This is a genomic window from Mesorhizobium sp. B2-5-13 (assembly GCF_006440535.1).
Lineage (GTDB): Bacteria > Pseudomonadota > Alphaproteobacteria > Rhizobiales > Rhizobiaceae > Mesorhizobium > Mesorhizobium salmacidum.
Map to the genome: position 1 here is coordinate 1 of NZ_VFUI01000016.1, position 108056 is coordinate 108056.

Annotated in this window: 99 protein-coding genes, 1 tRNA gene and 2 pseudogenes; 52 read left to right on the top strand and 50 right to left on the bottom strand. The window is 62.4% G+C overall.

Annotated elements, in window-relative coordinates; all coding sequences use genetic code 11:
• Nucleotides 1-200 precede the first annotated feature (200 nt).
• Nucleotides 201-1778, bottom strand: a complete 1578-nt coding sequence (locus tag FJ434_RS22315; RefSeq protein ID WP_140711356.1) for a trimethylamine methyltransferase family protein — start codon at nucleotides 1776-1778, stop codon at nucleotides 201-203.
• A 491-nt stretch (nucleotides 1779-2269) separates the two neighbouring features.
• Between FJ434_RS22315 and FJ434_RS22320 the strand changes: the two genes are divergently transcribed.
• The 4 genes from FJ434_RS22320 to FJ434_RS22340 all read left to right on the top strand — a co-directional run bounded on the left by FJ434_RS22320 (nucleotide 2270) and on the right by FJ434_RS22340 (nucleotide 8106).
• Nucleotides 2270-3430 (top strand): MFS transporter, encoded by a 1161-nt coding sequence (locus FJ434_RS22320; protein ID WP_140751745.1) that lies wholly within the window; start codon nucleotides 2270-2272, stop codon nucleotides 3428-3430.
• A gap of 100 nt (nucleotides 3431-3530) precedes the next feature.
• Nucleotides 3531-5600, top strand: a complete 2070-nt coding sequence (locus tag FJ434_RS22325) for a prolyl oligopeptidase family protein (protein ID WP_140751659.1) — start codon at nucleotides 3531-3533, stop codon at nucleotides 5598-5600.
• Nucleotides 5601-5845: 245 nt separating this feature from the next.
• The gene (locus FJ434_RS22335; RefSeq protein ID WP_140751660.1) at nucleotides 5846-7225 is read left to right on the top strand and encodes an aspartate aminotransferase family protein; all 1380 of its coding nucleotides are present in this window, start codon (nucleotides 5846-5848) and stop codon (nucleotides 7223-7225) included.
• Nucleotides 7226-7461: 236 nt separating this feature from the next.
• The gene (locus FJ434_RS22340; RefSeq protein WP_140502660.1) at nucleotides 7462-8106 is read left to right on the top strand and encodes a cytochrome c oxidase assembly factor Coa1 family protein; all 645 of its coding nucleotides are present in this window, start codon (nucleotides 7462-7464) and stop codon (nucleotides 8104-8106) included.
• Nucleotides 8107-8388: 282 nt separating this feature from the next.
• Here FJ434_RS22340 and mmsB read toward each other — a convergent pair whose 3' ends face one another.
• Together mmsB and FJ434_RS22350 are read right to left on the bottom strand one after the other, a co-directional pair.
• The gene (gene mmsB / locus FJ434_RS22345) at nucleotides 8389-9273 is read right to left on the bottom strand and encodes a 3-hydroxyisobutyrate dehydrogenase (RefSeq protein ID WP_140711361.1); all 885 of its coding nucleotides are present in this window, start codon (nucleotides 9271-9273) and stop codon (nucleotides 8389-8391) included.
• A 26-nt stretch (nucleotides 9274-9299) separates the two neighbouring features.
• Entirely contained in the window at nucleotides 9300-10466 is a 1167-nt protein-coding gene (locus FJ434_RS22350) for an isobutyryl-CoA dehydrogenase (RefSeq protein ID WP_140751662.1), read from the bottom strand.
• Between the two features lie 144 nt (nucleotides 10467-10610).
• Here FJ434_RS22350 and FJ434_RS22355 point away from each other — a divergent pair, with 144 nt between their 5' ends.
• Nucleotides 10611-11225 carry a dimethylsulfonioproprionate lyase family protein gene (locus FJ434_RS22355; RefSeq protein ID WP_140751663.1) on the top strand — a complete coding sequence of 205 codons (615 nt, stop codon included), beginning with the start codon at nucleotides 10611-10613 and terminating at the stop codon, nucleotides 11223-11225.
• Complete coding sequence (locus FJ434_RS22360) at nucleotides 11225-12697, top strand: cobyric acid synthase (protein ID WP_140751665.1); 1473 nt, start codon at nucleotides 11225-11227, stop codon at nucleotides 12695-12697. The genes FJ434_RS22355 and FJ434_RS22360 overlap by 1 nt, the downstream gene beginning before the upstream one ends.
• Nucleotides 12698-12706: 9 nt before the next feature.
• On the opposite strand, the pseudogene FJ434_RS22365 reads toward FJ434_RS22360, so the two are convergent.
• The 4 genes and pseudogenes from FJ434_RS22365 to FJ434_RS22380 all read right to left on the bottom strand — a co-directional run bounded on the left by FJ434_RS22365 (nucleotide 12707) and on the right by FJ434_RS22380 (nucleotide 15185).
• A pseudogene (locus tag FJ434_RS22365) lies at nucleotides 12707-13131 on the bottom strand (VOC family protein).
• Nucleotides 13132-13239: 108 nt separating this feature from the next.
• Complete coding sequence (locus FJ434_RS22370; RefSeq protein WP_140751667.1) at nucleotides 13240-14073, bottom strand: AraC family transcriptional regulator; 834 nt, start codon at nucleotides 14071-14073, stop codon at nucleotides 13240-13242.
• A gap of 104 nt (nucleotides 14074-14177) precedes the next feature.
• Nucleotides 14178-14348 (bottom strand): hypothetical protein, encoded by a 171-nt coding sequence (locus FJ434_RS22375; RefSeq protein WP_140502668.1) that lies wholly within the window; start codon nucleotides 14346-14348, stop codon nucleotides 14178-14180.
• A gap of 51 nt (nucleotides 14349-14399) precedes the next feature.
• Entirely contained in the window at nucleotides 14400-15185 is a 786-nt protein-coding gene (locus tag FJ434_RS22380) for a TSUP family transporter (RefSeq protein WP_140711365.1), read from the bottom strand.
• Between the two features lie 118 nt (nucleotides 15186-15303).
• On the opposite strand from FJ434_RS22380, the gene FJ434_RS22385 reads away from it, so the two are divergent.
• Together FJ434_RS22385 and FJ434_RS22390 are read left to right on the top strand one after the other, a co-directional pair.
• Entirely contained in the window at nucleotides 15304-15735 is a 432-nt protein-coding gene (locus tag FJ434_RS22385) for a TerB family tellurite resistance protein (RefSeq protein ID WP_140711366.1), read from the top strand.
• Nucleotides 15736-15779: 44 nt separating this feature from the next.
• Entirely contained in the window at nucleotides 15780-16265 is a 486-nt protein-coding gene (locus FJ434_RS22390) for an NUDIX domain-containing protein (protein ID WP_140751669.1), read from the top strand.
• A gap of 6 nt (nucleotides 16266-16271) precedes the next feature.
• Here FJ434_RS22390 and FJ434_RS22395 read toward each other — a convergent pair whose 3' ends face one another.
• The 5 genes from FJ434_RS22395 to FJ434_RS22415 form a co-directional block, all read right to left on the bottom strand.
• The gene (locus FJ434_RS22395; protein ID WP_140751671.1) at nucleotides 16272-17894 is read right to left on the bottom strand and encodes a dipeptide ABC transporter ATP-binding protein; all 1623 of its coding nucleotides are present in this window, start codon (nucleotides 17892-17894) and stop codon (nucleotides 16272-16274) included.
• The gene (locus tag FJ434_RS22400) at nucleotides 17891-18760 is read right to left on the bottom strand and encodes an ABC transporter permease (protein ID WP_140751673.1); all 870 of its coding nucleotides are present in this window, start codon (nucleotides 18758-18760) and stop codon (nucleotides 17891-17893) included. Before FJ434_RS22400 ends, FJ434_RS22395 begins: the two co-directional genes overlap by 4 nt.
• Nucleotides 18757-19704 (bottom strand): ABC transporter permease, encoded by a 948-nt coding sequence (locus tag FJ434_RS22405; RefSeq protein ID WP_140711370.1) that lies wholly within the window; start codon nucleotides 19702-19704, stop codon nucleotides 18757-18759. Before FJ434_RS22405 ends, FJ434_RS22400 begins: the two co-directional genes overlap by 4 nt.
• 205 nt (nucleotides 19705-19909) lie before the next feature.
• Complete coding sequence (locus FJ434_RS22410; protein WP_140502677.1) at nucleotides 19910-21388, bottom strand: ABC transporter substrate-binding protein; 1479 nt, start codon at nucleotides 21386-21388, stop codon at nucleotides 19910-19912.
• Between the two features lie 161 nt (nucleotides 21389-21549).
• Nucleotides 21550-22830 carry an acetylornithine deacetylase/succinyl-diaminopimelate desuccinylase family protein gene (locus tag FJ434_RS22415; protein WP_140751675.1) on the bottom strand — a complete coding sequence of 427 codons (1281 nt, stop codon included), beginning with the start codon at nucleotides 22828-22830 and terminating at the stop codon, nucleotides 21550-21552.
• A 216-nt stretch (nucleotides 22831-23046) separates the two neighbouring features.
• On the opposite strand from FJ434_RS22415, the gene FJ434_RS22420 reads away from it, so the two are divergent.
• On the top strand, nucleotides 23047-23475 hold the full coding sequence (locus tag FJ434_RS22420; RefSeq protein WP_140751677.1) for a L,D-transpeptidase: 429 nt from the start codon (nucleotides 23047-23049) through the stop codon (nucleotides 23473-23475).
• Between the two features lie 70 nt (nucleotides 23476-23545).
• Here FJ434_RS22420 and FJ434_RS22425 read toward each other — a convergent pair whose 3' ends face one another.
• From FJ434_RS22425 to FJ434_RS22465, 9 genes are all read right to left on the bottom strand, one after another.
• Nucleotides 23546-24529: a lipid A biosynthesis lauroyl acyltransferase gene (locus tag FJ434_RS22425; RefSeq protein ID WP_181166080.1), complete on the bottom strand. Its 984-nt coding sequence runs from the start codon at nucleotides 24527-24529 to the stop codon at nucleotides 23546-23548.
• Nucleotides 24530-24542: 13 nt separating this feature from the next.
• Nucleotides 24543-25571, bottom strand: a complete 1029-nt coding sequence (locus tag FJ434_RS22430) for a zinc-binding dehydrogenase (RefSeq protein WP_140751679.1) — start codon at nucleotides 25569-25571, stop codon at nucleotides 24543-24545.
• Nucleotides 25572-25607: 36 nt separating this feature from the next.
• A complete protein-coding gene (locus FJ434_RS22435) occupies nucleotides 25608-26879 on the bottom strand; it encodes a beta-ketoacyl-ACP synthase (protein ID WP_140751681.1) in 1272 nt (423 codons plus the stop codon).
• Nucleotides 26880-26923: 44 nt separating this feature from the next.
• Nucleotides 26924-28114, bottom strand: a complete 1191-nt coding sequence (locus FJ434_RS22440; protein ID WP_140751683.1) for a beta-ketoacyl-ACP synthase — start codon at nucleotides 28112-28114, stop codon at nucleotides 26924-26926.
• Between the two features lie 55 nt (nucleotides 28115-28169).
• Nucleotides 28170-28463 (bottom strand): acyl carrier protein, encoded by a 294-nt coding sequence (locus tag FJ434_RS22445; protein ID WP_027029416.1) that lies wholly within the window; start codon nucleotides 28461-28463, stop codon nucleotides 28170-28172.
• A 173-nt stretch (nucleotides 28464-28636) separates the two neighbouring features.
• Nucleotides 28637-29782: a slipin family protein gene (locus tag FJ434_RS22450; protein ID WP_181166081.1), complete on the bottom strand. Its 1146-nt coding sequence runs from the start codon at nucleotides 29780-29782 to the stop codon at nucleotides 28637-28639.
• A gap of 356 nt (nucleotides 29783-30138) precedes the next feature.
• A tRNA-Met gene (locus FJ434_RS22455) sits at nucleotides 30139-30208 on the bottom strand.
• A 306-nt stretch (nucleotides 30209-30514) separates the two neighbouring features.
• Complete coding sequence (locus tag FJ434_RS22460) at nucleotides 30515-31063, bottom strand: histidine phosphatase family protein (RefSeq protein ID WP_140711375.1); 549 nt, start codon at nucleotides 31061-31063, stop codon at nucleotides 30515-30517.
• A gap of 100 nt (nucleotides 31064-31163) precedes the next feature.
• Complete coding sequence (locus tag FJ434_RS22465) at nucleotides 31164-31961, bottom strand: tetratricopeptide repeat protein (protein WP_348640980.1); 798 nt, start codon at nucleotides 31959-31961, stop codon at nucleotides 31164-31166.
• Nucleotides 31962-32218: 257 nt separating this feature from the next.
• Here FJ434_RS22465 and FJ434_RS22470 point away from each other — a divergent pair, with 257 nt between their 5' ends.
• The 3 genes from FJ434_RS22470 (at nucleotide 32219) to FJ434_RS22480 (ending at nucleotide 35918) form a co-directional block, all read left to right on the top strand.
• Nucleotides 32219-33169 carry an AEC family transporter gene (locus FJ434_RS22470; protein ID WP_140711377.1) on the top strand — a complete coding sequence of 317 codons (951 nt, stop codon included), beginning with the start codon at nucleotides 32219-32221 and terminating at the stop codon, nucleotides 33167-33169.
• 183 nt (nucleotides 33170-33352) lie between these two features.
• On the top strand, nucleotides 33353-34810 hold the full coding sequence (locus FJ434_RS22475; protein ID WP_140751685.1) for an NAD-dependent succinate-semialdehyde dehydrogenase: 1458 nt from the start codon (nucleotides 33353-33355) through the stop codon (nucleotides 34808-34810).
• A gap of 85 nt (nucleotides 34811-34895) precedes the next feature.
• On the top strand, nucleotides 34896-35918 hold the full coding sequence (locus FJ434_RS22480; RefSeq protein WP_140502690.1) for an aldose epimerase family protein: 1023 nt from the start codon (nucleotides 34896-34898) through the stop codon (nucleotides 35916-35918).
• Nucleotides 35919-35923: 5 nt separating this feature from the next.
• Here FJ434_RS22480 and FJ434_RS22485 read toward each other — a convergent pair whose 3' ends face one another.
• Complete coding sequence (locus FJ434_RS22485; protein ID WP_140751686.1) at nucleotides 35924-36847, bottom strand: sugar kinase; 924 nt, start codon at nucleotides 36845-36847, stop codon at nucleotides 35924-35926.
• A 151-nt stretch (nucleotides 36848-36998) separates the two neighbouring features.
• On the opposite strand from FJ434_RS22485, the gene FJ434_RS22490 reads away from it, so the two are divergent.
• A complete protein-coding gene (locus tag FJ434_RS22490) occupies nucleotides 36999-37448 on the top strand; it encodes a FixH family protein (protein WP_140502693.1) in 450 nt (149 codons plus the stop codon).
• Nucleotides 37449-37455: 7 nt separating this feature from the next.
• A complete protein-coding gene (locus FJ434_RS22495; protein ID WP_140751688.1) occupies nucleotides 37456-38655 on the top strand; it encodes a cytochrome c peroxidase in 1200 nt (399 codons plus the stop codon).
• 1 nt (nucleotide 38656) lies between these two features.
• Here the strand turns inward: FJ434_RS22495 and FJ434_RS22500 are convergent, their stop codons facing one another.
• Nucleotides 38657-39109, bottom strand: coding sequence for an Lrp/AsnC ligand binding domain-containing protein (locus FJ434_RS22500; RefSeq protein WP_140502695.1), 453 nt, complete (start codon nucleotides 39107-39109; stop codon nucleotides 38657-38659).
• A gap of 161 nt (nucleotides 39110-39270) precedes the next feature.
• Between FJ434_RS22500 and putA the strand changes: the two genes are divergently transcribed.
• Entirely contained in the window at nucleotides 39271-42879 is a 3609-nt protein-coding gene (gene putA, locus FJ434_RS22505; RefSeq protein ID WP_140751747.1) for a bifunctional proline dehydrogenase/L-glutamate gamma-semialdehyde dehydrogenase PutA, read from the top strand.
• Between the two features lie 12 nt (nucleotides 42880-42891).
• Here the strand turns inward: putA and FJ434_RS22510 are convergent, their stop codons facing one another.
• The 5 genes from FJ434_RS22510 to FJ434_RS30335 form a co-directional block, all read right to left on the bottom strand.
• Nucleotides 42892-43206 carry an antibiotic biosynthesis monooxygenase gene (locus FJ434_RS22510; RefSeq protein WP_140751690.1) on the bottom strand — a complete coding sequence of 105 codons (315 nt, stop codon included), beginning with the start codon at nucleotides 43204-43206 and terminating at the stop codon, nucleotides 42892-42894.
• 61 nt (nucleotides 43207-43267) lie between these two features.
• A complete protein-coding gene (locus tag FJ434_RS22515; protein ID WP_246678382.1) occupies nucleotides 43268-44110 on the bottom strand; it encodes an energy transducer TonB in 843 nt (280 codons plus the stop codon).
• Between the two features lie 223 nt (nucleotides 44111-44333).
• Nucleotides 44334-44771, bottom strand: coding sequence for a hypothetical protein (locus tag FJ434_RS22520; RefSeq protein WP_140502698.1), 438 nt, complete (start codon nucleotides 44769-44771; stop codon nucleotides 44334-44336).
• Nucleotides 44772-44773: 2 nt separating this feature from the next.
• A complete protein-coding gene (locus FJ434_RS22525) occupies nucleotides 44774-46912 on the bottom strand; it encodes a TonB-dependent hemoglobin/transferrin/lactoferrin family receptor (protein ID WP_246673658.1) in 2139 nt (712 codons plus the stop codon).
• Nucleotides 46803-47171, bottom strand: coding sequence for a hypothetical protein (locus tag FJ434_RS30335; protein ID WP_246679071.1), 369 nt, complete (start codon nucleotides 47169-47171; stop codon nucleotides 46803-46805). The genes FJ434_RS22525 and FJ434_RS30335 overlap by 110 nt, the downstream gene beginning before the upstream one ends.
• On the opposite strand from FJ434_RS30335, the gene hemP reads away from it, so the two are divergent.
• The 5 genes from hemP to FJ434_RS22550 are packed head-to-tail and all read left to right on the top strand — an operon-like array spanning nucleotide 47164 to nucleotide 51289.
• Complete coding sequence (gene hemP / locus FJ434_RS22530; RefSeq protein WP_027051401.1) at nucleotides 47164-47370, top strand: hemin uptake protein HemP; 207 nt, start codon at nucleotides 47164-47166, stop codon at nucleotides 47368-47370. The genes FJ434_RS30335 and hemP overlap by 8 nt on opposite strands.
• A gap of 23 nt (nucleotides 47371-47393) precedes the next feature.
• Nucleotides 47394-48449 (top strand): hemin-degrading factor, encoded by a 1056-nt coding sequence (locus tag FJ434_RS22535; RefSeq protein ID WP_140751692.1) that lies wholly within the window; start codon nucleotides 47394-47396, stop codon nucleotides 48447-48449.
• Nucleotides 48450-48458: 9 nt separating this feature from the next.
• Nucleotides 48459-49367 (top strand): hemin ABC transporter substrate-binding protein, encoded by a 909-nt coding sequence (locus FJ434_RS22540; RefSeq protein ID WP_140751694.1) that lies wholly within the window; start codon nucleotides 48459-48461, stop codon nucleotides 49365-49367.
• 5 nt (nucleotides 49368-49372) lie between these two features.
• The gene (locus FJ434_RS22545; RefSeq protein WP_140751697.1) at nucleotides 49373-50473 is read left to right on the top strand and encodes an iron ABC transporter permease; all 1101 of its coding nucleotides are present in this window, start codon (nucleotides 49373-49375) and stop codon (nucleotides 50471-50473) included.
• Between the two features lie 24 nt (nucleotides 50474-50497).
• Nucleotides 50498-51289, top strand: coding sequence for a heme ABC transporter ATP-binding protein (locus FJ434_RS22550; RefSeq protein ID WP_140751699.1), 792 nt, complete (start codon nucleotides 50498-50500; stop codon nucleotides 51287-51289).
• A 32-nt stretch (nucleotides 51290-51321) separates the two neighbouring features.
• Here FJ434_RS22550 and rirA read toward each other — a convergent pair whose 3' ends face one another.
• A complete protein-coding gene (gene rirA / locus FJ434_RS22555) occupies nucleotides 51322-51786 on the bottom strand; it encodes an iron-responsive transcriptional regulator RirA (RefSeq protein ID WP_027144053.1) in 465 nt (154 codons plus the stop codon).
• Between the two features lie 271 nt (nucleotides 51787-52057).
• Between rirA and FJ434_RS22560 the strand changes: the two genes are divergently transcribed.
• The 3 genes from FJ434_RS22560 to FJ434_RS22570 all read left to right on the top strand — a co-directional run bounded on the left by FJ434_RS22560 (nucleotide 52058) and on the right by FJ434_RS22570 (nucleotide 54643).
• Nucleotides 52058-53353: a DUF445 domain-containing protein gene (locus FJ434_RS22560; protein ID WP_140751701.1), complete on the top strand. Its 1296-nt coding sequence runs from the start codon at nucleotides 52058-52060 to the stop codon at nucleotides 53351-53353.
• Between the two features lie 105 nt (nucleotides 53354-53458).
• Nucleotides 53459-53887 carry a phasin family protein gene (locus FJ434_RS22565; RefSeq protein WP_140751703.1) on the top strand — a complete coding sequence of 143 codons (429 nt, stop codon included), beginning with the start codon at nucleotides 53459-53461 and terminating at the stop codon, nucleotides 53885-53887.
• Between the two features lie 258 nt (nucleotides 53888-54145).
• Entirely contained in the window at nucleotides 54146-54643 is a 498-nt protein-coding gene (locus tag FJ434_RS22570; RefSeq protein ID WP_140502708.1) for a MaoC family dehydratase, read from the top strand.
• A 39-nt stretch (nucleotides 54644-54682) separates the two neighbouring features.
• Here FJ434_RS22570 and FJ434_RS22575 read toward each other — a convergent pair whose 3' ends face one another.
• Nucleotides 54683-56140, bottom strand: a complete 1458-nt coding sequence (locus FJ434_RS22575; protein ID WP_140751705.1) for an MFS transporter — start codon at nucleotides 56138-56140, stop codon at nucleotides 54683-54685.
• A 128-nt stretch (nucleotides 56141-56268) separates the two neighbouring features.
• On the opposite strand from FJ434_RS22575, the gene FJ434_RS22580 reads away from it, so the two are divergent.
• The gene (locus tag FJ434_RS22580; RefSeq protein WP_140711391.1) at nucleotides 56269-57159 is read left to right on the top strand and encodes a LysR family transcriptional regulator; all 891 of its coding nucleotides are present in this window, start codon (nucleotides 56269-56271) and stop codon (nucleotides 57157-57159) included.
• A gap of 15 nt (nucleotides 57160-57174) precedes the next feature.
• Here the strand turns inward: FJ434_RS22580 and FJ434_RS22585 are convergent, their stop codons facing one another.
• Entirely contained in the window at nucleotides 57175-58578 is a 1404-nt protein-coding gene (locus FJ434_RS22585; RefSeq protein ID WP_140751707.1) for a PLP-dependent aminotransferase family protein, read from the bottom strand.
• A gap of 106 nt (nucleotides 58579-58684) precedes the next feature.
• Here FJ434_RS22585 and FJ434_RS22590 point away from each other — a divergent pair, with 106 nt between their 5' ends.
• On the top strand, nucleotides 58685-59575 hold the full coding sequence (locus FJ434_RS22590) for a DMT family transporter (protein WP_140751709.1): 891 nt from the start codon (nucleotides 58685-58687) through the stop codon (nucleotides 59573-59575).
• 18 nt (nucleotides 59576-59593) lie between these two features.
• Here FJ434_RS22590 and FJ434_RS22595 read toward each other — a convergent pair whose 3' ends face one another.
• The 6 genes from FJ434_RS22595 to FJ434_RS22620 all read right to left on the bottom strand — a co-directional run bounded on the left by FJ434_RS22595 (nucleotide 59594) and on the right by FJ434_RS22620 (nucleotide 63386).
• Nucleotides 59594-60139, bottom strand: coding sequence for a GFA family protein (locus FJ434_RS22595; protein WP_348640981.1), 546 nt, complete (start codon nucleotides 60137-60139; stop codon nucleotides 59594-59596).
• A 51-nt stretch (nucleotides 60140-60190) separates the two neighbouring features.
• On the bottom strand, nucleotides 60191-60739 hold the full coding sequence (locus FJ434_RS22600; protein ID WP_140751713.1) for a GNAT family N-acetyltransferase: 549 nt from the start codon (nucleotides 60737-60739) through the stop codon (nucleotides 60191-60193).
• A 72-nt stretch (nucleotides 60740-60811) separates the two neighbouring features.
• Nucleotides 60812-61852, bottom strand: coding sequence for a zinc-dependent alcohol dehydrogenase family protein (locus FJ434_RS22605; RefSeq protein WP_140502716.1), 1041 nt, complete (start codon nucleotides 61850-61852; stop codon nucleotides 60812-60814).
• Nucleotides 61853-61907: 55 nt separating this feature from the next.
• Nucleotides 61908-62051, bottom strand: a complete 144-nt coding sequence (locus tag FJ434_RS22610) for a hypothetical protein (RefSeq protein ID WP_181166082.1) — start codon at nucleotides 62049-62051, stop codon at nucleotides 61908-61910.
• On the bottom strand, nucleotides 62041-62691 hold the full coding sequence (maiA, locus tag FJ434_RS22615; RefSeq protein WP_140751715.1) for a maleylacetoacetate isomerase: 651 nt from the start codon (nucleotides 62689-62691) through the stop codon (nucleotides 62041-62043). Before maiA ends, FJ434_RS22610 begins: the two co-directional genes overlap by 11 nt.
• The gene (locus FJ434_RS22620) at nucleotides 62688-63386 is read right to left on the bottom strand and encodes a fumarylacetoacetate hydrolase family protein (RefSeq protein ID WP_140751717.1); all 699 of its coding nucleotides are present in this window, start codon (nucleotides 63384-63386) and stop codon (nucleotides 62688-62690) included. Before FJ434_RS22620 ends, maiA begins: the two co-directional genes overlap by 4 nt.
• Nucleotides 63387-63606: 220 nt before the next feature.
• On the opposite strand from FJ434_RS22620, the gene FJ434_RS22625 reads away from it, so the two are divergent.
• Complete coding sequence (locus FJ434_RS22625) at nucleotides 63607-64290, top strand: response regulator transcription factor (RefSeq protein ID WP_140751719.1); 684 nt, start codon at nucleotides 63607-63609, stop codon at nucleotides 64288-64290.
• Nucleotides 64291-64314: 24 nt separating this feature from the next.
• On the opposite strand, the gene FJ434_RS22630 is transcribed toward FJ434_RS22625, so the two are convergent.
• Both FJ434_RS22630 and FJ434_RS22635 read right to left on the bottom strand, forming a co-directional pair.
• On the bottom strand, nucleotides 64315-65655 hold the full coding sequence (locus FJ434_RS22630) for a hybrid sensor histidine kinase/response regulator (RefSeq protein ID WP_140751721.1): 1341 nt from the start codon (nucleotides 65653-65655) through the stop codon (nucleotides 64315-64317).
• A 10-nt stretch (nucleotides 65656-65665) separates the two neighbouring features.
• Complete coding sequence (locus FJ434_RS22635) at nucleotides 65666-66802, bottom strand: FIST signal transduction protein (RefSeq protein WP_140751723.1); 1137 nt, start codon at nucleotides 66800-66802, stop codon at nucleotides 65666-65668.
• A gap of 311 nt (nucleotides 66803-67113) precedes the next feature.
• On the opposite strand from FJ434_RS22635, the gene FJ434_RS22640 reads away from it, so the two are divergent.
• From FJ434_RS22640 to FJ434_RS22655, 4 genes are all read left to right on the top strand, one after another.
• The gene (locus FJ434_RS22640; protein ID WP_140751725.1) at nucleotides 67114-67614 is read left to right on the top strand and encodes a (2Fe-2S)-binding protein; all 501 of its coding nucleotides are present in this window, start codon (nucleotides 67114-67116) and stop codon (nucleotides 67612-67614) included.
• Nucleotides 67615-67711: 97 nt separating this feature from the next.
• On the top strand, nucleotides 67712-70060 hold the full coding sequence (locus tag FJ434_RS22645) for a xanthine dehydrogenase family protein molybdopterin-binding subunit (RefSeq protein WP_140751727.1): 2349 nt from the start codon (nucleotides 67712-67714) through the stop codon (nucleotides 70058-70060).
• Between the two features lie 110 nt (nucleotides 70061-70170).
• Nucleotides 70171-70968: a xanthine dehydrogenase family protein subunit M gene (locus FJ434_RS22650; protein ID WP_140751729.1), complete on the top strand. Its 798-nt coding sequence runs from the start codon at nucleotides 70171-70173 to the stop codon at nucleotides 70966-70968.
• Nucleotides 70969-71231: 263 nt separating this feature from the next.
• Complete coding sequence (locus tag FJ434_RS22655; protein ID WP_140751731.1) at nucleotides 71232-72254, top strand: acyltransferase; 1023 nt, start codon at nucleotides 71232-71234, stop codon at nucleotides 72252-72254.
• Nucleotides 72255-72276: 22 nt separating this feature from the next.
• Here FJ434_RS22655 and FJ434_RS22660 read toward each other — a convergent pair whose 3' ends face one another.
• Nucleotides 72277-72765: a GNAT family N-acetyltransferase gene (locus tag FJ434_RS22660; protein ID WP_140751733.1), complete on the bottom strand. Its 489-nt coding sequence runs from the start codon at nucleotides 72763-72765 to the stop codon at nucleotides 72277-72279.
• The gene (locus FJ434_RS22665; RefSeq protein ID WP_181166084.1) at nucleotides 72762-73514 is read right to left on the bottom strand and encodes a copper homeostasis protein CutC; all 753 of its coding nucleotides are present in this window, start codon (nucleotides 73512-73514) and stop codon (nucleotides 72762-72764) included. Before FJ434_RS22665 ends, FJ434_RS22660 begins: the two co-directional genes overlap by 4 nt.
• Nucleotides 73515-73723: 209 nt before the next feature.
• Here FJ434_RS22665 and FJ434_RS22670 point away from each other — a divergent pair, with 209 nt between their 5' ends.
• Nucleotides 73724-74152, top strand: coding sequence for an SRPBCC domain-containing protein (locus FJ434_RS22670; protein WP_140502726.1), 429 nt, complete (start codon nucleotides 73724-73726; stop codon nucleotides 74150-74152).
• Between the two features lie 103 nt (nucleotides 74153-74255).
• On the top strand, nucleotides 74256-74711 hold the full coding sequence (locus FJ434_RS22675; protein WP_140502727.1) for a carboxymuconolactone decarboxylase family protein: 456 nt from the start codon (nucleotides 74256-74258) through the stop codon (nucleotides 74709-74711).
• 82 nt (nucleotides 74712-74793) lie between these two features.
• Here FJ434_RS22675 and FJ434_RS22680 read toward each other — a convergent pair whose 3' ends face one another.
• Complete coding sequence (locus FJ434_RS22680) at nucleotides 74794-75225, bottom strand: cupin domain-containing protein (RefSeq protein WP_140751737.1); 432 nt, start codon at nucleotides 75223-75225, stop codon at nucleotides 74794-74796.
• A gap of 237 nt (nucleotides 75226-75462) precedes the next feature.
• Here FJ434_RS22680 and FJ434_RS22685 point away from each other — a divergent pair, with 237 nt between their 5' ends.
• Together FJ434_RS22685 and FJ434_RS22690 are read left to right on the top strand one after the other, a co-directional pair.
• Nucleotides 75463-76944 (top strand): hypothetical protein, encoded by a 1482-nt coding sequence (locus tag FJ434_RS22685; protein WP_140751739.1) that lies wholly within the window; start codon nucleotides 75463-75465, stop codon nucleotides 76942-76944.
• 124 nt (nucleotides 76945-77068) lie between these two features.
• Nucleotides 77069-78043 carry a glycosyltransferase family 4 protein gene (locus tag FJ434_RS22690; protein ID WP_140751741.1) on the top strand — a complete coding sequence of 325 codons (975 nt, stop codon included), beginning with the start codon at nucleotides 77069-77071 and terminating at the stop codon, nucleotides 78041-78043.
• Here FJ434_RS22690 and asnB read toward each other — a convergent pair.
• The 4 genes from asnB to FJ434_RS22710 all read right to left on the bottom strand — a co-directional run bounded on the left by asnB (nucleotide 78013) and on the right by FJ434_RS22710 (nucleotide 84550).
• Nucleotides 78013-79941, bottom strand: a complete 1929-nt coding sequence (gene asnB, locus FJ434_RS22695) for an asparagine synthase (glutamine-hydrolyzing) (protein WP_140502732.1) — start codon at nucleotides 79939-79941, stop codon at nucleotides 78013-78015. The two genes, FJ434_RS22690 and asnB, sit on opposite strands and share 31 nt — an antisense overlap.
• Before the next feature lie 5 nt (nucleotides 79942-79946).
• Nucleotides 79947-81209 (bottom strand): glycosyltransferase family 4 protein, encoded by a 1263-nt coding sequence (locus FJ434_RS22700; RefSeq protein ID WP_140751743.1) that lies wholly within the window; start codon nucleotides 81207-81209, stop codon nucleotides 79947-79949.
• Nucleotides 81190-82503 (bottom strand): UDP-glucose/GDP-mannose dehydrogenase family protein, encoded by a 1314-nt coding sequence (locus FJ434_RS22705; protein WP_140796817.1) that lies wholly within the window; start codon nucleotides 82501-82503, stop codon nucleotides 81190-81192. The genes FJ434_RS22700 and FJ434_RS22705 overlap by 20 nt, the downstream gene beginning before the upstream one ends.
• 88 nt (nucleotides 82504-82591) lie before the next feature.
• On the bottom strand, nucleotides 82592-84550 hold the full coding sequence (locus FJ434_RS22710) for a heparinase II/III-family protein (protein ID WP_181166163.1): 1959 nt from the start codon (nucleotides 84548-84550) through the stop codon (nucleotides 82592-82594).
• Between the two features lie 172 nt (nucleotides 84551-84722).
• Between FJ434_RS22710 and FJ434_RS22715 the strand changes: the two genes are divergently transcribed.
• Nucleotides 84723-85985, top strand: a complete 1263-nt coding sequence (locus tag FJ434_RS22715) for a cellulase family glycosylhydrolase (protein ID WP_140752847.1) — start codon at nucleotides 84723-84725, stop codon at nucleotides 85983-85985.
• Nucleotides 85986-86162: 177 nt separating this feature from the next.
• Here the strand turns inward: FJ434_RS22715 and FJ434_RS22720 are convergent, their stop codons facing one another.
• The 3 genes from FJ434_RS22720 to FJ434_RS29900 form a co-directional block, all read right to left on the bottom strand.
• Entirely contained in the window at nucleotides 86163-87479 is a 1317-nt protein-coding gene (locus tag FJ434_RS22720) for a glycosyltransferase (protein WP_181166164.1), read from the bottom strand.
• Nucleotides 87476-88684 carry a GNAT family N-acetyltransferase gene (locus tag FJ434_RS22725; protein WP_181166165.1) on the bottom strand — a complete coding sequence of 403 codons (1209 nt, stop codon included), beginning with the start codon at nucleotides 88682-88684 and terminating at the stop codon, nucleotides 87476-87478. The genes FJ434_RS22720 and FJ434_RS22725 overlap by 4 nt, the downstream gene beginning before the upstream one ends.
• 264 nt (nucleotides 88685-88948) lie before the next feature.
• A complete protein-coding gene (locus FJ434_RS29900; RefSeq protein ID WP_181166167.1) occupies nucleotides 88949-89110 on the bottom strand; it encodes a hypothetical protein in 162 nt (53 codons plus the stop codon).
• Here FJ434_RS29900 and FJ434_RS22730 point away from each other — a divergent pair.
• From FJ434_RS22730 to FJ434_RS22795, 14 genes and pseudogenes are all read left to right on the top strand, one after another.
• A complete protein-coding gene (locus FJ434_RS22730; RefSeq protein ID WP_246672567.1) occupies nucleotides 89097-90365 on the top strand; it encodes an oligosaccharide flippase family protein in 1269 nt (422 codons plus the stop codon). The genes FJ434_RS29900 and FJ434_RS22730 overlap by 14 nt on opposite strands.
• A 134-nt stretch (nucleotides 90366-90499) precedes the next feature.
• Nucleotides 90500-90745 carry an acyl carrier protein gene (locus FJ434_RS22735; RefSeq protein WP_027144021.1) on the top strand — a complete coding sequence of 82 codons (246 nt, stop codon included), beginning with the start codon at nucleotides 90500-90502 and terminating at the stop codon, nucleotides 90743-90745.
• 2 nt (nucleotides 90746-90747) lie between these two features.
• On the top strand, nucleotides 90748-91953 hold the full coding sequence (locus FJ434_RS22740; RefSeq protein ID WP_140752853.1) for an acyl-CoA dehydrogenase family protein: 1206 nt from the start codon (nucleotides 90748-90750) through the stop codon (nucleotides 91951-91953).
• A 1-nt stretch (nucleotide 91954) separates the two neighbouring features.
• A complete protein-coding gene (locus tag FJ434_RS22745) occupies nucleotides 91955-92878 on the top strand; it encodes an amino acid--[acyl-carrier-protein] ligase (protein WP_140752855.1) in 924 nt (307 codons plus the stop codon).
• Nucleotide 92879: 1 nt separating this feature from the next.
• Complete coding sequence (locus FJ434_RS22750) at nucleotides 92880-93875, top strand: DUF1839 family protein (protein ID WP_140752857.1); 996 nt, start codon at nucleotides 92880-92882, stop codon at nucleotides 93873-93875.
• Nucleotides 93876-93916: 41 nt separating this feature from the next.
• Nucleotides 93917-96427, top strand: coding sequence for a glycoside hydrolase family 2 protein (locus FJ434_RS22755; protein ID WP_140752859.1), 2511 nt, complete (start codon nucleotides 93917-93919; stop codon nucleotides 96425-96427).
• Nucleotides 96424-98175, top strand: a complete 1752-nt coding sequence (locus tag FJ434_RS22760; RefSeq protein ID WP_140502746.1) for an alpha/beta fold hydrolase — start codon at nucleotides 96424-96426, stop codon at nucleotides 98173-98175. Before FJ434_RS22755 ends, FJ434_RS22760 begins: the two co-directional genes overlap by 4 nt.
• 109 nt (nucleotides 98176-98284) lie before the next feature.
• A complete protein-coding gene (locus FJ434_RS22765; protein ID WP_140752861.1) occupies nucleotides 98285-98752 on the top strand; it encodes a hypothetical protein in 468 nt (155 codons plus the stop codon).
• A 172-nt stretch (nucleotides 98753-98924) separates the two neighbouring features.
• Entirely contained in the window at nucleotides 98925-100847 is a 1923-nt protein-coding gene (locus tag FJ434_RS22770) for a GumC family protein (protein WP_140502749.1), read from the top strand.
• A gap of 70 nt (nucleotides 100848-100917) precedes the next feature.
• Nucleotides 100918-102249, top strand: coding sequence for a VpsF family polysaccharide biosynthesis protein (locus FJ434_RS22775; RefSeq protein ID WP_140752863.1), 1332 nt, complete (start codon nucleotides 100918-100920; stop codon nucleotides 102247-102249).
• Nucleotides 102250-102447: 198 nt separating this feature from the next.
• Nucleotides 102448-102528: pseudogene (locus tag FJ434_RS30340) on the top strand (L,D-transpeptidase); the annotation flags it as partial.
• Nucleotides 102529-102714: 186 nt separating this feature from the next.
• Nucleotides 102715-103827: an alpha/beta hydrolase gene (locus FJ434_RS22785; protein ID WP_246672569.1), complete on the top strand. Its 1113-nt coding sequence runs from the start codon at nucleotides 102715-102717 to the stop codon at nucleotides 103825-103827.
• Nucleotides 103828-103910: 83 nt separating this feature from the next.
• On the top strand, nucleotides 103911-104435 hold the full coding sequence (locus FJ434_RS22790; protein ID WP_140752865.1) for a hypothetical protein: 525 nt from the start codon (nucleotides 103911-103913) through the stop codon (nucleotides 104433-104435).
• A gap of 110 nt (nucleotides 104436-104545) precedes the next feature.
• A complete protein-coding gene (locus FJ434_RS22795; RefSeq protein WP_140752867.1) occupies nucleotides 104546-105244 on the top strand; it encodes a hypothetical protein in 699 nt (232 codons plus the stop codon).
• A 282-nt stretch (nucleotides 105245-105526) separates the two neighbouring features.
• On the opposite strand, the gene FJ434_RS22800 is transcribed toward FJ434_RS22795, so the two are convergent.
• Nucleotides 105527-105817: a hypothetical protein gene (locus FJ434_RS22800; protein ID WP_140502754.1), complete on the bottom strand. Its 291-nt coding sequence runs from the start codon at nucleotides 105815-105817 to the stop codon at nucleotides 105527-105529.
• A gap of 612 nt (nucleotides 105818-106429) precedes the next feature.
• Here FJ434_RS22800 and FJ434_RS22805 point away from each other — a divergent pair.
• The 3 genes from FJ434_RS22805 to FJ434_RS22815 all read left to right on the top strand — a co-directional run bounded on the left by FJ434_RS22805 (nucleotide 106430) and on the right by FJ434_RS22815 (nucleotide 107779).
• Nucleotides 106430-106912 (top strand): Hsp20 family protein, encoded by a 483-nt coding sequence (locus FJ434_RS22805; protein WP_140752869.1) that lies wholly within the window; start codon nucleotides 106430-106432, stop codon nucleotides 106910-106912.
• Between the two features lie 68 nt (nucleotides 106913-106980).
• Nucleotides 106981-107433 (top strand): hypothetical protein, encoded by a 453-nt coding sequence (locus tag FJ434_RS22810; protein ID WP_140502756.1) that lies wholly within the window; start codon nucleotides 106981-106983, stop codon nucleotides 107431-107433.
• Between the two features lie 46 nt (nucleotides 107434-107479).
• Nucleotides 107480-107779 (top strand): DUF982 domain-containing protein, encoded by a 300-nt coding sequence (locus tag FJ434_RS22815; protein ID WP_027144010.1) that lies wholly within the window; start codon nucleotides 107480-107482, stop codon nucleotides 107777-107779.
• The last annotated feature ends 277 nt before the right edge of the window (nucleotides 107780-108056 follow it).

Genomic DNA, 108056 nt, shown 5'->3' on the forward strand with positions numbered 1-108056 from the left:
GAAAAGCCTCCAAAGCAACGAAAATGGCCGCCCTCAATCCTCACAACAAGCCTCCCGCAATATTGCGCAACGGGCCCCTCAGGAGGGAGAGGAAGGGCGCCAGACGGCCTAAGCTCGCGCCTTTCCTGTCCCCCGTCGATCGGGGGAGAGGTGGCGAGCGAAGCTCGACGGAGTGGGGGTCGACTGTTCATCAATACAGATCAAAAATCGGTCGGCGCGCCGCCTTCGGCCGTGCGTTTCTGGACGAAGGCGTTGAGTTCTTCGCGGATGGCGGGATCCATGTAAGGCTCGTCATAGGACGCCAGCCGCTCCTTCCAGACCTTGTTGGCCTTTTCCAGCGCCGTCGGCGAGCCGGCTTCCGCCCAGGTTTCGAAATTGCGCCAGTCCGAGAGGATCGGCGAATAGAAGGCGGTCTTGTAGCGGTCCTGCGTGTGCTGGGTGCCGAAGAAGTGCCCGCCGGGGCCGACCGACTGGATGGCATCGAAGCCGAGCGCCTCTTCGGAGAGGTCGAGCGGGGTCAGGAATTCGGCCACCATCTGCAAGAGGTCGATATCCAGAATGGTCTTCTCGTAGGAGCAGCGCAGGCCGCCCTCGAGCCAGCCGGCGGCATGCATCATCAGATTGCCGCCACCCTGGATGGCGCCCCACAGCGAGAACACGCTTTCATAGGCGGCCTGCGCGTCGACCGTGTTGGCGGCGCAGGTGTTGGAGGTGCGGTAGGGAATGTTGTAGCGGCGGGCAAGCTGGCCACCGACCAGCTGCGCCTTCATGTATTCGGGCGTGCCGAAGGCCGGCGAACCGGACTTCATGTCGACATTGGAGGTGAAGCCGCCGTAGCCGACCGGCGCGCCCTTTCTGACCATCTGGGCGAAGGCAATGCCGGACAGTGCTTCGGCATTCTGCTGCACCAGCGCGCCGGCGATGGTGACAGGAGCCATCGCCCCCGACAGGGTGAAGGGCGTGACGATGACGACCTGGCCCTTGCTCGACATCTGGATGATGCCTTCCATCATAGGCACGTCGAGCTTGAGCGGCGAATTGGTGTTGATGATGGTGAAGACGGATGGCTCCGTGAGCAACTGCTCATGGCTGATGCCGCGCGCGATGCGGGTGATCTCGATGCCGTCGACATTGCGCTCCTTGCCGAGCGAATAGATGTGGAACACCTTGTCGGTCAGCGTGGCGAGGTCGCGGATGCATTCGAGGTGGCGCACCGACGGGTGGATGTCGGTCGGTTCGACCGGATAGCCGCCCGTGCAATTCAGGATGTTGTGCATCTGGGCCAGCCGCAGGAAATTGCGATAATCCTGCTGGTTGCCCGGCCGGCGGCCACGATCGATGTCGGAGCAATTGGGCGCCGACGCCATCATCGAGATGATCAGATTGTCGCCGCCAAAGCGCACATTGTGGGCAGGGTTGCGGGCGTGGATGGTGAATTCGGACGGGCAGTTCGACACCAGCTCCAGGATCATGTCGCTGTCGAAGCGCACGCGCTCCGAGCCCTCGCGCACATCGGCGCCATGCGCCTTCATAATGCTGCGGGCTTCGTCGTGCAGAACGTCGACACCGATTTCGCGCAACACTCGCAAGGAAGCGAGGTGGATCGATTCCAGCTCGTCCTCGGAAACCAGCTTGGTCGGCGTCAGCGGATTTTTCAGCTGGCGGAAAGCCGGTTGCTCGAACGCGGCCGAGCCACCGGCGCGCTTTCCGGCGCGACCGCCCCGGCGGGCGCGGTCGGGCGCCAAAGCCGGCTCTGAGGGTTGTAGGGCGGCGGTCATGATGGTCCTCGTAGGATGCGATAATGGGCGGCATAATGGACCGGCGCCCGCCCGGCCATTGCGGAGGCGGCGACCACTAGGGCGAGGGAAGCGACATGCCGGAACGGCAGTTGCGTGGACGCGACATCCGCCTTGATCATCCACCCGTTGGCGCAAGCGGATCTTGCTTGCCGGCCCTTTCTTTCCGCCGATCGAACCCGTAGCTAGTCGGGCCTGTCGGCAGGGAGGTTAGCCGGCACGTCACATGGAATGACAGCATGGTCGCAACCGGCTCGAGCGAAGGCGAAGCGGGAAAAGCGATCGGACCACTGGGATTGCCGACCGTGATCGTCGCCCTCGACGCTTTGCTGGTCGCCTTCGCTGTCTATAGATCGGCCAGCCGCAGAGGCTCCTGGCAGGGTTTGGCTGGAGCCGGGCGTCGGTTCAGGCCGCGGGGCTTACCCGGGCCTGACCGAACCGCTAAGTCTGCAACCACGACAGCATTATGGATCATGGACTTGGTGGACACGAGAAGCGACGAGACGACGCAGTGGGCGGCGATCACCGGTGTGATCGCGACCGTGTCCGTGTTCGCCATCGCGCAGGGCCTGTCCTACCCGCTGTTGAGCTTCATCCTGCAGCGCCAGGGTGTCTCGCCGGCGATGATCGGCCTGTCGGCGGCAATGACGCCTGTCGGCTTCATCCTGTCATCGCCACTGATACCTGGCCTGGCAAGGCGGTTCGGGGCAGGGCGCACGGCACTCACCTGTGCCGCACTCTCGGCTGTCGTGCTGGCGCTGATCGGCTGGACGCAGAACGTCTATCTCTGGTTTCCGCTGCGCTTCCTGATCGGCGTAGTGACCAACCCACTCTATGTGCTCAGTGAGATCTGGGTGATCGCGCTCGCACCGCCGGCCCGGCGCGGCCGCATCATGGGTCTCTATTCGACGATCATTTCCGCTGGCTTCGCGACCGGCCCGCTTTGCCTGCTTGCCGTCGGCACGGAAGGCTGGCCGCCGTTCCTTGTCGGCATTGGCGCCTTCGTGCTCTGCGGCTTCTGCCTGGCATCGGTTCTGCCGCGGCTGCCCAGGGTGGACGAGGCAGAGCATCAGGTTTCGGTGATGGGTTTCATGCCTCTCGCCTGGCTGCTTCTGTCGGCGGTGGTCGTGGCCGCCGGCTTCGAGCAGGCGGTGCTGGCTCTGCTGCCTGTCTATGGCACGTATCATGGCATCGCGGAGGCTCGCATGTCCGCGCTGCTGTCGGTCATGATTGCCGGCAACATTGCCATGCAGGTGCCGCTTGGCCTGCTGGCCGAGCGGCTGACGGCCCGCATGGTGCGCTTCATCTGCGTCTCGCTGACTCTGTTCGGTTGTGCGCTGCTGCCGGTTCTGATCGAAACCCCGCTGGTCTGGCCCTGTGTGTTCGTCTGGGGCGCGGTGTCCTACGGCATCTACACGATGTCGATCATCGAGCTTGGCGAGCGCTTTACCGGCTCGGCGCTGGTTGCCGGCAATGCGGCATTCTCCCTGATGTGGGGCGTCGGCGGCATTCTGGTTCCGCCGCTTACCGGCGGCGTGATGGATGTGTTTGGCGCGGTCGGCCTGCCGGTCACGCTTGGTGCGATCTGCGCTACGCTGGCCTTGGCGACGATCATCCGCCGGCGGGTGCTGTGAAGCAATGAGATGCAGACCGCAAAAGACCATATCGCATCTTGAATGTCAGCGCCGCCAACGCGATGTAGGCAAGGCCGCCCAGAATCCCCCGGAGACCTGCATGACCTTTTCGACGACCAAAGCCCAGCCCTCTCAGAAGGCCGGCGATCCCTTCCTCTGGCTGGAAGACAGGACCAGCAAACAGTCGCTCGACTGGGTGCATAGCCAGAACGAGGTCACGGTGGCGGAATTGCAGGGCGATCCATCCTACCAGGTTTCGTTCCAGACGGCACTCGACCTGATGACGGCCGAGGACAATATCGCGGTTGGCGCGGCAATCGCGGGCCATATCTACAATTTCTGGCAGGACAAGAACAATGCGCTCGGCCTGTGGCGGCGCACGACGATCGCTTCCTACAAAACCGACAAGCCCGACTGGGAGACGATCATCGACTTCGATCAACTGGCGGCGAAGGAGGGGATAAAGTGGGTGTTCGGCGGCGCTGTCAGGCTTTACCCCGATTTCAATCGCTGCCTGGTCTCGATGTCGCCCGATGGCGGTGACGCCAGCGCGATGCGCGAGTTCGACATCGCGGCCAAGTACTTCGTCGAAGGCGGTTTTCAGGCGCCGGCCTCGAAATCGGGCTTCGGCTGGCTGGACGAGGATACGGTGATCGTCTCGGCCGCATTCGAAGAGGCCGACAAGACCGAGTCCGGATATCCGCGTGTGGTCAAGCTCTGGAAGCGCGGCACGAGGTTGGAAGAGGCGACGCCGATCTTCGAGGGAAAGACCGAGGATCTTGCCGTTGGCGCCGGGGTCGAGTTCGATGGCGAGAAGCGTCACCTGTTTCTGGCGCGGACACTCAACTTCTTCGCGTCGCACAGTTTCCTGCGCCTCCCTTCGGGAGAGAACCGCCGCATCCCCCTGCCCGACGACGTCACCGACACCGCGCTCTTTAGGGATCAACTGGTGTTTGGAGTGCGGACGCCATGGACGGCGCCGGACGGCACCGCATGCCAGCCGGACGGGCTTTATTCGATCGATTTCGCGTATTGGATCGAAACCGGCAGTTTTGGTACGATCGAGACGTTGCTGGCGCCGGCATATCGCGTCTCGATCGCCGGTATCAGCCGCACGCAGGACCGCCTGTTCATCAACCTGATGGACAATGTGCGTGGCAAGGTTCTCGTTTGCGAGCGTAGGGACGACGCCTGGTCGCTGAAACCTGTCGCGCTGCCCGAAAACGGCACTGTCGGCATCAGCCATGCCGAGCATTTCGGCTCCACCGTCTCCTTCTCCTTCACCGATTTCCTGACGCCGAGTTCGATCATCTGGTCCGATGACGATGGCGAGACGCTCGCCACCGTGAAGTCGCAGCCGGCGCGCTTCGATGCCTCGCCGCTTGTCTCGGAACAGTTCGAGGCGCGCTCGAAAGATGGCACGATGATCCCTTACTTCGTCGTCAGGCGGCGCGACCAGAATGGGCCGGTGCCGACGCTGCTCTACGGCTATGGCGGTTTCGAAGTGCCGCTGTTGCCCGGCTATGCCGGCGTGCGCGGCAGGCTGTGGCTGGAGAAAGGCAATGCCTATGTGCAGGCCTGTATTCGCGGCGGTGGCGAGTTCGGCCCGGCCTGGCACCAGGCTGCGCTGAAAGGCAAGCGCCAGACCGGCTTCGACGACTTTGCCGCGGTGGCTGAGGATGTCGTCAGGCGTGGCATCGCAACGCCTGCGTCGCTTGGCATTCAGGGAGGCTCCAACGGCGGCCTGCTGACGGGCGCCTCCCTGACGCAGCATCCCGAGCTTTTCGGCGCAGTCATCATCGATGTGCCGCTACTCGACATGCTGCGCTACACCGAACTGCCGCCGGGCGCTTCGTGGATGGCCGAATATGGCGATCCGTCAAAGCCTGAAGACGCCAAATGGCTTTCCGCCTATTCACCCTACCAGCATGTCAAGGCGGATGCCGCTTATCCCCCGGTGCTGCTGACCACCTCGACCGCGGACGACCGGGTCCATCCGGGCCATGCGCGCAAGATGGCGGCCCGCCTGCAGGAAGCCGGACACGGCAAGACGCTGTTCTTCGAGGAGACCGAAGGCGGTCATGGCGGGCGCGGCGACCGACGGCCGCAGGCGGCGCAGACGGCGATGAAGTATGTGTTCCTGCAGCGGGCGCTGAGCGGCGAAGCCTGACATCATGCCATGGCGCCACTTGAGCAAAGGGTGGTTCACCTCGACCGTCCTTTGCTCTAAGGTGCCTTCATGGCTCTCGCTAGATTATCAGCTCGCGCATTCCGGGTCGCGGTGACGCCATCGTCACGCACGCTGCGCGCCGAGCTTTTGCGGCTGTGCGCCCGTATTGGTTATTCGCCACCTGCCGTCCTCTGACGAATTCGCCCCGGCACCGCCGGAAGGATTTCAGAGGAAAGATCAAATCAATGACCTATCAGAATTATTCGCTGAAGCAGCTTCAGCAGATCGACGCCGCGCATCACTTGCATCCGTTCACCGACCATAAGGAGCTGCGTGAGGCCGGCGCGCGCGTCATCACCCACGCCAAGGGCCCGTTCATCTACGATTCCGAAGGGACGGAACTGCTGGACGGCATGGCCGGCCTGTGGTGCGTCAATATCGGCTACGGCCGTGACGAACTGGCCGAGGCCGCCTATGCCCAGATGAAGGAATTGCCTTACTACAATTCCTTCTTCAAATGTTCGACGCCGACGCCGGTGCTGTTGTCGAAAAAGCTCGCCGAGATCGCGCCACGCAACGTAAACCAGGTGTTTTACGGCTCGTCCGGTTCGGAGGCCAACGACACCGCGTTGCGCCTTGTGCGCCACTATTGGGTGCTGGAAGGCAAGCCGGAGAAGAACCGCGTCATCTCGCGCAAGATGGCCTATCACGGTTCGACCATCGCCGGCACTTCGCTCGGCGGCATGGATGCCATGCACAAGCAGCTCAACGGCGCGGTGCCCAATATCGTCCATGTGATGATGCCCTATGCTTATGAGCTGGCTCTGCCTGGCGAAAGCGATCACGATTTCGGCCTGCGCGCGGCAAAGTCCGTCGAGGATGCCATCATCGAGGCTGGCGCCGACAAGGTCGCGGCTTTCATCGGCGAGCCGGTGATGGGGGCGGGTGGCGTCAAGATCCCGCCGGCGAGCTACTGGCCCGAAGTGCAGCGCATCTGCCGCAAATACGACGTGCTTTTGATGCTGGACGAGGTCATCACCGGCTATGGCCGGACAGGTGAGTGGTTCGCGGCCCAGACCTTCGGCATCGAACCGGATACCATCACCACGGCCAAGGCGCTGACATCGGGCTATCAGCCGCTCTCGGCGCTGCTGGTTGGCGATCGCATTGCCTCGACGCTGGTCGAGAAGGGCGGCGAGTTCAACCACGGCTACACCTATTCGGGGCACCCAGTGGCCTGCGCCGTGGCGCTGAAGAACCTCGAGATCATCGAACAGGAAGGCCTGGTCGATCGCGTCAGGAACGACACCGGACCCTATTTCGCCAAGGCTTTGCAGGAGCGTATCGCCGGGCATGATCTGGTCGGCGAGGTGCGTTCGATCGGCCTGATGGGTGCGATCGAGATCGTCAAGGACAAGACGACGAAGGAACGCTTCCTGCCGCCGGGAAGTGCCGCGGTGACGGTGCGCGATCATGCAATCGCCAATGGCATGATGCTGCGCGCCACCGGCGACACGATGATCCTGTCGCCGCCGCTGATCTGGACCCGCGACACCATCGACATGGCCTGTGAGCGCATCGGCAAGGCGCTCGACCTGGCGCAGGCCGACCTGCGCAGGCGGTAAAACGGAACCGGGCGTCCGTTGATCGGGCGCTCTCTTCTGGCCGCACGCCGTCGCTGTTCAACGGCGTCGCGGCCGAACGGTCGATCAGCGCCGCGCTGAAGCCGGCCAGCCGCGCCGTGAAGGCAAATTTTCGCCGGCTTTCGACAAAGGGTTGAAGCGGGCGTCGCGGAACTTCTTTGCGCATCGTCGAAGTCATGCGCTAGAACCAATCGGCATACGCATCGATGGGGGACAACATGGCCGGACAACCGCTCAACCAGCCGGCTGAAATTCCAGCCGAACTCGATCGCTGGAACTGGGGCGCCTTCTTCCTCAACTGGATTTGGGGCATCGGCAACAGCACCTTCATCGCGCTGCTGGCGCTGATCCCCGTCGTCAACCTGATCATGATCTTCGTGCTCGGCGCGCGCGGCAGCCGCTGGGCCTGGCGGAACCGTGCCTGGCGCGACGCCGAGCAGTTCCGCAAGACGCAGCGCAATTGGGCGATTGCCGGCCTTGCCGTCTGGGTGGTCAGCATCGGCGGCTGTGCGACCATGGTCGGCAGCATCCCCTTCGTGCTCAAAGGGAGCGACGCCTTCCGTATGACCATGGACGCCGTCCGCGCCGACACCCGGGTGAAGGCCGCCATTGGCGACGATGTGACCGACAAATTCTGGATCGGAGGCCACCTCAACGTCAATGCGAATGGGGCGGGCGATGCCCAGTTCAGCATTCCCGTCCACGGCGCCAAGGGCAAGGGCACCGTCTTCTCTCATCTGATTCGCAATGCCGGCACTTGGAGCACGCGCCTGCTCGTGGTCCGCGTGGACGGCGTCGATGCGCCGATCGTGCTGACCAATGAAGATCACGTGCCGATCCCGGGCGCCGCGATCGGAATATAGACGGATCATCGATAATAAAGGGGTCGGAAACGCAAAAACCGCGCCCCACCGGGAACGCGGCTTTGCCAGATACGCATGGCGTTTCGCTACGAAGACACTTGCGAAACTTACGGGCTCCGGCACGCGAGACCTGATCCGGAGCGCCGGGCGGATGCGATATATCCGCCTCGCAATCCGTTTTATAGGGACATCGTTACCGCGGAGTTATCGAGAGCTTAAGCAAATCTAAATTTGCGGCCCTTCGACTGGAAGGACCGGAAAAAAGTCAATTCGATCCGCCGGTTACGCCGGGTTGCCGCGCAGAAAATTAATTATGCCGGAGAAATCCGCGCCGCCATGTCCCTGGGCATTGAACAGGGCATAGAGCTGCGCCGCTTCGGCGCCGAGCGGCGTCACCGCGCCGGCGCCAAGCGCTGCTTCCTGGGACAATTTCAGGTCCTTCAGCATAAGAGCCGCAGCAAATCCCGGCTTGTAATCCTTGTTGGCGGGCGAAGTGGGAACCGGGCCGGGCACCGGGCAATAGGTGGTCAGCGACCAGCACTGGCCTGACGACGTCGAGGCGACGTCGAACAGCGCCTGATGCGACAGGCCGAGTTTCTCCGCCAGCACGAAGGCCTCGGCGACGCCGATCATCGAAATGCCGAGGATCATGTTGTTGCAGATCTTGGCGGCCTGGCCGGCGCCGTCGCTGCCGCAATGGACGATGCGCCCGGCCATCGGGTTCAAGATCGGCTCGGCGGCGGCGAAGGCACCATCGGATCCCCCGGCCATGAAGGTCAATGTACCGGCCGTGGCACCACCGGTGCCCCCCGAAACCGGCGCATCGATCGACAGCAGGCCATGCTTCGCGGCAATCGCATGCGCCTTGCGTGCCGAGTCCACGTCGATGGTCGAGGAATCGATGAACAAGGCATTTTTCTTCGCCTTGGGAGCGATGTCCTCATAGACCGACAAAACATGCTTGCCGGCGGGCAGCATGGTGATCACCACGTCGGCATCCTTCACCGCCGCGAGCGCATTGGCCATGACAACGACGCCATGTTCACGCGCGATGGTGAGGTTTTCCGGCATCAGATCGAAGCCATGCACCGTATGGCCCGCCTTGACCAGGTTTGCGGCCATCGGATTGCCCATATTGCCGAGGCCGATGAAGGCGGTCGTCGTCATTGTCTCTCTCCCGGAGTTTGCTGGCTTCAGCGGCCGATCAGCGCGCGCGCGATGATCACGCGCATGATCTCGTTGGTACCTTCGAGGATCTGGTGCACCCTGAGATCGCGCACCAGCTTCTCGATGCCGTAGTCATGCAGATAGCCGTAGCCGCCGAGCAATTGGAGCGCGTCATTGGCGACGTTGAAGCCTGTGTCGGTGACGAAGCGCTTGGCCATCGCCGACCATTTGCCGGCATCCGGGGCCTTGCGGTCGAGTTTGGAGGCAGCCGCATAAAGAAAGATGCGCGCCGCCTGCAACTCTGTCTCCATGTCGGCCAGCCTGAACTGCAGCGCCTGGAACTGGTTGATCTTCGAGCCGAAGGCCTTGCGTTCGGCCGTGTAGGCTAGTGCCTTGTCGAGCGCCGACTGCGCGCCGCCCAGCGAACAGGCCGCGATGTTCAGCCGGCCGCCGTCGAGCCCGGCCATGGCGATGCCGAAACCGGCGCCTTCGCCCGACAGGAGATTCTCCGCCGGCACCTTGCAATCCTCGAAGATGACCTGGCGGGTCGACTGCATATGCCAGCCCATCTTGTGCTCGTTGGCGCCGAAGGAGAGGCCGGGCGCATCCTTGGGCACGACAATGGTGGAGATGCCTTTCGGGCCGTCGGCGCCGGTGCGCACCATGACGGCGTAGACATCGCTGTCGCCGGCGCCGGAGATGAACTGCTTGGCGCCGTTGAGAACATAGTCGCCGCCGCTCTTCACCGCGCGGGTCTTCAATGCAGCGGCATCGGAGCCGGAACCCGGCTCGGTCAGGCAATAGCTCGCCAGCCATTCCATGGAGGTGAGCTTCGGCAGGAAACGCCGGCGCTGTTCTTCATTGCCGAAACGGTCGATCATCGAGGCCACCATGTTGTGGATCGAGATGAAGGAAGAAAAGGCCGGGTCGGCATGTGACAGCGCCTCGAAGATCAGCACCGCGTCGAGTCGGCCGAGCGCGGAACCGCCGACGTCGTCCTTGATATAGATGCCGCCGAGGCCGAGCGGTCCGGTTTCCCGGATGACCTCGGCGGGGAAGTGTTTCCTGCGGTCCCAGTCGAGTGCATTCGGCGCAACGCGATCGGCGGCGAAGGCCTGCGCCATCTCCTGGATGGCGCGCTGTTCCTCGTTGAGTTCGAACTGGCTGGTGCTCGCATCGACCGCGGCGTCCATGGCGTGCTCCCTATATATTGGCCAGCTAGCCCGCTGGCCTGTCGTTTTTGGCTTTGCGCGCGCACCAATCTAGACCAATGATGCCGCCGCGCAACCCGACCTGCCGCGGAGCGGCTGTGCACCAATGCATGTCCGGAGCAAGATGTGACGACAAAATTCGACGAACTGCTGGAACAGTTCCACGCCTACCTTGCTTCCGTCGACGACGCCCTGGTGCGCGAGGCCGTGGCGCGCATAGGCTGGGACATGCCGGCCCGCGATCTGGAGCCGTATGCGCTTGGTTGCCTGCGCCATCTCGATCGCTCGGCTGAGCTGGCGCCGATGGCCGCGAAACCCCTGGTGCAATTGCTGGCACGGCAGCGCAACGACCTCCATTGGGGGCAGACTTACGGCGAAGCGGATGTCGGGAAAGATTTCATCGACAATTATGGCTGGCTGGAAATGTTCGGCACGCGCGGCCATTTCGCCAATGACGAGGTTGCGGCCGGGCTGCTGATCCTTGGGCCCGGGATCGTGTATCCCGACCATCATCACGTCGCCGAGGAGATCTACATTCCGCTGACCGGCCGTACGGAATGGCGCATGGGCGAGGGCGGTTTTCGCACGCGTGAAGCCGGCGAGGTCGTCCACCATGCCTCCAATGTCAATCACGCCATGCGGACTGGCAAGGAACCTCTGCTGGCGCTTTATATCTGGCGCGGCGGGCCGCTGGCGCAGAAGTCCACGATCACCGGAAATGCGACGCAGGGCCAGAACTGATGGCCAAAGCGATCATGCTGCAAGGCACGGGCTCGGATGTCGGCAAGACGGTGCTCGTCGCCGGGCTGTGCCGCGCCGCCAGGAATCGCGGCCTGAAGGTGCGGCCGTTCAAGCCGCAGAACATGTCGAACAACGCTGCCGTTGCCGATATTCCCGGTGACAACAACCGTGGCGGCGAGATCGGCCGTGCGCAATGGCTGCAGGCGATCGCTTGCGGGGTTGCGCCGTCGGTCCATATGAACCCGGTGCTGCTTAAGCCGCAGACCGATGTCGGCGCCCAGATCATCGTCCAGGGCAAGGTGTTCGGCGAAGCGCGGGCGCGCGACTACCAGGCGCTGAAGGGCCGGCTGATGGATGCGGTACTGGAGTCCTGGGGCAAGGTCGGCGAGGGTGCCGACCTGGTCATCGTCGAGGGCGCCGGCTCGCCTGCCGAAATCAACCTCAGAAGCCGCGACATCGCCAATATGGGCTTTGCCACGCGCGCCGATGTGCCGGTGGTGCTGGTCGGCGACATCGATCGCGGCGGCGTCATCGCCTCGGTCGCCGGCACGCATCTGATCCTGCCGGAAGAGGATCGGTGCATGATCGTCGGCTACCTTATCAACAAGTTCCGGGGCGACGTTTCGCTGTTCGATGACGGCCTGAAGGCGATCGAGAAATTCACCGGGTGGCGCTGTTTTGGCGTCGTGCCGTGGCTGAAGGCGGCGGCGCGGCTGCCATCGGAGGATTCGGTGGTGCTGGAGCGGCTGGCGTCCGGCGAGGCGCGCGCGTTGAAGGTGGCGGTGCCGATGCTTGGCCGCATCGCCAATTTCGACGATCTCGACCCGCTCAAGGCCGAACCGCAGGTCGAGGTGGTGTTCGTGCCGCCGGGAAAGAAGCTGCCGGCCGATGCCGGGCTGGTGGTCATTCCCGGCTCCAAGTCGACGATCGGCGATGTCCTGAAGTTTCGCGAGAATGGCTGGGACCGGGATTTGGCGGCGCACCGCAAGCGCGGCGGCCATGTCGTCGGCATTTGCGGCGGCTTCCAGATGCTAGGCCGAATGGTGCGCGACCCCAACGGCATCGAAGGCAGCGTCACCGATGCCGAAGGGCTGGGCTTGCTTGATATCGAAACGGTGATGGAGCCGGAAAAGACGGTGCGCAATGTCAGTGCCCGCTCTGTGCCGTTCGACTTGCCGCTCGAGGGCTACGAGATCCATCTCGGCCGCACCACCGGCCCGGACACCATGCGGCCGTCGGCGATCATCAACGGCATCGAGGATGGTGCGATCTCCGCCGACGGCAAGGTGATCGGCACTTACATGCATGGCCTGTTCGGCGCCGATGCCTTTCGGGGAAAATTCCTCGAAAGCCTCGGCATCAAGGGCGGCGGCATCGACTACCGCGCCGAGGTCGAGCGGGCGCTGGACGAGGTCGCGGCCGAGCTGGAGAACCATCTCGACTGCGATGCGATTTTCGCGCTGGCACGTTGAAGGTCCGAATCAGGCCTTTTCATCTGCTTTCGGCCGGTAGGTGCCGAACGACCAGACATTGCCTTCGGGATCGCGGCAGATGAATTCGCGGCTGCCGTAATCGCGGTTCGTCAGTTCCTGGATGATCGTCGCGCCGGCCTTCCTGGCCTTGGCGTAGGCGGCGTCGGCATCGTCGACGGCGATATAGATCGACTTGCCGCCGCCTGAACCGGGTTCGCCGACCTCTTGCCGTAATCGTCGTCGCGCGCCGTGCCCAGCATGATCATCGAAGAGCCGAAGACCAGTTCGGCATGATGCACGACATCGCCTTCGCCATGGCGGGCACGGACGCTGAAGCCGAAGGCTTCGCCCAGCCAGTCGATCATCTTCGCCGCGTTTCTGTAGCGCAGGGCAGGGTAGAGCCGGGGTGCTTCATTGGTTGTGGTTGTGGGCATGGCTGCCTCCTTCATCCGGATTGGTCGATAACCTAGTCTGTTCGAAGACCGTTCCGGCGTCTTGAAGAAATGTTACCTGCCAGCCAGTGCGCTGCGGCTTGTTCGGAACTACACGCCCATCGACAGTGCGGTCGGCGTTTCGCCGGCAAGGTCGCGGAACTCGCGGGCCAGATGCGCCTGGTCAGCATAGCCGCAATCGGCGGCGATGTCGGCCCAGCCGCTCGCCTGTTGCCTCGACAGGCCGAGGGCTCGGTTGAAGCGCGCGATGCGCGACAGGGTTTTCGGACCGATGCCGGTGGCGTCGGTGAATCTCCCGGCAAGATGCTTGCGGCTCCAGCCCAGCTTTTCGGCAAGAGAGGCAATGCGCGTGCGGCCGCCCGAAAAGACGATCCTGTCATAAGCCCAGGCGATCTCGGCCGGGGTCTCGCGGGTAGCGGCCAGCCGGCCGGCGACGAACATTTCCGCCAAGTCGAAACGCATGTTCCAATCCGGCGCGTTGCCAAGCTTTTCGCGCAGGGCGATGCCTTCGAGACCGAGCACGTCGTCGAGGGCTACCATGCGATCGGCCAATTCACTCATCGGCCGGCCGAAAAACCGGCGTGCGCCCAGCGGCGTGAAGTTGACCTGGACGCAGCAGGCGCCGCCGAAAGACTGGATCATCACCGGTCCGGCATAAAGGCCCGCGGCGAAGCTGGCGAAACGGTCGTTGTCGCCGGGGGTTCGGCCAAGCCCGATGGCGAAGGGTTCGGCAAAGCTGATCACCAGCGGCACGGTCAGCGAGGCATATTCGATGTTATGGAAATAGCCAGGCGCGGTCTCGCGATAACCGCAGATATCGGTGACAACGCCGTCAAGTGCTGGGTTGGGAAGCCGCCGGCGCATTTCGAAAAGCCCCGATATGGAGCGATCCTGTTCTTTCCGGCGCTGCATCTCGATTGGCATTGGCCATCCTTCCGCCAAGCGAATCTAGCAGAGCCCGCATTGGAATCAAAAAACGCCCGGCTTTGGCCGGGCGCTCTCGGTCCCCGCTTGTCGAGGGAAACTTGTCAGGCGCCGCGCATCAGGCAGCCGGCGGCGAGCACGATGTAGGCGACTAGCACGATCCACACCGATGCGAGCGGAATGAACGCAAAAACGCCAAGCGCGGCAAGAAGGCCGATGATGGCGATGACCAGGGAAATGATGAAAACAATCTGAGTAGGCGCGCTGAGATTCATGTCTGGCTCCTCCAACATGATTCGAACAGCGATATTGTAACAGGCGCGTGATCACACACCAATCATGACGCGAAGCGGGTTGGCCGGATCGGCCAGCAGCTTCACCGCCAGAGCCACGCAGACGATGACCAGCAGCGGCTTGATCAGCTTGGCGCCGATGCGCATGGCCAAGCTCGCGCCAACGCGGGCGCCGAGGAACTGGGCAACGCCCATCATCAGGCCGATCTTCCACGAGATGACGCCGACGGCGGCAAAGACGATGAAGCCGCCGATGTTGGAGGCGAAATTGAGCAGTTTGGTGTGCGCCGTCGCCTTGAGCACGCCGTAGCCGGCGAGCGTCACGAAGGCCAGCATGTAGAAGGAACCGGCGCCCGGACCGAACACGCCATCATAGAAGCCGATGGCCGGCACCACGGTCACGCCGAACAGGAAGGGCGAGAGGCGCTCGGCCCGGTCCACATCGTTCATGTTGGGCTTGAGCGCGAAATATAGCGCGATGGCAATCAGCACCAGCGGCAGGGCCGCGCGCAACAGGTCGCCGGGCACGATCGTGGCCAGCAACGCGCCGACGGCACCGCCGGCAAGTGCCAGCAGCGCCGATGGCAATTGCCGGCGCAGGTCGACATGGCCTTTCGAGGCATAGTGGATCGTCGCCGACCCGGAGCCGAACATGCCTTGCAGCTTGTTGGTTCCAAGCGCTTCGACCGGCGAGAAACCGGCAAGCAGCAACGCCGGAATGGTGATCAGTCCGCCGCCGCCGGCAATCGAATCGACAAAGCCCGCGGCAAAAGCCGCGAGGGCAAGCATGGCGATGGACTGGATGCTGAGGTCGATCATCTGATCTGTCGAGATGTCCGGTCGGCTGAGATAGCGCGCGTTCGACCACGACCACCCCGTTTGCGCAAGGCCGATTCCGCGCTAATTCTATTGAAGAGGAATCGGAAAGGGGCCGTTCATGGCATTCGCGTTGCTGGACCAGATACGCTCGATCTTCGACGGCGACCCGGGCGTGCGCAAGGTCGCGGACGATCCCGTCCTGTCGGCGGAACTGCTGATGCTGTTCCGGATGATCCTGGCAGATGGCACAGTGAGCGAGAGCGAGATGGTTGCCTTCCGGCGCATCTGCAAGGATGCCTTCGGAATTCCGGAGAGCAGCATCGATGCCGTCATCGAATATCTCAACGAATTCGGCTACGAGACCAACGGCTCGCAGGCGATCGCGCTGTTCCGCGATCTCGACGTCGAGCGGCGCAAGCAATTGGCCCAGCACATGGCGGAGATCGCCAAGGCGGATTCGCAGCTGGCCGAAACCGAGGTGCGGCTGCTCCGCCGCACGCTCGATTTGCTCGACATCAGCCCGGTCGATGTGGTGAAGCCGGAAGATTGACACTGCGTGAGACACCCAATCGCCAGCGCCGAGGGGCTGTTTGTGTGAGCTTTGCCGATAGCTACCTGGGACAATTGCGCGCGCTGATCGGCGACCGTCTGGTGCTGATGCCGGGTGCTCGTATCGTTATTGAACGCGCAGACGGCAGCATTCTCCTGCAGAAACGAACCGATTTTGGCTTGTGGGGTCTGCCTGGCGGCAACGCCGAAGAAGGCGAGGGCCTGGAAGCGGTGGTGGTCCGAGAAGTACTTGAGGAAACCGGCTTGGTCGTCAGGGATATCGAGCCGTTCGGGTTCGGCTGTAACCCACGCTATGAGACCGTCCAATTTCCGAATGGCGATCGCGCCCAGTTCTTCGCGTTGATATTTTATACGCGCGCCTTTGAAGGCGAGGCGGCCGTCGCCGACGACGAGAGTAGCGCCGTCGAATGGTTCGCGCTCGACAGCCTGCCTGAGATGCTGCCAAACATGGCGCGCAGCGTCGAGGCCTATCTCCGGTTCAAGACCACCGGAGAATTCCAGATGATTTGAGATATCCTAACCCTGTTCCTGCATTCGCCGGGCGATTGCCCTGTGCAGGTCGGGGGCCGCAGCGACAAGCGCCTTGGCCGCCTCTGATTGTGGGTGATCGAGTACTTCGCTCGTCTTGCCGCGCTCGACGATCTTGCCGTCATGCATAACCAGCACTTCGTCCGTGATGGCGCGGGCGACGGTCAGGTCATGGGTGATGAAGAGATAGGCGATGCCAAGCTTCTGGTTAAGATCGGCGAACAGGTCCAGGATCTGGGCGCGGATCGAGACATCGAGTGCCGAGACCGGCTCGTCGGCGACCACCAGTTTCGGGCGGGTGATGATGGCGCGGGCGATCGACAGGCGCTGACGCTGGCCGCCCGAAAACTCGTGCGGGTATTTGTCCATGTCGCGTTGGTCGAGGCCGACCTCGTGGAGCGCGTGCGCCACCATCTCGCGGCGTTCGGCCCGCGTCGGTTTTTTCTGCAGGACATGAAGCGGCTCGGCAACCAGTTTTTCGACCTTCTGGCGTGGATCGAAGGACCCGTAGGGATCCTGGAACACGACCTGCATATCGCGCCTGGCCGGCTTCAGCTCGGCTTCGCTCTTGCCGGTGATGGCTTCGCCGCGAAACCGGATCTCGCCCGAACCCGGCCGGTCCAGTGCCAGGATCATGCGGGCAAGGGTCGACTTGCCGCAACCGGAGCGGCCGACCAGTGCCACCGACTGGCCCGGCGCCATCGAAAGGGAGACGTCGTCGACGGCGCGAATCGCCGGCGCACGGCTGAACAGCGAGATGCGGCGGCCGGGGTAATCGCGGGTGACGCTTTCGACCTGGAGCAAGGATTGGTCTGTCCCGACACGGTGAGGCTTGGCGCGCGTCGGAACATGCATCGAAGCCTGCGCCAGTTGGCGCGTATAGGGATGAAGCTGACCGGAGAGCGTGCGCGCCGTGTCGCCTGCTTCCATCACCTCGCCATGGCGCAGGATGGTGATGCGGTCCGCCATCTCGGTCACGACAGCGAGATCATGCGAGATCAGCAGCAGGCCCATGCGGTTCTCCGCAACGAGGTCGCGCAAGAGGTCGAGGATCTGCGCCTGCAGCACCACGTCGAGCGCCGTCGTCGGCTCGTCGGCGATCAGCAGCTTTGGCTTCAGCGCGCAGGCGATGGCGATGACGACGCGCTGGCGCTGGCCGCCTGACAGTTCGTGGGGATAGCGCGACAGCGGGAACTTTGCCGAGGGCAGACCAACGCGGTCGAGTATTTTTCGCGCGCGCTCCTCGGCATCGGCACGGCTTGCCTTGGCGTGCCAGCGTATGCCTTCCGCGACCTGTTCGCCGATCGTCTTGACCGGATTGAGCGCTGTCATCGGTTCCTGGAACACCATGCCGATGTCGTCGCCGCGCAGGGCACACATCTGGTCCTCGGTCGCCGTCAGAATATCGATGCCGTCGAATGTGACGCGCCCGGTGGGGCGTGCGGCAGGGGGCAGGAGCCGCATCACCGTCAGCGCGGTCATCGATTTGCCGGAGCCGGATTCGCCGACCAGCCCCATCACTTCGCCGGGCGCAACGGAGAGCTCCATGTCCTTCAGGATCTGTGTGTCGCCGATGGTCAGCGACAGATTATCGACTTCGAGCAGGCTCATCGCCGCCGCCGTGATTTCGGGTCGAGAATGTCGGCGATGCCGTCGCCCAGAAGATTCAGGCCGAGCACGGTGACAACGATAGCCATGCCGGGGAAGATCGCCATCCACGGAGCCACCACCATGCGCGTCTGGGCGTCGAACAGCATGCGGCCCCAGCTCGGCATTGGCGGCTGAGCGCCGAGGCCGAGATAGGAAAGCCCGGCTTCGGCCAGGATACCCAGCGCGAACTGGATTGTGCCCTGCACCAGGAGTAGCGTGGCGATGTTGGGCAGCACATGTTCGATCGATATCTGCGTGCTGCTCTTACCGGCGGCGCGCGCGGCAAGGATGAATTCGCGCGGCCAGACGGCAAGCGCGCCGGCACGGGCGACGCGGGCAAAGACCGGAATGTTGAAGATGCCGATGGCGATGATGGCGTTGACGGCGCCCGGCCCGAAAATGGCGGTGATCATTATGGCCGACAGCAGCGCGGGGAAGGCGAAGACGAGATCGTTGACGCGCATCAGCGCCTCGTCGACGAGGCCGCCGCGCGCCGCGGCGAAGGCGCCAAGCGGCACGCCGACCCCCATGCCGATGCCGACGGCGACCAGCGCCACGGCAATCGAATTGCGCGCGCCAATCATGAGCATCGACAGGATATCGCGGCCGAAATGGTCGGTGCCGAACCAATGCGCCAGCGATGGGCCTTGCGTCTTGTCCGCTATGACCAGCTTCGTCACATCGTAAGGTGTCCAGGCATAGGAGACGATGGCCATTGCCAGGATCAGCACCGTGATGACGAAGCCGGCGACGAATGCGGCGTTCCCAAACGCCTTGGCCAGGATGCTGCGGAACGTCTCTTCGGGGATGTCGATGCGCAGCGTCATTGCCGGGTCCTCAGGCGAGGATCGACCGCCGCATAGGAAAGGTCGACGACGAGATTGACGACAATGACGGCGGCGACCAGCAGCATGACCACGCTTTCGACGACGATCAGGTCGCGCTGGGTGATCGCCTGGAACACCAGCCGGCCGAGACCGGGCAAATAGAAGACATTCTCGATGATGATGGTACCGGCGAGCAGGAAGGCGAATTGCAGGCCAAGAATGGTCAGCACCGGGATCATGGCGTTGCGCAGCGCGTGCCGCCACAGCACGGCGCGATAGGGCAGGCCCTTGGCGCGGGCGGTGCGGATATAGTCCTCGTTCAGCACCTCGATCAGCGCCGAGCGGGTGACGCGCGCCAGGATCGCCGCTTGTGGCAGGGCAAGCGCTACCGCCGGCAACAGCAGCGATTTCAGCGCGGGCCAGGCGCCGGCTCCCCAACCGGGAAAACCACCGGCTGGGACCAGGCGCAGCCAGACGGCAAAGACATAGATCAGCATCAGCGCGAACCAGAAATTGGGGACGGCTACGCCAAGCTGCGCCACGCCCATTGAAATCGTGTCGCCGGCCCGTCCGCGCCGGCTGGCGGAATAAAGCCCGACCGGAATGGCGATGACGGTAGAGAGCGCCAGCGCGATCAGCGCCAGCGGCAGCGAGACGGCGAGCCGTTCACGCACGAGGTCGATGACCGGCACCGAATAGGTATAGGAGCGGCCGAAATCGAGGCTGAGCAGGCCACCGACCCAATGCAGGTAGCGCAGGACAAGTGGCGCGTTGAGACCCATCTGGTTGCGCAAGAGTTCGACCTGATCGGCGCTGGCATTCATACCCAGCATCAGCCGCGCGGGATCGCCGGGGAGGATCTCCAGCACGGCGAACACCACCATCGAGGCAAGCACCAACGTGGCGAAAGCGATGGCGAGGCGCTTGAGGAGGTAGGCTGTCATGGAAGGCGAGGGAGCGTGGCGTTCTTCCTTCTTCCCTTGTGGGAGAAGGTGGCCTCGCGAAGCGAGGTCGGATGAGGGGTACTGGACGAATTGCAGGTTGAGTTTGTTCCAGCACCCCTCACCCGTCTTGGCGCTTTGCGCCAATCCACCTTCTCCCACAAGGGGAGAAGGGCAGTCCCGCGCAACCGCTGCCGCACCACAAGCCTCACTCGCTCCACTTCACCTTGGTGAGATCATTGGCCTGGATAGGCGCGTTTTCCCATAATCCCTGCAATTTGGCGTCCCAGACGCCGATCTTGGGCAGTTCGTAGAGGAAGCCGACCACGGCGTCGTCGGCCAGGATCTTTTGTGCCTCGCCAAGCAGTTCCTTGCGCTTGGTTTCGTCGGAGGTGAGGTTGAGGTCGGCGATTATTTTGTCGAAGGTCGGATTGTCGTAGTTGAAGTAGTAGTCCTTGCGCGAATAAATATCGATGTCGTTGGGTTCGGTGTGGGAGACGATGGTCAGGTCGTAGTCCTTCTTGGTGAACACCTGGTCCAGCCACTGCGCCCATTCGACCGGGATGATTTCGAGGTTGATTCCGACATCGCGAAGTTCCGAGGCGATGATCTCGCCACCCAGCCGTGCATAGCTGGGCGGCGGCAGTTTCAGCGTTGCCTTGAAGCCGTTCTCCAGCCCGGCTTCCTTCAGCAACTCCTTGGCCTTGTCGATGTTGTGCGGATAGAGGCCGGTGAGGTCGACATAGTCCTTGTTGGCTGGCGACATATGCGAGCCGATCGGCAGGCCAAGGCCGGCCGAGGCGCCGTCTATGATCGCCTTGCGGTCGAGCGCGTAGGAGATCGCCTGCCTTACCTGCAGCTTGTCGAAAGGCGGCTTCTTGTTGTTGATCGCCAGGATGGTCTCGCCCTCGGTCGAGCCGATCACCACCTTGAAACGCGGGTCGTCCTTGACCTGTGCCAGGCTGTCGGGATCGAAGAAGGGGAAGGCCTGGATGTCGCCGGACAGCAGCGCCGGCACATAGGCCGCGGCATCCGGCACGATACGGAACTCGACTTTGTCGAGGAACACCGGAGCGCCCCAGTAATGGTCGGCTTTTACCAAAGTGATCGATGATCCCTTGGCCCAGTTCTGGAATTTGAACGGGCCGGTGCCAACAGGTTTTTCCTTGTTGGTATCGGCGGATTTGGGGGACACCATCACCGCGTCGCCCCATCCCATATTGTAGAGGAAAGACCCTTGCGGGTTCTTCAGCGTGATCTTGACCGTTGCCGGATCGATGATCTCGACCTTGTCGATGGCTGCGAACAGGCCCTTCTGCGCATTGACCGAATTGTCGGCGCGGGCCCGGTCGAGCGAGAATTTCACATCGTCGGCGCTGAAATCGGCGCCGTCGTGGAATTTGACGCCGGTGTGCAGCTTGAACGTATAGATCTTGCCGTCATCGGAAATTGTCCAGCCCTCGGCCAGATCCGGCAGAACCTCGCCATTGGGGCCGATCCGGGTCAGACCCTCGAAGACATTGGCGTAGAGCACTTCCTTGATCGCCGCCGCAGCGCCCGCTGTTGGATCGAGATGGGGCGGTTCGAGCGGAATGCCGATGACCAGGTCGGTCCGGGCCGCAACGGCCTGACTTCCGGCGGCCAGCGCAAGGACCGCCGCGGCCAGAATGGTTTTCCACAGTCTCATCGTGCAACTCCCCATGCGTTCAGGACACGTGCTCAAACCGGGCGATAGAAGCGTGATTTCGCGCGGGAGTAAATTGCGTTTCGTGCTGCCGGGCAGGATGGCCGGGAATGTTTCTGCCGTGCCAGCCCTGTCGGCAGGTCGAAGCTTGTCGCGATGCTGGGTTATTCCGTGGCAGTGCCACGCAGCAGCACGTTGAGCCCGATCGCCATCACCTTGGCTGATTCCACCATGTCCGATACGCCGACCCACTCGTCCGGCCGGTGGGCAAGATCGAGAATGCCGGGTCCGTAGGCGATGCAGTCATAGATGTGGCCGATGCGGGCAATGTGCTTCTGGTCGTAGGTGCCGGGCGAAATGACGTAGTCGGGCTCGCGGTCGAAGATCGCATGAATGCCTTGCGCCACCGCCTTGACCACGGGCGCATCGCGCTCGGTCATCAGCGGCAGTACTTCCATCAGGTCGCGGATTTCATAATCGAACTTTTCGCGCTCGCGCTTCAGTCGGTCGAGAATGCCGGTCACTTCGGCTTTGACCGTGGCGAGATCCTCCTCGAGCAGGAAGCGGCGGTCGATGGTCAGCCGGCAGGAATCGGGCACGTTGGGCGAGGGCAGGCCGGGCCGGAAATCCTCGGTCTGGCCGCCATGGATGGAGTTGATGTTCATGGTCGAGCGCCTGGCGCCTTCCGGCACCACCGGCATGCGCGTGATCTTGCGGTCGAGCGCCGGAAACAACTCGTTCTCGAAGGCCCGCAGGACGGCGCCCATGTGGCGCACCGCATTGTCGCCGAGAAACGGCATCGAACCGTGCGCGATCTCTCCCTTGGTCTCGATCTCCGCCCACCAGACGCCGCGATGGCCAAGGCAGATGCGGTCCTTGTTCAACGGCTCGGGGATGATGACGTGGTCGACCTTGGGTTTCGAGAAATAGCCGAGCCTGGCCAGATGGGCGACGCCGCCGAAGCCGCCGGACTCCTCATCGACCGTGCCCGAAATCTCGATGGCGCCGGGAAAGTCGGGGAAGACTTCCATGAAGGCTTCGACAGCGATGATGGAGGCGGCGAGGCCGCCCTTCATGTCGCAGGCGCCGCGGCCATAGACCTTGCCGTCCCTGACGACGCCGGCAAAGGGATCCACGGTCCAGCCCTCGCCGGCCTCAACCACGTCTATATGCGAATTGAAATGGACGCAGGCGCCGGGTGACCGGCCGTCGAAACGGGCGACGACATTGACGCGCGGATAGCGATCGGTGTCGCCGGGCGTGCCTTCGGCGCGGATGAACTCGGTCTCAAAGCCACGTTTCCTTAGCCGCGCACTGATATAGTCGGCGCATGGCCTGTAGGCTTCGCCGGGTGGATTGACGGTCGGAAAACGGATCAGGTCGGCGGTCAGCGCCACCAATTCGTCGCGCCTGATATCGATTGCCTTGAGGAGTCGCTCGTTCATGCCGCGATTTGAGCAGCGATCGCCGTGGTTTTGCAAGCCCGTCGATCAATCCGTGCAGCGCGTCCCTGCGGCAACTATCGCGGGAAATCGTTCAAATTAGCTGCTTTGGATTGGCGAATTGATCAAGGACTGTGTGTTATCCGTTCACCGCCATTAAAAAGGTGAAAAAGAACGTGATGGCGAGCAGGCAAGGGGCAATCAAAGGGGTTTGATCGCATGAAAATGTCATTTCTCAAGGCAGCAGTATTGGTTGTTGCGCTGTTTGGCGCATCGGTCGCAAGTGAGGCGGCCACATTGGTGGCGAATATCGACGTGTCGTCGCAGACAATGACGGTCCGCTATGGCGTTTCGGTCTATCGGTGGGCCGTGTCGACCGCTCGGCCAGGCTATTTCACGCCACGCGGCACCTACCGGCCGCAACGCACGGCGCGGATGTGGTATTCGCGCAAATACGAAATGTCGCCGATGCCTTATTCCGTATTCTTCCATGGCGGCTATGCCATCCATGGAACAGGCGCCGTCAGGCAGCTCGGCCGCCCGGCTTCGCATGGCTGCGTGAGGCTGCATACGGCAAATGCCGCAACCTTCTATTCGATGGTGCGCGAGGTCGGATTCGGCAATACGCGTATTGTCGTCACCAATTAGGCAATTGGCGGTTCACTGATATTGGCTTTGTCTGCTGGCGGAGGAACCCACGTTCCCGCCAGCGGCTTGCTCAGGTGTTTGAGGCGGGAGCCGGGTTCGGCCGCTTTTTTCGCCGCCAGTTGCTGATCTCCCACCTTTTGTGGAACCACATCCACTGGCCGGGATCCTCGCGCACCCAGCGCTCGACGACGTCGTTCAGCATCTGGGTGGTGGCGTGGACGTCGACGCTGCCGTCGGCCGTGCGCGGCAAGACCAGCTTGTCCTCAATCTCGAGCCGGAAGCGGTTGCCTGGCAACCTGACACAACGCGCCGGGTAGACATCGCAGTCATAGTGACGGGCAAGGGTGCCGAGCACGCGGTTGCTCTGGCAGGGACGGCCGAAGAAGGTCGTGTCCAGGCCGTTGGAGAATTTCTGGTCGACGAGAACGCCGATATTGCCGCCATTCTCCAAGACTCCCGCCAGCGCGAACGAGGCGCCAGCCATCGAAGGGAGCAAGCCTCCCATGGTCGATCGCCTTGTCGAAAGGATGTAGTCGGCCAGGTAGGGGTTGTTGGGCGGCCGAAACAGCGCCGTGATGTTCATGCCAAAGGTCGCGGCCGCCACCGGCAGCAGCTCGAAATTGCCGAGATGGCCGGTGAAGACGATATGCGGCTGCTTCTCGGCCGCGATCTCGACGAAGTGCTCTGTTCCCTTGACCTCAACCCGACCCGGCTTGCCGGCGGCGGGGTCATAGTCGAACAGGGCGTCCAAAAAGATGTATTCGGCGGCAAGGCGGGCCATGTTGCCCCACATGTCGGAGGCGATGGCCTGGATTTCGCCATCACTCTTTCCCGGATAGGCCTTGCGCAGATTGTCGATGGCGACCTGGTGGCGTCCGACCCTTGGGCCGATGAGGCGAGCCGTGCGGTCGGCAAAATTCAGCGCGCTGTCGACCGGCAGCAGGCGCAGCAGCGACATGATGATCATCGCCGCGCGCGCGACAAGCCAGTAATTCATCTGGCGCAGTTGTCTGCCATAGCGAAATGTCAGATCGCGGCGAAGTTTCTTGAGCACGGAAATCGAGGCTCTAGGCGACGCGCAGGACGATCTTGCCGAAGACGTCGCGGCCTTCCATGCGCTTCAGCGCGGCATCGATATCGTCGAAGCCGACCTCGGTGTCGATGACCGGCGCGACCTGCCCCACGGCCATCTTCTGCATGGCGTTGGCCATGTTCTCCATGCGGCAACCGAAGGATCCGAGCAGTTTCAACTGCTGCTGGAAGAGCTGCATCAGGTTGATCTGCGTCGACACGCCCGAGGTCGAGCCGCAGGTCACCAGGCGGCCACCGCGCTTCAGGCACAGCATCGAGCCGGCAAAGGTGTCGGTGCCGACATGCTCGAACACGACGTCGACGCCCTTCTTCTTCGTCAGCTTGCGCACGACGCCTTCGAAGCGGTCGTCGCGGTAGTTGATGACGTGGTCGGCGCCGAGCGCCTTGGCCTTGTCGATCTTGTCGTTCGAGCCGACCGTGGTGATGATCGTGCAGCCCATCCGCTTGGCCAACTGGATAGCCGCCGAACCGATGCCCGATCCGCCGGCATGGACAAGGATCGTCTCGCCGGGCTGCAGCCTGGCATTGTCGAACAGCATGTGCTCGACGGTGCCGAAAGTAACGGGTGCTACCGCGGCCCCGATGTCGGTCACGCCGGGCGGGGCGGGGACCAGCAGGCGCGCCGGCAGGTTGATCTTCTCCTGCGCGAAGCCGTCGAGATGGAAGCCGTGAACGCCCGAAACATGTTCGCACAGATTGTCGCGGCCTTCGCGGCAGGCGCGGCAGAGGCCGCAGGTGCGCGCGCCGTAGATCGACACCAATTGTCCGGGAAGCAGGCTGGAAACGCCGGGACCGACCGTCTCAACCTCGCCGGAAGCCTCGGCGCCGACGACCAGCGGCAGCTTGCGCTTGGCGAAGGCCATGCCACGCCAGCCCCAGACGTCGATATGGTTCAGCGCCACTGCCTTGATGCGCAGCGTGACTTCGCCAAGCGCGGGGGGTGGCGGGGGTGGCAGGTCCACCGTTTCAAGGCGGCGGTCCTCGATAAGTTGCAGTGCGCGCATGGAGCCTGTCGGTTCTGTTAAGCGGAAAGGGCTCGCTTAGACCGGTTCCCGCGCCATGACAAGGCAAGTGTTCTGGCCGCCGAAGCCGAAGGAGTTCGACAGTACAGTGCAAACCTGCGCATCGCGCTTCTTGTTCGGCACGACGTCGAGCACGATCGCAGGGTCGGGATTGTCATAATTGATGGTCGGGGGAATGACGCTTTCGCGCATCGTCATCAGCGAAAACGCCGCTTCGACCGCGCCCGCCGCCGACAGTGTGTGGCCGATCATCGACTTGTTGGACGAGATCGGCATAGAGCCGATGCGCTCGCCAAACACCGTCGACAGCGATAGGTGCTCCATCTTGTCGTTTTCCGGCGTCGAGGTGCCGTGGGCGTTGACATAGTCGATCTCGTCTTCGCCGAGGCCCGCATCGGCAAGTGCGGCCCGGACAGCGGCAATCGCCGGCGAACCGTCCGGCTTGGAGCGGGTGCGGTGGAAATCGTCGGCCTTTTCGCCACACCCGCTGAGGATGCCAAGAACGGCGGCCCCACGGGCGAGCGCCGCCTCCAGCGATTCCAGCACCAGAGCGCCGGACCCCTCCGCCAACACAAAGCCGTCACGGTCCTTGGAAAACGGCTTGGAAGCCTTTCCCGGATTGTCGTTGTGAGTGGAAAGAGCCGACAGCAGCGAGAAGCGGATCAGCGCCTCGGCGGTTGCCGAACCGTCGGCGCCGATCGACAGGGCCCGGTCGCATTCTCCACGGCGGATCGCCTCGACGCCGAGCTGGATGGCGGTCGCGCCGGACGCGCAAGCTGTCGAGAGCGTGATCGGCAGGCCGCGCGTGCCGAACCGGTCGGCGAGCCGGTCGGCGATCGAACCGAACTGGGTGGTTTCGAAAACATCAAGCTCCTTCAGGCCGCGCGCCACACGCAGCAGCCTTTCGGCGCCGGAATCCTGCTTGTCGGAATTATAGAGCGAAAAGCGGTCGTGCCAGTCGAGTTCTACCGGTGGCGAGGCGAGGAACAGAGGGCCGCCGAAATCACCGGAATTCAGGCCGGCTTCGCCAACGGCCTCCTGCGCAGCGGTTTCCGCAAGCTCATAGGTGAGGAGGCTTGCTCCCTTGGAGCTCGACGGCAGAAAATCGACCATGCCGGAGATACGCGTGTTGAGGTGATCGACCGGGAAACGGGTGATCGGGTGAATGCCCGACTTGCCCGAAGTCAGTGCTGCCCAATTATCTGATTTGCCGACGCCGAGCGAGGTCACAACCCCGATGCCGGTGACGGCGACAACGGGCCTGCCCATGTGATCTCTGAACTTGGCCATCCGGGAGCCCCTCTCATCTCTGCGGCATGATCGCGAAACGCGCCTCAGGCGGCGTTGACCAGCGCCATGCCCTCGAATTGGTGATAGCCGATCGCCGTTGCAAGGACGCTCGCGGGAATGCCTTCGAATGGCTTTTCGGCCGTAGCGTCAAAAACAGGGTAGGCGGCCTTGCGGTCGACAGCCAATGCCGCCAGCGCCACGGCGAAGGGGAACTGTGCTTCCTTCATATGCCCGGTCAGCGTCGAGAAACCGCGCGTGGCGATTGCCGGATCGGCATCGAGCGCTGATTTCTCGGCAATGGTTGCCGCATGTGCGCCGGACGCGCCGGACATGGCGAGCAGCTTGCCGTTCGGCGGCGCCGCCTGTTTAAGCAGGAGAGCGATCTCGGCGTCGAGTTCTCCGCGCGACCGCCTGGCGCGGCCGGACACGATTTGTCCGAGCTCCGCGTAAATCTTGCGCCCGCGGCTTGCCGCGTGTTCGCGCTGCTCAAGCACCAGGAAGGCTCCGCCGGAACCTGACACCACGCCGCCGCCCTCGGCGCCCTGCCTTTGCCAGACAGGCCTCCACGGGCCGCGATGCAGATAACCGGCCAGTTCATAGCCGAGCAGCATGTCGGAATGTTCAGTCTGGAAGGCGCCGCCGACCAGGATGTGCGTCGACTGGCCGGAGCGGATTCGCGCGGCCGCCGTCTCGACGGCGGCGACGCCGGCGCCTTCCTCGCCCATGAACGTGCGCGACGAGCCCGTCACCTTGTGGACGATGGAGATGTTGCCTGCGAGCAGATTGGAAAGCTGCGCCAGGAACAGAGTTGGGCGCAGCTCTGTGGTCAGCTTCTCGTTGAGCAGCACGTCGCGGTCGTTGCGGCTTTCCGAAGCGGCGAGAATGTCAGCGTCGACCGCTTCGTCGCGCTCGCCGCCGCCGGCTGCCACGACCATGTCCATGGTGGTGCACAGCTCGTCATTGCCCTTGATGCCGGCATCGTCCAGGGCGAGGCCCGCGGCATAGGTGCCGAGCCTCTGCCATGTCTCCATCTGCCGCTGGTCGCCGCGCTTGGCGATCTGAAGGTTCCAGTCGATCTCGGGCAGCGGATGGACGGTGTAGGGTGCAAAGCGCGCGGCTTCGAGCACCGGCTCCCGGCCGGGTTGCGCCAGCTTCTGCCAATGGGCGTCAGGACCTTCCCCCAGCGAGGAAACAAGGCCGATACCTGTGATGACGACGTCGTGGGGGCTGCTCATGGGCGGCTTTGTGGGTCAGGCGGCGGAGCGCGTCAAGTCACGCGCCCTGATGACCTCAGGCGGTCTTGGCGGCAACCAGCGCGTCGATCTTGGCGCACAGGTTCTTCATGACGAAGTAATCGTCGGTCGAAGCCTTGCCGTCATTGACTTCCTGGGTCCACTTTTCCAGCGGCACCTTGATGCCGAATTCCTTGTCGATGGCGAAGACGATGTCGAGGAAGTCGAGACTGTCGATACCGAGATCGTCAATGGTGTGGCTCTCGGGCGTGATCGTGTCGATATCGATCTCGCTGGTATCGGCAATGATCTTGGCGACTTTGTCGAACGTGGTGGAGTTCGTGGTGGACAAGGGCTTTTCCTTCTTTGCGGGCGGAATCTGTCCGCATTCGTTTGGGCGCTGTCTAATCGGTTTTTTCCGGCAGGAAAAGGCCTGATAGCCGGGCGCGGATGGGCAGGGCGCCCAGGAAACGCAAGAAGAGCCGCCGGTTGACCCGGCGGCTCTTCCATTGACGTAACGTAAGCTCAGCTGTCGCGGAGCTTGACCAGGTCGTTCAGCAGCCCGCCCGTTCCGTTGTGGACAGTCAGCCGCTCGACCTTGCCGGCGATGGTTTCCAGAGCCTCGAGCTCCTTCAACCGCAGCATCACCGGGTTTTCCGCCATCACCCTGGCAGTATTGAGCAGGGAACGCGTGGCGTTCGTCTCCTCACGGCGGCGGATGACGTTGGCCTCGGCCTGCTTTTCGGCCGAAACCACCTGGTTGAGGATCTCGCGCATCTCGCCCGGCAGGATGACATCCTTGAGCGCGATATCGCTGACCTCGACCCCGATCTCGGCCATGTCGGCCCGGACCTTGGCCGCCGCCTCTTCGTCGACCGTCACCTTCTTTTCAAGGATCTGGTCGAGGGTGAGCGCGCCCAACGTCTTGCGGAAGGCGTACTGCAGGGCACGGTAGAGGGCCTCGGAGAAATCCTTCACCGCGCTCACCGCCTTGACCGGATCGACGACCCGGTATTCGGCGGCGATGTTGACTCGGATCGTGACGCGATCCCTGGTCAGCACTTCCTGCCCGGCGACGTCGAGCGACTGGCGCTTGAGGTCGACGACCTTGATCTGCACCATCCGTCCGACGTTCCAGAAGCCGTGCACGCCAGCGGCAAGTGTCCGCACAAGGACACCGTCGATGAACAGCAGCCCGGCCTGGCCGTCGACAACGGGGTGAACGGACATCAATTCCGCCTTCCGAGCCTGGCCGAGCCGGCGCATGACCGCCGGATCGATGGCAAGATCGGCCGAGGTGTCGACCACCATCACCTTCCACGGTCCGGCATCGGTCCACAGCACCAGCTTGCGGTCCGGCGCCAGCACGGAATGGAGGTTGCCGTCACGCTCGATGACGGCGACTTCCGTGCGTCCGGTACGGATGACGGTAAAATGACGCGCAGCCACGTCCGGGAGCTTGTCGAACAACGCCTTCTCGTACGCCGAAACGAATTCCGGGTTCTTCAAATCGTGCCGGGACACCTCAAGGCTCTGGTTCCGGTTGGCGAGCCAGTGCTCACCCGGCAGCAGGACAGCCTTGATCTCCCCCTTGTGGAGGGTGAGGGCACGTTCGTTTTCCCTTACGAGGACGCGCTCGCGCCCAAGAACCTTGTCGAGAATAGTCGTCATTGTCTTACTCCTGTCGGGCATGGCCCCATGCGAGGCGTCACGTCATGCGTCGATCTTCCCTTCGTTTCTCGTTTCGCTTCGAATTCCGGCACGAATGATCCAGGGACTGGTGGCATCAATCCGTGGCGGGCCTTCGGGAGCGGATCGCGGGGCAGCGAAGCGGGCGCCGGAGGCCAAAACCTCCCTTGCCGGCGACGCTGCGCCTTGACCATCACCGCGAGCCTGGCCGCGAGCCGATGGCATCGGACCTTTCGATACGGCTTTGGCCCGAAGGCTTCGGCCGTCCGTCAGGTCTTCAGCATTCCAGTCCCCGGACCGTTTTCAGATAACACCTGGCAGGGTGCTGGCTTATCAGGCCAATGGAGAAGGAATCGAACCTTCGACAATCAGATTATGAGTCTGATGCTCTAACCAAACTGAGCTATCCGTGGTGCAGACGACGGGACTCGAACCCACAACCTCCGGATTAAGTCCGGCGCTCTCCCAATTGAGCTACATCCGCGATCCCAATCCCCAAAGCTGCGCCGTATACAGGGCGGCAAAGCCGCCTGCACGGGCGGAGACGAAAGCTCCAACCGTTGTGCTCGCTTCGGTTTTCGTGACCGGGAGCGCGCCTATAGCCCCTGCGACGGGTTGTCGCAAGCGGCATTGTCGCGGCCAAATCGCGGCTTCTTGCGGCGGTGGCATTTCGGCAACACCGGTTGCCGCGCCTGCGATCGGGGAGTTGCGGTCTCAGAAGGTGACGCGGCCGAGCACGCGCAAGCCGTCGCCTTGCGGCTCGACCACCACTGCTTCGCCTTCGCGCGGCGATACGCCGGTCAGCGCCACGATGTTTTCGAGATGGGTGACCATGACCATATTGTCGGAACCGGTATAGGCGCGGATTTCCTTCATCACCGCCGCGATCTGCGCCGCCTTCTCCGCCGCATCGCTCTTCAAAAGATCGAGGGGTGCAAAAAGCTCCGGCTCGGCCTCGAAGGCGGTGCGCGCCGTGTCGAGGCAGCGGCAGTAGCGGCTGGACAGAATGCGCTCGATGGGAGCCGCGCGGGCGGCAAACAGGGCGCCGATCTTGCTTGCCTGCTGCTTGCCGCGCGCCGACAGATTGACCTGGGTGGCGCAATTGCCGATCTCGAAATTGGCCGGGTCGGTGGTGCCGGTGACCATGGCGTGGCGCAGCAGCACGACATGGCCGCCGTCGCGCAGCAGCGCCCAGCCGGCGTCCGTCGCGTGCGCGGCGGCGGGGACGACAAGCAGGAACAACGCCAAGGCTAACCGGATCATCGCCACCCTTCCATGAGTCCGTATCGGGCTCCAACCATTCGCATATAGAGATTGGAAAGCGGGCACAAAGACAAGCCGGGCGTCGGCCGCGTCTCAAGCCTCACTTTTTGGCGAGCTGCTGCTTCACCAGATCGATCTTCTGGTCGGTGAGCGGGATGGGGATTGTGTAGCCGGCTTCGGTAAAGCCCTGTTTGGCGTTCTCGAAGAACGCGATCGCCTTGAGGTATTCCGGCTTGCCGCCGCCATAGCTGGCGCGGTTCCAGTGGATGTCGCCAAGGTTGTTCTGTTCGAGGGCCCACTGCATGGGCTGACTTTCCCTGGTGAACACTTTCAGCGTCGCCGTGAAAGCCGCCTCGGCGTTATCGAGATATTTGCCGGTCCGTTCGATGTTGCCGAGGTTGAGGAGGCTCATACCGATACCGTTCTGGGCGTTGGCCCAGTCGACGGGTGCCGTCTCGATGGTCAGCACTTCAAGCGCCGCACGCCGCGCGGCGATCGAATCCTGCAAGGTCCTGGGGTCGGCATTGCTCATGCTCAACCAATGCAGCGTCGAGCCGAGGCCAGCCTGACTCAGCGCCCATTGCCGCGGATTGGTCTCGCGTTTGTACTCGCGCAAGGCATGGCGGTAGGCGGCAATCGCCTCGCTGTAGTGTTCGGGCTTGTCCGTCACGCTGCCAAGAAGCTGGAGCGTGTTGCCGAGATTATAGTAGCTCATCGCCCAATCGAGGGGAAATTTCCGTCTGACATAGACCTGGCGGGCCGCCTGGAATGCCGCGGCCGACTGCTCCAGCCTGGATGCGTCGCGGGTGCGCTGGCCAAGCGTCTGGTAGATCGAGCCGAGATTGTTCTGCGCCGACGCCCAATCCATCGGGAAGCGCTGCTTGGTGAACACCGTCAATGCACTGGCCGACGATCAGCGCCACGCCCTTGAGGTCTTTTGCCTCGGCAGCCCGAAGCATCGACGCGGCAACGGAGACAAGCATGGCGACAAACAACGTCAGCCACGCACGCCGGAAAAGACGCAGTTTCGAGGTTTCGACAGAGGTCATTTGTCCTTCCGCCCTGATGATCCAAGCCCTCTATAACCCTGGCAGCCGACGATGATCAAATTCGGGCGCGATTGCGCCGCGACCGTGGCTCGCCTATCCCTGAAAAATGTCTCCGCTCACCGAAACCGTCCTGTTCGTCTTCAGTCTTGTCGCGCTCGGCTATCTCGCCGGGTACACAGGTTATCTGAGACCGGCGAGCGGCGAGGGGATATCCGACTTCGCGGTCTCCGTGGCAATGCCGCTGCTTCTGTTCCAGACCATGGTCAAGGCCGATTTCCATGGCGTGGCACCATGGCCGCTATGGGGTGCCTATTTCACCGCCGTGGCGATCACCTGGGCGGCGGGCCATGTCGTCACCACGCGAATCTTTGGTCGCGATGCACGCGCCGGGGTCGTCGGCGGGGTGTCATCGGCCTATTCCAATGTGGTGCTGCTCGGTGCCCCCTTCATCCTTGGCATATTTGGTCCGAGCGGCTTCGAAGTGCTGTCGCTGCTGGTCTCGGTGCATCTGCCGATCATGATGATGGCTTCGATCGTGCTGTTCGAGATGTTCGGCCGGGGCAGCGGCGACCATGTGCATCCGTTGCGCGTCATCCGCAGCTTCCTGAGGCGGCTGTTCATCAACCCACTGATCATCGGCATTATCCTGGGGCTGGCATGGCGGCTCAGCGGCGTGCCGTTGCCCGGTCTCGTCATGCGGCTGGTCGATGCGCTGGCGAATACGGCCGGGCCGGTGGCGCTGTTTGCCATGGGGCTCAGCCTGCGCCGCTTCGGCATATCAGGCAATGTCCGGCCGGCCCTGGCGCTTTCGGCGCTGAAGCTGTTCCTGATGCCGGCGCTGGTTCTTGCCTTCGTCTGGCTGCTCGGCCTGCCACCGTTGACTGCCAAGGTGGCGGTCGTGGTGGCGGCGCTGCCGTCCGGCATCAATTCCTATCTCATCGCCGTGCAGTTCAACACCGGCCAGGCGCTGGCATCGAACCAGATGACCATCGCCACGGCTTGCGCGGTCCTCACCACCGCCTTCTGGCTGATGGTGGTCCTGCATGTCTTCGGGTGAGATTGACGACGGCGCATGCCACCCCGCTCTCGTCTTGCGCTGGTCCAACCCCTATATGCCATCTTGCGATTGCTTGCGAGGCTTTCCCTAGGTTAAGAGCAATGGCTCCAGCGTGCGGCCCTGCCTGCGCTTTACCGAAGACATCCAGATAGCGGCCCGTGAGCGCCGAACGGAGGCTAGACCATGCTTCAGAAAACCAGCCATTTCATGCGCCAGGCCAATCTCATCAACGGCGAATGGGTGCAGGCCGACAGCGGCCAGACGGTCGATGTGAACAATCCAGCCACCGGCCTCAAGATCGGCACGGTGCCGAAGTCGGGCAAGGCAGAGACACGCCGCGCCATCGAGGCGGCCGACGAAGCTTTCAATACCTGGCGCAAGACGACCGCGCTCGAACGCTCCAAGCTGCTGCGCAAGCTGCATGATGCGATGATGGACAATCAGGACGTGCTGGCTGAACTGCTCACCATCGAGCAGGGCAAGTCGCTGTTCGAGTCCAAGGGCGAGATCGGTTCGGCCGCCGCCTACATCCTGTGGTTCGCCGAAGAAGGCCGCCGTACTTATGGCGACGTCGTGCCCTCGCCATGGGCGGACCGTCGCATCCTGGTGACCAAGGAACCGGTCGGCGTCATTGCCGCCATCACACCGTGGAATTTCCCGTCCTCGATGCTGGCCCGCAAGCTCGGTCCCGCACTTGCCGCAGGCTGCACCGCCGTGGTCAAGCCGGCCTCGCAGACGCCGTATTCGGGTCTCGCCTGGGGAGCGCTGGCCGAGGAAGTCGGCTTTCCCAAGGGCGTCGTCAACATCCTGACCGGCGCCGCCGGCGAGATTGGCGACGAGATCTGCGCCAATCCGCTGGTCAAGAAGATCACCTTCACCGGCTCGACCGAGGTCGGCAAGATCCTGATCCAGAAATCGTCGGTCACCGTCAAGAAGGTGTCGATGGAACTCGGCGGCAACGCGCCGTTCATCGTCTTCGACGACGCCGATGTCGAGCGTGCCGTGGCCGGCGCGATCACCGCCAAATATCGCAATTCCGGCCAGACCTGCGTCTGCACCAATCGCTTCCTCGTCCAGGCCGGTGTTTACGACAAGTTCGTCGAGAAGCTCGCTGCAGCCAGCAACGGCCTGAAGGTCGGTTCCGGCCTCGAAGAGGGCGTCCAGCAGGGGCCGCTGATCGACGAGAAGGCGGTCGAGAAGGTCGAGGAGCTGATCGCCGATGCCACCTCGAAGGGCGGCAAGGTCGTCGCCGGCGGTCATCGCCATGCGCTGGGCGGCTCGTTCTTCCAGCCGACGGTCATCGCCAACGCGACGCCGAAAATGCGCTTCATGAAGGAAGAGATCTTTGGCCCAGTCGCGCCCGTGTTCAAGTTCGAAACCGAGGAAGAGGCCGTCGCGCTCGCCAACGACACCGAGTTCGGCCTTGCCTGCTATTTCTACACCGGCGATCTCGGCCGCGCCTTCCGGGTCATGGAAGGCCTGAAATACGGTATGGTCGGCGTCAATGAAGGGCTGATCACCACTCCGGAAGCGCCGTTCGGCGGCGTCAAGGAATCCGGACTTGGCAAGGAAGGCGGACATCAGGGCATCGAGGATTACCTCGATACCAAATATGTGTGCATCGGCGGCCTCGGCCTCTGATAGGCTGGTGTTGGGGCAGGCTGGTAAACCTGCCCCAGGCTGAACAACCAGCCGAAGTCCTTTGGATCCACTGGCATTTGCGGGCATGATGATGAAGGACGGCGAGGTTTTCGGCACGACGCAGGCAGGCGAACCGATCCGCCGCTTTACGATCAGGGGCGGCGGCCTCAGCGCCAACGTCATCGGGCTTGGCGCCATCGTCCAGGACCTGCGCCTGATCGGGCACGACGCGCCGCTGGTCCTCGGCTACAACAATCTGGAGGCCTATGAGACCGACACCGGCTTCTTCGGGGCAGTGGTTGGGCGCTACGCCAACCGCATCGGCGACGGCCGCTTCACAATTGGCGGCAACCGCTACCAGACCGAGCGCAACTTCCTGGACAAGCATACGCTGCATGGCGGCTCGCAAGGCTACTCGCACCGTCCATGGGCGGTTTCACTGCATGGCAGGGACTTCGTCACGCTGACATTGCACGATCCCGATGGCGCGATGGGCTTTCCCGGCGCGCTCGACGTTACCTGCACTTACCGGCTGAAAATTCCCGGCACGCTCAGCGTCGAACTGACGGCGACCTGCGAGGAGCCGACGCCGTGCAATCTCACCCAGCATTCCTACTTCAACCTTGATGATGGCGGCACGGGCGACATTCTCGACCACAGGATGATGCTGAACGCCGGCGCCTATCTGCCTGTCGACGGCGACATGATCCCGACCGGCGTGGTCAAGCCGGTCGACGGCACGCCCTTCGATTTTCGTCAGGCGCGGCCGCTGCGCATGGAGACCGAGGGCGAACAGCTGCCCTACGACCAGAATTTCTGCCTGGCCGCGGCGCGCGGGCCGCTCAAGCAGGCAGCGTGGGTGCAAGGAGCGAATTCCGGCGTCGAGATGGAAGTCTGGACCACGGAGCCCGGTGTCCAGCTCTACACCGGGCAATATGTGACGCCGCGCATCGGTCTGGAAGGACGGAATTACAAGGCCTTCAGCGGCTTCTGCCTGGAGCCGCAAATATGGCCGGACGCGCCGAACCGGCCCTATTTCCCGCAGGCGACGCTATGGCCGGGCGCGATCTACCACCACGTGACCGAATATCGCTTCCGGCAGAGTTAGCTTTTTCAGGGCTTGTCGAACGCCGCTCGTAGCGTCTCGAACGGCGCTAGCGCCCCGCGGACCTGCACCACGGCAGCGGCAACGCGGTGCGCGTGGCGGACAGCGTCCGTCGGACCAAACCCGGCAAGCCGTGCGGCGAGATAGCCGCCATTGAAGGAATCCCCGGCACCTGTCGTATCCACGGGCTCCGCGACATGGATTGCGGCGACCTCCCGCAGCGCTCCACCCTCGGCAATCAACGCCGGCGCTTCGCCGTTCTTGACCACGACCTCCTTGACCAATTGACCGAGGCGATCAGCGGTCGCCTGCGGTGTGTCATCGCCGAACAGCATCTGTTCGTCCGGGAAAGTCGGCAATGCAATGTCGGTGACGGCGAGCGCTTCGACGATCGCTGCCTGCGAATCCTCGCGGCGGCGCCAGAGCCGTGGCCGATAATTCGGATCAAAGGCGATCAGCGAGCCCGCCGAGCGTGCCTTAGCCACGGCAACCAGCAGTGCCTTGCGCGAGGCCTCGTCGAGAATTGCCAAAGTGATTCCGGAAAAATACACAAGCGCCTGATTTTCCAGGTTTTTCGACAACGCCGCTGGATCCGACGCGAGCTGCCTGGCGGCGGCGTCGCCGCGCCAGTAAGTGAAGGAGCGCTCGGCGCCGGTCAGCGTGATCGCATAGAGGCCGGGGCGCGCGCCCGGTACGACCGGGCTGGAGCCGATGCCGATGCCGTTTTCTGCGAAGAAGGCGATCTGGCCCTGTGAGAAGGGGTCGTCGCCGAAGGCCGAGACATATGTTGCCGGCCGGTCAGCGCTCAGCGCATGCAGCGCCCACAGCGTGTTGAACGTGTCGCCGGCAAAGCCCATGCGCCAGTTCGGGCCGGTCTGTCCCGACAGTTCGAGCATGCATTCGCCGATCGAGGCGACGCCGTTTCCCACCATCTGCAATCCTCCAGTGATTTCGGTGCTGTAGCTTTTTGGCGGACGCAGCGCCATGCTTGGCAAGCAGGCTTTTTTCCGCCACAGCGTTTTCCCACAGGCTGGCGGGATGCGATCCGCCCGGCAGAACGTTATCCGCAGAAGAGGAACCGGTTTGGCATCATTATGGCGTTATTTCCTGGCAGGTCTTGGTCTGGCTGCTTTGCTGGTCGGCGTTCTCGCGGCCGTCTATCTGACGGCGCCGCATTCGGCACAGCCCGTCGGCCCGGATGTCTCGCGGACCAAGAAAACCGACAATGGATTGTACGTAGCGAGTTTCGTGCCGGAACGCGGCGTGGTGCGGCAGGGCGAGCTGGAATCCTGGCTGCTGACGCTGAAGACAAAGACAGGGGCTTCGGTGGAGCGAGCCGCGATCACCATCTCCGGCGGCATGCCGCAACACAATCACGGTCTGCCGACCAGCCCGCAGGCGACCGATTATCTGGGCGAGGGACGCTACCGCATCGAAGGGGTGAAATTCACCATGAGCGGCTGGTGGCAACTGCGTTTCGCCATATCGTCCGGCGCGGGCTCCGACACCGTGCTGTTCAACGTGGTGCTGTGAGCGGTCGATGAGGCGCTTTTTCTGCTTTTTTGCGCTGACGGTGGCGGCCATCCTTGCCGGTTGCGGCAAGCCGGATTTTTCCGATGCCGAGAAGAAAATGATTGCTTCGCTGGCATTGAACACACTGCCAGCGCTGAAGCCGGACACCACCAATCGCTTTGCGGATGTGCCAGCCGCCGCCGCACTTGGCTCGACGCTGTTCTTCGACGTCGGGATGAGCCGCGACGGTACGGTGTCCTGCTCGACCTGCCACAAGATCGACCGCCAGTTCCAGGACGACCTGCCGCAGGCGGTCGGCGTTGGGCGCACCAACCGGCGCACCATGCCACTGGCCGGTGTGGCGCGCGACCCCTGGTTCTTCTGGGACGGACGTCGCGATAGCTTGTGGGCGCAGGCGCTGACCCCCCTCGAAAACCCGTTGGAACAGGCTGGAAACCGCACCGCCTATGCGCGTTACATGAAGACACGCTTCGGCGAACGCTATGAGCGGATCTTCGGGCCATTGCCTGATATGTCCGGCATTCCGCCGAATGCCAGCCCGCTCGGAAGCGATGCCGAAAGGACAGCCTGGAACGCGATGAGCGGCGCGCAGCGTGATGCGGTGAACCGCGTCTACGCCAATATAGGCAAGGCGATCGCCGCTTTCGAACGCTCGATCGAGCCGTCGCCGACGCGCTTCGACCGCTTTGCACTGGACCTTGCCACAGGTGCCGAGCCGAAAGGCGATGCGGCCTTTTCGCAAGAAGAAATCCTTGGGCTGAAACTGTTCATCGGCAAGGCCAATTGCGTGACCTGCCACAACGGCCCGCGCTTGAGCGACAACGGTTTTCACAACACGGGCGTGCCGCCTGTTGCCGGCCTGCCGGCGGATCGTGGGCGCGTCGATGCGGTGGCCCAAGTCGAGGCCGACCCGTTCAACTGCTTCGGCGCCTATCGCGATGGCGACGCCAGTGCCTGCGGCGAACTGCGCTTCATGGTCAAGGATGCGCCGGAACTTGTGCGCGCCTACAAGACGCCGTCACTGCGCGGTGCGGCGACGCGTCCGCCTTACATGCATGCCGGGCAGTTTTCATCGCTCGACGAGGTTGTGGCACACTACGCCAAAGCAGCAGGAAGTGTTGAGGGCACCTCTGAAATTCACCCGCTTGAGCTGTCCGACCACGAGCGCGCCGCACTGGTGGCGTTCCTGAAGACGTTGTCGGAATAGGTTACCTATCCTTCACCGTTTCCATCGCCACGAAGGTCGAGGTCTGGGCGACGTGGGGCAGGGCCGAGATGCGCTCGCCGAGCACGCGGCGGTAGGCGGCGATGTCGCGGGTGCGGACCTTCAGGAGATAGTCGAAGCTCGACGCCATCATGTGGCACTGCTCGATCTCCGGCACGGCCTGTACGGACCGGTTGAAGGCATCGAGCGCGGCGGATCGGGTGTCCGACAATTTCACCTGGACGAAGGCGACATGGCCTTCGCCCATGCGTTCGCGGTCGATGATCGCCTGGTATCCCCTGATATAGCCGTCCTTCTCCAGCCGCTTCACCCGCGCCTGCACCGGTGTCTTCGACAAGCCGACCCTGGCGGCCAGTTCCGACATGGAAAGCCGGCCGTTGCTGGCCAATGCCGACAGGATGTTCCTGTCGATGCGGTCTAATTGGTCTTCTGTCATCGAAACCGCAGCCTGAATCAGCAATTTTCAGCAACATGATAAGTCGATTGAGCTGCCGTGTCGATTTTTTCAGACCGCCTGAAATCTGGCACTTGTGCTAGCTTGCGCTATTCGGTCCGGTGACCGCCGGCCGCTCCCTTATGCTTGCTCATAGGACCGCCATGCCGCTCGACGCCATCCGCCAGCAGATCCGTGCCAATTATTTGCCCGACGAAGACGCAGCGGTTAAGCGATTGGCCGAGGCGACCGGGCTTTCTGCCGGACACCGCAAGGCGATCTCGGCCCGCGCGGCCGACCTGGTGCGGGCGGTACGGGGCTCCACCGATCCCCGGCTGATGGAGGTCTTCCTCTCCGCCTACGGTCTCTCCACCAAGGAAGGCGTGGCGCTGATGTGCCTGGCCGAGGCGCTGTTGCGCGTGCCCGACACCGAGACGATGGACGATCTCATCGCCGACAAGATCGCGCCGCACGACTGGTCGGCGCATTCCGGTGGTTCGAGTTCCATTTTCGTCAATGCCTCGACCTGGGCATTGATGCTGACCGGCCGGGTGCTCGACGAAGGCGAGGGGGGCATCGAAGGCACGCTGCGCTCGATGGTGCGAAGGCTGGGCGAACCCGTCATCCGCAAGGCGGTGGCCGCCGCCATGCGCGAGATGGGCGAACAATTCGTGCTTGGCCGCACGATCGCGGAAGCCGTCAAGCGCGGCCGGCCGATGACCCAGAAGGGTTATCTCTATTCCTTCGACATGCTGGGCGAAGCGGCTCGCACCGAGGCCGACGCCTTGCGCTACCACAAGGCCTATGCCGACGCCATTTCCTCGCTCGATGCCGGCTCGAACGGGCCAGATATCCGGTACAACCACGGCATTTCGGTCAAGCTCTCCGCGCTGCATCCTCGCTACGAGGTGGCGCAGAAGGAAAAGATGCTGCCTGTGATGGCCGAGCGGCTGTTGTCGCTGGCTCTGGCCGCACGGTATTCGCGGATGGGCCTCAACATCGATGCCGAGGAGGCGGATCGTCTGGATCTGTCGCTCGACGTCATCGAGCGGGTGCTGGCCGAACCGGAACTCGCCGGCTGGAACGGCTTTGGTGTCGTCGTGCAGGCCTATGGTCCGCGCGCGGCTTTCACCATCGATTGGCTCTATGCCTTGGCCAAGAAGCATAATCGCAACATCATGATCCGTCTGGTCAAGGGTGCCTATTGGGACACCGAGATCAAGCGGGCGCAGACACTCGGACTGTCAGGCTATCCCGTGTTCACGCGCAAGGCCAACACCGACGTTTCCTACATCGCATGCGCGAAAAAACTGCTTGGGATGACCGACCGAATCTATCCGCAATTCGCCACCCACAATGCCCACACCGTCGCCGCCATTCTGTCGATGGCGGACAACCGCGACACCTTCGAATTCCAGCGCCTGCACGGTATGGGCGAGGCCTTGCACGAAACCGTGCGCCGGTCGGAGGGCACGCGTTGCCGCATTTATGCGCCGGTCGGCGCGCATTCGGACCTGCTTGCCTATCTGGTCCGTCGACTGCTGGAGAACGGGGCGAATTCCTCCTTCGTGCATCAGCTGACCGATGAGGACGTCAAGCCGGAGGACATCGCGCGTGATCCATTGGAAACGGTCGAACGCCAGGGTACTGCCGCCAATCCGGCGATTGCCCGGCCTTCCCAGATATTTGGCGCGGGCCGTCGCAACTCGAAAGGGTTCGACATTACCGATGCGGTGACGCTGGCTGCTATCGACCAGGCCAAAGCGGCATTCGCGGGTCCCGATCGCTGGCACGCCAAGCCGATCACGCGCGCCGCCGGCTACGGCAAGCAGCGCCCGATCGTCAATCCGGCAAAACCTTCCGAGGTCGTCGGCATGGTTCACGAGGCCGCCGCCAAGCAAGTCGCGACCGCCGTGCGCATCGCGGTGGAGGCGCAGCCGGCCTGGGCAAAACGGCCGGTCGCCGAGCGTGCCGGCATCCTCAACCGCGCGGCTGACCTTTACGAGGCCAATGCCGTCGAGTTCTTTGCGCTCGCTACGCGCGAAGCCGGCAAATCGTTGGCAGACGGCGTCGCCGAGGTGCGCGAGGCCGTGGACTTCCTGCGCTATTACGCCACCGAGGCGGCGAATGCCGAGGCGGGCACGCAAGCGCGCGGCGCCATTGTCTGCATTTCGCCATGGAATTTCCCGCTCGCCATCTTCACCGGCCAAGTCGCGGCAGCACTCGTCACCGGCAATTCGGTGATCGCCAAACCGGCTGAGCAGACGCCGCTGATCGCCTTCCGCGCCGTCGAGATGCTGCGCGAGGCCGGTGTGCCGGAGGACGTCATCCAGCTCCTGCCCGGCGACGGCCCATCGGTCGGTGGCCCGCTGACTGCGGATCCGCGTATTGCCGGCGTCTGCTTCACAGGGTCGACCGAGGTTGCCAAGCTGATCGAAAAACAACTGGCCGAGACCGCGGTGCCGGACGCCATGCTGATCGCCGAGACCGGTGGTCTCAATGCCATGATCGTCGATTCTACCGCGCTGCCCGAACAGGCGGTGCGCGATATCCTGGCGTCGGCCTTCCAGAGTGCCGGCCAGCGCTGCTCGGCGCTGCGCGTGCTCTATGTGCAGAAAGACGTCGAGAAGAAGATGCTGGAGATGCTGAAGGGCGCCATGGAGGCGCTCAATGTCGGCGATCCCTGGCTGATCTCGACCGACATTGGGCCGGTCATCGACAACGAGGCGCAGGCCTCGATCCGCGATTATTGCACGACGATGGGGCTGCAAGGGCGGCTGATCGCCAAACTGGAAGCCCCCAAGGACGGCCGCTTCGTCGCGCCGCATGTCTTCCGGGTCAAGGGCATCGAGGAGATGGAGCGCGAGGTGTTCGGGCCGGTGCTGCACGTCGCCAGTTTCGACGCCGATCAGATCGACAGCGTCATCGCCGCCATCAACCGCAAGGGTTATGGCCTGACCTTCGGTCTGCACACCCGCATCGAGGGGCGTGTGCAGCATTTCGTCGACGGCATCCATGCCGGCAACATCTATGTCAACCGCAACCAGATCGGCGCCGTCGTCGGTTCGCAGCCATTTGGCGGCGAGGGCCTCTCCGGCACCGGGCCGAAGGCAGGCGGCCCGTACTATGTCAGGCGCTTCCGCAAGGGGCCGGAAGCAGGCACGGAAGTTGGCGAAGGCCACAAGGTTACGGCGACCGAGCTTGCCGACAATCTGCCCGATCCGGCACTTGGCGGCTGGTCGACGCGGCCGGACCGGATCGCCATCCTGAGGAAGCATCTGCGTGGCAAGGGCGCGGCCGCGATCGGTGCCGCCGCCAGCATCGATTTCGGCCAGGTCGATTTGCCTGGCCCGACCGGCGAGGCCAACACGCTGTCGCTGTCGCCGCGCGGCCGGGTGCTGTGTCTGGGGCCGGACGCCGACACGCTGCTAGCCCAGACCATCCAGGCGCTCGCCGCCGGCAATGCGGTGCTGGCGGTGGCGCCAGGTGCCCCGGCTACCCTCTCCGTATTGACGGGGAAAGGCCTGCCGCTGGCGGCCATCGATGGCCGCCCCGATCCGGTCGAGGCGCGCTCGCTGCGCGTCGATGTCGTTGCTTTTTCAGGCACGCCCGAGGCGGCGCGCATCGTGCGCAAGGTCATCGCCGAGCGCAGCGGGCCGATCGTGCCGCTGGTCAGCGAGGTGCTCAATCCGGCGGCCTATGCGCATGAGCGGGCGGTCTGCGTCGACACGACGGCAGCGGGCGGCAATGCCAGCCTGTTGGCCGCTGCATAGACTGGTCGATGCTTACGCGCCTTCGACAACGGAAAAGCCCTCGAATTGCGGGTGGCCGAGATAGTGGACCTTTGTCGTGCCGACATTGCGGTGGGCGGCGCGAAAATTCTCCGACTTGGTCCAGGCGACGAAATCGTCATGGCTGGCCCAGACCGTATGCGAGGCAAAAAGCGTGTAGCCTTCGGCCTCGTTGACCGTACCGTGCAGCAGATGGAACTCGCGGAAGCCTTTCATCTCGGCATGGCTGGAATCGCGGTTCTTCCACACGGCTTCGAACTCGGCCTCGGAGCCGGTCCGCACCTTGAAGCGGTTCATGGCGATATACATGGGGTTCCTTTCAGCAGGTCTCGAACGTTGATGATTGATGGCTTGAGTGAATGGCCACGGCTCAGAACGGACCGATTGGCGCCTTGAAGCGCCAGCTCGACATCCCGGTCTCGGGCGGGATTGGCGGGAATGGCGCCTGTTTTCGCACCAGCTCCAATGCGAATTGATCAAGCTCCGGCGAGCCGGAGCTCTTGGCAAGTTGCAAGTCGGCAACGTTGCCGTCGGCAAGCACGACAAATGCCACCATCGCGTTGTTGCGGGCTGTCGTTTGCGCGGATTTCGATACACGGCGATTGGCGCGAGCCAACTTGCTGGCCACTTCGCCGCTATAGCGGGAAGCCGCCGCGTTGCCGGCCTCGCTTTGCTTTCTCCCTTTGCTGGCAATGGCCGCCTTGATTTCATGGCCGTCAGCCGAGCCGCGCTTCTCGTATGGTTCGCCGGCATTTGCTGGAGCTCTTTCCGGGCTCGGCCTTGCGATGGGAACCTGCGGCTGCTCTGGAACCGAGGCAGGCGTTTCGGTGTCCTCGGCCTGCACGGTCGGTTGCGCCGGCATTTCAGTTCTGGGAGGCGCCACGCTCTGGTCATCGGAACGCGGCGTCCCCGCCACCAGTATGTCCGGCGTGACCGCCGGCAGCTTGACAGGTTCCGGCAGAGGCTCGGGAGGGGGCTTCGCGCCTTCCTGCGCGGGACGTGGAGGTTGTGTCGGTGGCATTGACCCCGCTGCCTTTGCCGGTTGATGCTTGGCCCGCTGCGGATTCGGCACCAGCGTGACATTCATCGCCGCCGGGTCCTTGTCCAGGGCGCTATCGACCACCTTGTCTCCTGAGTGATCGCTGCCTTCCGACTGCACCCCGCCCTGAAGATCGAACGTTCCCGTTGGCGATATAAAAAAGGCCGCCGCCACGCCTGCGTGGAGCAGGCAGGAGACGACGATCGCAGCCGGCCATTTGCCGGTGCCGGCAGGCGGCCGCGTCTGGGCAAGCGGCTCGGCCGGCACGATGGCCAACTCGTCGCCGGCAGTGGGGAAGGAACTGATTTCCTGCATGTCGCGCGGCGGAAAATGCAGCGGCCCAAGCGCCATTGTCAAATCAAGATAGGCTGGCTCGAACAGCAGTTCTGGTCCCACATCAGACGCCGAAAGCAACTCCGGTCCTGGTGTCCGTCTTCAGCTTGCGCAAGCAGGCGGCCGGTTCGAGGCCCGTGCCGGCGCATTCCGTCGCGCTGTTGATCAGCACGCGGCTGACCTTGGTGCAGTCGGTGCCGGCCAGGTCAAAGCGCGTCACCTTTGTCTCGCCCGATGGCAAATCCTTGAAGTCGAGCACCGTCAGCCGGTCGACCACCCCGGCCTCGTTGAACAGGGCGATCTCGAACGCCGCCTTGGTGAGGTCGGCGCCGAGATTGTTGTTGACCAGGAAGGTCAGCCGGCAGCCCTTGTCGGAAGCTTGCGCGGCATTGAGTTCGAGGATCAGGACCGGCGCGGACTGTTCAGCCCACGCCGGAACGATCGCAAGCGACATCGCCAGCGTCGAGGTCAGCAGACGAAGGGATGTCGTCAAGCTCGTCATGCTCAGCCTCCAAATCGCATGGTTGCGGCCAGCTTCAGCGTGATGCCCGGTTCATGGACAGCGACCGTCGTGCCACCGTTCAGCGGGTTGGCGTATTTGACGTCGAACAGGTTGTCGGCACGGAAATCGACTTTCAGATTGTCGGTCGCCTGATAGCTGGCGAACGCGTTGACCAGTATGTAGTCCGTGGCCACCGCATTGCCCTTCGGCTTGCCGTTATACTGTACCTCGCCGCCGACGGTCAGCTTGTCCTCGAGGAAGCGCAAGCCGAGCTGAGCGGTGACCTGAGAGGAAGGAATGGTGGCGAGGTCGGCTTCCACACCCTTGTAGGAAACCGTGTGGCCATTTGTGATCGTAGCCGAGAGGCCGGCATAGCCCCATGCCGCGTCGTAGACACCTTCCAGCTCGAGGCCGTCGATCTTGGCCTTGGCGAAATTCTGATACTGGAAGCAGATCGGGATGCCGGGGCCGAAGGGGCAGCCGCTGCCTGGAGCGAACGGCGACAGCGTTACGCCGTCGATATAGTCGTCGACATCGTTGTTGAAATAGGCCGCCTTGATACGGAGTGCGTCGCCAGCCTCGAAGATGTCGTTCTGCTTGTAGTTGACGCCGAACTCGGTCGTCTTGCCGGTTTCAGGCCGCAGATTTGGATTGGGCAGGAACGGGAAGCTGACGCCAGCCGGATGGTTGCCGCTGATCAGCGTTTCCGTGATCGACGGCGAGCGATAGCCTTCCGCGTAGGTGCCGTAGAATTGCAGGCCGGCAAGCCCGGCGCTCTCGAACGGCGAGACACCGACCGTGACGCGCGGCGATAGCCTGTCGCCGGAAATATCGTGCGTGTCATCCTTCAGGCTATAGCTGTCGTAGCGCAGGCCGGCGATGACTTCGAGCCAGTCCCAGCTGAGCTTGTCTTGGACGTAGGCGCCCGACACATTCCGCTTGCCAGAAGGGGTGTAGAAACTGTCGCCGCCGGCAGCGCCGCCCGTCTTGACGCTGTCGCCGACCCAGTCACCGCCATAGGTCAGTTCATGCGCGATGCCGCTCGTCTCGAACCGTGACGTGTTCCAGATATCGATGCCGGTCGTGCCGACATCGAATGTCGACCGCGATCCTGTCGGCAGCATCACGGGAAGACCGGTCACCGGATCGAAGCGGTTCTGCGGCACAAGACTGGTCAGGTCGAGATTGGTCTTGTTGTAGGAGGTGTTGATGTGGAGATCGAGCCAGCTCTTGTCTTCGTCCGTGATGTTGTAGCGGGCCGTGAAGGTGTTCGACTTCAGGTCGACATCATTCACAGAGAGGCCGCCGCTGGTCTCGTTCCAGCCATCGCTAGAGCCGACCCAGCCAAGCTTCAGTTCACTGTTCTCGGTCGGCCGGATGGTGGTCTTGAGCAGGCCGCTCAGCACGTCGAAACCAGTGCCATTGACGGTGTCGCCGTCGCCGTCCTTGTAGTTGTCGTAGTCGCGGTAGACGATGTTGCCCAGCACGTCCCAGTTCTGATTGATCCGATAGGCGCCGGATGCGCTTGATGTCCAGCCCTTGCCGTTGCTTTCGTAGCGTCCAGTAACGGAGCCTGCCCAGGTTTCGTCAGGGTTGAGGAAATCCAGCGCATCCTTGGTATCGAAGAAGACGACGCCGCCAATGGCGCCAGAACCATAGGTGTTGGCGACCGGACCGCGGATCACGTCGAGGGATTTGACCAGTTCGGGATCGATGTAGAAGGTCGACTGGGTGCCGTGGTCGGAACGCTGGAAATTCTGGCGCGCGCCATCGACGATTACAGCGACGCGGCCGAAATCCTGCAGGCCTCGGATGTTGATGCTGGTGCTGACGCGCCTGGCGTCTGCCTGCGCGGCGACACCTGGTACGCCGAGCAGCATTTCGTTTGGCGTCGTCGCCATGCGGCGGTCGAGTTGCTCCTGGTCGACGTGGCTGGCCGAAGCCAGCGATTCGATCGCCGTTTCGCCGGTGCGGCTGAGCACCAGGATCTTGTCGAGCAGCGTCGCGCCCGAGGGAGCTGCTTTTTCCTGATCAGTCTTTTTCGATTGACTGGTCTGCTCGCTCGCCGGCTGCGTCGCCTGTTGCGCGTGCGCCGATGGCGCGGATAGGGCGATCGCCGCCACGCTTGCAAGCAAAGCCATTGCACGGTTCGCCTTCGACCGGCCGCGCCATTCCCAATTCATCAACCCCATGCCCCAACTCCAAATTCCAGGTTCCATGCTGGCTGGCCCGGGGCTTGCTGGCATTTTCGATCGTATCCGGCATCTTAAATGTTGACTCATTTAGTCCGGTATTGCACTGACTAGTAAACATGATTATTCGAGTCAAGAAATGAATCGGCAATTTCGCAACGCCTAGCCAGATGCCCGGCACAGGAAAGGGATCGACCCAGATGAACACGCACAATCCCAACGATTTTCGCTATCGCGTCCGCCGTTCGGACGATGCCTCCGCCCGTTTCGATCGGATTCCGCTGGCGGTGCGAACGCTGTCCAGCAACACGCTGTTTCAGGGCGAGCACGAGATCGGCATCGAACATCATGGAGCGCTCTACCGGCTGAAGATCACCCGCCAGGGCAAGCTCATTCTCAACAAGTAAGGCAAGGCATCAGGGGTAAAGACATGGACCAGCGCGTAAAACCCGCTCCGCATGAAATCCGGCGGGCACGGACCGAGAATCCGAAAACGCGCGAGCGTGACCTTGCCGCCCAGCTCGGCATTTCGGAGGCCGAGCTGGTCGCCGCGCATTGCGGCGACGGCGCCGTCCGCATCGAACCGCGCGTCAACGACCTCCTAACCGGTCTCGAGGCCGTTGGCGAGGTCATGGCGCTGACCCGCAACGAAAGTGCGGTGCACGAGAAGATCGGGGTCTATGACAAGGCCGTCACCGGCAACCACAATGCCATGGTGCTTGGCGAGAACATCGACCTGCGCATCTTCCCGAAAGTCTGGGCGCACGGCTTCGCCGTGGAGAAGCGGGACGGCGACGACATCCGCCGCAGCCTGCAGTTCTTCGATGCGGCCGGCGAGGCGGTGCACAAGGTGCATCTGCGCCCGGCCTCCAGCCTCTATGCCTACCAGAAGCTTGTCGCCTCACTGGAATCGTCGAACCAGGAGCCGACAACCGACGTTTCACGGCCCGTTCTCGATGAGGAAAGCGAGGCAGGGACCGCAAGCCTGGACGATCTGCGTGACCGCTGGAGCCAGCTGACGGACGTGCACCAGTTCTTCGGCATGCTGAAGACGTTGAAGCTCAGCCGCCGCCAGGCGGTGCGCATGGTCGGCCAGGACTATGCCTGGCTGCTCGACAATGACGCGGTCCGGGCCATGTTCCATCACGCCGCCGAAGGCGAGATGCCGATCATGTGCTTCGTGGGCAACCGCGGCTGCATCCAGATCCATTCCGGCCCGGTCAAGTCGATCAAGAGGATGGGACCGTGGATCAATGTGCTGGACGAGGCCTTTCATCTGCACCTGCGAATCGACCACATCCATGAGGTCTGGGCGGTGCGCAAGCCGACCAAGGACGGCCATGTCACCTCGCTCGAGGTCTATGCCGCCAATGGTGACATGATTATCCAGTTCTTCGGTAAGCGCCATGAAGGCGAGGGCGAACGCGACGACTGGCGTTTCCTGGCCGAGCACCTGCCGCGCATTCCAAGCCCGACGGCAGCCTGAGGAAGTGTAATGCGTTCTGTTTCGAGACCATCCGCCCTGCGGGGATCGATCATCGGTTCCGCGATCGGCCTTTCCCTGGCTTTCGCGGCAATGCAACCAGCCGGCGCCACCGAAGGCGTTTCGGTCTTCGCCGACCCTTCGAAGATCGCCTCCATTGGCGGTTCCATCACCGAAATCGTCTATGCGCTTGGCGAGGAAAAGCGTCTCGTAGCGCGCGATTCCAGCAGCCTCTATCCGAAAGCGGCACTCGAATTGCCCGATGTCGGCTACATGCGCCAGCTGTCGCCGGAAGGCGTCTTGTCGGTCAATCCGACAGCCATACTGGCATTGCACGGCAGCGGCCCCAAGGAAGCCGTCGACGTGCTGAAGAAGACGAGCATTCCCTTCATCGAAGTGCCCGAGCAGTACAACCGCGAAGGCATCCTCCAGAAGGTCCGCATTGTCGGCAAGGCGCTCGGGGTCGAGGCCAAGGCGGAGGTGCTGGCCAAGGCGCTCGATGCCAAACTCACGGCCGCTAAAAAGCAGACAGAATCGATCAAGGAGCGCAAGCGCGTCCTGTTCGTGCTCTCGATGCAGGGCGGCAAGATCATGGCGGCCGGCAGCGACACCGCGGCCAACGGCATGGTCAAGCTGGCGGGCGGGGTCAATGCGGTGGAAGGCTTTTCCGGTTACAAGCAGATGTCCGACGAAGCGATCGTCACCGCCAGGCCGGACGTGATCCTGATGATGAGCAATGCCGGGCCGGCGGTGTCGGACGACGAAGTGTTCGGCAATCCATCCATAGCCTCGACGCCGGCCGGCACCGCGCGCAAGCTGATCCGCATCGATGGCGCCTATCTGCTCGGCTTCGGGCCACGCACGGCCGACGCCATCCACGACCTCGCCGTGTCGCTTTATGGCGCACAGGTCACGGACTGAGCATCATGGCCGACCAGTCGATCGCCGGTCCAGTGAAGGCGATGGGTGCATCCGAAGGCGATCGTTCCGGTCGCGCCCGTGCCGTCATCCTCTTGCTGTGCCTGGGCCTGGCGATCGCCGTCTTGCTTTCGCTCACATCCGGGGCGTCGGACGCATCCGCCGTGAACGTCATCAGGGATTGGCTCTTTGGCACCGTCCCTGGCGATGCGGCCCTCAACGCGCGTGACAGTCTGATCGTCTACGAAATCCGCCTGCCGCGCGTCATCCTCGGCATGCTGGTGGGCGCGGCGCTCGCGGTTTCCGGCGCCGTCATGCAAGGCCTGTTCCGCAATCCGCTCGCCGATCCCGGCCTGATCGGGGTTTCAGCCGGCTCCAGCCTTGGCGCGGTGGCCGTCATCGTGCTCGGCGGGACCGTGCTGGTACCGGCGACCGCCTTGCTCGGAACGCTCGCGCTGCCGCTTGCGGCGTTTTTCGGCGGCCTCGCCACCACACTGGTGCTTTATGAGGTCGCCACGCGACGCGGGCAAACCTCGGTCGCCACCATGCTGCTCGCCGGCATAGCCCTGGCGGCACTTGCCATGGCGCTGACCGGAATCCTCATATTCATGGCCGACGATCGCCAGTTGCGCGACCTGACCTTCTGGTCACTGGGATCGCTCGGTGGTGCGACATGGGCCAAGATCGCTTCCCTAGGGCCCATCATCATCTTGGCGCTGGCGGCGATGCCATTCCTGGCCCGCGGCCTCAATGCGCTGGCGCTCGGCGAGGCCACCGCCGGCCATCTCGGCGTACCGGTGCAGCGGCTGAAATACACAGCCATCATTGGTGTCTCGGCGGCGGTCGGGGCGTCCGTCGCCGTCAGCGGCGGCATCGGTTTCGTCGGCATCGTGGTGCCGCATCTGTTGCGCCTGCTGATCGGCCCGGACAATCGTTACCTGCTGCCGGCCTCGGCGCTGCTCGGCGCCTCGCTATTGCTGCTCGCCGATGCCGTCGCCCGCACCATCGTGGCGCCGGCCGAATTGCCGATCGGTATCGTCACCGCCGTCGCTGGCGCGCCGCTCTTCCTGTGGATCCTGTTGCGCAAGCGCGGCGTGATCGACCTGTGAGTTGGGACCCTGTTGGAGTGTTTCATGATCGAAGCGCGCGATGTTTCTGTGGCGATCGGCAAGAAGCGTATTGTCGTTGATGTCGATTTCGAAGTCGGGCCGGGTGAAATCTCGGCCATCGTCGGTCCCAACGGCTCGGGCAAGACGACCTTTCTCAAGGCGATGTCGGGGGATCTCGCCCATACCGGACGGATCGTCATCAACGGTCGCGAGCTGTCGACGATGAAGCCGGTCGAGGCTGCGACGGTGCGAGCGGTGTTGCCTCAGGCAACGACCTTGTCCTTTCCCTTCACGGTGCGCGAGATCGTCAGGCTTGGCCTGGTCGGTGGCCGCGCGGGGGTGCTGCCCGGCGAGAACGAACGCCTGCCGGAGCGGGCGCTGGCGCGAGTCGATCTCGATGGCTTTTCCGGGCGTTTCTACCAGGAACTTTCGGGTGGTGAGCAGCAGCGCGTCCAGCTTGCGCGCGTGCTGTGCCAGGTCTGGGCGCCAGTGCTCGACGGCAGGCCGCGCTATCTCTTCCTCGACGAACCGGTTTCCAGCCTCGACATCAAGCATCAGCTGATCATCATGAACATCGCCCGCGATTTCGCCAGAAGAGGCGGGGGCGTGGTCGCGATCCTGCACGACCTCAATCTGACGGCCATGTATGCCGACCGCATCTTCGTGATGCATCGCGGCCGGCTGGCCGCGACCGGCTCGCCGCGGGAGGTGCTAAGCGATGAGCTGATCGAAAAGGTGTTCGATTGCCGGCTCAAGGTCGGCGTGCTGCCGGCTAGCGACATGCCGTTCGTGCTCCCGCAATCGTCGGTCAGCTGATATTCAGCCGACCTCGCACGACGCGACAGGGATCAAGCTGCCGGCGCGCGGCGCTCCATCAACAGATCGATGCCGAGCAGGTTGCGCACATTCGGCCGCGCCGCCACCAGGTCGGCGATCGTGTAGCGGGCAAGCACGGCGAAGAAGGCGTTGAGCGCCTCGCGCAGCGCCGAATTCAACGCGCAGCTGTCGACGAGCGGGCATTCGGCCGCGTCGTTCTCGAAGCACTCCGCCATGGCAAAGCTTTCCTCGGTCACGCGCACAACGTCGAACAGGCTTATCGCTTCGGCGGCACGGCCGAGCCGTACCCCTCCGTTCCGGCCGCGGACAGTCTCGACCAGGCCGTTCTCGACCAAAGGCTGCAGGATCTTGAACAGGAACAGTTCCGACACCGAATAGGCGGCCGCGATCTCCGGGATGCGGCTCAACCGTTCATTGTTGGCGGCACAATACATCAGGATGCGCATGGCGTAGTTGGTTTGGCGGGTAAGCCGCATTTCATCCTCACAAAGCGCCGGCACAGTGCAACCATGCCAGAGTGTAGACTTGCTGGCGCGGCTTCATCCGGATTTTCGGAGTCTCCACGCTGGCCTCGACGGAATATGGCCTATACCTTGGAATAATTCCAGACTAGCTTCGAGTTATAGCTGAACATTCTCGTCAACTTTATGTGCCTGACCAGGTGAAACCCCGGGGGTAATCGCTGTCACGGGCATTCTGGCGGTCGAAACACTAAATAGGCTGAGATCGACGAGGAGCGGCCCATCCATGGCTCAATCGGACCAGTCCCTGGCGCCAGTGCGGTTCGATGCCGACGCGGGCGCCAAGCTTTCCGCGCTGCGGCGGACAAAGTTCGTCGCCACGGCGGCACTGGCGCTCTGCGTGCTGGTCTTTGCCCTGGCCAAGTCCTTCCAGAGCAGCTATCCGTGGCTCGGCTTCGTCGCCGCCTTCGCCGAGGCGGCAACCATCGGCGGCCTTGCCGACTGGTACGCGGTGGTGGCGCTGTTCAAACGGCCGCTTGGGCTGCCCATTCCCCACACCGCCATCATCCCGGAAAACCAGGATCGTATCGCCGACAATCTCGGCCGTTTCATCGAGGTCAATTTCCTGGCGCCGGAGCCGGTGCGTGAAAAACTCGCCGAGGTCGATTTTTCGGCACTCGTCGCCGACTGGCTGGCCGATGCCGAGCGCGCCGCCGACCTGTCGCGCTTCGTCGTGCGGCTTGTGCCGCAGACGCTTGCCGCCGTCGAACAATCCGGCCTGCGCGGTTTCGTCACCAGCCGCATGCTCGAACAGATCGAAAAGGTGCCGCTGGCGCCGCTGGCCGCCGAACTCTTGTCGGCGCTCACCGACGATCGCCGCCACCAAAAGCTATTCGACGAGTTCATCAAGGTCATCGGCCGGTTTCTCAACGACGAACAGGCGCTGGCGACGATGCGCGACAAGATCCGTGAGGAATTGCCGTCGCTGTTCAACCTGTTCCGCGCCGACGCCTATCTCCTGAAGAAGATCGTCGCCTCGGCGGGCTCCCTGCTGGACGAGGTGCGTGCCGATCCCGACCACCCGATGCGCGCCGAATTCGACCGTTTCGCGCTAGGCTTCGTCGAGCGGCTGCGCACGTCCAAGCAATATGCCAAGCGAGCGGAGAAAATGAAGCGCGATTTCCTCGCCAGACCCGAAGTCAGGGCGCTGGCCGGCGACATGTGGGAGAGCCTCAGCCTGTTCATCGAGCAGGATGCCAAGGCGCCGAATTCGCTGATCCGGGAGCATCTCGCCAACATGTTCGTCGAGGTCGGCCGCCATCTTGCCGGCGATGCGCAGATCCGGGCCGACATGAACGGAGGATTCGTGGTGGCGCTGGCCTCTTTCGTCGAGAGCCAGAAGAGCGGCGTATCGAAATTCATCGCCGACCAGGTCAAGCGCTGGGATCTGGCGCAACTGACGCGCCTGATCGAGATGAACATCGGCAGGGACCTGCAATATATCCGCTTCAACGGCATGATCATCGGCGGGCTGGCCGGCATCGTGCTCTATACGATCGAGTTGCTGCTCCCGGTCAATTGATCCGTATCGACCGCCAGGCGTGCGTTCGAAATGGACACACGGCGTTCAAGTGCTATTCTCCAGTCGAGGGCGTCCGCACCCGCGGCAACAGGGGAGAAGACAATCATGGCCAGGCAACCGGAATCCGATTCCTTCGTGGAGATGTTCGGCAGATTCGGCCGTGACCTCAAGGTGCCCAACGTCGATGTCGAGGCGATTCTTGCGCACCATCGCAAGAATCTGGAAGCGCTGGAGAAGGCGGCACGGACCAGTGCGGCCGGGGCATCCTCGCTGTTGTCGAGGCAGCGCGAAATGCTGCAGGACACGCTGCGGGAAGTCGCCGACATGGCGCAGAGCTACCGCGCACCGGGCAATCCGCAGGAGCTCATGGCCAAGCAGACGGAGTTTGCCAGAAAATCCTTCGAGGCGGCGCTCAAGAACGCCGGTGAAGTGGCTGAACTGGCAAGGAAATCAGGCACCGAATCGATCGATATCCTGCGCGCGCGCATCAAGGAAGCGATGGAGGAGGTCCGCGCCGGTTACGGGCAGAAGTAGGTTCTCATCGGCTGTCGTTCCGTCCTCGGCCAAGCACGCCGGTTCGCGATTCCGCAACCTTGCGCATAGTTGTATTAGCGCCACAGCATAAGCTCCCGGCAGCCTGGAAGGTTGGAAAATCCGAATTCGGCCTGCCATCGCGTGGCAATGCATGGCACGAGTGAGCTCGACTCCGCCGGAACGGATTTGCGCAGGATGAATTGACAGAGGCCGCCGGTTCGTGGTCCGGAAGCTTTGGAAGCGATCGGGAAAGCAGGAATGACGGAAGTACGGCCTAAAACGCCGCCTAGCTACGAGCAGCTGAGAACGATGTCCGGACAGGAGCTCGGCGTCTCGGAATGGACCACGGTCGACCAGAACCGTATCAACCAGTTCGCCGACTGTACCGGCGACCATCAATGGATCCACGTCGATCCTGAACGGGCGCGGCGGCAAAGCCCGTTCCGCACCACGATCGCGCATGGCTATCTGACGTTGTCGATCATCGGCGCGTTGGCCCTCGACATGGGGATCGTTCCCGAGAATACGCAGGCCGCCTTCAATTACGGTTTCGACAAGGTGCGTTTCCTGGCGCCGGTCAAGGTCGGCGCACGCATTCGCCTGCGCACGACGCTACTTTCCATGGAAGACAGAGGCCCGGGCCAGTATCTGATGAAGGCAGCCAATACGGTCGAGATCGAAGGGGAGGAAAAGCCGGCGCTGATGGCTGAAACGCTGGTCATGCTCTATGAGCGCCGCAGACGGGCAGGGGCCTGAACGGCGGTCCTTTGGGACGCCCTACGCCGGCCAAACAGGTCACGCAATCCCGGGCCGGGTACGGCCGGCAAAGCGTAGTGAGATTAGCGCGAGCAACAGCGCAACCAGCGCTAAGGCCGCTGCCGTCTGAAAGGTGACCTGCATGCCCCGGGCGGCCGAAGCGGAACTCAGGACGTCCTGACCTGTTCCTTGCCGCGTACCGGCCGATGCAATCGCGAATATGGCGCCCATCAGCGATGCGCCGGTGATGAGGCCGAGATTGCGCGACAGGTTGAGCAGACCGGAAACGACGCCACGTTCGTTTGCGCTTCCACCGCCCATGACGTTCGCGTTGTTGGAGGTCTGGAACAGGGCGTAGCCGAAGCATGTGACGGTGATTGGAACGACATAGCTGGCAATGCCGAACTTGGTCAGGGCAAGCGACAGGAGGAACGTCCCCGTGGCGAGGCAGGCCAGGCCGGCGACCATCATCGCGTGGGCGCCGAGGCGATCGGTCAGGCGGCCGGCCAACAGCGCCGACAGGGTCGAGACAAGCGGCCCGGTCGAAAGCGCCATTCCGACCATCGCGGCATCCAATCCGAGCCCGCGCGACAGATAGAACGGAGCAACCACGAGGGTTGCCATCATCACCGTCGCGACGATGAGACTCATGGCAAGGCCGGCGCTCAGCCGTGGGTCGCGGAAGCGGGCGAGTTGGACAAGGGGCACCTTCGCCTTCGCCTGCGCAATGGCGAACACGATAACGCCGACACCGGCCACGACCAGCAGGCCCAAATTGGGCATGCCGAAATTGCCTCTGCCAAGCGTCAATGCCAGGGCATAGGCGCCCAAGGTAAGGGCCAGCAGGGCGGTGCCCGTGACGTCAAACGTGCCTCGAGCGACCTCCATTGTCCCGCTGCGCGCCGGCAGGGCACGCCAGGCAAGAGCGAAGGTCAGAAGGCCCAGCGGGACATTGACCAGAAAGATAGCCCGCCAGCCAGGGCCAGCGATCAAAAAGCCACCAAGCGAAGGCCCGAGCGTCGTGCCGATCGCGGACATGGCGCCGAGCAGGCCCATGGCGCTGCCAGTTCGGTCCTTGCTCACGGTTTCCGCGACGAAGGCCAACGTCAGCGCCATCATCAGCGCGGCGCCAAGCCCCTGCATGGCGCGTGCCGCGATCAGCAGCCAGAGCGTCGGTGCCAGGCCGCAGAGCGCCGATGCCAGCGTGAACAGCGCGATGCCGCCGAGCAGCAACGGCCGGCGCCCGAACATGTCGGCCAGCCGCCCGGCGCCGACGATCAGTGTCGTGATGGCGAGCAGATAGGCGAGAACCACCCATTGTACGGACTGGAACGATGCATCGAAAGCCTGCCTGAGCGAGGGCAGCCCGACGCTGGCGATGCTGGTTCCCAAGGACGATAGCAGCGTGGCGAGCGACAGGCTCGTCAGCGCCAGGCCGGTGGACCGGGCCTGTTGCGGCGCCGATATCAGTTCCCGATTTTGCTCAGCGAGTGCCAAGGCGATCTCCTTCTGTCTGCTCCCGAAGCGGAGCTGTCGGAGATCTAGTCTTGTGGCTGATATGGCGGAAGGTGCAGCATTTGCATCTTATCCGTGCGTCAAACGCCATATCATGCTAGGATAGACCGATGACATCACCCGATCTCAATCTGCTGTTTGCCCTCGATGTCCTGCTGGCCGAGGGCAGTGTGGCGCGCGCGGCGCGCCGCCTGCGCCTCAGCCCCTCGGCGATGAGCCGAACGCTGGCGCGGCTGCGCGAGGCAACGGGCGATCCTCTGCTGGTGCGCGCCGGGCGCGGTCTGGTGGCGACGCCGCGTGCGGAGGAATTGCGGTCACAAGTCGGCCGTGTCGTCCAGGACGCGGAAGTGCTCCTGCGCCCTGCCGAGTTGCTTGACCCCCGGAGTCTGGACCGGATCTTCACATTGCGCACCAACGAAAGCTTCGTCGAGGAGTTCGCGCCCCGTCTCGTCGCCCGCATCGAGGCCGATGCGCCAGGGGTGCGGCTGCGTTTTGCGCCGAAGTCCGATAAGGATGCGATGTCGCTGCGCGAAGCGGCGATTGACCTAGAAATTGGCGTTGCCGGCGAGACCGGACCCGAAGTGCGCATCCAGGCGCTGTTTCGCGACCGTTTCATCGGCGCTGTTCGATCAGGCCATCCCCTGAGCGAGGGCAAGGTGACGCCCGAGCGCTATGCGGCCGGCCGGCACATTAGTGTTTCGCGGCGCGGCCGCGAGAAGGGGCCGATCGACGAAGCGCTGAATGGGTTTGGCTTGCGGCGGACGGTGGTGTGCATGGTCTCGGGCTTTTCGGCGGCACTTGCCATGGCCCGAGCCTCGGACCTGATCGCCAGCGTGCCGGAGCGGCATACGACAGGAGCGCGCGCCGGCATGCACAGTTTTCCCCTGCCGGTCGCCACCTTGGACGTTACCATCTCCATGCTCTGGCATCCGCGCCTCGATGCCGATCCGGCACAACGCTGGTTGCGTGAGTGCGTGCGCGCGGTTTGTTCGAAGCACTGACGATTTCGTGCCAAATCAGCGAGCCATCGCCGTTTCGAGCGCCTTGAAAATCCGCTCGTCCGCGCACTGGGCGACGTTGAAGCGTAGGAAGCGACTGGCGGACTGCGACAGGCTGAACGCATTGCCGGGTGCCAGCACGATGTTGTCGGCCAGGGCGCGGCGGGCGATTTCGGCGGCGTCCACCCCGTCCGGCAGGCCGCACCACAGGAACAGGCCGGCCGGCTGCTCGATCCAGGGCATGATGCCGATCGCTTTCAGCCGGGCGCTGGTTTCAACCATGGCGCGCGCAAGCTTGGTGCGCAGCAGATCCATATGTTTGCGGTAGCTGCCGTCCTTCAGCAGCGTCAGCACAAGTTCGGCCGCCAGCCGTCCGCCCCCGAAAGTCGTGGCGATCTTGAGGTCGGCTAGGCGCTCGATCCAATCTCGGGGCGCGGCGATGAAGCCGCAGCGGACCGACGCCGACAGCGTCTTGGAGAAACTGCCGATCTGGACGACGCGACTGAGGCCATCGAACGCCGACAGCCTTGGGGCTGGGGTGTGCTCGAAATCGGCGAAGATGTCATCCTCGACGATGGTCAGGTCCGACTGATCGGCAAGCTTGAGCAAACGGTGCGCGGTGACCGGAGACAAGATCGCGCCGGTCGGATTGTGGATGGCGGAGTTGGTGATGTAGAGGCGCGGCCGGTGTTCGGCCAGCGCCTGGGCGAACAGTTCGATGTCCGGTCCCGATGGTGTGTAGGGAATGCTGACGACCTTGGCGCGGTGGGCACGCAGCAAAGCGTGGAAATTGAAATAGCAGGGATCGTCGACCAGCACCGTGTCGCCGGGCTCGATCAGGAACCGGCAGAGCAGGTCGATGGCCTGGGTTCCCGATTCCGTCAGCATGATCTGTTCGGGGGAAACTTCGATGCCGTGCCCGGCCATGCGCCGCGCCAGCAATTGCCGCAGCGGCGGCAGCCCGAGCGGCGTGCCGTAATCGGCAAGCGCGACATCGTCGGCTCGCGCGACCGTACGCAGTGCCCGGCGCAGCCCGGTCTGGGGCATCCATGATGCCGGCAGCCAGCCGCAGCCGGGTTTCAGGACCTCCTCGCCAGCCTGCAGCGACTGGCGCGAAACCCAGAGCGGATCGACGGCACGATCGAGCCGGGGGCCGATCTCGGCCAGGGACAGCGGCGCCAGCGAGCCGGCGGCATAAAAACCGGAACCCGGCCGGGAGCGGATCGCGCCTTCGGCGGCGAGCCGCTCATAGGCTTCGACGACGGTGGATTTGGACACCTGCATGGACTTCGCGAAGGCACGGATCGACGGCAATCGGGTTCCCGGTGTCAGGCTGCGCGCTGCGATCCGCTGTCGGATGGTCGCCATGACGCTTTCCACAAGGGTGCGCGCGCTGTCGGGTTCCAAAGTAAGGTCTGTCATCCGTACTGCTCAATCCTCCATTACAGTTTCATCGAATTGTACCCCATTGTCTCTGGCCGCACCATGGGCGTCCGCCCGATAGAGGGTGAAAGCAATGGAGCCTGCGATGGACAAGACGGCGAGCGGTTGGGTGAACGGATTTATCGGCGTGCTGATCTTCAGCGGTTCGTTGCCGGCGACGCGCGTGGCGGTGATGGATCTCGATCCGATATTCCTGACATCGGCCCGCGCGGTCATAGCCGGCCTGCTTGGTCTGGCGCTGCTACTTGCATTCCGCGAGGAACGCCCTGGGCGTCATGACTTGCTGTCGCTCGTCATTGTTGCTCTTGGCGTGGTGGTCGGCTTTCCCTTGCTGACGGCATTGGCGCTGAAGCATGTCACCTCGGCCCACTCCATCATCTTTGTCGGCCTGCTGCCGCTGGCGACTGCGATCTTCGGTGTGTTGCGCGGCGGTGAACGGCCCCGGCCGGCCTTCTGGCTGTTCTCATGCCTCGGCAGTGCGCTGGTGGCGGGTTTTGCACTTGCACAAGGCGTGACGGCTTCGCCGGTCGGCGATGGGCTGATGCTTGCGGCCATCATCGCTTGCGGCCTGGGCTACGCCGAGGGTGCCGCACTGTCGCGCAAGCTCGGCGGCTGGCAAGTGATCTGCTGGGCGCTGGTGCTGTCCCTGCCGATCATGCTGGTGCTGACGTTTGCGACCCTGCCGCCATCCTTCGCCAGCGTCGGCTCCAATGCCTGGATCGGTCTTGGCTATGTCTCGCTGTTCAGCATGCTGATCGGCTTCGTCTTCTGGTATCGCGGCCTGGCGCAAGGCGGTATTGCAGCGGTGGGGCAGTTGCAGCTTCTGCAGCCGTTTTTCGGGCTCGCATTGGCGGCGACGCTGCTGCACGAGCAGGTCAGCCCAAAGATGATCGTCGTCACGCTGGGTGTGGTGACCTGCGTGTTCGGCGCGAAGAAATTCGCCAAGCGGGATTTGCCGCGGCGTGCGACTGCATAGTGATGATGCCGACCCTGACTAGTTTTTCGTATAGTTAGGCCCAACCTGTGTCGGCAGGCCGTCGGCGAGTTTCAACCAAGGGAGTTTCTCCTCAAAAGCGACATGCAGCGTGGGTGCAAATTTTTCCGGCTCCTCCATCCCCGCTGCAAAAAAATGCATGACACCGGACATGTTCGTTGAGCGGAAGGACAGCGGCGAGCCACAGTGATCGCAAAATGTTCTTTCCACACCGGGTGAAGAGTTGAATACCTTCGGTGGCTTGCCCAACCATCGCCAGTGGCCGTCCAAGACGCCAATGTAGGTGGTCATCGGCGCGGAACATTGCCGCCGACAACTTTCACAATGACAGACCACGCATGCTTGCGCCGGCCCATCGACTTCAAAAGCAATAGCGCCGCATAAGCAATGACCACGCATGCAAACTCTCCTTGAGTCACTGACCCAATAAGTTGTACCGAGCGTAGTTGGAGAGTCGCCATGAGATGCGCCGAGCTGGCGCTCAAATGCGACATTATCGATGAAGTACCAGCGGCGCCTTCTTGTCGAGCATGGCCTAGCGGCCATCCGATTGTTGCTTCGCTTTCACCGCCTTTTGGCTCTGAACGAGTTTAAGCTCTAGGTACCCGACTGCGGCACCATCCTTTCGGCGACATACAGCATGTGCATTGAGCTCGGATCGGTCGGCAGCAGGTCAGGGTGAGCGAATTCCCCGCCCTCGATTTTCTTCATCCCCAACCGCTGCATGACGGCTTCGGACCGCGTGTTCGCCAATGCGGTGAATGCGTAGACGCGCGGCGCATCCAGGCTGCCGAATGCATAGTCGAGGGCGGCGCGAGCGGCTTCGGTCGCATAACCCTTGCCCCAATGGTCGCGAGCAAGCCGCCAGCCCACCTCCAGGGCCGGGCCGAAAGGGAAATCGGTCCCGAGGCGGTGCAGGCCGACCGCGCCGAGCAAAGCTCCGTCGCCGATACGCTCGGCGGCCCAGAAAATCGGCTCGCCGACTTCGGAAAGCCGCATCAGTTGTTCGACGATGTCGCTGGTCTCAGAGGCGGTCTTCATGCCGCCGAGGAACTGCATCACCTCCGGATCGGCGTGGATAACGCCCAATAGGGGCTTATCCGCCTCTCGCCAGGCCCTGAGCTTCAACCGGTCTGTCGCGATCATACACTCTCTCCAACAGGATCGGGCTCACCCTCGCTGCCATAATAGCGTTCGGGCTGTGATTGAGTCTCGACCTTAGAACTTCGTCACCACGCCGATGCCGATGCCCTCGAAACCGCCCATCGCCATCAAGGCTGCTGGCGCCTCGTCGAGGCTGATCTTCTTGCCGACCAGCAGTTCGGGCTTGAGCTTGCCGTGGCGGATCATCTCCATCATCGCGGGGTAGCGATAGGCCTGCATGCCGTGACTGCCGAGGATTTCGAGCTCGAAGGCGATCACCTTGTCCATCGGCACTTGCGGGCGGGCGTGCTCGCCCAGCATCAGGCCGACCTGTACGTGACGGCCGCGCCGGCGCAGGTTGGCGATTGAGTTGAAGGACGTCGTGGGGTGGCCGAGTGCGTCCATCGACATGTGGGCACCGCCATTGGTGATCTGCTTGACCGCCTTGACGACGTTCGGCGTCGTGGAGGCGTTGATGGTCGCCACGGCACCGATCTTTTTGGCGAAGTCCAGTTTCTCCTCGGTGAGATCGATAGCGATGACATTGGCGCCCATCGAACTGGCGATCATGATCGCCGACAGGCCGACGCCGCCGCAGCCATGCACCGCCACCCATTCGCCCGGCGTCACCCGGCCCTGGTCGACGATGGCGCGGAACGACGTGACGAAGCGGCAGCCGAGGCTGGCGGCGGTGGCGAATTCCATTTCGTCGGGCAGGCGCACGAGATTGGTGTCGGCATATTCGATGGCGACATATTCGGCGAAGGAGCCCCAGGCGTTGAAGCCCGGCTGCGACTGATGTTCGCAAACCTGGTGATTGCCTGATGTGCATTCGAAGCAGCGGCCGCAACCGACGGCGAACGGCACGGTGACGCGTTCGCCCGCCTTCCAGCGGGTGACGTGCTTGCCGGCGGCGACGACGATTCCCGCCAGTTCGTGGCCCGGTACATGCGGCAGGCGAATATCGGCATCATGGCCCATCCAGCCGTGCCAGTCGCTGCGGCATAGCCCGGTAGCCTCGACCTTGATGACAACGCCATCGGCAGCCGGCTTCGGATCCGGCACGGTCTGGATCGTCGGCGCTTCGCCGAATTTCTCGAAGACGACGGCTTTCATCGCTCACTCCACCCTTGAGACTGCACGGGGAAACGATAGCCGATTCCTTGACCGTTCAAGCGGAAATCGATTCCGCGATGCCAACGGAGGAGGCGAATGGCGGTTCGTCATCTTCCTCCAGCACGTAGAGGCAGCCATACGCCTCGATATCGGTCAGCGCCTTTGCCTCGTCGGCATCGGTGGCTTCTCTATTCGGCATCGATCTGGTTCTGTGGCGCGGCTTTCTGGAAGGCGGCTAGCGCCATGCAGGCGGCGTTGATGCGCGCGATTGTCGGGTAGGGCGTCATATCGACGCCAAAGCGGGCGTTGCTGGTGACTTGCGCGGCAAGGCAGATGTCGGCCAGCCCCGGCGTGTCGCCGTGACAGAATGCGCCGGTTTCGGGCGAAGCCGTCAGCAATTGCTCGATCGGCGCAAAACCCTCATTGACCCAATGCCGGAACCAGTTGGCGACATCCTGGTCGCCGGCGCCGAACAGCGTGCGCAGCGAGGTCAGCACGCGCAGATTGTTCACCGGGTGGATGTCGCAGGCGATGATCTGCGCCAGCATTCTCACCCGTGCCCGGCTGGGCGGGTCTTTCGGCAATAGCGGGGGTTCAGGTATGGTCTCGTCGAGAAATTCGATGATCGCCAGCGATTGCGTCAGGAGCATGCCGTCGCTCCAGATCAGCGCCGGCACCAGCCCCTGCGGATTGACCGCGAGATAGGATGGTTCCAGATGCTCGCTATGGCGCAGATGATGCGGGACATAATTGTAGCTCAGCCCCTTCATCTCCAGGGCGATCCGCACCCGGTGCGAGGTGGAGGAGCGGAAGTAGTTGTGCAGGACAATCTTGCTCATGACTTCGGCTGGCCGATGGTCACTTCGATCGTGCCGATGCCGTCGACGCCGCCTGATATCGTTTCACCCGGCTTGACCGCGCCGACACCGGCCGGCGTGCCGGTGAAGATCAGGTCCCCGGCCTGCAATTCCACGCCTTCGCTGCAGATCGAGACGATATCGGCGATCGGCCAAATCAGCTCGGCGAGGTCCGCATCTTGTTTCACCGCGCCGTCGATGGCGAGCCAGATACGGCCCTTCGCCGGGTGCCCGGATTTCCGCGCGGCAACCAGCGGGCCGCAAGGCGCGGAACGGTCGAACGCCTTCGACCAGTCCCAGGGCCGCGCCGCCTTCTTGGCGGCATCCTGCAGATCGCGGCGGGTGAGGTCGATGCCGACGCCATAGCCCCAGACATGGTCCAGCGCCTTGTCGCGGGAAATGCGAAAGCCCGATATACCGATCGCCACCACCAGCTCGATCTCGAAGTGGAGATTTTCGGTCAGCGGTGGATAGGGGATATGAGTGCCGGAATCGACCACCGCGTCGGCCGGCTTGGTGAAGAAGAAAGGCGGATCGCGCTCGTCATTGCCGAATTCGCGCGCATGCGCCGCATAATTGCGGCCGACGCAGAAGATGCGCCGCACGGCAAAGCGTTCGCCGGAACCCGCAATGGCGACAGAAGGCGTTGGCGGGACGGGAAGGACAAAGGCGGTCATGGCGATCTCTGCGTATGATGGCGATACATTCGGCCGATTTCGGGGGTCGGGCAAGGCGTCGCCTTTCATAAAGCATGGGCTTTGCCGCGGCTGGATGAGGAATTCAGGCTTCCGATCATTTTTGCAGCGATGAATCCCGTCAACAGGCGATAGACTATTTGCCAATAATCCGGCCATGGTCAGGAGACTATGGTGTGCCCGGTAAACCGGAACGAGCCTTATGACCCCTCCCACCGATCGTGCCCGGTTTCTTATCGTCGACGACCATCCGCTGTTTCGCGAGGCGCTGCACAGCGCCGTCCAAATGGCTTATCCCGAGGTCGACACGGTCGAAGCGCGATCGATCACCGAGGCGCTGGATCTGCTGGCCGATGCAAAGCCTTTCGACCTGGCGCTCCTCGACCTCAGCATGCCCGACGTGCACGGCTTCGACGGGCTGCTGCAGCTCAGGACCCGCTATCCGCGCCTGCCGGTGGTTATCGTCTCGGGCTACGAGGAGCCGAGGATCATTTCCGAGGCCTTGTCCTATGGCGCCGCCGGCTTCATCCCGAAATCGGCGCGCAAGAGCGATCTGGCCGCGGCAATTCGCTCGGTGATGGACGGCGCGATCTATGTGCCGGAAACCTATGAGGGCCTGCCGCCGGGCGCCGACAGTACCGATCGCGCCGACATGCTCCAGCGCCTCTCCAAGCTGACGCCGCAGCAATTGCGCGTGCTGCAGATGCTGCGCCAGGGCCTGCTCAACAAGCAGATCGCCTACGAGCTGCAGGTCGGCGAGACCACGGTGAAGGCGCATGTCTCCGAGATCCTGCGCAAGCTCAACGTCTACAGCCGCACGCAAGCGGTGATCGAGGTGTCGAAGCTGGACGGTGCCGAGCTGTTTCGCGATCAGGCCGGTTTTTGAGCCATTAGTCCTCCGCTGGGGACTCTAGGCCAGCAAATGCGCCAGCAGCGCGCGCAGTTGCGCCGGCTTCAACGGCTTGCGCATCAGTTCGATGCCGCCGGCACGCGCTGCCTTGGCCACGGCTTCGGAACTGTCGGCGGTGACGATCAGCGCCGGCACGGCGCGGCCGAGATAGTCGCGGACTTCCGATATGGTGGCGGTGCCGAGGTCGCCGCCGTCGAGATGCTGGTCGGCGATGACGATGTCGGGCACCCAATCGGTATCGCCGAGCAGGTCCAGCGCATCGTCGGTCGAGGTCGCGGCCCGCACCAGGCACTGCCAGCGCTCAAGCAGGAAGGTCATGGCCTCCAGCACCTCGGCATCGTTCTCGACCAGCAGCACCTTGGTGCCGAACAGGCCGTAGCCGCGCGGTCGTTCCAGGCTGGCGGCGCTGGCGATGGCATCGGCCGGCGCGCCGAGGCCGACGGGGACATCGATGTGGAAGATGGTACCACGGCCAACCTTGGATGAAAACGTCACGGGGTGGCCGAGCGCGCCGGCCATGCGGCGCACGATGGCGAGCCCGAGCCCAAGCCCGCCACCATCGAGTTCGGCGTTGGCCGGCGAGGTGCCGCGATGGAACTCCTCGAACACCGCTTCGCGCTGGTCCTCGGGAATGCCGCAGCCCGTGTCGGCGACATCGATGCGGATGGTGTCGCCGCGATGGCGTGTGCCGACGAGCACGCCACCCGAACGGGTATAGCCCAGCGCGTTGGAGAGGATGTTCTGCAGGATGCGGCGCAGCAAGGTCCTGTCCGAGCGGACCACCGCATTGACCGGCCGGAATTTCAGCGACAGCGCCTTCAACTCCGCCACCGGCTGGAAATCCGAGCGCAGCGACGAGAACAACGCCTCCAGGCTGACATCGCCGATGTCGGGCTGGACCACGCCGGCGTCAAGCTTGGAAATGTCGAGCAAGGTGCGCAGCAGGTCTTCCATCGTCTCCAGCGAGCGCTCGACCTGCCGAACCAGTTTTTTTCCCTCTTCGCTGGTCTGCACCTCGGCGAGCGCCGAGACGGAGAGGTGGGCGGCGTTCAGCGGCTGCAGCACGTCGTGGCTGGCGGCGGCGAGGAACCTTGTCTTGGACAGGTTCGCCAGCTCGGCACTCTCCTTGGCGGCGCTGAGGTCGATGTTCGACTGTTCCAGCCTGCGCAAGGTCGAATGCAGTTCCTCGGTGCGCGTGCGCACCCGGTTTTCCAGCGAGATCGCGGTCTGGAACAACGAAAAGGCATTGCCCTGCTGGTCCATCGAGCGCTCGACGCGGCTGACCAGGGCGGCGTTGATCTTCTTCAGCCTGTCGAGATCGGTTATGTCCCTGAGCGGCATTTTGTTGAGCCTATTCAGCCGCTTGCCGGTCACCGAAGGCGATGCCGGTGAAAGTCTGGTTCAGGTGCATCGACCGATATTGCTCGCCATAGGTGCCGAAGCCGATGACATTGTTGACCCTGTAGAGCTCCGAAATGTCGCGAAAGACCTGCCGGTTGCGCGCATCCAACCGGCGCAGCACGCAGTCGAAGCCAAGAATCATATCGATACCGCCCAGCCTTTCCTCGATCTCGCGCAATGCCGCTCGTGTCGCTTCCACCATGTCCTTGGGCTGGGCGATCGACAGCACGACACCGTCGTCGATGGCGCAGAAGAACGACAGCGAGCCATCCGCGTGCATCTTCTGGATCGAGCGGCAGTAATATTCTCCGCCCACCTTCACCACCACGGGATGCGAGGCGAAGCTCAGCGGCGTCAGGGTCTGCGGGAGGATGCCGACGGAAGCGGCATATTCCTCCGCCGCATTGGCGGCGTTGAACTCCCGCACGATGCGATGATCCGGATCGGACGCGGTCACCACCAGCTTTTCGTCGGTGGGAACGAAGTTGTCGGTCTTGAAGACGTGGAACGGAATTTCCGTGGCGATCAGCACGATGATGGCGCTGTCCGAAGTGACGGCGCCGTTCGAGATCAGACGCGTCGTCTCGAATTTCAAATCGTCACCGGCCGAGCCGCCGAGCAGCGGTATGTCGTCAAGACCCCAGTGGATGGCCGAACTCACCGCTTCCTCGGCATAGGACAGCCCGTCGATGAAGCAGAGCGCGAAGGTGTTCCTGGTCTGCTCGCCGCCGGGCCGGGCGCGCAGCGTGCGCCGCAGGGCCTCGACCTCTTCGGTGATCCTGTCCATGCCCGACGTCGACAAATTGTCGACCATGGTGCTGACCGCCGTGAAGGACGCCGAGGGCAGCAGCATCGCCAGCATATGGCCTTCCTCGAGCCCCTGCGGCGTGATCTCGCCGGCGGTGGAACAGCCGGCATGGTGGAGCCCCGGCGCGCACGTCGCGAGCGCCTGCGAGAGGGTGCTTGCCTCGACGAGGCTTTGGGAAAAGAACACGAGGGCAAAGCCGGCATCGATGGCAGCGGCCTCGGCGGCTACCGCGCGTGCGAAGACGTCCGGGTCGGGCTCGTCCGTGGTCAGCGCCGACAACCCGCATGCGTAGCGCGTCAGTGAACTGGTCAGCGGCGTTCTCCCGCATTTCCTCCGACGCCTTCTTGTGCGCGGCTTTTCAAGTGCTTCTGGCGCGCGGGCGACGAAGGCATTCTTGCCGCCAGGAGGCGTTTTGGCAATGGGGCCGGAAAAATGCACTTTGGGCCCTTGGCCATGGCCGAAAGTACAATAATCCGACTTTTCCCTCGTGTTGTTTTTTGTGCGTTGTGCGGTGTACGACTAACGCATGGCCGAAGTGCCAGCGGCGCGTCGGCAACCTGATGACCAAGGTTGACACCCAGGGAGGGGCTATGTCGGACGTTTCGTTGATGGTGAACGGCAAGCGGATCGGCGGTGCCGTCGAGGATCGAACGCTGCTCGTCCATTTCCTGCGGGAGAATCTCGGCTTGACCGGCACCCATATCGGTTGCGACACCTCGCAGTGCGGAGCCTGCGTCGTGCATGTCGACGGCAAGGCGGTCAAGTCCTGCACCATGCTCGCGGTCCAGGCGTCCGGATCGACCGTGGTTACGATCGAAGGCCTCGCCGACGGCGCCGACCTGCATCCAGTGCAGGCGGCCTTCAAGGAACATCATGGTTTGCAATGCGGCTTCTGCACGCCAGGCATGATCATGGCCGCAATCGACATGATCAACCGTCATCCCGAAGGCCTCGACGAGGCCACGGTTCGTGCAGAACTCGAAGGCAATATCTGCCGCTGCACCGGCTACCACAACATCGTGAAGGCGATCCTCGCCGCATCGAAGACGATGTCGAAGGGGTCCAAGGACAAGGCGAAACAGGCGGCGTGAGAGAAGAGCGAGTAGTGAGTAGTCAGTAGTCGGTCTGAACCGGCGGCTATACTTACTGCTCACTGCTTCCTATTCACTTTTCGGGAGGAATCTCTGCATGGGCATCGAAGGTGTTGGCGCTCGGGTCGCGCGCAAGGAAGACAAAAGGTTCATCACCGGCGCCGGCCGCTATGTCGACGACATGGTGGTGCCTGGCATGAAGCATGCAGCCTTCGTGCGCAGCCCGCACGCGCATGCGCAGATCAAGAAGATCGACGTGAAAACGGCTCAAGGCATGCCGGGCGTCATTGGCGTGCTGACCGGCAAGGAGCTCAAGGCCGATGGTATCGGCAACCTCATCTGCGGCTGGATGATCCATTCCAAGGACGGTTCGCCCATGAAGATGGGCGCATGGTCGCCGCTGGCCGTCGACAAGGTCCGTTATGTCGGCGATGCGGTCGTGGTGGTGGTGGCCGAAACCAAGGGCCAGGCACGCGATGCGGCCGAGGCGGTCGACATCACCTACAAGGAACTGAAGGCCGTCGTCGACGCGACCAAGGCGTTCGAAAAGGGCGCGCCGCAAGTCCATGCCGAGGCCGAGAACAACCTGATCTTCGACTGGGAGATCGGCGATGCCAAGGCGACCGATACCGCCATCAAGGCGGCAGCGCATGTCACCCGCATGAAGATCGTCAATAACCGGCTGGTGCCGAACGCGATGGAGCCGCGCGCGGCTCTTGGCCATTACGACAAGGCCGAGGATCATTACACCTGCTGGACGACATCGCAGAACCCGCATGTCGCGCGGCTGGTGATGAGCGCCTTCTACAATGTCGCACCCGAAAACAAGCTGCGCGTGATCGCGCCGGATGTCGGCGGCGGCTTCGGCTCCAAGATCTATATCTACCCGGAAGAGATCGTCTGCCTGTGGGCCTCGAAGAAGACCGGCGTGCCGGTCAAATGGGTCGCCGATCGCACCGAAAGCTTCCTCACCGACGCGCATGGCCGCGACCACGTCTCGACCGTGGAAATGGCTTTCGACAAGAACAACAGGATCACCGGGCTGAAGGTGGACACCATCGCCAATCTCGGCGCCTACATGTCGCTGTTCTCGTCCTGTGTGCCGACCTATCTCTACGCGACACTGCTGTCAGGGCAGTACGACATCCCGGCCATTCACGCCAATGTACGCACAGTCTACACCAACACGGCACCTGTCGATGCCTATCGCGGGGCAGGGCGGCCAGAAGCCACCTATCTTCTGGAGCGCACCATGGAAGCCGCTGCACGCGAGCTCGGCGTGTCTCCGGCCGAGCTGCGGCGCCTGAACTTCATCACGACCTTCCCGCACCAGACACCGGTGATCATGAACTATGACGCCGGCGATTATGCGACCTCGCTGGACGCGGCCATGAAGACCGCCGATTATGCAGGCTTTGCCAGGCGCAAGGCGGACGCGGCCAAAAAGGGCAAGCTGCGCGGCATCGGCATGAGCTGTTACATCGAGGCTTGTGGCATCGCCCCGTCGGCTGCGGTCGGCTCGCTTGGCGCCGGCGTCGGCCTGTGGGAATCGGCTGAGGTAAGGGTCAATGCCGTCGGTACTATCGAGGTGCTGACGGGCTCGCACAGCCATGGCCAGGGGCACGAAACGACCTTCGCGCAACTGGTCAACCAGCGTTTTGGGGTGCCGATCGATTCGGTGTCGATCGTCCACGGCGACACCGACAAGGTGCAGATGGGCATGGGCACTTACGGGTCGCGCTCGGGCGCGGTCGGCATGTCGGCGATTGCCAAGGCGCTCGACAAGGTCGAGGCCAAGGCCAAGAAGATCGCCGCGCACCTGCTCGAAGCCGACGAGGGCGACATCGTCATCGAGAATGGCGAAGTCAAGGTCGCCGGTACCGACAAGAGCCTGCCGTGGTTCCAGGTGGCTTTGGCCGCCTATACCGCGCACAATTTGCCGGCCGGCATGGAACCAGGACTGAAGGAAACGGCGTTCTACGATCCGGCGAACTTCACCTTCCCGGCGGGCTGCTACATCTGCGAGGTTGAGATCGATCCGGAAACCGGAACGACCGAGATCGTCCAGTTCGTGGCGGCGGACGATTTCGGCAACATCATCAATCCGATGATCGTCGAAGGGCAGGTGCATGGCGGTATCGCCCAGGGCGTTGGCCAGGCGCTGCTGGAAGGCGCTCACTACGACGCCAGCGGGCAACTGCTGACGGCGAGCTACATGGACTACACCATGCCGCGTGCCGGCGACCTGCCGTCGTTCAAGGTCTCGACATCGAACACGCCATGTCCGAGCAATCCGCTCGGCATCAAGGGCTGCGGCGAGGCCGGCGCCATCGGTTCGCCGCCGGCGGTGATCAATGCCATCACCGACGCCATCGGCATCGCCGATATCGCCATGCCGGCCACACCGTCGACCGTGTGGGCCGCGATCCGCGCGGCGAATGAGTGAGTAGGGAGTAGTGAGTAGCGAAAAAGGGCACCGTATCCAGATCCGGCGGCAGCCAGTCTCTACCTACTACTGACTACCACTACTGCCTAACCACTTAGGGGGAGGATCCCATGTACGCAGTCAACTATCACCGTGCCGCCTCGGTCACTGAAGCCGCCAAGCTCGTAAAAAACGGCGACGCCAAGCTGCTGTCGGGCGGCATGACCTTGATCCCCGCCATGAAGACGCGGCTGGCGGCCCCTTCCGACGTGGTCGACCTGTCACGCATCAAGGACCTGCAGGGCGTCAAGGTGTCAGGCAAGACGGTCACGATCGGCGCCGCCGCCACGCATTTCGACGTCGCCAATGACGAGAAGCTGCGCAAGGCCTGCCCGGCGCTTGCCCATCTGGCGTCGCTGATCGGCGATCCGGCGGTACGCCACAAGGGCACGATTGGCGGTTCGATCGCCAACAACGATCCGGCGGCGGATTATCCGGCCGCACTTCTGGCGCTGGGCGCCACCATCATCACCAACAAGCGCGACATATCAGCCGACAAGTTCTTCAAGGGGCTGTTCGAGACGGCCTTGAAGGATGGCGAGATCGTCACGGCGGTCTCCTTCACGGCGCCGGCAAAGGCTGCGTACGAAAAATTCCGCAACCCGGCCTCGCGCTACGCGATCGTCGGCGTGTTCGTGGCCAAGGGCAAGGATGGCGTCAGCGTTGCCGTCACCGGCGCCGGCGATGACGGCGTCTTCCGCTCGAAGGAGATCGAGGCGGCACTTGCCAAGAGCTTCGATGCCACTTCGCTCAATGGCGTGAAAGTGCCGGCGAAAAACCTGATGAGCGACATCCACGCCTCCGCCGACTACCGCGCCAACCTGATCGCGGTCATGGCCAAGCGCGCGGTGGCGGCAGCCAACGCCTGACACAAGATCGATTGCGGACAAGGAAAGGGCTGTCACGGCCCCTTTTTCGTTCCTGGCGCCTGTAGCTGCCCGGTTCCCGGCCGCCGCATTCCCATGTTTGGTTGAAACGATTCTGACCCATGCCTGCCCGGGAATGCACCGGCGCCAATCTCGCACTTGCACAAACTTATATTGCACTGCAGTATGGGGCGGGCGGAGAATGCGAGCCGGGTTCGGAATGCGTGCAGCCGTGCCCTTTCGCATATCAATGCGAAGGGATCGGCATGTCCGAAATTTCCGCGACCCATTTGGTTCCGTCCCAAACGATCGTCGACCGATCGGCCAGGACAAGGCTTGCCTATCTCGACGGCTGGCGCGGTCTGTCGATCGCCCTGGTGCTGATTGGGCATTTTTTTCCCGTTCCCGGAATCAATCTGGGCGTGCTGGGCGTCGAATTCTTCTTCGTGCTCAGCGGCCGGCTGATGGCCGAAATCCTGTTCATCGAACGCTATCCGCTGAAGAAATTCTTCAAACGCCGCTTCTCGCGAATCTATCCGGCGCTTCTGGTCTTTGTCGTCGTCGCCATGATCGCGCTCTCAGGCACGTTCATCGTCTTCAAATGGAAGGCGGCCCTGACGGCGCTGACATTCACCTACAACTATGCCGGAATTCTCCTGAACCGGGCCGGCGCACTCGACCACATCTGGTCGCTCTGTATCGAAGAGCATGCCTACATCATCCTGGCAGCGATCGGCGCAATCGTTGCCAGCCGCAGCCGTGTCGTCCCGCTGCTGCTGGTCCTGGCCTTGCTGGCCATGGCCAATGGCGCGGTTTCCTACTGGTTCCTGCACATGGATTATGAAGCCACGTACTGGCGCACCGATGTGCACATCGCCTCGATCCTGCTGTCGGCCGCGGTCTGCCTGCTCAAGGCCGACGGCAAGCTGCCGGCCTTGTTGAAGGGGCCCTATGTCGCCGTTGCGGCGACCGTTGGCGCGGTTTTCCTGTTCATGGATTCAGTACCGACACCGATCCACTACCTGGTCGCGGTGCCATTGCTGGCGACTGCTATCAATGCGCTGGATTTCAGCACGCGGTTCTTGTCCGGATGGCTGTCATCCCTGCCGATGACGACACTGGGTCTGTGGTCGTATTCGCTCTATCTGTGGCAGCAGCCCTTCTACAAATTCGTCTACGAGCAGGGCAGCAATCCATGGCCGATGCTGGCCGGGGTTTTCGTCTGCGCGCTCTGCAGCTACTATCTCATCGAGCGCCCAGCGCGCGAATGGCTCAACCGCAATTGGTGAATGAGCGCCGAGCGCCATCGGATCAGGCGGCGATCTGCCTGATATAATAGCGCACCGCCTTCTTGCCGCCATGGATCACCGCGTCGCCGACTTCGGCGAAGCCGAGAGCGGCGTGGAAGGCATCCGAGGCTGGGTTGGGCGGGTCGGTGTTGACCTCGCAGGTGACCAGTGTGTGGCCGGCGCTCCCCGCCTGGTCGAACAGGTCCCGATAGAGCCGGCGAGCATGGCCGCGGCCTCTTGCGTGCGCCGCCACGACGACGCGGTCGACATAGATGAAGCGTTCGTAGCGCTCGCGGAACCAGACGAAGTTCGGACTGTCGTAATTCGCATCCTGGTCGAAGGTCATGATGAAGGCTTCGAGATCGCCGATGCGGCGGGCATAGAAGGACTCGCCGAGCAGGAAGGACAGCCGTTCGGCTTCGAGCCACGACAATTCGGCGGCGTGCTCGTTGTTGAGCGCCAGTATGGCGGCTTCGTCGTCCTGCGCTATGCGGTCTATGGGAGAGGTCATGCCTTGGCCGCCGCGATTGTCGCCGCCACCAGCGGTGTGTCGGTCAGTGTGTTGCGATACTCGCGGTCGAGATCGGAGCCGCCCATGCCGACCTTCGGATTGCGGTAGCGCATGGCGCTCGGCACGTCCTTGAGGGCGGCGAAGTGCATTTCGGCCAGGCCGGTCCTTGCGCGCACCTCGGCAATGTTGCCGAGATCGAGCCCGCCGCAGCCGAGAATGATGATCCGGTCGCCGGCCTGACGCACCAGCTCTTCCAGCAACGGCAAGCCCTCGATCGCCGTGTCGCGCTGACCGCTGGTCAGCACGCGGCCGACCTTGCAGCGGATCAGCGCTTCCAGTGCCTCGGCCGGATCGCGCGTCATGTCGAAGGCGCGGTGGCAGGTGACGTTCAAGGGCCCTGCGGCCTCGGTCAGTTCGCCCATTCGCTTCTCATCGATGGTGCCGTCGGCGTTCAGGCAGCCGAACACCACGCCGGGCACACCGAGCTCGCGGAGCGCGGTGACGTCGGCCAGCATCGAGCGGTATTCAGTCTCGCTGTAGAGAAAATCACCGCCGCGTGGCCGCACCATGACGTGGAACGGGACGGTCGCCTGGTCGAGCGCGGCGTGCACAGTGCCAAGGCTCGGCGTGATGCCGCCCTCGACCAGACTGGCGCAGAGTTCGACCCGGTCGGCGCCTGCGGCCTGCGCGGCGAGCAGGCCATCGATGCCTTCGACACAGATTTCGATCAGCGGCGGGCGAGTTTCCATGGTCAAGGGGCAATCCAGTTCATGATGTCGTGGAGAGCCCTAGCACCAGGACGGCTGACGCGAAAGCGCGAACCCTATGCCGCCATTTGGACCAGATGGCAGATTCCTTACTTGACAATCGCATAACTGCATGGTTATGAGTAATGTATAGCTGATGGGTTATTGATTGCGCGTGCGTGGCACGATGACAACAACGAAAGGAGCAAGGCATGACGGAAACCAAATCGATTGTCGTCGAAAGGCTGGTTCCATATTCGGCGGAAAAGATATGGCGGGCACTGACCGTGCCAGCGCTCGTCGGCGAATGGCTCATGCAGAATGACTTCGCTGCGCAAGAGGGGCATCGCTTCACACTGCGTGCCACACCAATTCCCGGATGGTCCGGCGTGACGAACTGCGTGGTGCTGAAAGTCGAGGCGCCGCGGCTGCTGGCCTACAGTTGGGGCGATGGGACGGAATCGGACAGCGGGTTGAAAACCGTGGTGACCTGGTCACTGACGCCCGAGGGTGTGGCGACCCGGGTGCGAATGGAGCAGTCGGGATTCCGGCCGGCCGACGAGCGTGGCTATATCGGCATGGGAAGTGGCTGGCCGCGCATTCTCGAACGGCTCGAACAGGTTACCGCAACGCAGGCCTGATACGCGGCAGGCAGCCAACAGTTTTATCAAGTTCGAATCCTGGATGCGAGGCGTCCGGGCCGGGAAAACACGCCCGGAGAAACAATTCAAAAGGAGAAGGATCATGCAAGCAAGGATCAAGAACCCGGTGATGCTCATCCCCGGTTCGGTGCAGGCGCTGCTGGCGCTGGACAAGTCGACCGAGGCGGCCGACGTGCCCTATGTGACGCGCAAGCTCATTCATCTGCGCGCCAGCCAGATCAATAATTGCAGCGTCTGCGTCGACATGCATGCGCGCGAATTGAAGAAGGCCGGAGAAAAGGACGAGCGCATCTTTGCGCTGGCGGCCTGGCGGGAGACGCCGTATTTCACCGACGCCGAGCGCGCGGCATTGGCGCTGGCAGAAGCCGGCACCAGGCTCGCCGACCGGCCGGACGCAGTGCCGGACGATGTCTGGGACGAAGTGGCGCGGCATTATGACGAGAAGGCGCTTGCCGCACTGGTCATCCAGATCGCCCTGATCAACGCCTTCAATAGGCTGAACGCAACGACCCGGCAGCCGGTCGGCGCCTGGGGCTAGGCGCCTGGTTCGAATGATCCGCGAGGCGAGGGCGGGCGGGGCTTTGCCTTCCCGCCCTCGGGCGCGGGCATAGTCTTGGTGGCTACTGGCGCAATTCCGTGTTCTTGGCGCCTTCCTCGACCTGATCGATCACCAGGAGCTTGACCGGCCCGTCACCAATATTGGTGGCCTGATGCCATTGGCCGATCATCTCGATGATGAAATCACCTGTCTTGTAGACGTTGCTGTTGCCGGTCTCGACGTTGGTGACCTTCAGTGTTCCGGCCTCGACATAGGCGTAGCGCGGGAAGGGATGGCGATGGACCGGCAAGGTCGCGCCGGGCCTGATGTCATAGGTCGAGACCAGCACCTGCACGTTCTTCTGCGGCAGCGTGATCGGCTGACCTGATGCAGTGGTCGTGCGTGATGCGAGTGGCGTCACGACGACGGGGGTTCCGCTGCTGTCCAATGCCAGGGCACAATTTGCATAAAGTGCGGCCGCGGTCAGCAGTACCGCTATCAGGACTTTCCGCATGATTCCTCCACTGCCGCAGCATTGCTCGGGAGACTTCCCATGCGCAAGCCTGCCGGTGAGACCGTCGGAATGGCTCGACCCATTGCCACCTGGCACCGAGTGAGAAAGCCATGCTGTCGCACGTCTCGGTGGTAGGCAGAAGGCACACCGCCGAACACACCTTACAGAGTCCGCGGTATTAAGCCGAACTTAGCAACTGGTTCTCATAGTCTCTCGACCTTCGCTGACGGAATCCCGATGAGCAGAATTGATATACTTGTTCCCGATGACAACGTGTGTTCGGTGCACATGCTTGTCGCCAAGCGGCTGGCCGAGAAAGGTCATGACGTTGCGCTGGTCGGCGTTGCGGCGCCCGGGGTACAATGGCCGCTTGGCTATATTCTGCGCCTTGAGCGCAAGGCAGTGCAGATTCGGGGCCATGACCTTCTTGAACCTGTCGAGGGCGTGGAACTGTCTCGGTCCCGGCCTGACGCTGAACTGCGTATCGATCTGACCGGCGTCATGCTGCCTATTGCCTCTCCCGGCCTTCGCCCGGGCTTCGCGGGCTCCGCGTCAATTGCAAAAGCAGCCCGGGTGTTGATGGCCGGCGGCCTTCCCGATATCGAAATCATTCTGGATGGTGAACGCATCGCGCGCGCGGCCCCCATGGTCGACAGCCGGCTTTCGATCCTTCGCGGGCTCAATGACATTCTGGCGCGCATGTGCACACTGCTGGTGGATACGACGGATCATTTCCTCAAGGGCCACAAGGCCCGATCCGAACCGACAGGGCGCGCGCATCAGTGTCCAACCAATGGACAGCTGATCGGTACCTACCTTCTTTCAACCATACCCCGGCAAACAGCAGGGGCGGCCAAGCGCTTGGGGTTCCGCCTCAATCGTTGGCGGGTGAGCTACCGGTTTCACAATGGCCAGACCGTCGCGGCCACGGGTCTCCTGGCCGGAGAACCCTGGATCGATCTGCCCGATGATGGCGATCGTTTCTATGCTGATCCGTTTCCGTTCGAATGGCAGGGGCGATATTTCATATTCATTGAAGACTTTTGCCATGCCAGTACCAAAGCGGTGATTTCCGTGACCGAGGTCTTCCGGGACGGCGCTCCAACCGTGCCGCGTGTGGTGATCGAGGAACCCTATCATCTGTCCTATCCGCAAGTGTTCAGTCATGGCGGCCAGATCTGGATGCTTCCCGAGGGCGGTTCGGGTGGAGATCTGGTTCTATACCGGGCTGAGTCGTTCCCGGACCGGTGGGTTCGGCATTCGGTCCTGATTCCGGATCGCGAACTTTTCGATGCGACCTTGCTGGAGCATGGCGGCAAGTTTTGGCTGTTCGCGACCGAACGCGACGGCTACGGCAGCGCCTCGGACACCCTCGTGGTCTATTATGCGCAGGCCCTGGAGGGACCATGGTTCCCGCACCGGAGCAATCCGGTGAGAATCGATCGCGCCGCAGCCCGGCCCGGAGGCTGTTTTGTGCGGATGGGCGATCGCATCATATTGCCATTGCAGAACGGCACGGACAATTATGGCGGCGGGCTCGGACTTGCCGACCTTGTCGAGTTGGACGAGACGAAGGTGCGTTTGACCTTACCAGTGCCCATTCTTGCGTCGGCAAAGAGACCTTATCCGATGATCCATACTCTCAACAGCAGCGATCATCTTGAAGTCATCGACTGTCGTGCACCCGCGCCCAGGTCGGCGCTTCGAAGGGTTGTGTGACCTTTTGGATCGAATACGGGTCCTCTGTGTCGTTCCACGGGGCCTGAAAGGCCGTGGCGGGATCGAGACGCTGTTTTCTCACGTTGATGAACAGCTTCGTTCGACAGCTGGCAGTGCGATCGAGATGGATTTCCTGGCCTCGCGTGGCGACGCGTCCAGTGTCGGTTGGCTGGCACATTTCCCGTTCGCATTGATCCGCTATGGCTGGCTGCTGGCAACCCGCCGATATGACATCGTCCACCTCAACACCGCGACGAATGCATCGTCGTGGAGGAAATGGGTCATGCAGTCCATGGCGCGATTGGCCGGCGCGGCCACGGTCGTCCACTTTCATGGCTCGGCCTTTCCCAAGCCCGGAGATGCGCAACGCGGCTGGGTCCGTGTCTTGCGCCTTGTCTTTGAGCGAGCCGACGCCATCATCGTGCTTGGCGATTACTGGCGAGACTTCGTCGCTCGCTTTTATCACATGCCGCCGGATCGCTTCGATGTCGTGTCCAATGGCGTCGCCGACTTCGCTTTTGATGCACCGCAACCGCGCGAGGAGAATGCGCCCGTTCGACTGTTGTTTGCCGGCAACCTCACCGAGGCCAAAGGCGCCGGGGTATTGCTTCAGGCACTTGCGCTGCTGCCGAAGGATCTGCCGCGATGGCGCGCGACCTTCGCGGGTGCCGGCGATGTCGCCGCCTTCCGCGACCGCGCCATAAGTTCAGGGCTTTTCGGCCAGGTGGAATTCACCGGCTGGCTGGCGCTCGAGACGATCCTGCCGCTCTATCGGCAGGCCGATATCGTCGTCCTGCCGTCACGCAATGAGGTCTTGCCGGTTTGCCTGCTGGAGGGTGCGTGTGCGGGCGCAGCCCTGGTCGCGACATCGGTCGGCTCGGTGCCCGATGTATTGAGGGAAGGTCGGAACGGTCTAAGCGTGAAGCCGGACGATGCGGAAGAGCTCGCGCATGCCCTTGCGCAATTGATTGAAAACGGCGCGCGCCGCGAAGCGTTTCGAACCGCGTCGCGCGATATCTATAACGCGCGTTTCCGCCTCGAAACCATGATCGAAGGTCTTCAGGGAGCCTATCGGAAGGCGCTGGCGACCCGTCGCTGAGCGGCTTGCGGCTGTTCAGCATCGAGCGTCGGCCGGAACACCCGGAAGAACTGCTCCAGATTGGCAAGCGCCCACAGTATCTTCTCGTGATTGTGAGCGCCACCCAGGTGCTCGCTCATCAGTCGATCTATCTCGCGCGCATTGCAGACATTGCGCACTGTGGCGCTGTCACTCTGCAGCAGATCTCGAAGCTGATCCGACATGCCGGTACGGAACCATTGCTCGACAGGTACCCGGAAGCCGACCTTCTTGCGCTCCAGGATCTGGCGGGGAAGCAATTGCGCTGCAAGCGATCGCAGCACGCGCTTGCCCTTTGGCGCGCCGGTCAGGAAAGCATCGGGAAATTGGGCGACGAGTTCGGCCAGGCCGACATCCATGAATGGCATGCGTCCTTCGATCGACCCCGCCATCATCATGCGATCGCCGCGCTCGAGAAGATTGTCCGGCAGCCATGACGTCTGATCGAAATGCAGCATGCGTTTGAGCGGGCTGATTTCGCCATCGGTCGTGAACGGCAGCGGATCGAGATCGCGCGATTGGGGCGGACCGGAATAGAGCGCCTCGGCTTGTCCGCCGTCTGCTCCGCCGAACCAGGCCACCATACGGGCCTGTGCATCGCGAATGCCGGCGACGCCGGCCAAGATCTTCAGTCGCCGCGCCGCATAGGGCAGGGCGCGTGCGCCAGGACCCACAAGGGCTTCGTGCAAGCCGCCCGGCACCAGACTCTGGTACATGGAAACCCACGGCTCGGCGCGATGCTTGGGATAGCCTCCCAAGAGCTCGTCGGCGCCTTCGCCGGTAAGCACCATCTTGACGGTGCGGCTCGCCAGCCGTGACAAAAGCAGAACCGGCAGGTCCGACGGCTCGGATACCGGCGCGCCCCGCCGCAGCACCGCCTCCTCCCACACCGACGTGAACGCATCCATGTTCACGACGAGCTCACTGTGGTAGCTGCCGAAGGTGTCGGCGACTTGCCTGGCATAGGGCAATTCGGAGGAGCCGGGCACATCGAACCCTACTGAATAGGTCGCCACGGGCTTGCCCATGTGACGGCTCATCAGCGCAACGATCATCGAGGAATCGAGCCCGCCGGAAAGATATGCGCCAAACGGCGCATCCGAGCGCAATCTGAGCCGTACCGCCTCATCAAGCTTCTCGCCAAAAAGCCTCACCGCCTCGTCGAAGCTTTCGACGGTGGGCGACGTGCGCGAAAAAGGCGTCGTGAAATAGCGCTCCGCACGGATGTTGGCGCCATCGGCCACCATGAAGGTTCCTGGCGGAACCTTGGAGATGCCGCGAAAGAACGTGGCCGGTCCAGGGACATAGCGATAGCTGAGAAATTCGCGCAGCGAATCCTGATCCAGACGGTCGTCGACACCTGGAAAATGGCGCAGCGAATCGATTTCGGAGGCGAAGGCGTGGAAGTCGTCCCCGGAAGCCAGGAAGAGCGGTTTCTTGCCGAAAGGATCGCGCGCGGCATAGAGGCGGCCGGTTTCGCTGTCCCAAAGCAGAAAGGCAAACATGCCGTTGAGGCGCGGCAGGCAGTCGTCGCCCCAGGCGCGCCAGGCCTCGATCACGACTTCGGTGTCGCCTTGCGTGGCAAAGCGATGTCCGCGTTCCATGAGTTCGGCGCGCAATTCGATATAATTGTAGACCTCGCCATTGTAGACGATGACATATCGGCCGTCATGCGAATGCATCGGCTGCGGGCTGCCCTCGATATCAAGGATCGACAGCCGACGATGACCGAGTCCGGCCTGCCACTCGCCATCCGGGCTCCGCATGATCAATGTTCCGCGCCCGTCCGGACCGCGATGGGCCAGCCGATCCGTGGCCCCATCCAGCGTTTGGGCGAGAGCCAAGCGTGATCGGGCGTGGAACCCAAAAATTCCGCACATCGCGGCTAGCCCTGACCGCTGCACATGGCCGGGTCGGACCCCGAACTTGGCTTCTGGATTTGGCTCCTGGAAGGCGTGCCGAACAAGGCGTCATAGGCGGCCAGCAACTTCGGACCCTCGTGGCTCCAGGCGAGTTCCTTGCGTACCCGCTCACGACCTAACGCGCCCATGGTCGCGCGGCGCTCGCTGTCGTCGAGGAGTTCGGCGACTTTGTCGCCGAAGTCGGTCGGCTCCGTACAGGTTGCGTAGAGCGAGGCGCCTTGCGCCGAAAAGCGGCCTTCCCGCAGATCGTATTGCACGATCGGTTTGCCAAGCGCCATATATTCCATGATCTTGTTCATGGTCGATTTGTCGTTCATCGCCGTAGGCCGGTCGGGATTGACACAGACATCGGCTGTCGAGAGCGCGGAAAACAGAATCTCGTCCGGGCAGCGACCGGTATAGGTGACGTACTCGCCGAGCCCGCGCGCGATTGTATCCGCCTTGATGGCATCAAGCTCGGGACCGCCGCCGCAGATCACGAACTGAATATCCTGGCGGCCTTTGGCATTCACCAGGTGGTCGACCGAGTCGAGCAGAAGGTCGAGTCCTTCCTGCTTGCCGATGACGCCGACATAACCGACGACGAAGCGGCGACCATTGCGCCATTTCGGATCGGGCGCAACCTCTCTGACCCGGTCCAGATTCGGGCCAGAACGCACGATATGCACCTGCTCGGGGAGCATGCCCCCCCGTCTGATGGCGATGTCGCGGTAGCTTTCATTGGTGGCGATCGAGACATTGGCGGTTCGGAACGAAAGCCGCTCCAGCCAGACCATGAATTTCCAGCCGATGCCGCGCTTGCCGAACTTGGCCTCGTAGAGCTCTGGATTGATGTCGTGATGGTCGAACAGGAACTTCTTGCCGAACAACTTGTAGAACCCGCCGATGAGGAAAATCGTATCTGGTGGGTTGCAGGCATGGATCGCGTCGAAACCGCGCTGCCGCGCCACTTTGAATGACAGCAGGAATTCCCAAAACAACGCGGTGCTGTACTCCAGCACATAGCCAAGGAAGCCCTCGGCGTCGAGCGGCAGCGAATGGCGATAGATATGGACGCCGTCGATCACCTCGTAGGGCGCGGTCGCGCCCTTGCCTTTCGGGCAGATCACCGACACTTGATAGCCGGCTTTCACCAGCGTGGTTGCCTCTGACCAGACGCGGCGGTCGAAGGGGACAGGCAGGTTTTCGACGATGATGAGGATGCGCTTACCAGTTGATGCCGTCATAGGTCCCCGCAAACCGGTTCGTGTTCGGCAGCCTGGCCATGTCGAGAAGCGTCTGGTCTGCATTCATCTTGTCAACCACAGTTTCATATTCGGGCGAACGACTGGTGGCCACGACAACGTCCGAATGCATCACCATCTCGTCCAGCGAGGGGACCATCAGCTGCGTAACGTGCGGGATCGCGTTCATTAGGTATGTTTTGTTGGCGCCCATCAGCTTTGCCAACGACACGTTCGGGTCAAAAATGCGGATGTCGCAGCCCTTCCCGACAAGCCGCTCGATAAGTTCCAGATACGGGCTTTCGCGCAAATCGTCGGTGCCTGCCTTGAAGGAGAAGCCGAGGAAGCCGATTTTGCGCTTGCCATAGCTCAGCAAGCGGTCCAGTGCGCGCTCGACCTGCTGCTTGTTCGACGGCAGCAGGGATTTAAGCAGCGGTGCTTCCACATCGTTCTGGATCGCGTAGGCGTTGATCGCACGTACGTCCTTTGGCAAGCAGGAGCCGCCGAACGCAAAGCCGGGCAGAAGATAGGCATTCGAGATATTCAGCTTGGTGTCGGCGAAGAACACCTCCATCAACTCATGGCTGTCAACGCCCGCCGCCTTGCAGATATTGCCGATTTCGTTGCCGAAGGCGACCTTAAGCGCATGCCAGGTGTTGTCTGTGTATTTGACCAGTTCAGCCAGCCGGGGCTCTGTGACGACAACGCGGCCAGGCAGGCCTGCGTAGAGCTCCAACAGCCGATCCCGGGTTATCTCATCGTCAACGCCGATCACGGTCTTGGCTGGATTATTGAAATCGGCGACCGCCGATCCCTCGCGCATGAATTCGGGGTTTGAGGCCACGCCGAACGTTTCGCCCAGTTTCCTTGATGCAGTTGCCTGGAGCGCCGGAATGACGATGTCGGACAACGTCCCCGGCAGCACGGTCGAGCGAACGACGACCGAGTGATAGTCGGCCTTTCTGGAAAGAGACGATCCGATTTGGCGCGATACCGCCTGAACCGCCGACAGATCCAGTGAGCCGTTGGGGCGTGAGGGCGTGCCGACGCAAAGCAACGACAAGGCGCTGTTCATCACGGCTTCCTCGGTCGAGGATGAGGCCTTTAGACGACCCGACGCGACATTGGCAGCGACAAGTTCGCCGACGTCTTTCTCGATGATAGGGCTTCGGCCACTGTTTATGAGATCGACCTTGGCCTCGCTGACGTCGCAGCCGATGACGTCATGCCCGCGCTCGGCCAGGCACGCGGCACAAACAGTACCGACATATCCCAACCCGAAGATGGAAACTTTCATAGCTCGCCCGTCCTGTTCTTTCTTTCGAAAGGCGGATCGAGCCACCTTCACGCTTGTTTTCGAAGAACATAGAAAATACAAGTAAAGGTCAGGTTAGCAAACCGATCAGTAACCTGCTTTGCCACCGCATCCGGTGGCCAGGCGCCTTTAAAACAACGGTTGCCGCCTCATCGAGGAGCCCGAATCCAGCCGACTGCAGGCCGCGTCCGGATGCCTGGTCGCCGCGTACAATCTCGATCTCGGCGCTTTCGGGCGCTACTATGCTGAGTTCCGACCGGCCGTTGCGGCGTGCCACCACACAATTGCCCTCGACGGACACGCTGAGTTCCGGCGAAATCAGGAAAGCGATCTCGACCGTCCCCGACGGCTTCGTGCCAACCAGCCGGTCCGTGATCAGAAAACCCTCGGCGGTTTCTTCTATATCCCGATGGTGGATGACGCCGAAGCGCCTCATGTAACCATCATGTGAGGCGGATACTTTCAGCCGGGACGCTTGCGACCTAGCGTCCAATCTTGCTCGGGCACGCCGTGGCATCCAGTTGAAAGCACCTGACGGCTCGCTTTGGCTGACGCCATCCATGGTGAGGGTATTGTGTACGGCGCTGACCCGGAAGCGCCGGCGACTTTCGCCTTCCGAATGATAAAGATGCGTGCCCGCATCGACCAGCAGCGGCAGGCCATCCAGTGAGAGCCATACCGCGAGCGCGTCGGCGTGGCCATGTGCGGCCAAGGCGCCAAATCCAAGCGGTCCGTGATCGAAGACAAAATGGACACGGCGGCCCTTTATGGTACCGCGCCGGATGGTATAGCCGCCCTCTTCAAGGGTAACCGCGCCGTCGGCGGGCGGCGGCGTCAACGATGGGGTGGCGAATACAGCATCGCGCCAATGCGGATCGCGTATAGCCGGTCCGAGTTCAGGCTGATCCAGAAAACCGGCAATCGCGCCGACGATGGACGTGACATAACGCGGCTCATCGCTGCCGAATGCCAACAGGACCCGGCTCTGGTCGTCATCGCCGATCAACGGCGTATGGCCGGCATCATCGAGAAAGAAGTTCAAGGCGCGGGCGGCTTCAGCCATGCGCTTACGTGCGGTTTCTGTGGCGCCGCCCAAGACGCTGAAGCCGATGAGCAGCATTTCGAGCGTGAAAGCGCTGTAGGCCGGCGACTGCTCCTTGCCCACGCCGTCCTTATGGAACAGGGCCAGCGCCCTGTCTTCAAGATGTGTCCGACCGTGTGTCGACCAGCGTGAGGCGTCCGAGTGGTCCGGCAGCATGCGTGCGGCAAGCACAAGGCCCATCGCCTCGGCGACGAGGTGATTGTTGGCCGAGGAATGGAGTGAGGGAAACCTGGCGAGCCACAGGCCGTGGGCGCAGACAAAGGATGCCAGCCGCTCGCCGGCAGTCCGGTCGATCCATGGATCGAGCGACGCTATGATGATGGACAGCGAGATCAGCCTATAGCCGGCCTCGATGCCTGAATACCAATTGATGCCGCGGCCGGGAACATTCGCTTCCATCCACGAGAAGACGGAGCCGAGTATGGCGTGGGCAAGGCTTGCGTCGTTTTCCCGGCGGGCATGGATTGCCGGCGCCGCCAGAAAATGCAGCCGGTTTACCTCGGCCACATACTTGACGTCTCCATGCTCCTCGCCGAAGCGGAAATTGATGTCGAAGGTCGATCGCTCGGCGCCAGGCCAGCTTGCGCCGCTCACCGGGTCCAGTCGCCAGATCACCGGATCGACACGGCCGCTACTGTCCAGCATCGATACAGGCCAGTCGCGATTGAGCAGTCTCAGCCGGCCGGCGCGAAACGCGGCAGCGGCGGTTTGCAGTTGCTGTGCGACGAGCAGCGGCAAGTCCGCTTCGAACAGGGGCGCAAACAGCGGCAACACGCTGGGTCGCGCACCGGCCGTTGCAAAGTCGGACCAGTTGTGGCGCTCGCGCCGCGCGCGCCTGCGCTCCAACTGCTCACGAAACCGATGACGGACCTCGCCATGTTCCATCACGGCAAGCCGTCGTGCATACCAGGTCAAACGTCTCAACATGGAGCAGATTCTAACGGACTGCCATTGCCTTGAGATTAACATCGGCAGGCTATCAGGCAGACGGCTCCGCTAACCTTAATCGGCATCTTTGTCGCGTTGTCCTCGCGCGCACCGGCCGGGTACCGTATCTTTATAGGCGCGGGCTTGCAGGGCCTCGCAGGAGCGCCGCCATATGGAATTCTCACGACGCCAGCTTCTTTCAGCTTCGATTGCCGCGCTGACGGCCCTGTCGGTGCGTGCTGCCGCGGCGCCAAAAACGAATTCCCGTTTTCAACACGGCGGTTCGATCCATACAATGATGAATTGGGGAGCGTTGCGCGACGGCGATCCACAACACTATTTGGCGCGCCCGTTCGAAACGGCCCGAAACGTCTTCCCAGCCGAATTGGTGCGCGATTTTGCGCAGGTCGGATTCGACTTTATCCGACTCACCTTGGACGTTGGCCCGTTCATTCAGTTGCAGGGCAGCGACAGGGACGCGCTGGAGCGGAAGCTCATGGACAATTTGCAACTCTTCCAGGAACTCGGGCTTTCGGTGATCGTGGATTGCCATCCGGTCGAGCAGGTGCCGGGCTATTCGGTTCAGTCAATCCTGGCGGCTCTGGAGGCGCCGCTTTTTGCTCAATACACCGCGATGATCAGCCGGCTGGCGGCTCTGTTGGGTGAACTGCGGTCGGAGCGGGTCGCGCTGGAACTCATGAATGAGCCGGTGATCGGGGAGGCGAGTCATCGAACCCAGGTCCAAGTCTGGGGCGCGGCGCAGCTGGTTCTGCACGATGCGGCGCGGCGGGCGGCGGTCGATCTGCCGATCCTGCTGACCGGCGCCGACTATGGCGGCATCAGTGGGCTTACGGATCTGGATCCATCACCATTCATCGATAGCAATACGCTGTTTTCCTACCACTACTACATGCCGCTCAGCTTCACCCATCAGGGCATCGATTTTGGGACGCCGGACGCACCCTCTTCGCCCTACGTCGTCGATCTTCCTTATCCTTACGACGCTGTCTCGCCCGACGGGATATCGGCGAAAATAGAAGCTCGCATTGCCGCCAACACGACGCTTGACCAGGCTGCAAAGATGGCTGCCATGGCCGATGCGCGTCGGATTCTCGATGGTTTCTTGGCCGACGGCTGGAACCGCGCCCGCATCGAGAAAGACTTCGTGCGTGTGGCGAACTGGGCAGATCGTAACGGCATCGCGAGGAGTCGCATAGTGATGGGCGAGTGCGGGGTGACGCGGCGCGATCGGATTTTCACGGGAGCCGAGCCGACCTATCGCCGGGCCTGGCTTTCGGATGTGACAGGCATTGCGCAGACGCAGGGATTTGGCTGGGCGCTCTGGGAAATCAACGGCCGGGAATTTGGTATTCAGCGGGCCGACGACAACCGGATCGATCCTTCGATCGTCGAGGCATTGGGGATGCCAGGCTAATGCATGTCGCCCGGAAGTGTCCTCGGTTCCGGGATAACGACATGCATAAAATCAGAAGCTTACGGCAGGTCGACCGAATCCTATCCGCCACGACATGCTGAAAGCAATCCCCGCCTTGAGACCGCCGCAGCGATGCTTGCCAGCACTATTCCGTCCAAGATTATGTAAAAACAAGAGTTAGAGCCTCAACTCCCGCGACCACTGTCGGGCAAGCAGGCTGGTATAGACGCGCTCAACTTCGTCTGCCAGACGGGCGTAGTCACGGTTGGCCTTGACCCACACGGGCCCTTTGGCGGCCATCGTCCGGGCCTTGTCCGGGTCGTCGAACAATCGCGCGACACCTTCCGCGATTGCTTCGCCCGAAAATGCCGTGACGATACCGGCGCCGCTGCGGTTGACCACCTCGCTCTGATCGTAGTGGACGGTGGCAACGATCGGCCGTCCCATGGCCATATATTCAACCAGCTTTGTGGGCGTGGCTACCTGCTGGGCCGCATCCATCTCGAACGGTGACAGGCAGACGTCGACACGCTTTACCCAGCCCAGCGCCTCGACCAGGGGAAGACGTCCGGTAAAGATCACCCTCTCGGACAGGCCGAGCCTGTCGAGTTGAGAGGCAAGTTGTTCACGCTCGTGCGCCGCAACGGCCCCAATGATCACCAGCACTGTGTCGTAACCGTTGGCTACCAGCAGGGCCAATGCCTCGAATGTCAGGCGGGTGGTCAGGTTCAGAACATCGGCGCACATATAAGCCATGCTCTTTTTGCCGATGAGCCGCGGGTCGTCAGTGGCAGGGATCGACGCGGGATTATAGCGCTCAACCGTGACCCCCATCGGTACCGGCGTCATCTTCTTCGTCGGTATGCCTCGTTCGGCAACGCGCTCAAGCATCCTTTTCGATTGGACAATGACATGGTCCGACAGCGGCAGCACGATCCGGTAGAAGAGGGCGCTGCCGATAACAGCATAGGCAAGTCGAACAAATCGGGCCGGCAGGCTCATGGGCACGAGATTGTGAAGCGCGATACGCATGCGCGCTTCCAGCACGGGATAGCTCATCCAGAACACGAAGGGCGTACCGGAGATCCTGGCCGCGATGCCGTACACGATGCCCCACAGCGGCTGATCGCGTATCTGTATCAGGTTATATTCGCCACACATTGCCCGCCAGGCCAGCTTCAGGCGAAGCCGGGTTTCCGCCATCATATAACGGAGCGAACCGAATTTCTCCGTCATCTGGCGACGAGCGATATAGAACCGCTCGGCGCCGCGCACGTCGACACGTTTGGGACCATCCGCGTAAGGCCGCAGGCTCCAGTCAATCTTCAGCCCACGGCCAACCAGATGGTTTGAAAACAGTTCCACCAGATCGACACGGAATGCCGGGTAGTCGTCTGGCGCCACGAACAGGACGCGGACTCCAGCCAGCGGACTTTGCTGTGGCGATTTCACGTCAGCGGTCGCGATGGATTGTTTCGAGGCCAAGACTGTCATCTGTTTCCTGCGAATGCATGGCGCGCCAAATATGCCCTCAACCATTTAAGGCGCTGCCACAGAAATGGGTTTCGACGCAGTTGATCCGTCGCTGCCCGACCAAGCTGGATCGCCGCGATAGCGGTATTGCCGCGTGATGTGAGCGGCACATAGGCATCATCCAGTTCATGGATGACGTCACACCAATGGGTCTTGAAGTCTTCGAAGCCGACGCCCAGGTCATAGGCGGCCATGCCGCGTTCGCAGCACTCCGCGATTTGCCTGAAAGTCAGCACTTGGCCCGGACTTTGTGGCGCCAATTCATCCCTGGCGAAGGTCATGAAATACACGTTGACCCGCTTGCGATGTATCGCCGAACCAATGACGGCGCAGATCTTGCCGCCCACCCGAAGCTCCGCCATTTCCAGCAACGGCTCGCTCATGTGCCGGGAGCGATCGAGAAGGTCGCGGAAGAAATCCGTCACCCCTGGGGCACCAAAGCTGTTGAGCTGGCCTTGCTCGGCAAGGCGCAAGGCTTTCTGCTCGAAAAAGAAGTCGAGAGCGGCATTGCCGCGCTCGAGAGACCGAACCGTGCCATATTCCAGCACGCCTGCCTCTCGCATTTTACGCTCTTTCGATTGGATTTTGCGTTGGCGCGAACCGCCGTTTCTTTTCTGCAGCACAGCCGCAAATCCCCCGGCAAGAGCGAAGGAGTAGCCTTCCGTATGCGATGGGCTGCGCGACAGCGCGGCGAGCGGCTGAGCCATGTCGTCATGGATCCTGGGCATTCTCCTGAGCACCGCATAGTCCACTCCATCGAGCGCGGCGCGCAACATGGCTTCAATCTGGGTGCGCCTCATGCTGGCCATGGCCGCCGCGGCTTCGTGGCTCCACAGGCCGAAATTGTAGCTGGAGTGGTTTCCGCCGATCCAGGTCGCGACGCGAACGGGTCCGAACGTCGAGGTCGCCAGCGGGAGGATGAAGGCCGGATTGCCGTCGAGCCGCCCCAATACTATGGCTGGCGTGGCTTTCTCCTTTGGCAGCACATGCCGGGCGTAGGCATCGACCCAATCATAGCGCTGAAAGATCGTTGCCACGCCGGTCGACTCGAGTTGGCGCCATTCGCGCTCGATATCCGAAGGGTTGGTAAAAGCCGCGACCTCGAAACGACCACAAGGTCTGTCGGACCAGACAGCCTGTGCCTCTCCATCGGCTGCCGTGTTCAACCGTGAGTTCATTCTCGCGACCCTTGGCGCCGGCTGCTGGCAATCTGCGTTGAGAAAACTGTTGGGTATGCATGCCAGGTTCCAAACTACTTTATCCCGCACGACTTAAGGAATGGTCTAGCAATCCTCTATAATACCTCAGACAGATGTTCTTCATACCCCATGGATCGCGTTTTCTCGGGCGGCGGAGAGTCAAGCGCAGAGAGTTCGTTAACCTTTCGAACCGGTCGCCTCGGCGGTAATCGCTTAGCTCATACATTCCTGTTAGCAGTCGGCGAGAATTATCCAATCGACAGGACGAGAATTGATTGCGTCGCTCAGAACATTGATCGGTCGATCCGCAGACATTCGGGTATTCAGCGCCGGGCTGCTCTGGTCGACCTTTGGAACGGTGATCGTTCGGCTGACGCCGATGATCACCACCATTTTGATTTCACACTGGTTCGGCATTGAATTCGTCGGCAAATTCGGAGTGACCTACGGCACACTGATGTCGAGCAGCCTGCTGGCATCCGCCGGTGTGAGCCTGATGGCGACGCGCAATATCGCCGCCTACTCGATAAACGACCCCGCCACGGCGGGCCGCCTGGCCGGCATGGCATTCCTCCTCACCGGTGGCGCCGCGGCATTGATCGGCCTGATGATCTTCCTGTTCGCGCATGAGATCGCCGGTCGGCTGCTGAAGCAACCGGAACTCGCTTTCTATCTCCAGATCATCGCGCCTGTGATTGTGGTCAACGCGATGAACACGGTCCAGACGGCCATCCTGAGCGGTATCCAGGCCTTCAGGACCATCGCTCGCCTCAACGTGATCTTTGGTGGATTGATGATCACGCTGGTGCCTGTCGGGCTTTACTTTTACGGCCTCTCGGGCAGCTTTATCGCCTTGGGCTGCGCTTATCTGGGTGGATGCCTCATCGCCTATCCGGCCGTAGTGGCAGCGCTTCGCCGGCGCGGTATTGAGATTGCGTTCCGGGAGGCATTTTCGCAGTGGCGGCTGGTTACACGCTATGCGGTGCCGGCGCTGCTTGCCAGCCTGCTGTACGAGCCGGTGAACTGGATCTGCACGGCGATGGTGGTCAACAATCCCGACGGTCTTGCCCAGGTCGGCCTGTACTTCATTGCCATGCAGTTGGAGACGCTGCTGCTGTTCGTGCCGCAGATCGTGGTGCAAGTGGTTATCCCGATGCTGTCGACCGGCTTTGGCGAGGCCGACCGCCGGCGTGTGATCAACGTGCTTGGCATGGGCATCGGCACCAATATAGCCATAGCCATAGGCTTCGTCGTGGTCATGATGACGTTCGGCAACTGGTTCCTTGTGCTGTTCAAGCTCGATCCCGCCCAGCACTGGCCGATTTTCATGATCGTGGTGCTCGCGGCCGCCATCATCGCCGCTGCCCTGCCGCTCGGACAGGTCCCGGTGTCCTCCGGTTACATGTGGACCGGACTTTCGATCACGGCTGGATGGGCGCTGACATTCATCATCGCAACGTGGTTCCTGCAAGATCGTGGCGCTCTCGGCATCGTTATAGCCCGCGCCATCGCCTGGTCACTGCAGACGGTGGTCTATATCGGGTTCACCCGCTTCGCCATTGGCCGGACGTGCGGTGAAAAGGGCACGTTGCTTCGCGATCGTGACCTTTCCACTGCGCCCGCCAAGTCGGCATCCTTGGATGCCTGATGGTGTGTCGGGGTGAAACATAGGCATTATAATGGATCCGGAAGTCGTTGGTTAAGCATAATCGCGGATACGATTTCGCATTAACTGCGCCGCTAGAGTTGAAGCGTATCTTCCAGACAGGGAGACTTGGACAGATGATCAATCGTATTCGTGCACTTTTCGCCCGCAACGAGGCGCTTTCATTCAACATCGAAACACTCTCCGATCATGACAACCTTTATGATGCGGGGATGACGTCGTTCGCCTCCGTCCAGATCATGCTGGCGATCGAGGAGGAATTCGACACCGAATTTCCAGAGGAAATGTTGACACGGCGCACATTCGCCTCGCTTGCCAACATCGCCGAGGCGGTCTCCAAACTTGCGAGGCAGGCAGTCTGACCATGAATGTCGCGAAAGCAATTGGCGTCGCCCCTGCCGGCATGCACAGTGACACCCCCACGGCGCGCATGGCCCGTGTTGCCGAGGTTGCGGCCAAAGCGGCCGATTCCGTCGATCGCGACGCCCGTTTCCCCCACGAAGTCTTCGATGCATTGAAGCAGGAAAGCCTTCTTGGCGTGGCTGTGCCGATTGAATTCGGCGGCCAGGGAATGGGCCATGCCGCTATTGCCGACCTGATCGTCCAGCTGGCGCAGGCCTGCGGTTCCAGCGCGATGATCTATGGCATGCACCAGATTCAGATTGCGAGCTTGGCCAGCCATGGGACTGGCAGCGAATGGCATCGTGCCTACATGCGTCGCATTGCCAGCGAGCAGTTGCTGATGGCATCCGCTACCTCCGAGGCGGGCATTGGTGGCGATCTTCGCAATTCTATCTGCGCGCTCAACGTCATCGATGGCCGCTTCTCGTTGGCCAAGGACGCGACCGTGATTTCCTACGGCGCCTTTGCCGACGCCATCCTGGCCACAGCGCGCCGGGCACCGGACGCAGCCGGCACCGACCAGTCCATGATCGTCATACCCGCCGACGCCAACCGCACGCTGGAGCGCAAGTCCGTTTGGGACACGCTCGGCATGCGCGGCACCTGTTCCGACGGCTTTCTGCTGACCGCAACCGGCGATGCCGCGCAGATATTCACCAAGCCGTTTTCGGAGATCGCTGCCCAATCAATGCTGGCGAGTTCGCACATCTACTGGGCAGCGACATGGTTTGGCATCGCGGCCGATGCCTTCGGGCGTGCCCAGGCCTTCGTCAAGCAAGCCGCCCGCAAGCAGCCAAACCTGACGCCGCCAGGCGCGCTCCGCCTGTCGGAGGCAGCCGCCAAGCTGCAGGAAATGAAGGGACATCTCGTTGCCGCCATCCGCCGTTTTGAGATCGCCGAACGCAATGAGGACGATCTCTCCTCGATAGGCTTTGCCGCTGAAATCAACGCGCTGAAGGTGGCCGCGAGCGAAAAGGCGGGCGAAATCGTGCGGCTCGCAATGCTGATCTGCGGCATCCTTGGCTATAAGAACGGCACGCCGTTCAGCGTCGGCCGGCATCTGCGCGACATCACCTCCGCTACAGTGATGATCTCGAACGACCGCATTCATGCGAACACATCGACGCTGCTCCTGATGAGCCGCTTCGATGCCAGGCTGGGAGGTTGAGATGGATACCGGGACATTCACCTCAAAGGACCTGCTCGACAAGCTGTTCGATAACGGCATCCTGTTTGAGACCGGCGTCGACGGCCTCTATGGCCGCTCCGGCATGTTCGAGGAAGTCATCGAACGTTTCGAGCGCCTGGTCACGCGCCTCGGCGCGGTCGACAAGCCTACCCGTATCCACTTTCCGCCTGGCATGAGCCGCGCGACGCTGGAAAAAAGCGGCTACATGAAAAGCTTTCCGCAGCTTGCCGGGTGTGTGCACTCCTTCATGGGCGGCGAGCGCGACCATGCCAAGCTGCTTGGCATGATGGACGCCGGCCAGGACTGGACCGAACTGCAGCAGCCAACGGAGTTGGCGCTGACGCCTGCCGCTTGCTATCCGCTTTATCCGACGGTGGCCGCGCGCGGACCAGTTCCGATGGACGGTCTCCTGTTTGAACTCTCATCCTATTGTTTCCGGCATGAGCCATCGCAGGACCCGGCCCGCATGCAGCTTTTCCGAATGCGGGAATTCGTCTGCATCGGTACGGCCGATCATGTGCATGCGTTTCGCCAGAGCTGGCTTGAGCGTGGCAAGGCGATGATCGAGTCGCTGGAGTTGCCTTGTGAGCTGGATCTTGCCAACGACCCGTTCTTCGGTCGCGGCGGCAAGATGCTGGCCAACAACCAGCGCGACCAGGGGCTGAAGTTCGAGCTGCTGATACCGGTGAGCAGCCAGGAAAAGCCGACAGCCTGCCTGAGTTTCAACTATCACCAGGATCATTTCGGCCAGACCTGGGGATTGAAGTTCGCCGATGGCAGCCTGTGCCATTCGGCCTGCGTCGGCTTCGGCCTGGAACGGGTGGCGCTGGCGCTGTTTCGTCATCATGGCCCCGACGTTAATGCCTGGCCGCCGGCTGTCCGCGCGGTTCTCTGGGATGCCTGACATGAACGCCGTGATCCCCGGTCTCGACCCGGCGGGCTACAGGCCGCATGAATTGCACAGCGCCGAACGACGCTGGCCGCAGACAAATTGCTACGTCGACCTGCTGATTGAAGTCATGCATGCGACCGGCCATGACCCGGTGGCCGCGCTCGGCTTTACCCTTGCCCAGGATTTCGAAGGCGATCAGTTCACCTTCTTCAAGTTTCCGATCGCCGATCTGCAGCGGCTTGCGGGTCTCGATATCCAGGAACTGGCGATCTTCGACCGGCTGGAAACGCATGTTGCGACGCAGATCGACCTCGGACGCCTGCCGCTGGTGGAAGTCGATGCTTTCTACCTGCCCGACACAAGGGGAATCACCTATCGCGCGGCCCATTCCAAGACGACCATCGGTATCAATGAGGTCGATCCGCGGACGCAGCGGATGGTCTATTTTCACAATGATGGTGTCTTCGCACTGGGTGGTGAGGACTATGAAGGCATCTTCGGCGGCGCGGACCTTGCGAGCGCGGGCTCGTTGCCACTGTTTCCCTACGCGGAGTTCGTGAAATTCGGCGTCACGCAGCCGCCGGAAGACATGGCACGAGCAGCCGCGACACTGCTCTCACATCACCTGTCACGCCGCCCGAAGCACAATCCGTTGCGATCCTACGCTGCTGCGTTCGGCCGCCATGTCGATATGCTGGTCCACCGCCCGCCGGAGTATTTTCATATCTACTCCTTCAACACGTTGCGGCAGCTAGGCGCGAATTTCGAGCTTCTCGGCAGCCATTTGGAGTGGCTCGGGAAAAATCGCCGCGAGAGTTTCGAGCAAGCGGTCAAGGCCGCCGGCGATATCGCCGAAGGCGCCAAGGTCATGCAGTTCAAACTCGCCAGGGCTATGGCGCGCGGGCGTTTCGATGGCCTTGAGGCGACGCTGGAACCGATGGCCAGCGCTTATGATGTTATCATCAACGTGCTTGACGCGCGCATGGCAACCCTGGCGGAGGCGGCCTGAACGGCGAGCGGAATTCGGCTGCCGTAGCCTGGATCAGATCCATGACGACAGTGATCTCCGTCGCCGATTCAGCTGAGCTGCTGGAAGCAGGATGGCAGCTTGCCCTGACGCCGGCTGGTGCATGGCGCGGGCCGGGCGATGCTGACCCTTCGGCAACATGGCTGCGCGCCACATGTCCTGGTACCGCGGCGGCGGCGCTCGAGGCGGGCGGCCTTTGGGATCGGCAAGCACCGATGCCGTTGCACGACAAGGACATCTGGTATCGCTGTCGCCTTGAAGCCAGCGGGCCGGTGCGGCTTGTCTTCGAAGGCCTTGCGACGATTGCCGAAATCTACATCGACGATCGATTGGTCCTTGTCTCCACCTCCATGTTCGCGCCGTGTCAGACGTCGCTGACGCTGAAAGGCGGCGAAATGCTTGCCATCGCGTTTCGCAGTCTTGACGCCTATATGGAGGGCCTCAAGGGTCCGCGGGCCCGCTGGAAGGCGCGCATGATTGACGATCAGCGCTTGCGGCTCGTTCGCACGACCCTGCTTGGCCACATGCCGGGCTGGTGCCCGGCCTTCGACGTGGTCGGCGCATGGCGGCCGGTTCTGCTGGTGCGCGAGAATTTGGCTTCGCGCGTCGCTAGCGTCGACATGCGTTCCGATCTCGAAGGGACTACAGGCAGGCTCGATGTCGAGCTGACGCTCTTCACGCCGCTTGTCGACGGCGAAACCGCCTTTATCAGCTGTGCCGGAAAAACCGCTTCGCTCACCAGCGATGGCGAGAAGCTGAATGCGCGCCTTGACATCGCCAACGTTGCGGCTTGGTGGCCGCACAGCCATGGAACGCCGGATCTTCATGGTGTCAGCGCTACCATCGGGAGTAAAGAGGTAAACCTCGGACGTGTCGGCTTTCGACGCCTGGAGCTGGATCGCGGCCGTGACGGGCGCGACTTTCGGCTGATCGTCAACGGCATCCCGGTCTTTTGTCGCGGCGCGGTTTGGACACCGTCGGACATAGTGTCCTTGGACGGGAGCGCGGCGCCTTTGGACGCCGCCTTGCGCCTGGCAAGTGATGCCGGTGTGAACATGCTGCGTGTCGCCGGCCCCTTCGTCTATGAATCCAACGCCTTTCATGCCCTGTGTGACGAACTCGGCATACTCGTCTGGCAGGATTTGATGCTGGCGAATTTCGACTATCCCGCCCGGGATGACGAATGGTGCGCTGCGCTGGCGGCGGAGGTAGAAGCATTGCTGCGACGATTGCGGCACTCGCCTTCGCTTGCTGTGATTTGCGGCGGCAGCGAAATCGCCCAGCAGGCGTCGATGATGGGAATTCCAGCGTCCATGGACCCGACGCCATGGTTCGACACGGTGGTGAGGCCGCTTGCGGGCGCCATTAGACCTGATCTCGTGCAGGTTGCTTCCTCGCCGCATGGCGGCAGCCTGTCTTTCACCACTGAAGCCGGACCGGTGCATTATTACGGCGTGGGCGCTTATTGCCGGCCGCTGGAGGATGCGCGCCGTGCCGAGGTCCGCTTCGCCAGCGAGTGCCTTGCCTTCGCCAACGTGCCGGATCAGGAGACGCTGGACGCCTTCCTGGCCGTTGCGCCCGTGCATGACCCACGCTGGAAAGCCGCGACGCCGAGGGACGTTGGGGCGTCTTGGGATTTCGAGGATGTACGCGACCACTATCTGGAAAACGTCTTCGGCATCGACGCCCGTGCGTTGAGGCTGCAGGACGGTGCACGCTACCTCGACCTCTCGCGTGCCGTGACGGCCGAGATTGTGGAGCGCACGATTGACGAATGGCGCCGACCGGCCTCGCCGACGGCGGGTGCACTGACCTTGTTCTGGAAAGATCTGGCCGTCGGCGCCGGCTGGGGCGCGATCGATGCGACCGGCCGGCCAAAATCGGTTTGGCATGCGATGAAGCGGGCCTTCCGTCCGCTGCGCCTGATCCTTAGCGATGAAGGCTTGAACGGCCTCCATGTGCATGTGATCAACGATGGACCGGACTTGGTTGAAGGCAGGCTCACCCTGACCTGCCTGCGCGATGGTTTGACACCGGTCGTCACAGGCAAACGCGAGATCGCGGTTGCGGCGCATGATGCCGTGACGGTTTCGGCCTTCGAGCTGTTCGGTGCGTTCTTCGACATCTCTTACGCCTATCGCTTCGGTCCGGTTGCGCATGAGTTGAGCGTGGGGCATTTTACGGATTCGCAGGGAACCCAGTTGGCGGAAGCCTTCCATGTTCTGCCCAATATCATGACGAAACGGTGCGATGTCGGCCTTCGCGCCAAGATCGAACCTGGCAACGATTGCTGGCGACTTCGGCTCGCCTGCGACAGAGCCGCGTATTATGTCCATGTCGGCGGTCCCCATTATCGGGCCGAAGAGGATTATTTTCATCTGTTGCCTGGTCGCGAAAAAACAGTGCGGCTGGTCGCGTTGACAGGCGCACCGATGCCTATCGGGACCGTTACAGCCCTCAATGCGCAGCAACCTGTTGTTTTCGACCTGACCGAGCCGTTCCCTAAAATGGGTGCAGCCAGGGGCATTTCGTGAGGCCGATCGTCTTCGAAGGGACTGTCGGCTGGGTTCATCCAGCAGGGGGCAGCCGGGGCGTGGTTATAGCGGGCGCGCACGGTTTCGAAGACCTTTGCAGCCGGCGTTTTCTCACATTGATGGCAAGGCGGTTGGCCCAAGCTGGTCTACCGGTTCTGCAATTCGACTATCCAGGTTGTGGAGACGCCACCGGCGATCACACCGAGCCCCATCGCGTGGCTGCCTGGGTGTCGAGCATCGAGACGGCGATAGCGCGACTGAAAGCCGAAACCGGCGTGACCGATGTGCTGGTGATCGGCTTCCGTCTCGGTGCTCTCCTTGCTCCATCGGCCATAGTCGGACGCGATGACGTTGCCGGTCTGGCACTGCTTGCGCCGCCAATATCGGGCAAGGCCTATGTGCGCGAGATGGCAGGCCTGGCAAGAATGATCGACGCAGCCCTGCCGCCATACGGCACTGAGGTCGACCCATTCGACGGCATCGAAACCGCCGGCTTCAGGATGAGCGCCGAGACGATCGCGGATCTGCGGACGCTTGAGTGGCGTGAACTCGCCGGTTCCTTGCGCCAGGATATTCTGCTTGTGACGACACAACCCGCCACGTCGCATTCGGCGCTCGCCGAAGGCGTGGCCGCGGCCGGTGGCAGCGTGCGGATCGAGACATTTGCCGGTTTTGCCCGGCTGATGAGCAACCCGACCGCCAACGACATCCCGCAATCCACCCTTGAGATGGTCGTGGGGTGGGCAGTCGAGCGCCGAAAGCCCATCGGCGCGGCTTCCCACGAGCCGGTGGCCACCGCGCCAGTGTTTCTGGCGGAGGGTGGATATAACGAATGGCCACTGGTCCTCGCGCCCGCGCCGGAGATTTGCGGCGTGCTGTGCATGCCTGCCCAGGCCAAGCCCCAGGGACAGGTCGTCCTTATCCTCAATGCCGGCGCGATACCGCATATCGGTTGGGCACGTGGTGCGGTCGACATGGCGCGTTCACTCGCCCGAGATGGCATAGCCTCGCTGAGGGTCGATCTGCCGGGCCTCGGCCAGAGCGGGACGCCGGACGAGAAGCGGCTGTTTCTCTACGATGAGCGCGGCCGCGATGACATGCTGCGTATTGTAAACTGGCTCGAGCAGCATGGATTTGATCAGGTCAGCGCGATCGGCACATGCGCCGGGGCCTATCAGGCGTTCCATGCCGCGCGATTCGATCGCCGTATTGCCTCGCTGACCATGGTCAATCCTTTGTGCTTCGCATGGAACAGTTCATATGCCCTGGACATGGAACTGTCGAAAGTCAGGGACAATGCGCGTGGCTCACTCAAACCAGAGGACGGCGCCGGCGAGGCGGATGTGGCTGAGCCGCATTCACACGGAACGGCCTTGAGATCACCTCGCTTGAAAGCGCTCTTGTCGAGACTTGGCGGGCGCACCCTGCGCTTCGGCCTGGAACTGTCGAAATCCACGACGTCCAATTTTTGGCGCAGGCGCGGTTCGGGAAGCCAGTCGGTGGAAACCTGGATGAAAAATCTGACCGCGCGTGGAACGCGCGTTTTGGTGGTAAGCGCCGAAAACGATCGGAGCCTGGATGAAATTGCTCGTCACTTCGGGCCGGACGGCGAGCGTTTGAGGCGCATGCAAGGTGTCACTCTCGTGCGTCTGGATGCCGCCGATCATACATTGACGCCGGCCCATGCACGCTCTCGGCTTGTCGAGCACGTCACACAGTTGTTAAGCCCCGCCGCCGACGGGCGGTAGGGACCTGGGGCCTGCTCGACGGCCAATCGACAGCCGGCACTTTAATTCTTTATTTCCCAAACTGGCATACCAATTGGGAGAGGCTTTTTATCTTCATGGATATCGCGGAATGTCCAACGCGCGAAACACAGCCGTCAGGCCGGGTGAAAACTCAGATTTGCCACCGTCGAGCGAGAAAAAATTGAGATTGCTGTCCTTGATCACCAATTTGCTGCGCAAGAGGAGCGGCAATATAGCGGCTTCACAGACCGGCGTGATCTACGGGGATGACGATTTTGCCGGCTCGCCTGCCAGACTACGGCTCCTTGATCCACTGGAACTGGACTACTTTCCTCATGACAACGAGATATTCCAAAACCAGGATGAGAATACCGCTGAAACCATCCACAGCATTCATGCCGAGCTCGCCGAACTGCACGCCAGCGTGGCCGAACTGATGCAATCTTCAAGCAACGGACAAGCTAAAATTGCAAACTCAGCCTATGTCGGACGTGGGTTTTCGAAGGGTGCTTCCACGGACTACGGCACGATTGAGGAACCGCATGAGGCCTCTCCTTGGGAGCATATCCGTCGCTGACCGGATGTCAGTCAGATCCCGGACTGAGACCTCGCCCTGACCGGCGTCTTCCCGATGAGGGTGGCTCCGGCATCGCGGCTGAGGAATATCCTGTAACCCGATATTAAGCATATCCGCGCATGGATTATTGGCGATATGCGCACGATGATTTTAGTGCGGTGGAGACGAGACTATGGCGACCTCCATGGGCGGCATTTCACGCGATCGATCTGCCGCCAGGCGAGCGCAGGTCGATACCTCGGTGGATTTGCTCGGCCTTGCCGATACGCTAATCCGCCGGCGCTGGATCGTTCTTTCGTTCACGCTGACCTTCGTCGCCTTGGGACTGTTGGCGTTGTTCCTGATTTCGCCGCGGTATACAGCGACGTCGCGCATCCTTATCGACCCGCGTGAGCAGCGGGTCATGCAGAACGAGGTGGTGCAGCAAGGCTTCGGCTCCGACATGGCGCTGGTGGAAAGCCAGATCGAGGTGATCACCTCGGAAGCGGTGCTCAAGCGGGTTGTCCAGAGCAGCGGTCTTGCCACGGATCCGGAATTCATATCCGCCATCAAAAGCGGGCAAGATCCCTCCGTCGTTGCGCTTGAAGCGCTGGCGCAAGCGACCAAGGTCGTGCGGCCCGAAAACACTTACGTGCTTCAGATCAGCGTCACCAGCAAAGAAGCCATCAAGTCGGCTCGTCTCGCGAACGCCGTGGCTGCCGCTTATTTGGGCTATCAGGCCGAAACAACTTCCGGCACCGCACGCGACGCCAGCACGTCGATCCGTGACCGCCTCGCACAATTGCAAAGCGAGTTGAACAGCTCGGAGGAAGAGGTCGAAGCCTTCAAGCGCGACCACAATGTTTCGGAATCGGACGGACGATTGCTCGGCGATCGCGAACTGACGGACCTTTCGGCTCGCCAGTCGGCTAGTGCTGCGCGAGTCAACGAAACAAAGGCCCGGTTCGAGGTTATGCAGGCCGCGCTGAAGACGCGCGGAGATGTCAGCACGGTCATCACCGGTACCGACAGCGCCATGGTCGACCTGCGCACCCAGCTTGGCGAGGCGCAGCGAAACTTGGCCGAGCTCCAGCAGATCCTCGGACCACGTCATCCGCGCGTCACGGCTGCCGAAGGGCAGGTTATGCAAGCTCGCGCGACAATCCGTGCGGAAAGTGAGCGGCTGGTGCAAGCCGCGCAAGACGACTATCGCGCAGCTGTTGACACCCTGAACAAGGTCACCGGAGACCTTAATGCCGCCAAGACAGCTTCCTTCGATACCAACCAGGATCTGATCAAGCTGCGTGAACTTGAGCGCAAGGCGCAGTCCAGCAAGGTCGTCTACGAGGCGTTTATGGTCCGCGCCAAGGAAACCGCCGAGCAGGAAAATATTTCGCCGCCCAATGCCCGTATCATCGCTGAAGCGGCGGTTCCAAGTTCGTCCTCGTATCCACCTAAGTTGCCGCTGCTTATCGCCGCCGGACTGTTGGGCTTGTTCATAGGCGTCTTTGCCGCGATATTGCGGGATCTGGCTGCCGGCGCGCCCGCCGCGCGTCCTCAGGCTCAGCCTTTGGAGCCTGCCAAGGCGGACATCGGCGGCGGGCTTGTAACAGTCGTCTCCATCCATGATCCCGCCCTTGCCCGTCAGGCCGCGTTCGAGTTGGCGCGAGACGCAATGGCGGCCGACCAGAAGGTCATTTTCATCGATCTCGCGTCTGATGCACCTTCCGACATAGCCGGACTTGCGGAACTAGCAATTGGTGAATCCCCGGTCGCGAAAGCGATCCGGATCGGCCGTAAATCGGGACTTCAGATGCTCAACGCCGGGCGCAAGGATACTGTCGCGCGCCTGTCGCCCGGAAAAGTGGAAGCGGTCCTTGGCGCGATAATTCAGGAATATGACCACATCGTTGTCAATGGAGGGACACTCGAGGCCAGTCCCGGTCCCATGGCCGATGTGATTGCCGGATATTCCAGCCGGTCGGTGCTGGCGGTGCGGGACGGTGTGTTTGGTCTACGCGAACGCCAGGCTTTAAATGCGTTGGCCGGCGATGGCGACATGGATGTTTCGGTGGTGTCGGTTGAGAAGGACGTGGCTATCGATCAGGCCGCATGAAGTTCCCCTGGCCAAAAAATTGCGACGCGGCGAAAGGCATTCATCGGCCCAACGCGGCCACTGAAAGTCAATGACAATGGGATCAATAGAGTATCGGCTGAACGTGGCCGATTTCCCTCTAAAGGTGCAAGGCGACCCTGCGTCCTGGCGGCAGTTGGTCGATCCGCTCATTCTGCTGGCCACGGTACTTTTATTCTCCTTATCAAACTATGCGCTCGACTTTCTCGGCATCCCGTATGATTCATCGAGCGGATCGATCGTCACCAAGATCCATCCGGCTACCTACACATTTGGCTTGGCGCTGGTCCTGGCGGTGCTCGCCAATCGAAACCCGGTCGGCTACGCGGTCTCCCTTCTCGTTCGTTGCGCCGGATCGACCAGCCTGCTCGCCGCTTGCCTGCTGCTCTGGTACTTCATCTCCCGTTACAAGCCCGATCAATCCGCCTCCTTCCTGATCGACGCGTTGATGGTCGCGGCCGTTATTACCATGCTGTTTTGCGACTCGGGCGAGAAGCTGCGGCTTTATGCTGCCCGTTGCCTTCACATGCTGATAGTCCTCAATTGCCTGGTTGCGATCGCCGAAGGCTTGACATCGTGGCGACTGTTTCCCTTCCTCATTGAGGATCGGGTCCAGACCTGGGATCATCGGGCCACGGCTTTGCTTGGCCACCCGCTTGGTGGTGCGCTGGTCACTGGCGTCTACGCGGTGATCCTGATGACTGTGAAAGATGTTCGCGGGCTGAGCCCGCGCTGGCGCCTGCCCATCATACTCCTGTGCATGGCGACGATGCCGCTTCTCGGCGCCCGAACCTCGTTTGCTGTTGTCTATGGCGTGGCGGCGGTGATGGGCCTGCTCTTCATTTTGAAGCTGATGCGCGGCGGCGCGATTTCAGTGCGCGCATTGCTCGCCATTCTCGTTCTTGCACCGCTTGGCGTAGTCGCTGTCGCGGCAATGTACCAATTCGGCTATTTCGACAATTTCCTCGCGCGTTTTACCAATGACAGCGGCAGTGCGGCGACTCGCATTCAGTTGTTTCGCCTGTTCGACAATTTCGGGCTGCGCGAACTGCTCATCGGATTTAATCAGGACGAACTGGAGACCAGTGTACGTATAAACGGCCTCAGCGAGGGTATCGAGAACGCGTGGGCTGGCCACCTGTTGCGCTATGGTCTCGTCTTCTCGTCGGTTCTGTGGCTGGGCATCTTGAGCTGGTTTATCGAGATGCTGCGGGTCGGCGGCCGTGGCGCGATCCTGCCGCTCTTTTTCGCATTGCTGATCAACTCCACCAGCGTCGGCATAAGCGCCAAGACGACGATGCTGACCATGCCGGCCGTGCTGATACTGGCACTTGTGGCAAGGACCAGAGCTATTCCAGGAAGAGCAATTCCAGGAAAAGTGTGAGCGGTTTCCGTCCGGAATTGCTTACGGAACCACTTATCAGGAGCCGGTCGCAGCGGCCGGGGCGGCGAGGGGAGCGCGCCACCCCCTCTGAGCGAAGCAGTTCGAGCCCGTATCCATCTCAAACGCGGCCGCACATATCCCTCAACGCAAGTCTGCTGCCTCCCCAGCGGTGCCGAAGTTTACATTTGCGCGCCCGACGCTGCCGGGCCCAACAATCCTGTCGGATCGGTCTGGATCGATCTGTCCATTGAAAGTTACGGGATTCACGGCACGCCCGAACGAGGCGCGAGTCCGGCGCTCAGCGCTTGATTGTGAAGTTCTACTTCATAGCTCATCGACGTTATCGCCAATAGTCGATCGCAGGGAGCGGCGGTACCTCTCCCGTGGAAATCTGGACTCGCGCCGCAATTCGAGCCTGCGACGTCGTCGATGCTCCAGATGCGCGAGGATCAAGAGAGACACACAATGGCCGACGCGACATTTTCCCGACGCGAGGTGCTCTTGGCAGGGGGCGCGCTGACAGTCGGCGCTACTCTCGCAAAGCCACTTGAAGCCGCTGCCGCTCAACTCGCCGTAGGCGGCCCAGAGCCGACGTCGTGGGTGGATCCGACGATGCCCGACGTTACGCATCGCATGATCGAGACAAACGGCATCCGGCTGCACGTGGCCGAACAGGGTGAAGGTCCGCTTATCATCCTCTGTCACGGCTTTCCCGAATGCTGGTATTCTTGGCGGCACCAGCTTGGCGCGCTGGCGAACGCCGGGTTCCGTGCGGTAGCGCCCGACTTGCGCGGCTACGGGCGGAGCGACCGCCCGGAGGATGTGGAGAAATATACGATTCTCCATAATATCGGCGACATGGTGGGCCTTCTCGACGCCCTTGACGCCAGACAAGCCGTGATCGCCGGCCACGACATCGGTGCTGCGATAGCATGGCAAACAGCGCTTCTGCGCCCCGATCGCTTCCGGGCTGTTGTCGCGCTCAGCCCGCCGTTCCGCTCGCGAGGGTTCGGCGACTCAGGGCCGCCGACGACGCTGATGCCACACACCAAGGACGCCCTGTTTTATCAACTCTATTTCCAGACCCCCGAGGCTGAGGCGGCGCTCGAAGGCGACCTGCGTCGCACCTTCCGTTCCATGTTCTACTCGCTCTCGGGCGACAGCCCGCCACAGGCAGGCGCCGGAGGATTTGCCGCCGGAATGGTGCCCCGGAACGGAGATTTCCTGACCAATCCGGTGTCGTTGCCTTCCTGGGTCAGTGAGGCCGACATCGATATCTATGTCGAGGAATTCACGCGCAGCGGATTTCGCGGCGCTCTGAACTGGTGGCGCAACATCGATCACAGTTGGGAGCTCATGGCCGCGTTCAGCCAGGCGGTGGTGACTGTTCCGGCGCTCTACATTGCGGGCGAACACGACATGATCGTGGAGCTATTTCAACCGATCATCGCAAAACAGTCGGCAATGGTTCCCAAGCTCCGGCCCGCAGTCATGCTGCCGGGCTGCGGTCATTGGACCCAGCAAGAACGTGCGCCGCAGGTGAACGCCGCCATGATCGACTTCCTTCGGACCGTTTAGTCGAGGAAGGCTGCTCGGCCACCGAACGCGACGTTCGAGGCCGCCGGCGGATTGACGAACGAGACCAGCTTATAGGAGCTCACATGTCGTCGCAAACCGTGTTCCTAACCCAGCTCGTCCTGGGGTATGTCTCGTGGCTGCTTTTCTTTGGCGCGTACATCTGGCCAAGGCTCAACTCGATGGATCACTTCGATGCGCAACGTGCTATTGCGGCCGTGCACAATTTCCGCGTCATCGGGCTTGCCTTTCTCCTTCCGGGGGTTGTCGGCTCCAACCTGCCTGACGGCTTCGCCACGTTCGCGGCCTATGGCAACTTCGCGACCGGGGCGTTATCCATGCTGGCGCTGCTCGCGATCAGGATGCGTCCGCTGTTCTGGCTGCTCGTGCTCGCCTTCAACCTTGTAGGGATGGCGGACATTGCCCTCGACTCCTACCACGCGGTCCAGGTCAATCTTCCTGCAGCCGCGGGCGAACTCGGCGCCATGTACGCGTTCCTGATCATCTATATGCCGTTGCAGATGATCTCACATCTCACCGCATTCTATCTGCTCGCGCGTTCTCAGTTGAACACCGTTTCGTCCGGCGTCGGCGATGCGGCCGGGTCCTAGCGCTCTCCGTCTTCTGTGCTTCGTGATGGCTCGCCAACCCGCATCGCCGCGAAAGCCACTGTATAAGCTCATACCCGCGCGGGACTGGAAGGAGCATGGTGTCGAGATCGATGAAAGCAACCGCACTCGCAATCCTTCTGATTGTGACGACAGCCGCCGGCCTCGCGGTCGCATATCCCACGGCGGCCGCTATAGCGTGCCCGAGCTGCCTGGGGTTCAAAAAGGCCTCGGGTCAAGTCTATGTCGAGGAGGGGATGACGCCTCAGCAGCAGGCAGCAGCGCTTGAGACAATCGCCATGGCTCGCGAACGGCTTCGCCAGTTCTACGGGGCGACAGAAAGTAATCCCGAGATCTTCGTCTGCGGTGACGACAATTGTTACCGCAAGATCGGCGGTAGCAAATCGCGCGGCATGGCTGTCCTCAATCTCGCGCTGTTCCTCTCGCCCGAAGGCGTGACCGTTACCATTGCATCACACGAGATGTCGCACATCGAACTTCATGTCCGGATCGGGCTGGTCAAGACTTTCCGTCGTGATGTGCCGCAATGGTTTGATGAGGGCGTTGCGGTCCTGGTTTCGGATGACGACCGCTACCTGAAGCCAATATCATCGCCCGATCGTTGCCTGGTTGAACCGGATGGCGCGCCGACGACGAGGAGCGCCTGGATTGAAAGTGCGGCATCGGCCAGCCTGTACGCGAAAGCTGCCTGCCGGGTAAGCAGGTGGATTGCAGATCACGGCGGCTCCCACGCCATAACGCGGCTGTTAGAGAAAATCATCGCAGGCGAATCCTTTGGGATGGCCTATTGATCGCCTTTTGCGCCCCTGCTGGAAGGTCACTGCCGGGCTCAGCAGCAGACCGCCACCACCTGCCGACAGCGTATTGAGGTCCAGGCCATAGAGCCCGCGCCGCAGAGCAATACCAGTGGAGCCAGTCCATCGGGCAGAAAAAACGTGCCGCGCGCCTGGCCGGTTCCGGTCAGCGGTCGCGAGTGACGATCAACCTCCGGGCGGTGCAGTCCGCTTAGGACCCGAGGGCGGCACTCGCTGATGATGGGTGCCGCCTTGCGCGTCCGTCAGGCGACAGGGCTGTTACCGGGCTTTGGCCGACGGTGCCGTCTTACCCTGAGTCACCGACGGCGGGGTCCTGAGTGAGGCACCGGTCTGCGTATCAGTGGCCGGGACGGTATGCTCGTCGCCCGACAGCGGACTGCCCTGGCCCGGCACAGCGTCGGCTGTCGGCGCACTGTTGTTTATGCCGTTCATGAACGGCTGGCTCGAGGTCGTCAGGCCCCCGGCCGACGTAGCGGTGAAGAGGTGATCGGCTGCCGACGCGGGGCCGGCAAGCAGCGAAAACGCCGCAATGACGATGAGAGTTCGCATGACGGATACTCCGATAACTGCCTGTCCGATGCCGGCCTTACGGTGGCAGGGACGGCCGTCCCTTCACGATCCCAACGCCGCGCTTCTCGCTGCGTTCCCGATAGTTTCGTTTTCGACGCTAAGAAATGTCTTTCACTGGTACACACCGGCGTGCGGCTGCAGAGCGAGCTCAGGCGCTTTGTGAGCGTGGATGGAAAGGCGTCCGGATTGCACGTTGAGTTGCCCGTGAGGTTGCGCCAGTCTTCACCGAGCAAGTCCGCTCCGCACGCCGCGCGGCTGCTGAGAACCCTCTCATCACGCAAGAGGCGGCGGGGCGTGTGCAAGACCGCTCCTGACCAGAGGCCGAACCTGGCGCGCACTTGCACGGGCAGGCAATCCATCACAGAAACCATATTCCCGCTTCGAACCGAACGCTTTCGCCGCAAAATTCGCCGCGAAAGTCGGACGTATGCCGATCATGGACGACCGTGGTGCCGCTCCGAAAAAAAATTCGGGCGACCTCTTGAACAAAAAAAACGTGATTCCCAGATCGTTTTCGTCGAGGCTTCGGCTCGACATAGTTCGTCGCGGCGGCGCTGCCGCGACCCATGTTGCTTCACGGAGGATATGGCTATGAGAAGCTTTGATTATTCCCCTCTTTACCGCACCACGGTCGGCTTCGACCGACTGTTCGACATGCTCGAAAACGGCGTGCGCTCCGACTGGCCTCCCTACAATATCGAGAAGAATGGCGACAACGATTATCGTATCACGATGGCCGTCGCCGGCTTCGGTGTTGACGAAGTCGAGCTTGTGCAGAACGGCCCTGAATTGTCCGTGACCGGACAGAGGAAGCCCGATCAGCAAAATCGGGAAATCCTCCATCGCGGCCTTGCGACAGGAAACTTCAAGCAGGTGTTCAAACTTGCGGACCACGTCAAGGTCAAGGCGGCCAATATTCATAATGGCCTGCTGTCGGTGGACCTGGTCCGCGAAGTGCCCGATGAACTCAAGCCTCGGCGCATCGAGATCTGCTCCGAAGCCAGAGCGGTTCCGCTTCAGGACAGCGGCAACAAGCAATCCATAGATTCAGAGCCGCAACGCAAGGTGGCCTGATACCGGAAACCTCAGTCTGTGGTCCGCCTCCCGGCTCGGCCGGGAGGCACAGATCGCGGAGAATGGAGATGAGATCGCAAGCTTACTGTTTTCATGAATCCAAACTGACAGATCACGTTGCGGGATTCGCTGCCGTGCGTACGCCGGAGGACGTCCTGAACGAAGAAATGACGATCGACGAAAAGAGGGCTTTGCTCGCCTTCTGGGCTTCGGACGCCAATGCGGTTCCTGACAATCCCGCCCTACGCCAGTTGGACAGCGGTGCCGTTGCGCAAGTCAAAGAAATTCTTCGTGCGCTCCGCACCCTGGACGAGATCGGGCGCAAGCCGCCAGCCAGGGCACCGGTTGACCGCAGTCCGTCTTCAGACCGGCGTCGCAACAAAGCCAGGCGCGGTTGGATACGGTACCCCTGGCGAGATGACGATGACGATGATCCGCCGCCGGTTCCGGCGTATGCCGGCGTTCCGCCCAGATGTGGTGATGGCGGCATGTTCGCGGAGCCTGAGCATGCCATCGCGTGAAAACCTGAATCGGCAAACCAATTCGTTCAACCGAATGGAGGACTACATGGACGACAGGACGTTCGATCGACCGGTGTTGGTCAAGGATGGCCAGTTCATTCAAGAAATAGGAAGTCTTGAGGATGCCTTCGATTTCTTGGACGAGTGGCCGCGGGAGCGGCGGGGCCCGATTTTCGAAACGGCTTTCCGGGCTTGCCAGCGTGCTTACGATGGCCAGATACCACTGTCGGTCGCGCGCGATGCCGTCGCTGGCTTCGCGAGATCTGTCAAGATCCTGCAGGAGCCGCTTGCTCCGCTGCCCTGGATGAGTGGTACCAAATCAGGCCGCGGTGGGATAGCCGCCTAGCTGCGACACGGCAGCGGCACTGCCCAGAGGTGTCGCTGCCGCAGCTCAGTACGGGTAGCCGACCAGTCAAGCCCACTACGCCGCCGTGTGTGGTGCCCGCGTATAGTCTTTGGTGCCCTTCCCGAGAGATGGGTGACAGTTCATTCCGGATAGATGGGTTACACTTTCGGCCCTTTGCAAGGAGAGCAAGGTGCCTTGGAAGGAGTGTAACGTCATGGACGAGCGGCTGAAGTTCGTCGCGCGGCTGCTGGACGGCGAGAAGATGGCCGTGCTTTGC

Coding starts and splice junctions, on each gene's coding strand:
- FJ434_RS22315 (WP_140711356.1), bottom strand. CDS start 1,778: ATGACCGCCGCCCTACAACCCTCAGAGCCGGCTTTGGCGCCCGACCGC.
- FJ434_RS22320 (WP_140751745.1), top strand. CDS start 2,270: ATGGACTTGGTGGACACGAGAAGCGACGAGACGACGCAGTGGGCGGCG.
- FJ434_RS22325 (WP_140751659.1), top strand. CDS start 3,531: ATGACCTTTTCGACGACCAAAGCCCAGCCCTCTCAGAAGGCCGGCGAT.
- FJ434_RS22335 (WP_140751660.1), top strand. CDS start 5,846: ATGACCTATCAGAATTATTCGCTGAAGCAGCTTCAGCAGATCGACGCC.
- FJ434_RS22340 (WP_140502660.1), top strand. CDS start 7,462: ATGGCCGGACAACCGCTCAACCAGCCGGCTGAAATTCCAGCCGAACTC.
- mmsB (WP_140711361.1), bottom strand. CDS start 9,273: ATGACGACGACCGCCTTCATCGGCCTCGGCAATATGGGCAATCCGATG.
- FJ434_RS22350 (WP_140751662.1), bottom strand. CDS start 10,466: ATGGACGCCGCGGTCGATGCGAGCACCAGCCAGTTCGAACTCAACGAG.
- FJ434_RS22360 (WP_140751665.1), top strand. CDS start 11,225: ATGGCCAAAGCGATCATGCTGCAAGGCACGGGCTCGGATGTCGGCAAG.
- FJ434_RS22370 (WP_140751667.1), bottom strand. CDS start 14,073: ATGCCAATCGAGATGCAGCGCCGGAAAGAACAGGATCGCTCCATATCG.
- FJ434_RS22375 (WP_140502668.1), bottom strand. CDS start 14,348: ATGAATCTCAGCGCGCCTACTCAGATTGTTTTCATCATTTCCCTGGTC.
- FJ434_RS22380 (WP_140711365.1), bottom strand. CDS start 15,185: ATGATCGACCTCAGCATCCAGTCCATCGCCATGCTTGCCCTCGCGGCT.
- FJ434_RS22385 (WP_140711366.1), top strand. CDS start 15,304: ATGGCATTCGCGTTGCTGGACCAGATACGCTCGATCTTCGACGGCGAC.
- FJ434_RS22395 (WP_140751671.1), bottom strand. CDS start 17,894: ATGAGCCTGCTCGAAGTCGATAATCTGTCGCTGACCATCGGCGACACA.
- FJ434_RS22400 (WP_140751673.1), bottom strand. CDS start 18,760: ATGACGCTGCGCATCGACATCCCCGAAGAGACGTTCCGCAGCATCCTG.
- FJ434_RS22405 (WP_140711370.1), bottom strand. CDS start 19,704: ATGACAGCCTACCTCCTCAAGCGCCTCGCCATCGCTTTCGCCACGTTG.
- FJ434_RS22410 (WP_140502677.1), bottom strand. CDS start 21,388: ATGAGACTGTGGAAAACCATTCTGGCCGCGGCGGTCCTTGCGCTGGCC.
- FJ434_RS22415 (WP_140751675.1), bottom strand. CDS start 22,830: ATGAACGAGCGACTCCTCAAGGCAATCGATATCAGGCGCGACGAATTG.
- FJ434_RS22420 (WP_140751677.1), top strand. CDS start 23,047: ATGAAAATGTCATTTCTCAAGGCAGCAGTATTGGTTGTTGCGCTGTTT.
- FJ434_RS22430 (WP_140751679.1), bottom strand. CDS start 25,571: ATGCGCGCACTGCAACTTATCGAGGACCGCCGCCTTGAAACGGTGGAC.
- FJ434_RS22435 (WP_140751681.1), bottom strand. CDS start 26,879: ATGGCCAAGTTCAGAGATCACATGGGCAGGCCCGTTGTCGCCGTCACC.
- FJ434_RS22440 (WP_140751683.1), bottom strand. CDS start 28,114: ATGAGCAGCCCCCACGACGTCGTCATCACAGGTATCGGCCTTGTTTCC.
- FJ434_RS22450 (WP_181166081.1), bottom strand. CDS start 29,782: ATGACGACTATTCTCGACAAGGTTCTTGGGCGCGAGCGCGTCCTCGTA.
- FJ434_RS22460 (WP_140711375.1), bottom strand. CDS start 31,063: ATGATCCGGTTAGCCTTGGCGTTGTTCCTGCTTGTCGTCCCCGCCGCC.
- FJ434_RS22470 (WP_140711377.1), top strand. CDS start 32,219: ATGTCTCCGCTCACCGAAACCGTCCTGTTCGTCTTCAGTCTTGTCGCG.
- FJ434_RS22475 (WP_140751685.1), top strand. CDS start 33,353: ATGCTTCAGAAAACCAGCCATTTCATGCGCCAGGCCAATCTCATCAAC.
- FJ434_RS22480 (WP_140502690.1), top strand. CDS start 34,896: ATGATGATGAAGGACGGCGAGGTTTTCGGCACGACGCAGGCAGGCGAA.
- FJ434_RS22485 (WP_140751686.1), bottom strand. CDS start 36,847: ATGGTGGGAAACGGCGTCGCCTCGATCGGCGAATGCATGCTCGAACTG.
- FJ434_RS22495 (WP_140751688.1), top strand. CDS start 37,456: ATGAGGCGCTTTTTCTGCTTTTTTGCGCTGACGGTGGCGGCCATCCTT.
- FJ434_RS22500 (WP_140502695.1), bottom strand. CDS start 39,109: ATGACAGAAGACCAATTAGACCGCATCGACAGGAACATCCTGTCGGCA.
- putA (WP_140751747.1), top strand. CDS start 39,271: ATGCCGCTCGACGCCATCCGCCAGCAGATCCGTGCCAATTATTTGCCC.
- FJ434_RS22510 (WP_140751690.1), bottom strand. CDS start 43,206: ATGTATATCGCCATGAACCGCTTCAAGGTGCGGACCGGCTCCGAGGCC.
- FJ434_RS22520 (WP_140502698.1), bottom strand. CDS start 44,771: ATGACGAGCTTGACGACATCCCTTCGTCTGCTGACCTCGACGCTGGCG.
- FJ434_RS22525 (WP_246673658.1), bottom strand. CDS start 46,912: ATGGCTTTGCTTGCAAGCGTGGCGGCGATCGCCCTATCCGCGCCATCG.
- hemP (WP_027051401.1), top strand. CDS start 47,164: ATGAACACGCACAATCCCAACGATTTTCGCTATCGCGTCCGCCGTTCG.
- FJ434_RS22535 (WP_140751692.1), top strand. CDS start 47,394: ATGGACCAGCGCGTAAAACCCGCTCCGCATGAAATCCGGCGGGCACGG.
- FJ434_RS22540 (WP_140751694.1), top strand. CDS start 48,459: ATGCGTTCTGTTTCGAGACCATCCGCCCTGCGGGGATCGATCATCGGT.
- FJ434_RS22545 (WP_140751697.1), top strand. CDS start 49,373: ATGGCCGACCAGTCGATCGCCGGTCCAGTGAAGGCGATGGGTGCATCC.
- FJ434_RS22550 (WP_140751699.1), top strand. CDS start 50,498: ATGATCGAAGCGCGCGATGTTTCTGTGGCGATCGGCAAGAAGCGTATT.
- rirA (WP_027144053.1), bottom strand. CDS start 51,786: ATGCGGCTTACCCGCCAAACCAACTACGCCATGCGCATCCTGATGTAT.
- FJ434_RS22560 (WP_140751701.1), top strand. CDS start 52,058: ATGGCTCAATCGGACCAGTCCCTGGCGCCAGTGCGGTTCGATGCCGAC.
- FJ434_RS22565 (WP_140751703.1), top strand. CDS start 53,459: ATGGCCAGGCAACCGGAATCCGATTCCTTCGTGGAGATGTTCGGCAGA.
- FJ434_RS22570 (WP_140502708.1), top strand. CDS start 54,146: ATGACGGAAGTACGGCCTAAAACGCCGCCTAGCTACGAGCAGCTGAGA.
- FJ434_RS22580 (WP_140711391.1), top strand. CDS start 56,269: ATGACATCACCCGATCTCAATCTGCTGTTTGCCCTCGATGTCCTGCTG.
- FJ434_RS22585 (WP_140751707.1), bottom strand. CDS start 58,578: ATGACAGACCTTACTTTGGAACCCGACAGCGCGCGCACCCTTGTGGAA.
- FJ434_RS22590 (WP_140751709.1), top strand. CDS start 58,685: ATGGACAAGACGGCGAGCGGTTGGGTGAACGGATTTATCGGCGTGCTG.
- FJ434_RS22595 (WP_348640981.1), bottom strand. CDS start 60,139: ATGGCCGCTAGGCCATGCTCGACAAGAAGGCGCCGCTGGTACTTCATC.
- FJ434_RS22600 (WP_140751713.1), bottom strand. CDS start 60,739: ATGATCGCGACAGACCGGTTGAAGCTCAGGGCCTGGCGAGAGGCGGAT.
- FJ434_RS22605 (WP_140502716.1), bottom strand. CDS start 61,852: ATGAAAGCCGTCGTCTTCGAGAAATTCGGCGAAGCGCCGACGATCCAG.
- FJ434_RS22610 (WP_181166082.1), bottom strand. CDS start 62,051: ATGCCGAATAGAGAAGCCACCGATGCCGACGAGGCAAAGGCGCTGACC.
- maiA (WP_140751715.1), bottom strand. CDS start 62,691: ATGAGCAAGATTGTCCTGCACAACTACTTCCGCTCCTCCACCTCGCAC.
- FJ434_RS22620 (WP_140751717.1), bottom strand. CDS start 63,386: ATGACCGCCTTTGTCCTTCCCGTCCCGCCAACGCCTTCTGTCGCCATT.
- FJ434_RS22625 (WP_140751719.1), top strand. CDS start 63,607: ATGACCCCTCCCACCGATCGTGCCCGGTTTCTTATCGTCGACGACCAT.
- FJ434_RS22630 (WP_140751721.1), bottom strand. CDS start 65,655: ATGCCGCTCAGGGACATAACCGATCTCGACAGGCTGAAGAAGATCAAC.
- FJ434_RS22640 (WP_140751725.1), top strand. CDS start 67,114: ATGTCGGACGTTTCGTTGATGGTGAACGGCAAGCGGATCGGCGGTGCC.
- FJ434_RS22645 (WP_140751727.1), top strand. CDS start 67,712: ATGGGCATCGAAGGTGTTGGCGCTCGGGTCGCGCGCAAGGAAGACAAA.
- FJ434_RS22650 (WP_140751729.1), top strand. CDS start 70,171: ATGTACGCAGTCAACTATCACCGTGCCGCCTCGGTCACTGAAGCCGCC.
- FJ434_RS22655 (WP_140751731.1), top strand. CDS start 71,232: ATGTCCGAAATTTCCGCGACCCATTTGGTTCCGTCCCAAACGATCGTC.
- FJ434_RS22660 (WP_140751733.1), bottom strand. CDS start 72,765: ATGACCTCTCCCATAGACCGCATAGCGCAGGACGACGAAGCCGCCATA.
- FJ434_RS22665 (WP_181166084.1), bottom strand. CDS start 73,514: ATGGAAACTCGCCCGCCGCTGATCGAAATCTGTGTCGAAGGCATCGAT.
- FJ434_RS22670 (WP_140502726.1), top strand. CDS start 73,724: ATGACGGAAACCAAATCGATTGTCGTCGAAAGGCTGGTTCCATATTCG.
- FJ434_RS22675 (WP_140502727.1), top strand. CDS start 74,256: ATGCAAGCAAGGATCAAGAACCCGGTGATGCTCATCCCCGGTTCGGTG.
- FJ434_RS22680 (WP_140751737.1), bottom strand. CDS start 75,225: ATGCGGAAAGTCCTGATAGCGGTACTGCTGACCGCGGCCGCACTTTAT.
- FJ434_RS22685 (WP_140751739.1), top strand. CDS start 75,463: ATGAGCAGAATTGATATACTTGTTCCCGATGACAACGTGTGTTCGGTG.
- FJ434_RS22690 (WP_140751741.1), top strand. CDS start 77,069: ATGGATTTCCTGGCCTCGCGTGGCGACGCGTCCAGTGTCGGTTGGCTG.
- asnB (WP_140502732.1), bottom strand. CDS start 79,941: ATGTGCGGAATTTTTGGGTTCCACGCCCGATCACGCTTGGCTCTCGCC.
- FJ434_RS22700 (WP_140751743.1), bottom strand. CDS start 81,209: ATGACGGCATCAACTGGTAAGCGCATCCTCATCATCGTCGAAAACCTG.
- FJ434_RS22705 (WP_140796817.1), bottom strand. CDS start 82,503: ATGAAAGTTTCCATCTTCGGGTTGGGATATGTCGGTACTGTTTGTGCC.
- FJ434_RS22710 (WP_181166163.1), bottom strand. CDS start 84,550: ATGTTGAGACGTTTGACCTGGTATGCACGACGGCTTGCCGTGATGGAA.
- FJ434_RS22715 (WP_140752847.1), top strand. CDS start 84,723: ATGGAATTCTCACGACGCCAGCTTCTTTCAGCTTCGATTGCCGCGCTG.
- FJ434_RS22720 (WP_181166164.1), bottom strand. CDS start 87,479: ATGACAGTCTTGGCCTCGAAACAATCCATCGCGACCGCTGACGTGAAA.
- FJ434_RS22730 (WP_246672567.1), top strand. CDS start 89,097: ATGATCACCACCATTTTGATTTCACACTGGTTCGGCATTGAATTCGTC.
- FJ434_RS29900 (WP_181166167.1), bottom strand. CDS start 89,110: ATGGTGGTGATCATCGGCGTCAGCCGAACGATCACCGTTCCAAAGGTC.
- FJ434_RS22735 (WP_027144021.1), top strand. CDS start 90,500: ATGATCAATCGTATTCGTGCACTTTTCGCCCGCAACGAGGCGCTTTCA.
- FJ434_RS22740 (WP_140752853.1), top strand. CDS start 90,748: ATGAATGTCGCGAAAGCAATTGGCGTCGCCCCTGCCGGCATGCACAGT.
- FJ434_RS22745 (WP_140752855.1), top strand. CDS start 91,955: ATGGATACCGGGACATTCACCTCAAAGGACCTGCTCGACAAGCTGTTC.
- FJ434_RS22750 (WP_140752857.1), top strand. CDS start 92,880: ATGAACGCCGTGATCCCCGGTCTCGACCCGGCGGGCTACAGGCCGCAT.
- FJ434_RS22755 (WP_140752859.1), top strand. CDS start 93,917: ATGACGACAGTGATCTCCGTCGCCGATTCAGCTGAGCTGCTGGAAGCA.
- FJ434_RS22765 (WP_140752861.1), top strand. CDS start 98,285: ATGTCCAACGCGCGAAACACAGCCGTCAGGCCGGGTGAAAACTCAGAT.
- FJ434_RS22770 (WP_140502749.1), top strand. CDS start 98,925: ATGGCGACCTCCATGGGCGGCATTTCACGCGATCGATCTGCCGCCAGG.
- FJ434_RS22775 (WP_140752863.1), top strand. CDS start 100,918: ATGACAATGGGATCAATAGAGTATCGGCTGAACGTGGCCGATTTCCCT.
- FJ434_RS22785 (WP_246672569.1), top strand. CDS start 102,715: ATGGCCGACGCGACATTTTCCCGACGCGAGGTGCTCTTGGCAGGGGGC.
- FJ434_RS22790 (WP_140752865.1), top strand. CDS start 103,911: ATGTCGTCGCAAACCGTGTTCCTAACCCAGCTCGTCCTGGGGTATGTC.
- FJ434_RS22795 (WP_140752867.1), top strand. CDS start 104,546: ATGAAAGCAACCGCACTCGCAATCCTTCTGATTGTGACGACAGCCGCC.
- FJ434_RS22800 (WP_140502754.1), bottom strand. CDS start 105,817: ATGCGAACTCTCATCGTCATTGCGGCGTTTTCGCTGCTTGCCGGCCCC.
- FJ434_RS22805 (WP_140752869.1), top strand. CDS start 106,430: ATGAGAAGCTTTGATTATTCCCCTCTTTACCGCACCACGGTCGGCTTC.
- FJ434_RS22810 (WP_140502756.1), top strand. CDS start 106,981: ATGAGATCGCAAGCTTACTGTTTTCATGAATCCAAACTGACAGATCAC.
- FJ434_RS22815 (WP_027144010.1), top strand. CDS start 107,480: ATGGACGACAGGACGTTCGATCGACCGGTGTTGGTCAAGGATGGCCAG.